Origin of the sequence: Glaciihabitans sp. GrIS 2.15 (genome assembly GCF_035984695.1) — a bacterium.
Taxonomy (GTDB): domain Bacteria; phylum Actinomycetota; class Actinomycetes; order Actinomycetales; family Microbacteriaceae; genus Lacisediminihabitans.
Window position 1 is genome coordinate 1 of record NZ_JAXCHU010000010.1, and the last position, 112,860, is coordinate 112,860.

The 112,860-nt window shown below is 62.3% G+C and carries 115 protein-coding genes, 3 tRNA genes and 4 pseudogenes (1 of these 122 only partly in view); 65 read left to right on the top strand and 57 right to left on the bottom strand.

The features are described 5' to 3' along the window. Positions 1–139 precede the first annotated feature (139 nt). A complete protein-coding gene (locus RCH11_RS13920) occupies positions 140–487 on the bottom strand; it encodes a hypothetical protein (RefSeq protein ID WP_327057619.1) in 348 nt (115 codons plus the stop codon). Between the two features lie 83 nt (positions 488–570). Here RCH11_RS13920 and RCH11_RS13925 point away from each other — a divergent pair, with 83 nt between their 5' ends. Continuing rightward, complete coding sequence (locus tag RCH11_RS13925; protein WP_327057620.1) at positions 571–1,464, top strand: alpha/beta fold hydrolase; 894 nt, start codon at positions 571–573, stop codon at positions 1,462–1,464. A 67-nt stretch (positions 1,465–1,531) separates the two neighbouring features. On the opposite strand, the gene RCH11_RS13930 is transcribed toward RCH11_RS13925, so the two are convergent. Next, positions 1,532–2,176: a TetR/AcrR family transcriptional regulator gene (locus RCH11_RS13930; protein ID WP_327057621.1), complete on the bottom strand. Its 645-nt coding sequence runs from the start codon at positions 2,174–2,176 to the stop codon at positions 1,532–1,534. A 79-nt stretch (positions 2,177–2,255) separates the two neighbouring features. Between RCH11_RS13930 and RCH11_RS13935 the strand changes: the two genes are divergently transcribed. The 5 genes from RCH11_RS13935 (at position 2,256) to RCH11_RS13955 (ending at position 4,795) form a co-directional block, all read left to right on the top strand. After that, on the top strand, positions 2,256–2,534 hold the full coding sequence (locus RCH11_RS13935; protein ID WP_327057622.1) for a hypothetical protein: 279 nt from the start codon (positions 2,256–2,258) through the stop codon (positions 2,532–2,534). Positions 2,535–2,547: 13 nt separating this feature from the next. Beyond that, positions 2,548–2,835: a DUF1905 domain-containing protein gene (locus RCH11_RS13940; protein WP_327057623.1), complete on the top strand. Its 288-nt coding sequence runs from the start codon at positions 2,548–2,550 to the stop codon at positions 2,833–2,835. 228 nt (positions 2,836–3,063) lie between these two features. Next, on the top strand, positions 3,064–3,273 hold the full coding sequence (locus RCH11_RS13945) for a hypothetical protein (RefSeq protein WP_327057624.1): 210 nt from the start codon (positions 3,064–3,066) through the stop codon (positions 3,271–3,273). Positions 3,274–3,812: 539 nt separating this feature from the next. Beyond that, positions 3,813–4,085 (top strand): dihydrofolate reductase family protein, encoded by a 273-nt coding sequence (locus tag RCH11_RS13950; protein ID WP_327057732.1) that lies wholly within the window; start codon positions 3,813–3,815, stop codon positions 4,083–4,085. 164 nt (positions 4,086–4,249) lie between these two features. Continuing rightward, a complete protein-coding gene (locus tag RCH11_RS13955; protein WP_327057733.1) occupies positions 4,250–4,795 on the top strand; it encodes a GNAT family N-acetyltransferase in 546 nt (181 codons plus the stop codon). A 128-nt stretch (positions 4,796–4,923) separates the two neighbouring features. Here RCH11_RS13955 and RCH11_RS13960 read toward each other — a convergent pair whose 3' ends face one another. Continuing rightward, positions 4,924–5,499: a GNAT family N-acetyltransferase gene (locus tag RCH11_RS13960; RefSeq protein ID WP_327057625.1), complete on the bottom strand. Its 576-nt coding sequence runs from the start codon at positions 5,497–5,499 to the stop codon at positions 4,924–4,926. 513 nt (positions 5,500–6,012) lie between these two features. On the opposite strand from RCH11_RS13960, the gene RCH11_RS13965 reads away from it, so the two are divergent. Further along, a complete protein-coding gene (locus RCH11_RS13965) occupies positions 6,013–6,351 on the top strand; it encodes a hypothetical protein (RefSeq protein ID WP_327057626.1) in 339 nt (112 codons plus the stop codon). A gap of 8 nt (positions 6,352–6,359) precedes the next feature. Here the strand turns inward: RCH11_RS13965 and RCH11_RS13970 are convergent, their stop codons facing one another. After that, on the bottom strand, positions 6,360–6,653 hold the full coding sequence (locus tag RCH11_RS13970) for an antibiotic biosynthesis monooxygenase family protein (protein ID WP_327057627.1): 294 nt from the start codon (positions 6,651–6,653) through the stop codon (positions 6,360–6,362). 394 nt (positions 6,654–7,047) lie between these two features. After that, on the bottom strand, positions 7,048–7,449 hold the full coding sequence (locus tag RCH11_RS13975) for a TetR family transcriptional regulator C-terminal domain-containing protein (protein WP_327057628.1): 402 nt from the start codon (positions 7,447–7,449) through the stop codon (positions 7,048–7,050). Between the two features lie 6 nt (positions 7,450–7,455). Here RCH11_RS13975 and RCH11_RS13980 point away from each other — a divergent pair, with 6 nt between their 5' ends. Together RCH11_RS13980 and RCH11_RS13985 are read left to right on the top strand one after the other, a co-directional pair. After that, positions 7,456–7,821: a VOC family protein gene (locus tag RCH11_RS13980; protein ID WP_327057629.1), complete on the top strand. Its 366-nt coding sequence runs from the start codon at positions 7,456–7,458 to the stop codon at positions 7,819–7,821. Between the two features lie 248 nt (positions 7,822–8,069). After that, positions 8,070–8,627, top strand: a complete 558-nt coding sequence (locus RCH11_RS13985; RefSeq protein ID WP_327057734.1) for an MOSC domain-containing protein — start codon at positions 8,070–8,072, stop codon at positions 8,625–8,627. Positions 8,628–8,837: 210 nt separating this feature from the next. Here RCH11_RS13985 and RCH11_RS13990 read toward each other — a convergent pair whose 3' ends face one another. Beyond that, positions 8,838–9,437, bottom strand: a complete 600-nt coding sequence (locus RCH11_RS13990; RefSeq protein ID WP_327057630.1) for a class I SAM-dependent methyltransferase — start codon at positions 9,435–9,437, stop codon at positions 8,838–8,840. Between the two features lie 127 nt (positions 9,438–9,564). On the opposite strand from RCH11_RS13990, the gene RCH11_RS13995 reads away from it, so the two are divergent. The 3 genes from RCH11_RS13995 to RCH11_RS14005 all read left to right on the top strand — a co-directional run bounded on the left by RCH11_RS13995 (position 9,565) and on the right by RCH11_RS14005 (position 12,014). After that, positions 9,565–10,056 (top strand): GNAT family N-acetyltransferase, encoded by a 492-nt coding sequence (locus RCH11_RS13995; RefSeq protein ID WP_327057631.1) that lies wholly within the window; start codon positions 9,565–9,567, stop codon positions 10,054–10,056. 116 nt (positions 10,057–10,172) lie between these two features. Beyond that, complete coding sequence (locus RCH11_RS14000; protein ID WP_327057632.1) at positions 10,173–11,225, top strand: S66 family peptidase; 1,053 nt, start codon at positions 10,173–10,175, stop codon at positions 11,223–11,225. A 192-nt stretch (positions 11,226–11,417) separates the two neighbouring features. Next, positions 11,418–12,014: a class I SAM-dependent methyltransferase gene (locus tag RCH11_RS14005; RefSeq protein WP_327057633.1), complete on the top strand. Its 597-nt coding sequence runs from the start codon at positions 11,418–11,420 to the stop codon at positions 12,012–12,014. 194 nt (positions 12,015–12,208) lie between these two features. Here the strand turns inward: RCH11_RS14005 and RCH11_RS14010 are convergent, their stop codons facing one another. From RCH11_RS14010 to RCH11_RS14020, 3 genes are read right to left on the bottom strand one after another with little or no spacing between them, the layout of a single operon-like run. Beyond that, the gene (locus tag RCH11_RS14010; protein ID WP_327057634.1) at positions 12,209–13,039 is read right to left on the bottom strand and encodes an alpha/beta hydrolase; all 831 of its coding nucleotides are present in this window, start codon (positions 13,037–13,039) and stop codon (positions 12,209–12,211) included. Further along, positions 13,039–13,905, bottom strand: a complete 867-nt coding sequence (locus RCH11_RS14015) for an RNA polymerase sigma factor (protein WP_327057635.1) — start codon at positions 13,903–13,905, stop codon at positions 13,039–13,041. The genes RCH11_RS14010 and RCH11_RS14015 overlap by 1 nt, the downstream gene beginning before the upstream one ends. Before the next feature lie 3 nt (positions 13,906–13,908). Next, on the bottom strand, positions 13,909–14,241 hold the full coding sequence (locus RCH11_RS14020; RefSeq protein ID WP_327057636.1) for a YciI family protein: 333 nt from the start codon (positions 14,239–14,241) through the stop codon (positions 13,909–13,911). 151 nt (positions 14,242–14,392) lie between these two features. Here RCH11_RS14020 and RCH11_RS14025 point away from each other — a divergent pair, with 151 nt between their 5' ends. After that, positions 14,393–14,683, top strand: coding sequence for a YciI family protein (locus tag RCH11_RS14025; protein ID WP_327057637.1), 291 nt, complete (start codon positions 14,393–14,395; stop codon positions 14,681–14,683). 312 nt (positions 14,684–14,995) lie between these two features. Here RCH11_RS14025 and RCH11_RS14030 read toward each other — a convergent pair whose 3' ends face one another. The 3 genes from RCH11_RS14030 to RCH11_RS14040 form a co-directional block, all read right to left on the bottom strand. Then, positions 14,996–15,568 (bottom strand): GNAT family N-acetyltransferase, encoded by a 573-nt coding sequence (locus RCH11_RS14030; protein ID WP_327057638.1) that lies wholly within the window; start codon positions 15,566–15,568, stop codon positions 14,996–14,998. Between the two features lie 256 nt (positions 15,569–15,824). Beyond that, on the bottom strand, positions 15,825–16,742 hold the full coding sequence (locus tag RCH11_RS14035) for an SDR family oxidoreductase (RefSeq protein WP_327057639.1): 918 nt from the start codon (positions 16,740–16,742) through the stop codon (positions 15,825–15,827). Beyond that, a complete protein-coding gene (locus RCH11_RS14040; protein WP_327057640.1) occupies positions 16,739–17,176 on the bottom strand; it encodes a nuclear transport factor 2 family protein in 438 nt (145 codons plus the stop codon). Before RCH11_RS14040 ends, RCH11_RS14035 begins: the two co-directional genes overlap by 4 nt. A 104-nt stretch (positions 17,177–17,280) precedes the next feature. Between RCH11_RS14040 and RCH11_RS14045 the strand changes: the two genes are divergently transcribed. Beyond that, positions 17,281–17,970 (top strand): TetR/AcrR family transcriptional regulator, encoded by a 690-nt coding sequence (locus RCH11_RS14045; RefSeq protein ID WP_327057641.1) that lies wholly within the window; start codon positions 17,281–17,283, stop codon positions 17,968–17,970. Positions 17,971–18,444: 474 nt separating this feature from the next. Here RCH11_RS14045 and RCH11_RS14050 read toward each other — a convergent pair whose 3' ends face one another. Then, positions 18,445–18,627 carry a hypothetical protein gene (locus tag RCH11_RS14050; protein ID WP_327057642.1) on the bottom strand — a complete coding sequence of 61 codons (183 nt, stop codon included), beginning with the start codon at positions 18,625–18,627 and terminating at the stop codon, positions 18,445–18,447. Positions 18,628–18,996: 369 nt separating this feature from the next. Between RCH11_RS14050 and RCH11_RS14055 the strand changes: the two genes are divergently transcribed. Then, on the top strand, positions 18,997–19,404 hold the full coding sequence (locus RCH11_RS14055; RefSeq protein ID WP_327057643.1) for a hypothetical protein: 408 nt from the start codon (positions 18,997–18,999) through the stop codon (positions 19,402–19,404). 447 nt (positions 19,405–19,851) lie between these two features. Here RCH11_RS14055 and dnaB read toward each other — a convergent pair whose 3' ends face one another. From dnaB to rpsF, 5 genes and pseudogenes are all read right to left on the bottom strand, one after another. Then, positions 19,852–21,270 (bottom strand): replicative DNA helicase, encoded by a 1,419-nt coding sequence (gene dnaB / locus RCH11_RS14060; RefSeq protein ID WP_327057644.1) that lies wholly within the window; start codon positions 21,268–21,270, stop codon positions 19,852–19,854. Between the two features lie 486 nt (positions 21,271–21,756). Next, positions 21,757–22,209, bottom strand: a complete 453-nt coding sequence (gene rplI, locus RCH11_RS14065) for a 50S ribosomal protein L9 (RefSeq protein ID WP_327057645.1) — start codon at positions 22,207–22,209, stop codon at positions 21,757–21,759. A gap of 11 nt (positions 22,210–22,220) precedes the next feature. Beyond that, a complete protein-coding gene (gene rpsR, locus RCH11_RS14070; protein WP_327057646.1) occupies positions 22,221–22,484 on the bottom strand; it encodes a 30S ribosomal protein S18 in 264 nt (87 codons plus the stop codon). 65 nt (positions 22,485–22,549) lie between these two features. Beyond that, positions 22,550–23,077, bottom strand: a complete 528-nt coding sequence (locus tag RCH11_RS14075; protein ID WP_327057647.1) for a single-stranded DNA-binding protein — start codon at positions 23,075–23,077, stop codon at positions 22,550–22,552. Between the two features lie 135 nt (positions 23,078–23,212). Beyond that, positions 23,213–23,575 (bottom strand): annotated as a pseudogene (rpsF, locus tag RCH11_RS14080) (30S ribosomal protein S6); the annotation flags it as partial. 146 nt (positions 23,576–23,721) lie between these two features. On the opposite strand from rpsF, the gene RCH11_RS14085 reads away from it, so the two are divergent. Further along, positions 23,722–24,792: an inositol-3-phosphate synthase gene (locus RCH11_RS14085; RefSeq protein ID WP_327057648.1), complete on the top strand. Its 1,071-nt coding sequence runs from the start codon at positions 23,722–23,724 to the stop codon at positions 24,790–24,792. A 227-nt stretch (positions 24,793–25,019) separates the two neighbouring features. Here the strand turns inward: RCH11_RS14085 and RCH11_RS14090 are convergent, their stop codons facing one another. Next, positions 25,020–26,447 (bottom strand): CCA tRNA nucleotidyltransferase, encoded by a 1,428-nt coding sequence (locus RCH11_RS14090; RefSeq protein WP_327057649.1) that lies wholly within the window; start codon positions 26,445–26,447, stop codon positions 25,020–25,022. A gap of 124 nt (positions 26,448–26,571) precedes the next feature. Here RCH11_RS14090 and RCH11_RS14095 point away from each other — a divergent pair, with 124 nt between their 5' ends. The 6 genes from RCH11_RS14095 (at position 26,572) to RCH11_RS14120 (ending at position 34,242) form a co-directional block, all read left to right on the top strand. Continuing rightward, positions 26,572–28,746 (top strand): DUF6049 family protein, encoded by a 2,175-nt coding sequence (locus RCH11_RS14095; RefSeq protein ID WP_327057650.1) that lies wholly within the window; start codon positions 26,572–26,574, stop codon positions 28,744–28,746. Next, positions 28,743–30,398, top strand: coding sequence for a murein biosynthesis integral membrane protein MurJ (gene murJ / locus RCH11_RS14100; protein ID WP_327057651.1), 1,656 nt, complete (start codon positions 28,743–28,745; stop codon positions 30,396–30,398). Before RCH11_RS14095 ends, murJ begins: the two co-directional genes overlap by 4 nt. A gap of 111 nt (positions 30,399–30,509) precedes the next feature. After that, a complete protein-coding gene (trxB, locus tag RCH11_RS14105; protein WP_327057735.1) occupies positions 30,510–31,487 on the top strand; it encodes a thioredoxin-disulfide reductase in 978 nt (325 codons plus the stop codon). A gap of 28 nt (positions 31,488–31,515) precedes the next feature. Then, positions 31,516–31,842 (top strand): thioredoxin, encoded by a 327-nt coding sequence (gene trxA / locus RCH11_RS14110; protein ID WP_327057652.1) that lies wholly within the window; start codon positions 31,516–31,518, stop codon positions 31,840–31,842. Positions 31,843–31,959: 117 nt separating this feature from the next. Continuing rightward, a complete protein-coding gene (locus RCH11_RS14115) occupies positions 31,960–33,276 on the top strand; it encodes an aminotransferase-like domain-containing protein (RefSeq protein ID WP_327057653.1) in 1,317 nt (438 codons plus the stop codon). A 3-nt stretch (positions 33,277–33,279) separates the two neighbouring features. Beyond that, a complete protein-coding gene (locus RCH11_RS14120) occupies positions 33,280–34,242 on the top strand; it encodes a D-alanine--D-alanine ligase family protein (RefSeq protein WP_327057654.1) in 963 nt (320 codons plus the stop codon). A gap of 27 nt (positions 34,243–34,269) precedes the next feature. On the opposite strand, the gene RCH11_RS14125 is transcribed toward RCH11_RS14120, so the two are convergent. The 8 genes from RCH11_RS14125 to rpmH all read right to left on the bottom strand — a co-directional run bounded on the left by RCH11_RS14125 (position 34,270) and on the right by rpmH (position 39,582). Continuing rightward, the gene (locus RCH11_RS14125) at positions 34,270–35,235 is read right to left on the bottom strand and encodes a ParB/RepB/Spo0J family partition protein (protein ID WP_327057655.1); all 966 of its coding nucleotides are present in this window, start codon (positions 35,233–35,235) and stop codon (positions 34,270–34,272) included. After that, positions 35,235–36,335, bottom strand: coding sequence for an AAA family ATPase (locus RCH11_RS14130; protein ID WP_442789053.1), 1,101 nt, complete (start codon positions 36,333–36,335; stop codon positions 35,235–35,237). The genes RCH11_RS14125 and RCH11_RS14130 overlap by 1 nt, the downstream gene beginning before the upstream one ends. A 132-nt stretch (positions 36,336–36,467) precedes the next feature. Continuing rightward, positions 36,468–37,097, bottom strand: a complete 630-nt coding sequence (gene rsmG, locus RCH11_RS14135) for a 16S rRNA (guanine(527)-N(7))-methyltransferase RsmG (protein WP_327057656.1) — start codon at positions 37,095–37,097, stop codon at positions 36,468–36,470. Between the two features lie 65 nt (positions 37,098–37,162). Next, complete coding sequence (locus RCH11_RS14140) at positions 37,163–37,762, bottom strand: Jag family protein (RefSeq protein WP_327057657.1); 600 nt, start codon at positions 37,760–37,762, stop codon at positions 37,163–37,165. Positions 37,763–37,810: 48 nt separating this feature from the next. After that, positions 37,811–38,767, bottom strand: a complete 957-nt coding sequence (yidC, locus tag RCH11_RS14145) for a membrane protein insertase YidC (RefSeq protein ID WP_327057658.1) — start codon at positions 38,765–38,767, stop codon at positions 37,811–37,813. A 9-nt stretch (positions 38,768–38,776) separates the two neighbouring features. After that, a complete protein-coding gene (gene yidD, locus RCH11_RS14150) occupies positions 38,777–39,097 on the bottom strand; it encodes a membrane protein insertion efficiency factor YidD (RefSeq protein ID WP_327057659.1) in 321 nt (106 codons plus the stop codon). Next, positions 39,094–39,435, bottom strand: a complete 342-nt coding sequence (gene rnpA / locus RCH11_RS14155) for a ribonuclease P protein component (RefSeq protein ID WP_327057660.1) — start codon at positions 39,433–39,435, stop codon at positions 39,094–39,096. Before rnpA ends, yidD begins: the two co-directional genes overlap by 4 nt. Positions 39,436–39,444: 9 nt before the next feature. Beyond that, entirely contained in the window at positions 39,445–39,582 is a 138-nt protein-coding gene (gene rpmH, locus RCH11_RS14160; protein WP_010204566.1) for a 50S ribosomal protein L34, read from the bottom strand. 271 nt (positions 39,583–39,853) lie between these two features. Here rpmH and dnaA point away from each other — a divergent pair, with 271 nt between their 5' ends. The 10 genes and pseudogenes from dnaA (at position 39,854) to RCH11_RS14210 (ending at position 50,905) form a co-directional block, all read left to right on the top strand. Beyond that, positions 39,854–41,284 carry a chromosomal replication initiator protein DnaA gene (dnaA, locus tag RCH11_RS14165; protein WP_327057661.1) on the top strand — a complete coding sequence of 477 codons (1,431 nt, stop codon included), beginning with the start codon at positions 39,854–39,856 and terminating at the stop codon, positions 41,282–41,284. A gap of 367 nt (positions 41,285–41,651) precedes the next feature. After that, positions 41,652–42,800, top strand: a complete 1,149-nt coding sequence (dnaN, locus tag RCH11_RS14170; RefSeq protein WP_327057662.1) for a DNA polymerase III subunit beta — start codon at positions 41,652–41,654, stop codon at positions 42,798–42,800. A 15-nt stretch (positions 42,801–42,815) separates the two neighbouring features. Continuing rightward, positions 42,816–43,736 (top strand): annotated as a pseudogene (gnd, locus tag RCH11_RS14175) (phosphogluconate dehydrogenase (NAD(+)-dependent, decarboxylating)); the annotation flags it as partial. A 4-nt stretch (positions 43,737–43,740) separates the two neighbouring features. Further along, positions 43,741–44,925, top strand: a complete 1,185-nt coding sequence (recF, locus tag RCH11_RS14180) for a DNA replication/repair protein RecF (protein WP_327057663.1) — start codon at positions 43,741–43,743, stop codon at positions 44,923–44,925. Further along, entirely contained in the window at positions 44,922–45,428 is a 507-nt protein-coding gene (locus RCH11_RS14185) for a DUF721 domain-containing protein (RefSeq protein WP_327057664.1), read from the top strand. The genes recF and RCH11_RS14185 overlap by 4 nt, the downstream gene beginning before the upstream one ends. 166 nt (positions 45,429–45,594) lie before the next feature. Beyond that, complete coding sequence (gene gyrB, locus RCH11_RS14190; RefSeq protein WP_327057737.1) at positions 45,595–47,565, top strand: DNA topoisomerase (ATP-hydrolyzing) subunit B; 1,971 nt, start codon at positions 45,595–45,597, stop codon at positions 47,563–47,565. An 80-nt stretch (positions 47,566–47,645) separates the two neighbouring features. Then, the gene (gene gyrA, locus RCH11_RS14195) at positions 47,646–50,246 is read left to right on the top strand and encodes a DNA gyrase subunit A (protein WP_327057665.1); all 2,601 of its coding nucleotides are present in this window, start codon (positions 47,646–47,648) and stop codon (positions 50,244–50,246) included. Next, positions 50,239–50,646: a DUF3566 domain-containing protein gene (locus tag RCH11_RS14200; protein WP_327057666.1), complete on the top strand. Its 408-nt coding sequence runs from the start codon at positions 50,239–50,241 to the stop codon at positions 50,644–50,646. The genes gyrA and RCH11_RS14200 overlap by 8 nt, the downstream gene beginning before the upstream one ends. 76 nt (positions 50,647–50,722) lie before the next feature. Then, positions 50,723–50,796: transfer RNA gene (locus tag RCH11_RS14205), tRNA-Ile, on the top strand. Between the two features lie 36 nt (positions 50,797–50,832). Beyond that, positions 50,833–50,905, top strand: a tRNA-Ala gene (locus tag RCH11_RS14210). 510 nt (positions 50,906–51,415) lie between these two features. On the opposite strand, the gene RCH11_RS14215 is transcribed toward RCH11_RS14210, so the two are convergent. Continuing rightward, entirely contained in the window at positions 51,416–51,985 is a 570-nt protein-coding gene (locus RCH11_RS14215) for a hypothetical protein (RefSeq protein WP_327057667.1), read from the bottom strand. A gap of 118 nt (positions 51,986–52,103) precedes the next feature. Between RCH11_RS14215 and RCH11_RS14220 the strand changes: the two genes are divergently transcribed. Then, on the top strand, positions 52,104–52,643 hold the full coding sequence (locus RCH11_RS14220) for a peptidylprolyl isomerase (protein ID WP_327057668.1): 540 nt from the start codon (positions 52,104–52,106) through the stop codon (positions 52,641–52,643). Between the two features lie 178 nt (positions 52,644–52,821). Continuing rightward, entirely contained in the window at positions 52,822–53,532 is a 711-nt protein-coding gene (locus tag RCH11_RS14225; protein ID WP_327057669.1) for a rhomboid family intramembrane serine protease, read from the top strand. An 83-nt stretch (positions 53,533–53,615) separates the two neighbouring features. Here RCH11_RS14225 and RCH11_RS14230 read toward each other — a convergent pair whose 3' ends face one another. Next, entirely contained in the window at positions 53,616–53,861 is a 246-nt protein-coding gene (locus tag RCH11_RS14230) for a cell division protein CrgA (RefSeq protein ID WP_327057670.1), read from the bottom strand. Positions 53,862–53,963: 102 nt separating this feature from the next. Here RCH11_RS14230 and RCH11_RS14235 point away from each other — a divergent pair, with 102 nt between their 5' ends. From RCH11_RS14235 to RCH11_RS14245, 3 genes are read left to right on the top strand one after another with little or no spacing between them, the layout of a single operon-like run. Beyond that, a complete protein-coding gene (locus tag RCH11_RS14235; protein ID WP_327057671.1) occupies positions 53,964–54,731 on the top strand; it encodes a class E sortase in 768 nt (255 codons plus the stop codon). Between the two features lie 7 nt (positions 54,732–54,738). Continuing rightward, positions 54,739–54,897 (top strand): hypothetical protein, encoded by a 159-nt coding sequence (locus RCH11_RS14240; protein ID WP_327057672.1) that lies wholly within the window; start codon positions 54,739–54,741, stop codon positions 54,895–54,897. Then, positions 54,894–55,532 (top strand): anthranilate synthase component II, encoded by a 639-nt coding sequence (locus RCH11_RS14245; RefSeq protein WP_327057673.1) that lies wholly within the window; start codon positions 54,894–54,896, stop codon positions 55,530–55,532. Before RCH11_RS14240 ends, RCH11_RS14245 begins: the two co-directional genes overlap by 4 nt. Positions 55,533–55,580: 48 nt before the next feature. On the opposite strand, the gene pknB is transcribed toward RCH11_RS14245, so the two are convergent. From pknB to RCH11_RS14280, 7 genes are all read right to left on the bottom strand, one after another. Next, positions 55,581–57,269 (bottom strand): Stk1 family PASTA domain-containing Ser/Thr kinase, encoded by a 1,689-nt coding sequence (pknB, locus tag RCH11_RS14250; protein WP_327057674.1) that lies wholly within the window; start codon positions 57,267–57,269, stop codon positions 55,581–55,583. A 73-nt stretch (positions 57,270–57,342) separates the two neighbouring features. Further along, positions 57,343–59,022, bottom strand: a complete 1,680-nt coding sequence (locus tag RCH11_RS14255) for a serine/threonine-protein kinase (RefSeq protein ID WP_327057675.1) — start codon at positions 59,020–59,022, stop codon at positions 57,343–57,345. Next, complete coding sequence (locus tag RCH11_RS14260) at positions 59,019–60,455, bottom strand: peptidoglycan D,D-transpeptidase FtsI family protein (protein ID WP_327057676.1); 1,437 nt, start codon at positions 60,453–60,455, stop codon at positions 59,019–59,021. Before RCH11_RS14260 ends, RCH11_RS14255 begins: the two co-directional genes overlap by 4 nt. Beyond that, complete coding sequence (locus RCH11_RS14265; RefSeq protein WP_327057738.1) at positions 60,455–61,846, bottom strand: FtsW/RodA/SpoVE family cell cycle protein; 1,392 nt, start codon at positions 61,844–61,846, stop codon at positions 60,455–60,457. Before RCH11_RS14265 ends, RCH11_RS14260 begins: the two co-directional genes overlap by 1 nt. Before the next feature lie 39 nt (positions 61,847–61,885). Continuing rightward, positions 61,886–63,130 (bottom strand): Stp1/IreP family PP2C-type Ser/Thr phosphatase, encoded by a 1,245-nt coding sequence (locus RCH11_RS14270; RefSeq protein ID WP_327057677.1) that lies wholly within the window; start codon positions 63,128–63,130, stop codon positions 61,886–61,888. A gap of 4 nt (positions 63,131–63,134) precedes the next feature. After that, on the bottom strand, positions 63,135–63,716 hold the full coding sequence (locus tag RCH11_RS14275; protein ID WP_327057678.1) for an FHA domain-containing protein FhaB/FipA: 582 nt from the start codon (positions 63,714–63,716) through the stop codon (positions 63,135–63,137). Continuing rightward, positions 63,713–64,438 (bottom strand): DUF3662 and FHA domain-containing protein, encoded by a 726-nt coding sequence (locus RCH11_RS14280; RefSeq protein WP_327057679.1) that lies wholly within the window; start codon positions 64,436–64,438, stop codon positions 63,713–63,715. Before RCH11_RS14280 ends, RCH11_RS14275 begins: the two co-directional genes overlap by 4 nt. Before the next feature lie 126 nt (positions 64,439–64,564). Between RCH11_RS14280 and RCH11_RS14285 the strand changes: the two genes are divergently transcribed. Beyond that, positions 64,565–64,648 (top strand) — tRNA-Leu (locus RCH11_RS14285). A gap of 192 nt (positions 64,649–64,840) precedes the next feature. On the opposite strand, the gene RCH11_RS14290 is transcribed toward RCH11_RS14285, so the two are convergent. After that, positions 64,841–65,872, bottom strand: a complete 1,032-nt coding sequence (locus RCH11_RS14290) for an aldo/keto reductase (protein WP_327057680.1) — start codon at positions 65,870–65,872, stop codon at positions 64,841–64,843. 147 nt (positions 65,873–66,019) lie between these two features. Here RCH11_RS14290 and RCH11_RS14295 point away from each other — a divergent pair, with 147 nt between their 5' ends. After that, complete coding sequence (locus RCH11_RS14295) at positions 66,020–67,390, top strand: NAD-dependent succinate-semialdehyde dehydrogenase (RefSeq protein ID WP_327057681.1); 1,371 nt, start codon at positions 66,020–66,022, stop codon at positions 67,388–67,390. 49 nt (positions 67,391–67,439) lie between these two features. Here the strand turns inward: RCH11_RS14295 and RCH11_RS14300 are convergent, their stop codons facing one another. Genes RCH11_RS14300 through RCH11_RS14310 form a run of 3 tightly spaced genes read right to left on the bottom strand, consistent with a single transcriptional unit; the run spans position 67,440 to position 71,520 of the window. Then, entirely contained in the window at positions 67,440–68,624 is a 1,185-nt protein-coding gene (locus RCH11_RS14300; RefSeq protein WP_327057682.1) for an acyl-CoA dehydrogenase family protein, read from the bottom strand. Further along, positions 68,621–70,141 carry an aldehyde dehydrogenase family protein gene (locus RCH11_RS14305; protein ID WP_327057683.1) on the bottom strand — a complete coding sequence of 507 codons (1,521 nt, stop codon included), beginning with the start codon at positions 70,139–70,141 and terminating at the stop codon, positions 68,621–68,623. Before RCH11_RS14305 ends, RCH11_RS14300 begins: the two co-directional genes overlap by 4 nt. Next, positions 70,138–71,520, bottom strand: a complete 1,383-nt coding sequence (locus tag RCH11_RS14310; RefSeq protein WP_327057684.1) for an aminotransferase class III-fold pyridoxal phosphate-dependent enzyme — start codon at positions 71,518–71,520, stop codon at positions 70,138–70,140. Before RCH11_RS14310 ends, RCH11_RS14305 begins: the two co-directional genes overlap by 4 nt. A gap of 102 nt (positions 71,521–71,622) precedes the next feature. Here RCH11_RS14310 and RCH11_RS14315 point away from each other — a divergent pair, with 102 nt between their 5' ends. After that, positions 71,623–73,143, top strand: a complete 1,521-nt coding sequence (locus RCH11_RS14315) for a PucR family transcriptional regulator ligand-binding domain-containing protein (protein WP_327057685.1) — start codon at positions 71,623–71,625, stop codon at positions 73,141–73,143. Here RCH11_RS14315 and RCH11_RS14320 read toward each other — a convergent pair. From RCH11_RS14320 to RCH11_RS14340, 5 genes and pseudogenes are all read right to left on the bottom strand, one after another. Next, complete coding sequence (locus RCH11_RS14320; RefSeq protein ID WP_327057686.1) at positions 73,136–74,299, bottom strand: CaiB/BaiF CoA transferase family protein; 1,164 nt, start codon at positions 74,297–74,299, stop codon at positions 73,136–73,138. The two genes, RCH11_RS14315 and RCH11_RS14320, sit on opposite strands and share 8 nt — an antisense overlap. A 394-nt stretch (positions 74,300–74,693) precedes the next feature. Further along, entirely contained in the window at positions 74,694–75,077 is a 384-nt protein-coding gene (locus RCH11_RS14325; RefSeq protein WP_327057687.1) for a hypothetical protein, read from the bottom strand. A 50-nt stretch (positions 75,078–75,127) separates the two neighbouring features. Further along, complete coding sequence (locus RCH11_RS14330) at positions 75,128–77,380, bottom strand: transglycosylase domain-containing protein (RefSeq protein ID WP_327057688.1); 2,253 nt, start codon at positions 77,378–77,380, stop codon at positions 75,128–75,130. 117 nt (positions 77,381–77,497) lie between these two features. Next, positions 77,498–78,403: an EamA family transporter gene (locus tag RCH11_RS14335; protein ID WP_327057689.1), complete on the bottom strand. Its 906-nt coding sequence runs from the start codon at positions 78,401–78,403 to the stop codon at positions 77,498–77,500. Between the two features lie 129 nt (positions 78,404–78,532). Continuing rightward, positions 78,533–78,718: pseudogene (locus tag RCH11_RS14340) on the bottom strand (hypothetical protein); the annotation flags it as partial. A gap of 310 nt (positions 78,719–79,028) precedes the next feature. Between RCH11_RS14340 and RCH11_RS14345 the strand changes: the two are divergent. The 7 genes from RCH11_RS14345 (at position 79,029) to RCH11_RS14375 (ending at position 84,533) form a co-directional block, all read left to right on the top strand. Beyond that, on the top strand, positions 79,029–79,685 hold the full coding sequence (locus RCH11_RS14345) for a histidine phosphatase family protein (RefSeq protein ID WP_327057691.1): 657 nt from the start codon (positions 79,029–79,031) through the stop codon (positions 79,683–79,685). Between the two features lie 151 nt (positions 79,686–79,836). Continuing rightward, complete coding sequence (locus RCH11_RS14350; RefSeq protein WP_327057692.1) at positions 79,837–80,859, top strand: HD domain-containing protein; 1,023 nt, start codon at positions 79,837–79,839, stop codon at positions 80,857–80,859. A 102-nt stretch (positions 80,860–80,961) separates the two neighbouring features. Beyond that, a complete protein-coding gene (locus RCH11_RS14355) occupies positions 80,962–81,192 on the top strand; it encodes a ribbon-helix-helix domain-containing protein (RefSeq protein ID WP_327057693.1) in 231 nt (76 codons plus the stop codon). Further along, the gene (locus tag RCH11_RS14360; RefSeq protein WP_327057694.1) at positions 81,179–81,526 is read left to right on the top strand and encodes a type II toxin-antitoxin system PemK/MazF family toxin; all 348 of its coding nucleotides are present in this window, start codon (positions 81,179–81,181) and stop codon (positions 81,524–81,526) included. Before RCH11_RS14355 ends, RCH11_RS14360 begins: the two co-directional genes overlap by 14 nt. 392 nt (positions 81,527–81,918) lie before the next feature. Beyond that, positions 81,919–82,113, top strand: a complete 195-nt coding sequence (locus tag RCH11_RS14365; protein ID WP_327057695.1) for a hypothetical protein — start codon at positions 81,919–81,921, stop codon at positions 82,111–82,113. Positions 82,114–82,161: 48 nt separating this feature from the next. Beyond that, on the top strand, positions 82,162–83,091 hold the full coding sequence (locus RCH11_RS14370) for a ketopantoate reductase family protein (RefSeq protein ID WP_327057696.1): 930 nt from the start codon (positions 82,162–82,164) through the stop codon (positions 83,089–83,091). A 377-nt stretch (positions 83,092–83,468) separates the two neighbouring features. Beyond that, positions 83,469–84,533: a GNAT family N-acetyltransferase gene (locus RCH11_RS14375; protein ID WP_327057697.1), complete on the top strand. Its 1,065-nt coding sequence runs from the start codon at positions 83,469–83,471 to the stop codon at positions 84,531–84,533. A gap of 285 nt (positions 84,534–84,818) precedes the next feature. Here the strand turns inward: RCH11_RS14375 and RCH11_RS14380 are convergent, their stop codons facing one another. Next, positions 84,819–85,559, bottom strand: a complete 741-nt coding sequence (locus RCH11_RS14380; RefSeq protein WP_327057698.1) for a 3-keto-5-aminohexanoate cleavage protein — start codon at positions 85,557–85,559, stop codon at positions 84,819–84,821. Positions 85,560–85,581: 22 nt separating this feature from the next. On the opposite strand from RCH11_RS14380, the gene RCH11_RS14385 reads away from it, so the two are divergent. The 3 genes from RCH11_RS14385 to RCH11_RS14395 all read left to right on the top strand — a co-directional run bounded on the left by RCH11_RS14385 (position 85,582) and on the right by RCH11_RS14395 (position 87,930). Next, entirely contained in the window at positions 85,582–86,325 is a 744-nt protein-coding gene (locus RCH11_RS14385; protein WP_327057699.1) for an SRPBCC family protein, read from the top strand. Positions 86,326–86,559: 234 nt separating this feature from the next. After that, positions 86,560–86,982 (top strand): ASCH domain-containing protein, encoded by a 423-nt coding sequence (locus RCH11_RS14390; protein WP_327057700.1) that lies wholly within the window; start codon positions 86,560–86,562, stop codon positions 86,980–86,982. A 261-nt stretch (positions 86,983–87,243) separates the two neighbouring features. After that, positions 87,244–87,930: an alpha/beta hydrolase gene (locus tag RCH11_RS14395; protein WP_327057701.1), complete on the top strand. Its 687-nt coding sequence runs from the start codon at positions 87,244–87,246 to the stop codon at positions 87,928–87,930. A gap of 29 nt (positions 87,931–87,959) precedes the next feature. On the opposite strand, the gene RCH11_RS14400 is transcribed toward RCH11_RS14395, so the two are convergent. Further along, positions 87,960–88,427, bottom strand: coding sequence for a GNAT family N-acetyltransferase (locus RCH11_RS14400; protein ID WP_327057702.1), 468 nt, complete (start codon positions 88,425–88,427; stop codon positions 87,960–87,962). Between the two features lie 186 nt (positions 88,428–88,613). Between RCH11_RS14400 and RCH11_RS14405 the strand changes: the two genes are divergently transcribed. Both RCH11_RS14405 and RCH11_RS14410 read left to right on the top strand, forming a co-directional pair. After that, the gene (locus RCH11_RS14405; RefSeq protein WP_327057703.1) at positions 88,614–89,030 is read left to right on the top strand and encodes a hypothetical protein; all 417 of its coding nucleotides are present in this window, start codon (positions 88,614–88,616) and stop codon (positions 89,028–89,030) included. Positions 89,031–89,036: 6 nt separating this feature from the next. Next, complete coding sequence (locus RCH11_RS14410; protein ID WP_327057704.1) at positions 89,037–91,496, top strand: bifunctional YncE family protein/alkaline phosphatase family protein; 2,460 nt, start codon at positions 89,037–89,039, stop codon at positions 91,494–91,496. A 350-nt stretch (positions 91,497–91,846) separates the two neighbouring features. On the opposite strand, the gene RCH11_RS14415 is transcribed toward RCH11_RS14410, so the two are convergent. Beyond that, positions 91,847–92,893: an NAD(P)-dependent alcohol dehydrogenase gene (locus RCH11_RS14415; protein ID WP_327057705.1), complete on the bottom strand. Its 1,047-nt coding sequence runs from the start codon at positions 92,891–92,893 to the stop codon at positions 91,847–91,849. Between the two features lie 209 nt (positions 92,894–93,102). Then, complete coding sequence (locus tag RCH11_RS14420; protein ID WP_327057706.1) at positions 93,103–93,996, bottom strand: helix-turn-helix transcriptional regulator; 894 nt, start codon at positions 93,994–93,996, stop codon at positions 93,103–93,105. A gap of 158 nt (positions 93,997–94,154) precedes the next feature. On the opposite strand from RCH11_RS14420, the gene RCH11_RS14425 reads away from it, so the two are divergent. The 5 genes from RCH11_RS14425 to RCH11_RS14445 all read left to right on the top strand — a co-directional run bounded on the left by RCH11_RS14425 (position 94,155) and on the right by RCH11_RS14445 (position 99,257). Continuing rightward, a complete protein-coding gene (locus RCH11_RS14425; protein WP_327057707.1) occupies positions 94,155–94,655 on the top strand; it encodes a low affinity iron permease family protein in 501 nt (166 codons plus the stop codon). Positions 94,656–95,425: 770 nt separating this feature from the next. Continuing rightward, a complete protein-coding gene (locus RCH11_RS14430) occupies positions 95,426–96,703 on the top strand; it encodes an efflux RND transporter periplasmic adaptor subunit (protein ID WP_327057708.1) in 1,278 nt (425 codons plus the stop codon). After that, on the top strand, positions 96,703–97,440 hold the full coding sequence (locus tag RCH11_RS14435; protein WP_327057709.1) for an ABC transporter ATP-binding protein: 738 nt from the start codon (positions 96,703–96,705) through the stop codon (positions 97,438–97,440). The genes RCH11_RS14430 and RCH11_RS14435 overlap by 1 nt, the downstream gene beginning before the upstream one ends. Beyond that, positions 97,437–98,642: an ABC transporter permease gene (locus tag RCH11_RS14440; protein ID WP_327057710.1), complete on the top strand. Its 1,206-nt coding sequence runs from the start codon at positions 97,437–97,439 to the stop codon at positions 98,640–98,642. The genes RCH11_RS14435 and RCH11_RS14440 overlap by 4 nt, the downstream gene beginning before the upstream one ends. 51 nt (positions 98,643–98,693) lie before the next feature. After that, a complete protein-coding gene (locus RCH11_RS14445; protein WP_327057711.1) occupies positions 98,694–99,257 on the top strand; it encodes a hypothetical protein in 564 nt (187 codons plus the stop codon). Between the two features lie 194 nt (positions 99,258–99,451). Here the strand turns inward: RCH11_RS14445 and RCH11_RS14450 are convergent, their stop codons facing one another. Continuing rightward, the gene (locus RCH11_RS14450; protein WP_327057712.1) at positions 99,452–99,742 is read right to left on the bottom strand and encodes a hypothetical protein; all 291 of its coding nucleotides are present in this window, start codon (positions 99,740–99,742) and stop codon (positions 99,452–99,454) included. 37 nt (positions 99,743–99,779) lie between these two features. Here RCH11_RS14450 and RCH11_RS14455 point away from each other — a divergent pair, with 37 nt between their 5' ends. After that, positions 99,780–100,406, top strand: coding sequence for an SGNH/GDSL hydrolase family protein (locus RCH11_RS14455; protein WP_327057713.1), 627 nt, complete (start codon positions 99,780–99,782; stop codon positions 100,404–100,406). Positions 100,407–100,701: 295 nt separating this feature from the next. On the opposite strand, the gene RCH11_RS14460 is transcribed toward RCH11_RS14455, so the two are convergent. Next, on the bottom strand, positions 100,702–101,241 hold the full coding sequence (locus tag RCH11_RS14460) for a tetratricopeptide repeat protein (protein WP_327057714.1): 540 nt from the start codon (positions 101,239–101,241) through the stop codon (positions 100,702–100,704). Positions 101,242–102,002: 761 nt separating this feature from the next. On the opposite strand from RCH11_RS14460, the gene RCH11_RS14465 reads away from it, so the two are divergent. Continuing rightward, positions 102,003–102,641 (top strand): alpha/beta hydrolase, encoded by a 639-nt coding sequence (locus RCH11_RS14465; RefSeq protein WP_327057715.1) that lies wholly within the window; start codon positions 102,003–102,005, stop codon positions 102,639–102,641. A 288-nt stretch (positions 102,642–102,929) separates the two neighbouring features. Beyond that, a complete protein-coding gene (locus RCH11_RS14470; protein WP_327057716.1) occupies positions 102,930–103,475 on the top strand; it encodes a GNAT family N-acetyltransferase in 546 nt (181 codons plus the stop codon). A gap of 89 nt (positions 103,476–103,564) precedes the next feature. Here RCH11_RS14470 and RCH11_RS14475 read toward each other — a convergent pair whose 3' ends face one another. After that, positions 103,565–104,815 carry a patatin-like phospholipase family protein gene (locus RCH11_RS14475; RefSeq protein WP_327057717.1) on the bottom strand — a complete coding sequence of 417 codons (1,251 nt, stop codon included), beginning with the start codon at positions 104,813–104,815 and terminating at the stop codon, positions 103,565–103,567. A 263-nt stretch (positions 104,816–105,078) separates the two neighbouring features. Here RCH11_RS14475 and RCH11_RS18215 point away from each other — a divergent pair, with 263 nt between their 5' ends. Continuing rightward, positions 105,079–105,525: an RNA polymerase sigma factor gene (locus RCH11_RS18215; RefSeq protein ID WP_442789054.1), complete on the top strand. Its 447-nt coding sequence runs from the start codon at positions 105,079–105,081 to the stop codon at positions 105,523–105,525. Positions 105,526–105,831: 306 nt separating this feature from the next. After that, a complete protein-coding gene (locus RCH11_RS14480) occupies positions 105,832–106,623 on the top strand; it encodes a class I SAM-dependent methyltransferase (protein WP_327057718.1) in 792 nt (263 codons plus the stop codon). Positions 106,624–106,739: 116 nt separating this feature from the next. Here RCH11_RS14480 and RCH11_RS14485 read toward each other — a convergent pair whose 3' ends face one another. Further along, entirely contained in the window at positions 106,740–107,279 is a 540-nt protein-coding gene (locus RCH11_RS14485; protein WP_327057719.1) for a DUF2127 domain-containing protein, read from the bottom strand. Then, entirely contained in the window at positions 107,258–107,551 is a 294-nt protein-coding gene (locus RCH11_RS14490; RefSeq protein ID WP_327057720.1) for a hypothetical protein, read from the bottom strand. Before RCH11_RS14490 ends, RCH11_RS14485 begins: the two co-directional genes overlap by 22 nt. Before the next feature lie 5 nt (positions 107,552–107,556). Between RCH11_RS14490 and RCH11_RS18220 the strand changes: the two are divergent. Next, a pseudogene (locus RCH11_RS18220) lies at positions 107,557–107,689 on the top strand (transposase); the annotation flags it as partial. A gap of 16 nt (positions 107,690–107,705) precedes the next feature. On the opposite strand, the gene mgtA reads toward RCH11_RS18220, so the two are convergent. Continuing rightward, the gene (gene mgtA / locus RCH11_RS14495) at positions 107,706–110,369 is read right to left on the bottom strand and encodes a magnesium-translocating P-type ATPase (protein WP_327057721.1); all 2,664 of its coding nucleotides are present in this window, start codon (positions 110,367–110,369) and stop codon (positions 107,706–107,708) included. Positions 110,370–110,523: 154 nt separating this feature from the next. Here mgtA and RCH11_RS14500 point away from each other — a divergent pair, with 154 nt between their 5' ends. Further along, positions 110,524–110,760 carry a hypothetical protein gene (locus tag RCH11_RS14500; protein WP_327057722.1) on the top strand — a complete coding sequence of 79 codons (237 nt, stop codon included), beginning with the start codon at positions 110,524–110,526 and terminating at the stop codon, positions 110,758–110,760. A gap of 281 nt (positions 110,761–111,041) precedes the next feature. Here the strand turns inward: RCH11_RS14500 and RCH11_RS14505 are convergent, their stop codons facing one another. Then, complete coding sequence (locus tag RCH11_RS14505; RefSeq protein WP_327057723.1) at positions 111,042–111,260, bottom strand: hypothetical protein; 219 nt, start codon at positions 111,258–111,260, stop codon at positions 111,042–111,044. Between the two features lie 298 nt (positions 111,261–111,558). Further along, positions 111,559–112,095: a hypothetical protein gene (locus RCH11_RS14510; RefSeq protein ID WP_327057724.1), complete on the bottom strand. Its 537-nt coding sequence runs from the start codon at positions 112,093–112,095 to the stop codon at positions 111,559–111,561. Between the two features lie 687 nt (positions 112,096–112,782). Here RCH11_RS14510 and RCH11_RS14515 point away from each other — a divergent pair. Further along, positions 112,783–112,860 carry the beginning of a helix-turn-helix transcriptional regulator gene (locus RCH11_RS14515; RefSeq protein ID WP_327057725.1) on the top strand. It continues 126 nt past the right edge of the window, so only the first 78 of its 204 coding nucleotides appear in the window; its start codon is at positions 112,783–112,785; the stop codon falls past the right edge of the window.

The following is a 112,860-nucleotide window of genomic DNA, read 5'->3' on the forward strand; positions in this document are numbered from 1 at the left end:
GTGACGGTTTTCTGTGATCGTTGCGTATCGTCGGATTTCCGGGCTCCCTGGCCCCACATGAGCGACGAAATCTTTGGCGAGGCGGGTACAGAAATATCTCTTGTGACGATCGTGCTTGGCTCTCGGACGCTGGCTATTTTCAGCTTGTCCTGAGGTCTCGGCGGCGGAATCCGGCGACACTGAGAGCGAGCAATACGATCCCGACTGTGCCGAGGGTGCCGGCTGTGCCGAGGGTGCCGAGGTGGGATGGTTGAAGTGGCGAGCTGGGATACTGGCCAATCCACCAAATCGCGGGTAGTGCGTTGATCGCGTCGTCGCAGTCCGCCCAGGTGCGGATCGGAATCTGCGACTTCAATAAGATCCCCGGCTTGGTATGGGACCGATCCAGGGACGGTAGCTTGCTCCGCTCAACGGCCAGCCGACGGTTGGTCGTCGCCGCACTGATCCGCGCCAACAGGGCCGCCTGCGCATCGGTCAGATGGCGCAATCATCCGAAAGTCGAATGCATGCGGGGCGAGTGAGGGGGCACCGCGCAGCGAGAGCCCAACGATGTGTGGCATTCTCGACGCCATGGCAATGACCCGACACCTGATCCCTCTGGCCGTTGGCCGCACCCTCGATGTCTTCATTTCCGGCGAGGATGGTGCGCCCTTGGTGATCGATCTTCCCGGTACGCCCGAGGGCCATCGCCTCAGTGGTGCCCTGGAGGAGGCGGCAGCAGCAACGGGGCTGCGAATCGCCTCGCTCGCGCGGCCCGGCTACGCCGGCTCCACCCGACTGCCCGGCCGAACGGTCGCCGACGTGGTGCCCGATGTTCTGGCGGTGGCCGACTCGCTCGGCTACGAGAGGTTTGCGGTCATGGGTAGCTCCGGTGGCGGGCCGCATGCGCTGGCCTGCGGGGCCCTCGCCGGCGACCGCTGCGTCGCCGTCGCGGTGGTGAGCGGTGTCGGTCCGTGGGCCGCGACAGGGCTCGACTTCCTCGACGGAATGGGAGAGGGCAACGAAATCGAATTCGGCGCCGCGCTCGAGGGAGAAGAACCATTGCGCAAGTTGCTTGTGCTCTGGCGGGCAGAAATCCTGGCGGCGGGAGAGCAGGGCACCTTCGCGTCCCTGCAGAGCGTTCTGAGCCCGCCAGACCAGAAGGTGATGACGGGGGACTTCGCCAGACATATGCATGAGAGCTTCTGTCTTGCGTTGGAGAATGGAGTCGACGGCTGGGGTGACGACGATCTGGCCTTCACGCGTCCGTGGGGTTTCGATCTTGCTCGACTGGCCGGGCCCGTCTTCCTCTGGCAGGGAGAACAGGACCTCATGGTGCCGCCAGCCCACGGTCGCTGGCTTGCCGACGCCATACCGGGATGCCGTGCGCGGCTGTTGCCCGATGACGGCCACCTCACCATGCTCCTGAATCGCCCGGCCGAAATCCTCGCGGATCTCGCTGCCGCGCTCCGCACCCGAGACTGAGACCATCGCGGTGACCGTTCCGCTTGCGGGCGCACGTTCCCGTGTCGGCGGGCGGCGCGGCGTGGAGTCAGCGTGAGGGAGCGTCGCCAAGTACGGCGTATCCGGACAGGAATAGCTGGACTGCCGATGCGGCGGTCGGCGCAGTCTCGTAACCCGCGATGGGAGTGAGTAGCTGGGCGTTCAGTGGCGCTCCGATGGTCAGCCAGGTGAATTGATCTGCTGCTAGCCGTGCGTCGACAATCCTGAGACGACCTTGGCGGTCGAGAGCTCGGAACGCATCGGCTAGGGCACCGATGTTCCTCTCCCAGCTCTCAGCGAGGTAGAGGGCGGCAATAGCAGGATGCCGTGCGGCCTCGCTCGTGACCAGTCGTCGCATTCCCAGCATTTCTGGACTGAGCACCCCGGCCCGGATGGTGCGTGCCAGGTCGACAAGGTCGGCACTAAGGTCTGTGCCGGCCACCAGTTGCGCAAGCGCCGGTCGCATCGCGTCGCGACCGGCCGTGGCCCAATCACTGACGACAGCAGAGAAGAGCGCAGCCTTCGACGGGTGTTCGCGGTAGAGGGACGCCTTGGATATGCGCGCACGCGCCGCGATCTCGTCCATCGTGGTTGCCGCGTAGCCGCACTCAAGGAACAGTGCGCGCGCGACCGCCAAGAGGTCTCCCTCGGTCAGTCCCGCTGGCCGACCGCGCCGCCTCTGCTCCTCACCCATGAGATTAGTTTAGTACTTTTCAGAACTAAATACATCGGATAGGGTTACTTCAGTACGGACCGGTACTGAAAGGGTCGTCATGATCATCATCGGAATTGTTCTCGCCACCATTGCCTCTTTCATCGCCAGCGCGGTCATTTACGCCCTCCCGCCGGTGTCGACATTGATCACGCAGAAAAGCAGGCCCCGCCCGGGAGTGCCCGTGCCTGCGCAGATCGGCTCGGTCGTGCTGCGCAGCCTTCTCACGGCGGGTCTGCTCGCCGGACTGATGGTCGCGGCCAATTGGCACGGCACCCGGGTCGGCGCCCTGCTCGGGCTGTCCCTCGCGATTCTGCCGGCCGTCGGCCTCTTCCTCTGAAACGGAGATCACTATGAACAGCCAGTCAAGCCCGCTCGACATCACCTTCACGGCGGTGCTCGGCAAAGTCCGCGAGGGAGACACCTGGACCTGTGTGCAACTGCCCAACTCGGCGGAGTTATTCAATACCCGGGGGATTGTGAAGGTCGAGGGAACCGTCGACGGTGAACCATTCCGAGGAGCGTTTATGGCTCTCGGCGACGGGACCCACAAGCTCCCGATCGCCGCCGCAATCCGCAAGCGAATCGGCAAGACCGACGGCGACGACGTTTCCATCCACCTCGATCACCGCCTCACCTGAGCGCTGTTTCGACAACCAGCACCGCCCGTAAGCCGTTCCCATGTGTGACCGCATCGGCACCCTCGTACCTCGATCTGCGGGTAACTCGTTAGCTGGCCTCTGGGCTGGGTGAGGAAATCTTTCGATGTTAGCGATGGCGCAGAGGGCCGAACCGTAGCGGATCAAGTTTTTTTGCAGCCGTGGACTGTTGATGATTTGCCGGTACTGGAACGCAGTGACACAAACCGGATGACATCGTTTCTCGGTGGTCCGGAATCCCGTGAGCAGTTGGTGAAACGCCACGCGAAGTTCCTCCGCCTCTGGGACGAAGGCGAGGCGCGCATGTTTACGAGCAGGGCCGACTCTGAGGAGGAACCCGTCGGATCTGTCGGCTTCGCATTCCGTGCAGAGGAGGACTTCGAGTATCCGAAGGAGAATCCGATCAGGGTGAACGCGTAGTCGTTTGATTTGACAGAGCTCCGGGAGGAATACCCACACAAATAACCTCATTGCCCGATCGACCTTCCCATCTGACCCGAATCGGTCATGCTCGGAACGACGACCATTCGCGGCAGTGTGTGTGTCGTTCGCCGTCGGCGCGGTCCCGTGGGTGCTTGCGGGTGAATGCTTCCGGTGGCATAGAGGGGTGGGTTCGGCGCAGGCGCCACCTGCTCGCGTCTACCCCCGTCGGAGGTCTAGTGCGACACATCGTTGTGACTCAGAACATCACGCTTGACGGGGTCGTCGACAACACGCGCTCGTGGTTCGATCCGACGGCTGACACACGGCAGGGACGCGAGCTGGCAGCCACTACTGCTGAGCACGCCGCAGCATCGGACGGCTTTCTGGTTGGGCGGACGACAATTAAGGAGATGCGTGGGTTCTGGACCCAGAAGGTCGATGACAAGATCAGGAGTCACTGACCACCTCAACCGGGTTGCCAAATATGTGGTGTCGAGGACGCTCGACGATCCGGGCTGGGATGGGATGGGACAACGATTCTTCGCGGCGGTAACCACCTCACCCAGGAGATAGAGGAACTTGCCGCCCGAGATGGCCTGGACTTTGTGCTCACCGGGAGCATCTCGCTCAGCCACAATCTCTTCCGTGCGAATCTCGTCGATGAAGTTCGACTGTTCGTCAATCCGCTCGTGCTGGATGACGGTCGGCGGATGTTTCCGCAGGGATGGAATGTCGCAGAACTTGGGCTTGTGGAAGAACGGCGATTCAGCGGAGGCGTCGTTCTGCGTCGCTACCTTTTGCGCCATTAGCTGCGCAAACTCCCCCTGGCCTCAACCATCCCACGATGTCGCAGCCTCCTCCCTCGGACGGTACATGACATAGGTTGCGCATCGTTGGCGGGTAATGAGGGTGATCGGCTGTCAGGCTTAATCGCTGAGTTGGTGCAGATGAGGGGTGTGATGTGTTTTCGACGGTGATAGCTGATGGTGTAGAGCTTCATCCTCTGGAGGTGTGGCATGCCGTGGAGTTCGCGGCTCATCTTGAGAGGGCTCGGGAGCAGATCCGACCGTGGGTCGGGCCAACGTTCGTCACGGATACTGTTGATGGCGCCCGCGCTACCCTCCGCCGCTACGCGGACGCGAGCGCGGCGGACGGTGCTCGAATGTACGGAATTTGGGATGGCGAGAGTCTGGTCGGCGGGGTCATGTTTGTCACTTTCGACGCAGCCTGGGGTATCTGCGAAGTTGGTTGCTGGCTCGAGCCCGGAGCCGAAGGACGAGGGGTAGTCACCCGATCGGGTGCAGCCCTACTCGACTGGGCCTTTGTGACTCGAGGTATGGTTCGCGCCAAGTGGCACTGCCGAACCGACAATGACAGAAGCATCGCCATCGCCCACCGCCTCGGCATGCATTCCGACGGGGTTCTTCGCAGCAGCTGGGTCTACGACGGGCGCCGGTACGACAAGCAGGTCTTCTCGTTACTCCACACCGAATGGCCAGGCTCCGACGCCGGCCGGTGAGGTACCGCCAGCCGAATGTTACCCGCCCGTGTCAGAGCCCCCAGAAAAGTTCGCCCACGGAATCATTGATTTCTGACCTCACGCGCGTCGGAGTGGTGCGAATCTGCTCGTCTTCGGCGGTGACTGAGTTACCGGATGATGGTGGCGAGGTCGATGTGCATGACCGGTCGGCTCGGGTATGTGCGGCCGATCTCGTGGAACCCGACCGTTGTGAACATGGCCGAGGTGCCAGTAAAGAGCGCTGAACCCGATGCCGTCGATGATTGGAGTTTGTCGACGTCGACCGGGTGCCCCTCGAGCGCCGATGCGCCGTTCTCGCGCGCATATTTCACCGCGGCAGTGAGCAAGGTTGTTCCGACCCCAGTGCCACGATACTCAGGTCGGACTGCGAAGCAGGCTACCCACCAGGCGCTGTCGTCCTCGTCGAGGACTCGGCGCAGAGCTCGGTTGTTGAGGACACCGGCGAGGGTATTTCGGGGTACGACACGGGTCCACCCGGCAGGGTTGCCATCGACGTAGGCGAGAAGTCCGATCGGGATGGCGGCGGTTTCGACCTCGTGTTGGAGTGCGACCCGATTGTTGGATGTTGTGTGCGCGCAGAATCGCTGGCACCAACACGAGTCGGGGTTTGATGCCCGGCTTCCGAAGGCGGCGACGACATCATCCCACCGGTCCTGCGTCGCAGGGTGAATGAGGACGCTCACACCGCTGTCCCCTTTCGCCGTACCGCCCCCAAATTTCAGAGTTCGATAGAAGGTACCGCACCGATCCAGGACGCAAACATTCGGATAGCCGGCCAGGCCGGAGGGATCTGTCGCGCTTGTCGTCCGGTCTGCGGGCGCTGAGAGACCAGTGATTGCTGTCCCATGACTTATGTCAGGGCGCAATGATGACAGAGGGGATGCCGCTGCATTCTTGGTGCCGGCGAGGATTGACTGTATGAACAGTGCTTCGATCCGAACCGCCAGGTGCCTCGCAGCCCAGGCGCGATACGTGCCCGACGATCTGGGTTGCTCACCATGGCCGTATTCACCGGCGCTTGGTCGATACTGGGGTTAGTCAGTAGGGTTCTGCCGTTGCAGATCACAGCGGGTGTGCTGATCGTCGCGGCGCTTTACTTCTTGATCCGAAGTACACGAGTTGGAGCGTCCGCCCGGGCCGACCGGATCCAGCCCCGTCAAGCCAGCCAAGCACCGGCACCTTCAGATTCACGATTCGTGATCGCGGTCGTGGCCGAGACTGTGGCCATAGTTGCGATGGTGGTTGTGATGCTCCAATTGCACCTGCCCCAGTATGTTGTTCCCCTTGTTGCCGTGATCGTGGGCGCCCACTTCTTCATCTTCATTCGGCGTGGCGATCGCGTGGTGCACCTCATTGCGGGCATCGCCGGGGTCGCCGTTGGCCTGCTTGGTGTTGCGCTGACTGCCAGTGCGATGCTGGAACCGGTGGTGGCGCGCGGCATTGTGGGCTGCAGTTTCGCGGTCATCACCACCTACTACGGCTGCTACTTCCTTACCTGGCGATACACCGAGACGGACAATGGAGAAACCCGGTAAAGGTGCGGCTAGAGCTTGATGGTTTCAAAGTGCTCCACGACGGGAAACGGGCTGTAGAAGTGGTGCAAGAGTGTGCGCCAGACCGCGTAGCTCTCTGATTGCCGAAAGCCCTCGGTGTGGTCCTCGAGAGCGTTCCAGCGAACAAGCAGTAGATAGGTGTTGCGCGACTCGATCGAGCGCGATAGCGATAGCTCTTGGAAGCCTGGCGCTGAGGCGATAAGCGGACGCGCTTCGCGAAATGCGGCTTCGAAGTCCTCCTCCCTCCCGGGAAGTACCGGCAGAAGCGCGTGTTCGGTGATCATCGCCCAAGTCTGGCAGGGGAATCGAGAAAATCCTCGGCCGAGAATACCGTCCGTTTTCATTCCTCAGTGACACAGTTCGCGCGGCACGCAGCCACGGAAGCATTTGCGGTCGAGTGCGTCCCTGAACGTGCACCGCGCGCATGTCGTCATCGTCCGGAATGGAGTCTGCCTTTCAGTTTGTTACAGAGAAATGGCAGGCTGACAACATGAGCACTGCAGTAGATGATGATGGGTCCGAGTTCGATCCTCTCGCTGGAATACGCCCTGGACTGAAATGATGAGCGGATCGTAGCCTGCACTGTGCCCGGAAGACCTCTCTTGAGGAACCCCGCACGGATCCGCGGATTACCCGGCCGCATGCACCGATCGCAGGCGACTCCGCACTAGGTACTGGTCAGCAGTTTCCGACAATGCGCGCAAGCTCTTTCTCGAGAATGACGGTTGCCCAGGCGCTGTCGTTGGCCAGTGGTTCCATGAGTAGGTGAATGGCAAGGCCATCGAGGACGGCGCGCAAATGGCGCGCCCGTTCTATCAGTTCGGGGTCGCTGGGCCTGCAGGCCAACTTTTCGGTCAGTCGGAGGCAGGCGTTCCCAAGTTCTTCGTAAGCGCGATTTCTGATGCAAACAAGTTGCGGCAGTGCAGGACTTTCCGCAATCAGCGCGATGTTGACCTCGAGTTCCGCGCGACTATCAGCGGTAAGAGGCAAGAAGTTTTTCAGGACCTCCAGCACGTACTCCGCCGGGGTTTCTGATGAGGTAGCGCGAGGGTGGCGCAACGCCAAGCGTGGTCTCAGCATGATCCGATGATTGGAAGCTTCGAGTCGATCATCATCGATCGTCCTGACCCTCGTGCGCTAGCCCGCTTCTACTCCGAGCTTCTCGGAGCGGAGATCGTCGGCTGTGATCACGACCGGACGGAACTTGTCCCACCCGGTAGCCCCCGCCCGCTTCTCGCATTTCAGCGCGTGGACGACTACAACCCTCCGCGGTGGCCGAGTCAGGACCTGCCCCAGCTGATGCATATCGACGTCAAGACCGATGACTTTGATATCGCCGAGGCCGCTGTCTTGGCGTTGGGTGCAACGAAGACGGGGTCAGATTCGCCGACGTTCAGGAACTATCTTGACCCGGCTGGGCATCCGTTCTGCCTCATCAAACCCGAGGGCTGACGAGCGCCCCTCCTCACAATCGAGCTTGGGACGACTATTCCTGGCGACCCCGGTCACCTCGTACACGACCGCACAGGCAGCTCCTACCTCGGACGCCGATCGGCCGGTCCGCATTTCGACTGGCCTGCAGAGGTTCCCGCGCGGGCGGCGCGTTGAGGATAGCGTTTTGCGTTTCAGCACAGGACATCCTTTGTTCGTCGCCACGCTGTAGAGACATTGGTTTGGTGAAGGTGAGTGAGAATCGTTCTATGGCCTCCAGTAACCTGTCTGCGTCGGTGATAGCCGTGAGCCGGGATTCCCAGCATCTATTTAGCAAGCCTGTTGTTGATGAGATCGTTCTGATCGAAGGATGGGGCATTGAGGGTGATGCGCATGCAGGCGTGACTGTTCAGCACCGTTCGCGGGTTGCGCGCGACCCGACTCAGCCAAACCTTCGGCAGGTGCATCTCATCCATGCCGAACTGTTCGATGAGTTGGAGTCCGCTGGATATCAGGTTGAAGCAGGTCAAATGGGTGAAAACGTGACGACGCGCGGTCTTGACCTGCTCGCGCTGCCCACGGACACCTTGCTTCATCTTGGTAGTGACGCAGTTGTCCGCGTCACGGGGCTTCGTAACCCGTGCCAGCAGATCAATGGGTTCGAGTCCGGACTTCTCCGAGAAGTCCTCGGACGCACGGAAGATGGCACCGTGGAACGTAAGGGCGGCGTCATGGCCGTCGTCATCGCCGGAGGAACCGTCTATGCCGGCGACGAGATTCGAGTGGAGGTTCCGAAGGGCATCTCGCTTCCGCTCGCACCCGTCTAGACGGGATCTTTCAACCTCTATTTCAACGCCAGGTGCAGGTTCCGCTCTGACTCGAGCTCAAGAGTCGGACGCATCGGGCCCGTTGAAGGTACCCGAGTGACACCTGGTTGGTGAACTCGGCTGTTTGGTGGCTAGACCGTCAATCTGGCGCGTGAGCAGTCGGGCCTTCGTCCTCTGCATGGCGTTGCGGTTGCCAGTCGTCGGGGAGTATCAGACCGTTCCACTGACCCGCGCGATTACTCGGTGCACGACCTTGCCTGAGGACGCGCTGACCACTTCCTCATCCAGCAGCACTTCCGCCCCAGCGAGGGCCGTCATGACGGCCGAACCATCAAACGCGACGTACAGCCTGCCCGCATCGTCTCGCCGATCGGATCCCTGGGTGACACGCCAACTCAGAAAGAGCGTTCCCGTGGGGATAAGGAGGCTGAGCATTCGGGCGACGGAGGGCCCGACTTCAGCATCGGGTAGGTGCATGATGACCGTCTCGCACAGCACGTTTGTGAACGATGCGTTCATGACTTCGTCGAGTCCCGGCAACAGTCGGCATTCGAAATTCACCTCGGGATGGCGCCTGCGCGCCTGGGCCAAGAGTCCCTGCGACGCATCGAATCCCGTGGTCGGGAAGCCGTGCATTGAGAGCCATGCGCTGTCGCGACCGCTGCCGCACCCCACATCTGCAGTGGGGCCTGGCGTGAAGTGCTCCGATAGCAGCGCATATAAATCTGTCGGGGCGTCCTGCTCCTGCTCCCACTCATCGGCGTAACTGGCGGCATCGGCGTCGTACGCCGCAATCGTCTGGGAATCCATGCCGCCAGTCTGCGCCCTGTCTGGATCGATCAATCTCAAGAGTGGACCGACCGTGATTGCGGCCGCGATGCCTGCAACAAAGACAGCTATGCGGCACGCTCGGCGGTAGGTCAGTACCGTTGAGGGGATGAAGATCGAACTACGGATTCTGTCTCCCGACGATTGGCAGTTGTGGCGCTCGGTGAGGCTCGCCGCCCTGGCTGAAGCGCCGGATGCCTTCGGCTCGCGGTTGAAGGACTGGACCGACGCAGCGGAGGACCGCTGGCGTGAGCGTCTGACAATTCCGGGAGCGGTCGATCTTGTTGCTATTGAGACCGAGACCAACGCACCGGTCGGCATGGTCACTGGTACTCCCGATCTACTAGACTGCGGTCGCGCCCAAATCATTTCCCTGTGGGTCGACCCGGCAGCCCGGGGGCATGGCGTCGCGACCACGCTCATCACGGCCGTAGCTCACTGGGCGGCGAGAGAAGGCGCACGAACTCTCACCCTGTCCGTGATGTCGAACAACGATGCTGCCCGACTCACTTACGAGCGCAACGGGTTCACTGCGTCGCCGGAACCAGGCGACGTGCTGCCGGATGGCAGGCGAGAACTAATAATGGTGCGCAGCCTTTAGCGGCAGCGTGACTCTCACGCGCACAGTTACGAGCGACGGCGGAGTATCCGAATGACATTCCGTTTGCGGGCGATCTGTATTTGGGTGGAACGCCGATCCTTTGATTCAATGACTGGATGACACTGCGCACATTCACTCACGTCCCCAAGGCCACTGCCGGCGATCGAGTCGCGATCCTATCCCCGGCGTTTGCGGCTCCAGCGGTGTCTGAGGCTGTTCACGAGCAGGCGATGCGACGCCTCACAGAAACTACTGGGCTGGTGCCGGTTGAGTATCCAACGACACGGCAGCTCGGTGCGAGCGCCAAGGCACGAGCTGCCGATATTGAGGCGGCGTTCGCTGATCCGAGTATTCGCGCGGTTCTGGCAACGATCGGAGGTGATGATCAGATCACCGTCATCCCACACATCGACACCGACATTCTTGCCTCAAACCCAAAACCGTTCCTCGGATACAGTGACAACACAAACCTGCACAACCTCCTCTGGAACCTCGGAGTGCCCAGCTACTACGGTGGCTCAGCTCAAGTCCACCTCGGACCAGGCCCGCACCTCGATGACGTGCATCTGGCTTCACTGCGCGCGGCGCTGCTTGACGGAGGCGTTATCGACCTCACCGATCCGGGCGAGTCCGAAGACTTCGGAATCCCGTGGACGGATCGCCGCGCTCTCAACGAATTCGGTATTCGTGAACCGACCGAACCGTGGGCGTGGGCGGGCGCAAACACGGTGGCCGAAGGCCCGACCTGGGGCGGATGCATCGAAGTCATTGATCAGATCGCTCTCGCAAACCGGATGCCCGACGTGACCGACCTGGACGGAGCGATTCTCCTCCTCGAAACGAGCGAGGAACTCCCCAATACCGACGCAGTGAAGCGTTGGGTGCGTGCCCTGGGCGAGCGAGGAGTTCTCGAAGCCGTCGCCGGTGTTCTCGTCGCCCGGCCACCCGTCAGCGAAATAAATTCAGCCGTCCCGATAGCGAACGAACGCGCTCGACTGCGGGCAGTTCAACGCGACACCATCATCGAGCAAGTCGCCCGATACAACCCCGACGCTGTGATCTGTGTCGGAGTGCCATTCGGACACACCAGACCGCAGTGGATCGTCCCGCACGGAAACACGATCCGGCTCGACGGCATCGCCCGCACAGTCAGCGCCGACTACAGCTGAAGTCGACGCACTTCACTTCTCACCGTCCGCCGCACAATCGACGGTGGCGACTTCACGCTCACTCCGTTGACGCCCCGCAAGGGGCCCCCTGTGACACATCGTTGGCACGGTCGGTAGTTGGGCCATGTGGCCCGAGAACTGCCACGCTTGCTGTCCGGCTTGTGGGTCGATGGCCGGTGGAATAATGACGGCATGATTTCGGATGCTGAACAGCTGTGGGATGGCTATGCGAACGACTTCGATGAAGAAGCCGATCACGGCCTTCGGGACCCCCAGGTGCGTGCCGCGTGGCAGGCGCTTTTGGCGCCGCTGCTTCCGGAGCAGCCTGCGCGGATTGCCGATCTCGGTTGCGGAACCGGAAGCCTTGCTGTTCTTCTCGCCGAACAGGGCAATACGGTTTCAGGTCTCGACATTTCCGGCAACATGATTCGGGTGGCCCGTTCAAAAGCGCAGGAAGCGGGTGTCAGCATTGACTTTGGGCAGGGTGATGCGGCCGTCCCACCGTTTGCACCGGCATCCTTCGACGTCGTTCTGGCTCGACATGTCTTGTGGGTGTTCGAAGATCCAGACGCCGTCTTGCAACGCTGGCTGAATTTGCTCGCCCCCAATGGTCGCTTGATCCTCATTGAAGGCCGATGGTCGACCGGTGCTGGGTTGAGGGCGAGCGAATGCCGCTCCCTGGTGCTGCGACACCGAGCCGAGGCAGAGCTGCAGCATCTGACTGAGAACACGCAGCTGTGGGGCAGGACAGTGGACGATGACCGCTATCTGATCCTCAGTCCCAGCTGACAAGAGCCCCCACCCGCAAACCGATTCCGGGCCTCGATGTTCCGCTCACCGTCCGACTTACGAGCGGTTAGTCGCCCGCAGTCGATTGCCAATCTGGAATCCTCGGTTACCGACGAAATCAGTCGTGCTCTCATTCACCTTCGAATGTCTGCAAAATTTTGGTTGGGTCGAATTGAAAGGCGCAAGGGGGCATCTCAGTCCATTTGTGCCCGTTGCCGCAACCAGTCCATAGCCAAAATGCTTGCGTTCAGGATTGCGACGTGGCCGTCTCGTGGCCGGGTCCAGAGTTCGGCGTCGGGAAGATTTTCGAGGAGCCACTGGGCGTGGGAAGGAGGGATGATGCGGTCATCGCCACCGTGTGCGAGGAGCACGGGTATCCGGACGCCTGACAGATCAACGCCCCATGGTTTCACGAAGGCAAGGTCGTCAGCGATCAGCCCCTCGGGGCCAGCTGTCATCGCGGCCCCGGCGTCTGCGTTGAGTGAGGTCCACTCCGATTTCAGAGCGGCGTAGTCACGCGAATTGAAACTGTCTTCATCGAAGGAGGAAGTTCGTTCGAAGATTACGCGGGCATCCTCTCCGGTTTGCGCCGCACGCAGGGACGGCCCACCGCCTGCCATTCCGGCGAACCAGTTGAAGTCTGTCGTGAAGGGCGCGAGACTCGCGAACGTTGCGGCGGCCCACACCCTGTTACCCAGGATCGCTGCGCAGGCCAGGGCGTGTGGCCCGCCTCCCGAAGCGCCCATGACCGCGATCTGCTCGATACCCATCGCGTTGATGAGTTGCTCGACGTCGGCTGCAGCGTTGGTGACGGTGCGACCGGGTTGAGCTGACGAGCCTCCGTAACTTGGTCGTGCGTACGAGATCCAGCGGATGCCGCGCAGCGCAGCGGCTCGCAGATGCGGTTCGAGGGCAGCTCCGGTTTGTGGCGAGCCGTGGTGCCAGACGACGGTTAGGGGAGCGTGAACTCCGTTGGTGCTGTCGTGAACGTCCAGCGTTCGCCCGTCCGTCAGGGTGATGCGCATCAGCGTCTCGTTTCTGCCAGGCGTTTGCCCAGGTAGCGTTTCTCGGCCTCTGATGGGGCCAGTTGAAGTGCTTTCTCATATTCGATTACTGCTTCGATCCTTCGACCCATTCTGCGCAGCAGGTCGGCGCGTATCGCCGGGAGTAGGTAGTAGTAGTCGTCTATGCCCCGAGAGGTGACGAGCGCGTCGATAAGGCGTAGGCCGACTTCTGGTCCTTGGGACATGGCCACCGCGACCGCGCGACTGAGCTCCACTACCGGGGAGGGATCGATGACGGCGAGAACGTCGTACAGTTCGGCGATGCGCGCGAAGTTAGTGCGTGCAGCATCCGAAGCCTCGAGGTGGCAGGCGGCAATGCTGGCCTGCAGCCCATACCGGCCTGCGCGCGGTACCAGCGACCGAAGGATCGTGAGGACCTCGATGATGGCATCCCGGTCCCACAACGATCTGTCTTGCTCTTCGAGGGTGACGACATCTCCGACAGCGTCGGTGCGAGCTGCGGTACGCGCATGCTGCAGCAACATCAGGGCAAGGAGCGCAAGAACCACACCGTCGCGCCGTTCCGGCATGAGGTGGGGCGGTGGCACACGGTAGGGGATGCCGGCGTGCTTAATCTTTGCCCTGGCACGCACGAGTCTTTTGTCCATCGCTGGCTCGGTCACGAGAAGGGCACGCGCGATCTGCGCGGGTGTGAGGCCCGCTACCGTGCGCAGCGTCAGGGCAACGCGATCATCCATCGAAAGTGCGGGGTGGCAGCAGGTGAAAATGAGACGGAGACGATCATCGATATCTCCGTGAGCGTCCGGATCGGGCTCGACCGGTTCGTACGTTTCGACGGCAACCCGCCGAAGCGCGCGCGATGGCATCCGCTACTCGATCGGCCACATCGGCCGGATCTCGATCTGACCGAGCTGGGCCATCGGATGCCTCGCCGCGATCTCAATCGCCGCGTCGAGGTCGCCGCACTCGATCACGTCATATCCCGCGATCCACTCCGTAGTTTCAGCGAACGGTGCAGCAGTGACGCTGAGCTGCCCGCCCCCCATCTTCACCGTCGTCGCATCGTTAGCTGGGCGCAGACGGTCGCCGTGACGTCTGGTGCCCCCCTCAGTGGTTTCGGCTACCCATTCTTCGATGGAGTGGGCGGACGGTTCGGTTGTCGGCGCCGTCGAGTCTGTGCAGATGAACAGCATGTATTCCATAAGTCGATCCTTCGCTTGTCGTTGTGTGAATTCGACGTACCGGATGAGCGCTTCAGGACACCGCGCCACAACACGGTGCCCTCTTAGTCTTTCGCTTTACGTAGCTGTAGGGAACGCATCACTGATGGAGTTGCTATGCGAGTAGCTGATTTTGATCCACACCAATGCAGCCAGCGACCTTGCGATCCGAAACGAAGCCCTCGCTGAGTTCGAAGCCGCCCACGGCGCCGTTATCGGCGAGCTCTCAACCACCGGTGAGTTGATCGAGACGCACGAGCTAACAGTCCCTGGCGCGAAAGTGGTTCACTCTAACGGCGGTCTTTCGATAACCGATGGACCATTCGCGGAAACCACCGAATGGATAAGCGGGTACGACATCATCGACGTCGCAAGCGAAGAACGCGCGATCGAGATTGCTGCACGCCTCGTTGAAGCCCGCTGAACGGCGGTAAAAATACGCGCACTCATTTTGCCGCCGCTGTAGCGACGCAAAAACGTTCTCCTGCTCTATCTGTGGGTGGTTTTTGGATTTGTCCTCCCGGGAAGCACGCGTCAATACCTCCGTCATCCCGCATGAGGTCAGTCAAGTACGTCTCGATCACCTCGTAGATCGAACGGCTGTCCAAGTCGTCTTCAGGTCGATCCAAGAGGAGGGGCCACGCCTCGTAAGACTCGCTGAGGCTGAGAGCTGTTGTGCAGTGTCTTGTTGAAGGTCCCCTTGCGAAGCGGACTCGGTAGCAAGTGTGAGCATGTATTAGCTGGTGAGCCTCGCTTGGAGGCCGGCTCGTACATCGGACCACTCCGGTCGAAGTATTGAGAAGTACGCGGTGTCGCCCCTGCTGCCGTCAGCAGCAACCCTGTGGGAGCGTAGGACCGCTTCCGGTACCCCACCGAGACGCTGGATCGCCGCCGCACTGCGCGCGTTCCTGGCATCGCAACGCAAGCCGACACGATATAAATCCAGCGTGTCGAACGAATAACTGAGCAGTAACCACTTCGCTGCGGGATTGGTGCGACCTCCCCAGTAATCTCTGCCATACCAGGTGCTCCCGATCTCGGCCCGTTTCTGCCCCACGGATAGGTCGTACAAGCTCGTCGTTCCAAGAACCTTGCCGTCGGTATCGTCCACAACGGCGAACGCAAGCGCATCTGCTTCCCGCACTTGGGCCGCAATATGCGCCGAGTATTCGCCGGCATCTCGAGGGCGAGCGGATGTCATGCCAGCCCACATGCCATCATCCGTCAGGGCGCTAAGCGCCTCCGCATGATCGATTCGCAACGGGTCGAGCCGAATTCCGTAACCGATGAGTCGGACGTCGTGATCCATGCCAATACCTCTTCGCTGTCGCTAATCAACGCCATCCTGGCAGAATGGAAGACAGGGGAATCCACGGCCCCCGTGTCATTGCCACCCGAGGACTTGCTTTCAAACGCCGCAACGAACGTCCGCGGAGCGCACTACGGAACCGCAAGGAGGTTCCCCAGCGACACCTCACCGGCGCACTCGGCGCAGAGTAGGACTGCCCCATCATCTGTCGCGTCGACCGTCCCTGATGCGGACAGGGCGGGTTGCCTGATCGCCCTCAGATTCGGTCAGCCCGTCCATCGGCCGCGTGGAAATTGCGAAGGGCTTCCGCGGGCGAGGTGCAGGGCAGGTCGGGGAAGCGGGCGCGGGTGCCATTGACGCCGGGAGGAAATGTCATGTCGGATTGGTCCATCACGAGTGCGGCTCGCGCTTGTCTGCCCAGTTCGGGGCGCAGCCGTCCGACTGTGGCGACCATGGCCTGGAGAGCGGCGCGCGGGATATGCCGGGGACCGTCTGAGCCGCCGCGGAGCGCGATCACCATGCGCGCCAATTCGTCGAACGTGAGGTTCTCCGGTCCGCCGATCTCCAGCGTCTGGCCGCGAGTTGTCTGATCCAGTGCGACGCGCTCCACCAGTGCGGCGACGTCACGGACCGAGACGAAGTTGATCGGGTTCTGTCCGCGACCGAAAACCAGCGGACGGTTCGATCGCCCAGCCGTGTTAGCGAGAAGGTCGATCCACAACTCGAGAAAAGCCGTGCTTCGCACGACAGTAGAGGGAACCGCACTGGCAGCCAAGGAGGTCTCGGCCGCGTACTTCATCCGAAACAATTCGAAAGGGCTGTCCGGTGCGGCACCCACGATCGACATAAGTACCAGCTCGGCGCCTGCCGCTTGGGCGGCTTTGATCAGGTGCGTGTTGCCGTCCCGGTCGACTGTCGTCGGCGAAACGCCTCCCGGTCCCGCGAAGCCGTGCACTGCCGACACCACGGTATCGACGCCTTCGGCAGCGGTCATGGTGCCGACCGGATCGCGGACATCACCGGTTACTACCTCAATTCGTTCGCCGGCCAAATGTGCGGCGCGCTTCGGATCACGCGTCATCACTCGCACCTCAACCCCGCGAGCAGCAAGGGCGTTGACGACGAGCGTGCCCAATCGTCCGGTGCCTCCCGCGATCAGCACCCGGGAGATCATGATGCCGTCCCTGTGCCGACCTGACGCTGCACTGCAGCCTTGACGTCTCCGCTGGCCTCCTCGACCGGCTCAAGAAAGAAACGGGCCGAAACGATCAGCCCACCAGCGATACCGAAAACAATCACCCCTCGCATCAGATGCGCGGTGCCGTCCCGCCGGGTGCCGCGGTGCTCCCACTCGGTCCACACCATGGTGCCCGACACGGCCGAGGCGAGAATCTCAGTCGAGATGTCAGGTATCGCCGCCAGGATCTGCGTCCAGTTACGTCGCACCTGTTTATTACCGACGAAACTGCGCGCCGGATGTGCCGGTGTTTCATTTCGATAGTCGGAAGCGAAGCAGGCGACGATCGCGTCTAAATCGTGCGAGTTGGTCACGGCCCGCAACCGCTGAACCACCGCGCTCGGATCTGTTTCATTTCCCAGCAAAGACATGACGCCTCCGATCCAAGACCAACACCGGCGCGGCTATATCTTTCATGAAACCGTGCGAGTTGATGATCTTATCTGTTCCAGTAGACTAGATTGATTCTATAACAATGGAGTCGATATTGGATACTGTCAAGCCCCGCCGCTATGACGCCAGCCGCCGGCGCGAACAGGCGCGCCTCAACCGCGAAGCAATCGTCGCCGCCGCGCGGCAACGATTCCTGGACGCCGGCTTCACCGCGACGACGATCGCGACGATCGCCGCTGATTCTGGCGCGACAGCCGACACGATCTACAAGTCCTTCGGAGGAAAGGCAGGGCTCCTGCGTGCGATCTGCGAGGACGCCCTCAGGGGTGAAGGCCCTATCCAAGCCGAACGTCGCTCCGACGCGATGCAGGCCTCCGAGGCCGACCCGCGAAGGATGCTGCGCGGACTTGGCACGCTCACCACAGAGGTCGCACCTCGGATCGCACCGCTGCTCCTGCTGCTGTCGACCGCGGCCGAGGCCGATCCAGCGATGGCTCAATTGCGTGCCGACTTCGACGCGGCACGTCTGGCCCGGATGACCCACGTGGCTCAAATCCTCGCAAGCAAGACTCAGTTGCGCCCGGGTCTCTCGGTCGAGGAGGCAGCCGAGATCATGTGGGCTTACAGCTCGCCCGAGCTCTACGGCCTCTTGGTCCTTACCCGCGGTTGGCGTGCCGAACGGTACGGCGAGTTCGTTGGCGAATCGCTCGTCGACGCGCTGCTGGGGGAACGCGACACCGACGCCGGCACCGAACGTCCCCACCGGATTTGACCGCGACCAGTGCCGCGGCCCCCACAGACGCACGAAGCAAAGTCATCAGACCACCCAAGGCATTTGTGAAGCACGAGCATCCCTAGCGGAATCCACGGAAGACTATTTCCAGTGATTGTTCCGCTTACAGGCGATGCTGAAACGTATTCTGTCCTCGTCGATGAGGCTCGCAGATCTTGAGCAATCGCTGACGAGCTAAAAAGTCAGAAACCATTTATGACGGTTACGATCAGTCCAGCAACTGGCCGCACGCCATAAAGCCATAGAAATCGGATTGGACGGGGCCACCACCGGGGGATCTCCAGCACGATGGCTTTACGGCGTTGGTCCCGTCGTCGTTGGCGAGCTGCGGCCCGAGTTTCGCCACTTCGGTCCTTATCGCTGTGTTTGCCGACACGCAAAGCGTATTCGCCAGGCGAAGTTGCGACGGTCCCCTGGGGTCGCAGCGCCAGCGAGAATCAGTGCCCTCTCATCTCAATCGTCCTTGGGTGCGAGGAGGCGTCGGCGCCGCTTTTGGATGGCCAATGATCCCATCCCGCCGATGAAGATCGTCGAGATCTGCAACACATCGCTGAGGGGCTTTGCCCAAGGCTCATCGATAGTTTCCCTGAGCGTCGCGCAGGCGGCGATGAGGACCACGGCGACAACCGCGAGCATCGCGTATGCCCACCAAACCCACCGTCAAGGATTGCCCCATCGCATTCGAGAACACTATTCGATTGGTGCCCAAGTCGGAGAGCTGACTTACTGAACCGTCTGTAAGTCTTTTCCTTGCGGCTTTTTTTCGGGTGAAAGGACATGATTCGCGCCGAGGAAGTACTGCTGGAGGTTCCCCGAGTGACACGCCGCTGGAAGGCTTGACCGCACCTTGAAAGGTAGCGGAAGTTGTCGCGGTCACCTTCCCAAGTGAGTCAGCAACGGCGTCAACATTGACTGAAAACCGTCACCGCAGTACACACCCAAGAAGTAAGCGTCAGGCGTGCACAACACCGAACAAACCCTCCGCATCGCGATCGGTGAACTGAAATGACTGTGTCATCGAGCTACGTGCTGATCCGGTGGCCAGTCACTAATGGTCGACTATCCCTGCGCGCTTGGATCGTCGTCGGCGTCTGCCAAAAGCAGCGCTACGGTTACCAGCTGACCAACACCAACGAGATGATCTTCACGTTCTGGCAAGCCTTCGCCGAGTGTTTCACCCGGGACTTCCTCCCAGCCGATTTCCTCCACGCGCTGTGCGGGCGGTGGATGAGCACCGAGCTACCCGAACACACACCGTTCCGCAGGGATGCATTCGTAGGCCGGCTAAAGGCAGCGGTGACCACCATCACAGCAACGATCATCGCTCGCTCTGGGCGAGCCGGCCCCCGAGTGGATCCGCACCAGATCTGGCGATCCGAAGGATCCCTGGGCGCCTCCTACGAGCGACTATGACATCCCCGTAGACCAGGATCAAGTACCGTCCGCGTTCCTCTCGCGCGGCATCCTGATTGAGGCGGCGACCCTGGAGAGTGTGTAATGGCCAACGTCGGACTGGACCGCGACGACCGGCATCCCGGCGACAAGCGCTGATAATTTCACCGCCGCGCTGATTCCCTGATAAAACAATCGGCTCCTTCGCTCCCCGCACACTGCTACAAAGGAGGAGCGCCCAGCTGAACACCGGACCATCGAACCTACTGCGTACCGACAAATTCCGCCCCTTGCAGCGCACGCGGGACGTCGGTCTGCGACGCCTGCGGTACTCACCGCGGCTACGCGAGCGGGCTCTCGAGCAGGCCGTAACACTGTGCCAAGTGTTTGAGCACCAGCGGTCGCATGACTCCGGTTGTCCACCGTGCAGGACGCGCCGATGACCATGAGGCCTCCTATTGACAAATCTCAGGCAGGAGCCATGTCCTGAAAACGCGAAAAGTGTCCCTGGAAAGCTACAGTGATCGTTTTGGTTGGCCCATTACGGTGCTTGGCCACAATGAGGTCGGCCTCGCCGGGGCGAGTGCTCTCCTTCTCGTAGGCACTGTCGCGGTGCAGGAGGATCACCATGTCCGCATCCTGCTCAAGCGATCCGGATTCGCGAAGGTCGGAGAGCGCCGGCATCTTGTCGGAGCGCTGCTCGGGACCACGGTTGAGCTGGGACAGGGCGATCACGGGAACCTGCAGTTCTTTCGCAAGCAGCTTGAGCGCGCGCGAGAATTCGCTCACCTCCTGCTGCCGGGACTCGACCTTCTTGCCAGAGGTCATGAGCTGCAGGTAGTCGATGATCACCATCTTGAGGCCGACTTTCTGCTTGAGACGACGGCACTTGGCGCGGATCTCTACCAGGGTCATATTGGGACTGTCATCGATATAGAGCGGCGCATCATTGATCTGCCCGCGGGTCGACGCGATTTTCGTCCAGTCCTCGGTGTGCAGCGTGCCCTTGCGCATGCTCTGCAGCGGCACGGCGGCCTCGGCGGAGAGTAGGCGCATCGCGATCTCCGAGCGCCCCATTTCCAGCGAGAAGAAGATCGAGGGCATGTCGTGCTTGATGGATGCGGCGCGCGCGAAGTCCAGCGCGAGCGTCGACTTACCGAGCGCCGGTCGGGCCGCGACGATGATGAGCTGACCGCCGTGCAGTCCGTTGGTGAGTTCGTCGAGTTCGGCGAAGCCGGTGGGCACGCCGGTCATTGAGCCGTCGCGACCGCGGGCCGCCTCGATCTCGTCGATCGCGGTGGTGACCGCAACGGTGAGCGGAACGAAGTCTTCGGCCTCAACCCCGCCCATCACGCCATAGATCTCGGCCTGGGCGTTGTTGACCAGGTCGACGACCTCACCCTCGCTCGCGTATCCCATCTGCACGATGCGGGTACCAGCCTCGACCAGTCGGCGAAGCACCGCCTTCTCGGCGACGATCGTGGAATAGAACCCCGCGTTCGCTGCTGTTGGAACGATACCGGTGAGAGTGTGCAGGTATTCCGCGCCACCGGCACGAACCAGCTCGCCGGTCTTCGTGAGTTCATCGGTGACCGCGATCACGTCGGTCGGCTCACCGTGGGCGTAAAGCGAGAGGATCGCGTCGAAGATGATCTCGTGCTTTGGCATGTAGAAGTCGACCGCCCGCACAGACTCGATGACGTCGGCCACCGCATCCTTGCTCAGCAGCATGCCGCCGATGGCGCTCTGCTCGGCGAGGAGGTCGTAGGGCGGGGTGCGGTCGGAACCGCGCTGGCCTGATTCGCGCAGTCCGGAATCGCGCGGTCCTGAATCACGAAGTGTTCCGTCGCCCTGGTTTGGCGCAAGACCCAGACGGGCTATCGACATCGTTCGCGCCACTCTTTCTTCTCGCTCTGTGTGCTTTCAGTTCTACCGAAAGCATCCGACATCCACCCCCGGGAGCCGTTGCGTCACTCGATTGCTCGCGACGCACTGCTACACACTAGGGATGCACTCCAAGGTCGGCAAGCCCGCGTCGGTGACCGCACGGTCAGCCTGTGGATAAAAGTGTTAGTAGATCGGGTGAAACGCCGCGCGTCGTGTGAACAACCTGTGGAATTTACTGGGGATAACTATCGGATTTTAGCCAATATTCATGATCTGACCTGCGGTTTATCAAACTTCATGCTATGTGTAAAAACATGTTTAGAGTGCCGGTTGAGGGTTGGGAACACCGGACGAGTGGTTGTGTACAACGGAGCCGGTCACAGCCCGTAATTGGTCAGTGAATTGACACGCAAAGAGGGGGTAGCAGAAGGCAAATGTCTTCTGCTACCCCCTCCGGGACAGCGATGCTACCGTGTTGTGGGAGTACTACTTTGCGGCGATCACCGTGAGGGTGATCGTGGCGACGAGGTCGTCACGCAGTCGCACCGTTGCCTCGTGCTGGCCCGTGGCCTTGATCGGGGAGGAGATCTCGATCTTGCGCTTGTCGACGGCACCGAGGCCAGCAGCCGCTACGGCTTCGGCAACATCCGTCGTCTTCACCGAGCCGAACAGGCGTCCACCCTCGCCAGCCTTGACGGTCAGCTTGACGGTGGTGGCCTCGAGCTTCGCCTTGAGGTCCTGGGCTTCTTCGATCGTGGCGTGCTCGCGAGCGACGCGGGCGGCCTTGATCGACTCGACCTGCTTCTCCCCGCCCCGGGTCCACGCAACTGCGAAGCCCTGGGGGATGAGGAAGTTGCGGCCGTAGCCGGTCTTGACGTCGATGACGTCTCCGGGGGCACCGAGGCCGGTGACCTCGTGCGTGAGAATCAATTTAGACATGTTCGCGACTCCTAACGGCCCGAGCCGGCATAAGGGAGAAGCGCCATCTCGCGCGCGTTTTTAACCGCACGGGCGATGAGACGCTGTTCCTGCACCGAAACACCGGTAATACGACGGGCACGGATCTTTCCGCGCTCCGAAATGAACTTACGGAGGGTTGCGACGTCCTTGTAGTCGATGACACCGACGCGAATGGACTTCGCCGGGGCGACGGTCTTGCCGCCCTTGAGAGTGCGGAGGGGCTTACGGCGATCGCCGCTGCTCTTTCCAGCCATGGTTTGTACTTCTTTCTGAGGATTGGTGATCGAGTAGGTCGCTCAGCGACCGGGAGGAGATCGGCCTAGAAGGGCGTCTCATCGTTGTAACTACCGGGGGTGTTCCAGACGTCGCCGCCTGCAGCACTTCCCGAAGAGGCCGAAGCCGGAGCGGATGCCGCCCACGGCTCATTAGCGCTCTGGTTGACGCGGGGTGCGCCGCCTCCATTGCCGCCAGCGCCACCCTCTCGGGAGGTGCGGGTGACCTGCGCGGTCGCGTACCGAAGGCTCGGACCGATCTCGTCAATCTCGAGCTCGATGCTGGTGCGCTTCTCGCCCTCTTTTGTCTCGAAGGAGCGCTGCTTGAGCCGACCGATTGCGATCACGCGAGAGCCCTTGGTGAGGGATCCGGCAACCTGCTCGGCATACTCGCGCCAGACGCTCGCACGAAGAAAGAGTGCTTCGCCGTCTTTCCACTCGTTGCTTCCCCGATCAAGGGTGCGCGGAGTGGATGCGATGGTGAAGTTGGCAACCGCCAACCCGTTTTGCGTGTACCGCAGTTCCGGGTCGCTCGTGAGGTTGCCCACCACGGTGATTACGGTTTCGCCAGCCATGGGTCAGTCGCCCGCCGTGGTCTCGGCGGCTTCGGCAACGGGCGCTTCGGCTGCAGCGGGAGCTGCAGGCGTTGCGGTCGTTGCAGGCGCCGCTGCGACATCCGCTGCCTTCGTTGCGGTCCCTGCAGCAGCGCCGGCCTTCGCCGGGGCGGCTGCCTTGCGGGCGGCCTTCTCTGCTGAGAGCTGCGCAGCCTCGGCGACCTGTGCGATGGCTTCCTCGGCGCGGAGCACCTTGGTGCGCATGACCGCTTCGCTGAGCTTCAGCTGGCGGTCGAGCTCGACGGTCGCGTCGGGGTTCGCTGTAAGGGCGACGACGGCGTAGATGCCTTCGGTCTTTTTGTTGATCTCGTACGCCAGTCGACGACGTCCCCAGACGTCGACCTTGTCGATCGAACCACCGTCATTGCGGATGACGTTAAGGAACTTATCAAGGCTCGGAGCCACGGTGCGCTCATCGATCTCTGGATCGAGAATTACCATTAGTTCGTACTGATGCATAACTAACCCACCTCCTTTGGACTAGAACGGCCACAGACGATCTGTGACAGGAGGGTTTTGGCATCGTTGTCCGTATGCGAATCGCTCGCAGACAACCTGCCTAGTGTAGTCAGTCGCATCACTATCAATCAAGGAGCTCTACACGCATGTCCCTGAAAGTTGCCATTGCCGGTGTCGGAAACTGCGCCAACTCCCTCGTGCAGGGGGTCACGTTCTACGCGAATGCTGACGAGTCCCAGGTGGTCCCTGGCCTCATGCACACACGATTCGGCGGATACGCCATCAGCGATATCTCCTTCGTCGCGGCTTTCGACGTGGATGCCGCGAAGGTGGGTCTCGACCTGGCGGATGCCATCTGGGCGAGCCAGAACAACACCCTGCGGTTCACCGACGTGGCGACATCCGGCGTGCTCGTGCAGCGCGGACCGACCCTCGACGGCCTTGGCGAGTATTACCGCGAGCTGGTCGAGGAGTCACCGGCTCCCGAAGTGGACGTCGCCCAAGCACTGCGCGACTCCGGCGCAGAGGTGCTGGTCTGCTACCTGCCCGTGGGATCGGAGCACGGTGCGAAGTTCTACGCCCAGGCCGCACTGGACGCGGGCATCGCCTTTGTCAATGCGCTGCCGGTCTTCATTGCGAGCGATCCGGTATGGGCAAAAAAGTTCACCGATGCAGGACTTCCGATTGTCGGAGACGACATCAAAAGCCAGCTCGGAGCGACCATCACTCACCGCGTGCTCGCCCGGTTGTTTGAAGAGCGCGGCCTCGTACTCGACCGCACCTACCAACTCAATGTCGGTGGAAACATGGATTTCAAGAATATGCTCGAACGCCGCCGCCTCGAGTCGAAGAAGATTTCCAAGACCCAGTCCGTGACCAGCAATATCGATGCCCAGCTCAACTCGCACGACGTGCACATCGGGCCGAGCGACCACATCCCGTGGCTGGATGATCGCAAGCTCGCCTTCGTTCGGCTTGAGGGCCACGGCTTCGGAAATGCTCCCACCTCACTCGAGTACAAGCTCGAGGTGTGGGACTCGCCTAACTCCGCAGGGGTCGTGATCGACGCCATCCGCGCCGCCAAGATCGCCCTGGATGCTGGGCTCGGCGGTCCGGTGGAGGCGGCATCCGCGTACTTCATGAAGAGCCCGGCGAAGCAGTATCCCGACCCGGTGGCGCGCGAGTTGCTCGAGCAGTTCATCCGCGACCACGGCTGAGGCCCTGCCGCTGGGCGGACGAGCGCCGGTGGCGCTCGTCCCACGATCCCGCGTTGCAAATGCAGGAATACCTGTGGCAGAAGTTGACTCCGGCGTCACACCCGTCACTTGAGTAACGTCACGTCCTGCATTTCGTACCCGAGAAAGCGAATCCACGAGAGCGGCGCGACGGCGGCCACGAGAGCGGCGCGACGTCGGCCACGAGAGCGGCGCGACGACGCGCGGTGTCAGCGTCGGGCGGCCCGCCACGCGAGCAGGCGCTCGGAAGCGACATGCGCCCCCAGGGGTCCCTCTTCCAGCCGCAGTTCGAGCAGGAACCGGTAGGCCTCTCCGACTTCACGGCCGGGGCTGAGCCCGAGGATTTGCATGATTTGCTCGCCGTCGAGGTCTGGGCGGATGGCGGCAAGCTCTTCCTCCTGCCCCAGCGCCGCGATCCGCTGTTCCAAGTCGTCATAGGCGAAGGACAGTCGGTCGGCCTTACGACGGTTGCGCGTTGTGACATCAGCCCGGGTGAGAATGTGGAGCCGCTCGAGCAGTGGACCGGCATCCCGCACATACCGACGCACCGCGGAATCGCTCCAGGCCCCTTCGGTGTAGCCGAAGAACCGCAGATGCAACTCGATGAGTCGTGACACCGCCGTGACGGTGTCGTTGTCGTAACGCAGTTCTTTCAGTCGCTTCTTCGCGAGCTTCGCACCGACCACATCGTGGTGGTGAAAGGTGACGACCCCATCACCCTCCGTGCGCTTGGTCGCGGGTTTGCCGATGTCGTGAAGAAGCGCCGCAAGGCGCAGTACCAGGTCCGGTTCCTCACCCGGATGCCGGGACTCCTCTAGCTCGATTACCTGGTCGACCACGGTGAGGCTGTGCTCGTAAACGTCTTTGTGATGGAAGTGCTCGTCGATCTGCAACCTCAGCGCAGGCAACTCGGGCAGCACGATCGCGGCAATTCCGGAGTCGACCAGCAGCTGAAGCCCCGGCCGCGGGTTCGCCGAACTCACGAGCTTGCTGAGCTCTTCGTTCACCCGCTCCGCGGAAATCATCGAAATGCGATCCGCGAGGGCGTGCAGCGCGAGTGCGGTCGGCGGCGCCACAGTGAATCCCAATTGCGACGTGAAACGGGCGGCCCGCATCATCCGGAGCGGGTCGTCGCCGAAGGAACGCTCGGGGGCGCCCGGAGTGATGAGCCGTTTCGCGACCAGGTCTTCCAGGCCGCCGGAGGGGTCGACGAGCACACGTTCGGGCAGCCGAAGGGCCATGGCGTTGACGGTGAAGTCTCGGCGGACCAGGTCGGCCTCGAGGGTGTCACCGAACTGGACTATCGGCTTGCGGGTCGCTCCGTCGTAGGCATCGGACCGATAGGTCGTGATCTCGACGGTATGACCGTCAATGCGCGCGCCAATCGTGCCGAAGGCGCGGCCAATGTCCCAATGAGCGTCCGAGATCGGCTTCACCACGGCCAAGATGTCATCGGGTCGCGCGTCGGTGGTGAAGTCGAGGTCGGCAAGTTCACGGTCGAGAAACGCGTCGCGCACCGGTCCGCCGACGAGTGCGAGCTCAAATCCGGCCGCACTGAACGCTGTCGTAAGTCGCGAGATGTGGGGAGTGGACGCGAGGTCCGACAGCCGCTGAATTGCTGATGCGACGCTGTCCATGCCCCCCAGACTACCGGCGCGTCGACGTGGGCATCGCGGTCGCACCTCAGACGACATCGATGCGCAAGACTCTAGAATCACTGGAGGATGGCCGGGGCGCGAGCTTCGCCATTCCCCTTTCGCTATGAGACTTATCACATCCCTGTTCGCGGTGGCCCTTGCCATCGGAGCCGTCGTCGCGCCCGGTATCGTGCCAGTGATCAGCCACACATCCGTGCACGCTGCGGATGATGCCAAAGCGGTGCTCACTTTCGCTCCGTCGTCGAATGGGCTGCTCGCCCCCGGGCAAGACCTGGTGATCACGGGGACCATTTTCAATCCCTCAGCGAAATCCATCGTGGCTGGATCCGCGAGCATCCGCCTCAATCGCTCGGCGGTGCGCTCCCGCGCCGAACTTTCGAGCTGGCTCGCTCCGGCCTCCACCTCCAGCGACGACGCCCTCGGTACCGAGGTGTTGACCACCACGACGCCGGAGGTGCCGGCGGGGCGCACCGTTCCGATGCAGTTCACCGTGCCAGCTGCATCCATCAATTTTGGTGCACAGGCCGCAGCCTGGGGAGCCCGGACTCTCGCCGTGCGCGTTACGTCCGTCGGTTCTGAGGTCGGACAGGCACGCAGCAGCATCGTCTGGAATCCGGGCACCGGCGTGCAGTCGACCCGTCTCGCTCTTGTGATGCCACTTACTGTTCCGCAGGGTTCGGATGGCCTCATCCCCCGCGACCTTCTCGCCGTGTACACCGCGGATGGCGGCTTGCTCGCCCGCCAGCTCGACGCCATATTCGACCAGCCGGACATCGCGATCGCGATCGACCCGCGCATCCTGGCCTCGATTCGCATCCTGGGAGATTCGGCGCCCCCCACGGCCAAGACCTGGCTCAGCCGCCTTGAGTCCGTCTCGAACGACACTTTCGCCCTGAGCTATGCCGACTCTGATCTGGCCGCGGCCAGCCAGGCGAAAGCGCCACGCCTCCTTGCCCCGACCAGCTTTCCCATCGACACGACACTGTTCCCCGGCTCCCCGACCGCGCTTCCGTCTGACCAGGCGAGCCCTACTCCTTCGCCAGGTCCGACCGGCGGTAGCGGAGGTACGACCGTGACGCCATTGCCCGATCTCGCCTCACTCCAGTCTTTCGGCTACACCCTGCCCGCAGTGGCGTGGCCGGCGAGCGGCAGCGTGGTCGAGGGAGACCTCGCCAGTTTCGAAACCGGCGGCCTGACTACCACGATCCTGGGTTCCGGCAATGTCGGTTACGGTGATCTGACCTACACTCCCAGTTCCGCCGCACTCGTCGGCAAGCACCCCGCACTCGTCTCGGACGATGCCCTGTCGGCATACCTGAACGCGGCGGTAGAGGCGTCAACGCCTGCACTCTGGGCGAAGGCGATCTCTGAACTATCGAGCGCGATCGCCGTAATTTCCCTTGAACGTCCCGCCGCAACCCGCACTCTTCTCGCCGCCTTCGACCGCTCTCGATCCGGCTCCGACGCGCGGCTCGTTCAAACGCTCGCCGCTCTGGCGACACTTCCCTGGGCGACAGCTGCGTCGCTCTCAGAGGCGGATGCCGCGTTCGGTAGTGGCTCGGCAGTGCTTCCGACAGCCGCCACCGTGACCGCCCGACCCGAGCCGGCTGGCCGCATTTCGGCCGTCTCCGCGCTCCTTGCCGCGGAGACTACCGCCAACAGCTTTTCCTCGGTGCTCACCGATCCGACCCGGATCACCGGTGAGCGCCGCCTCACACTCCTTGCACTCCTGTCCAACTCCTGGACCGGGGTCGAAACCTGGGCGACGGCCACACAGAAGTACCTCGTCAAATCGAATCGATATGTTACGAAATCGGTGACTATCGCTCGAAGCAGCGCGACCGTCTTCACCTCTCGCAACAGTCCGCTTCCCATTACCGTGACCAACGAGTTGCCGTGGCCGGTCACCGTCTACGTGAGCGTGCGCTCCCCCTCCAACATCATCACGATCGACAAAGACCGGGTCGAGCTCGTCGTAGAGGCGCAATCCCAGGCGAAGACCACTGTTCCCGTCACCTCCAACGCCAATGGACCGGTCACGCTCACGGTGTCGCTGTCGAGTGCCACCAACGTGCAGATCACCACGCCGACGACCATCGACGTTGACGTGCAAGCCGGGTGGGAAACGGCCTTCACCGCCGTTGTCGCTGTGTTCGTCTTCGGGGTGTTCGGCTTCGGTATCTACCGCACGGTCGCCAAACGACGAAAATTGAAGCGGGTCAGGGATGCCCCCGAGCCCAACGGAAACGGTGCAGACCCCGGCCCCTCGACCTCATGACGACCGCCGAAGGCAGGGCGGCGGTGGGCGGAATGGGGCGCGCGAGCGCAATCCTCGCCGCCGGCACCATCGTGTCGCGTGTGCTCGGGTTCGTGCGCACCATCGTTCTCGCTGCGGCTATTGGCACATTCGCCGCCGGTGATACTTTCGCCATCGGTAACCAATTGCCCAACAACATCTACGCACTCGTCGCGGGTGGCGTGTTGAGCGCCGTGCTCGTGCCGCAGATCGTGCGTGCCGCCGCCGATCATGACGGCGGCCAGCAGTTCATCAATCGCGTCGTCACACTCGGGATCATGGTCTTCGCCGTTGTCACTCTCGCAGCGACTCTCGCGGCCCCCGCCCTCGTCGCTCTCTATGCGCAGCCGTCGAGCAGTGGGCGGGGCTTCACTTCGGAAGCGCTGGCCCTTGCCACCGCCTTCGCCTACTGGTGTCTTCCCCAGATTTTCTTCTATGCGCTCTACAGCCTTCTCAGCGAAGTGCTCAACGCCCGTCGCGTTTTCGGGCCATTCACCTGGGCGCCGGCACTCAACAACGTCGTCAGTATCGCCGGGCTCGTTCTCTTCATGGCCCTGTTTGGTGCCAAGGCCTCCAATGGCGCTGTCGCCGATTGGGATCCCGGAAAGGTCGCGATACTCGGGGCAATAACGACGCTTGCCGTCGCGGCCCAGGCATTCATCCTGTTCCTCTTCTGGCGGCGTGCCGGGCTGCGCTATCGCCCCGATTTCCACTGGCGTGGGGTAGGACTGGCCGCGACGGGAAAAGCCGCCGGGTGGCTCTTCGGAATGATCCTCATCACTCAGATCGCCGGTGTCTTTCAGAGTCGTGTTGCATCGATCGCCTCTGGCCAGGACGCGTCGGTCTCAGTGCTGCAGTACAGCTGGCTCATCTTCATGCTGCCGCATTCGGTGATCGCGGTTTCGATCGCCACCGTCTACTTCACCCGGATGAGTGGGCATGCCAGCACCGGGGACCTCGCCGGAATGCGCAGTGACCTCTCGGCATCACTGCGGTCCATCGGTCTTCTCATCGTGTTTGCTGCGGTCGCGCTGTCGATCGTCGCCTACCCGTTCGCCCGACTTTTCACCTCGGGATTCGCGAACGTACAGTCGATGGCCAATGTGCTGCTTGCATTCTTGCCCGGGCTAATCCTGTTCAGTGCCCTCTTCGTTCTCCAGCGGGTGTTCTACGCGCTCGGGGACACGCGCACCCCGTTTTTCATGCAGTGCGTGCAGTCGGGATTCTTCATTGTGGGAGCCCTTCTGTGTGGAGCCTTCCTGCCCAACGAATGGATCGGCGTGGGGATTGCGGCTGTAACCTCCACAGCCGGTAGCGCCCAGACAGTCGTCGCCATTGTGCTGGTTCGCAAGCGGATCGGCGGAATCGACGGTCGGCTGGTGCTCCGTCGGCACGTGCAGTACCTGGTGTTCGCGCTGGTCGCCGGTGCGGTCGGCTTCGGAGTTCTCGCGCTCTTCGGGGGGCTGTCACCGACCGGGTTCGCGGTTTCCGGCCTGGCACCGGCATTCGTGTCCATAGTCGCCGACGGTGTAGTGATGTCCACCGTCTACTTTGGATTGCTCGCGGCATTTCGCAACCCCGAGCTCGCCGCTGTCACCAGCACTCTCACCGCCCGGTTCCGGCGCGGGCGTTAGGACAGTTTTCAGCACTTCAGATTCGCGGAATATCGAACGAATAGAATGTGTTAAGTATGCAAATGGGTCGGGCACAGACCGACCCCATGCCGCCCAAGGAGTTGTGTGAAGTTGCGCCAGACCATCATCATCGGTTCCGGTCCTGCCGGCTACACCGCGGCGATCTATGCCGCTCGAGCCAACCTGCGCCCCCTGCTCATAGCGAGCTCGGTTGAGGCCGGTGGCGAACTCATGAAGACCACGGAGGTCGAAAACTACCCCGGGTTTCCCGAGGGCATCATGGGACCGGATCTCATGGCCGCGTTCCAAGCGCAGGCCGAGCGATTCGGCACTCAGATCGTGCTCGACGACGTGACGTCCCTCGACCTCAGCGGTGACGTCAAGACCGTCACCCTCGGCAACGGCGACGTGCACCAGGCGCTCTCCGTGATCTTCGCCACCGGCTCCGCCTACCGCAAGCTGGGACTGGACGATGAAGAGCGACTCAGCGGCCACGGCGTCTCGTGGTGCGCCACCTGTGACGGCTTCTTCTTCCGCAAGAAGACCATCGCGGTCGTGGGCGGGGGCGACTCGGCGATGGAGGAGGCCAACTTCCTCACGAAGTTTGCCGACAAGGTCTATGTGGTCCACCGCAGCGACTCTCTCCGAGCCTCAAAGACAATGCAGGACCGCTCTTTTGAGAATCCTAAGATTGAGTTCCTTTTCAACCAGACCGTCGAGCACATCTATGGCGACACTGCAGTCACCGGTATTGGTCTCCGCAATACGGTGGATGGCTCGGAGTCGACCCTCGACCTCAGCGGACTGTTCATCGCGATCGGTGCCGACCCGCGCACCCACCTTGTGCACGGAATGCTTGACTTCACCGCCGAAGGCACCATTGCGGTGGAGGGGCGCAGCTCTCGCACCAGTCTCGCCGGAGTGTTCGCGGCGGGCGATGTGCTCGATCCCACCTACCGCCAAGCCGTCACGGCCGCCGGGTCAGGAACAGTTGCCGCTCTCGACGCCGAGCACTACCTGGCATCGCTCCCAAAAGATCTGCTAGCAAAGGCGACAGCTGACCCTGAGCCCGCAAAAGTATCGGCCTAAAAACTACCCTCACGAAAGAGAGAAACCCATGTCAACAGCGAAAGATGTGACCGACGCCAGCTTCCAGGCCGACGTACTCGACTCAGAGAAGCTCGTGCTCGTGGACTTCTGGGCCGAATGGTGCGGCCCGTGTCGCGCCGTCAGCCCGATCCTCGACCAGATCGCGGCCGAACATTCCGACAAGATTGAGCTCGTCAAGGTGAACGTCGACGACAACATGCAGATCGCGGCGAAGTACCAGGTCACTTCGATCCCCGCCATGAAGCTGTTCAAGGGCGGCGTGGTCGTGAAGAGTGTCATTGGCGCCAAGCCGAAGCCCGCCCTCGAGGCCGACTTCGCTGAGTGGCTCAAGTAGCATCGCGTCTGAGGGAGCATCCCTCGGTTGCCGGTCCGTTCACCACAGGGTGAACGGACTTTTTCTGATACCCCGACTATTCTTGGATCTTCACCCCACCGATCGACGCGGAACACCATGACACACGACGGCACGAACGACGGCACGAATCTCGATCCTTGGTACGACCGGTACGCCGACCGAACCGCAGGCCTCAGCGCTTCTGAGGTGCGCGCACTGTTCGCCGTAGCCTCCCGCCCCGAGGTCGTCTCTCTCGCCGGGGGCATGCCCTTCGTTGCAGGGCTTCCGCCGGAGCTCATCGCGGGGGCCTTCGAACGGATGATGGCGACGCAGGGTCCGCTAGCCCTTCAGTACAGTTCTGGGCAGGGTATCCCCGCGCTGCGCGAGCAGATCCTCGAGGTGATGGCACTGGAAGGAATTCGCGCGAGCGTTGACGATGTTGTCGTCACCACCGGATCGCAGCACGCCCTAGAGCTTGTGACAAAACTGTTCATCAACCCCGGCGACGTCGTGCTGGCGGAGGGCCCGAGCTACGTCACAGCCATGGTCGTGTTCAACTCGTTCCAGGCCGACATCAATCACGTTCCGATGGATGAGCACGGCTTAATCCCCGAGGCGCTTCGTCAGGCGATCTCACGCCTTAAGGCCGCCGGTAAGACCATCAAGTTCTTGTACACGATCCCCTCGTTCAGCAATCCGGCCGGTGTGACGCTCACCTGGGAGCGCCGACTCGAGATCCTCGAGATCTGCCGGGCGAGCGACATACTCGTGCTCGAAGACAACCCCTACGGGTTGCTCTACTTTGATTCTCCGCCTCCGCAGGCGATGCGATCAGTCGATGAGGACGGAGTCGTCTACCTCGGCACCTTCTCGAAGACTCTCGCTCCCGGCTTCCGAGTGGGCTGGGCACTCGCCCCGCACGCGATTCGTGAGAAGCTGATCCTCGCCAACGAAGCGGCCGTGCTCTCTCCGAGTTCATTCAGTCAGCTCATGATCTCCGAATATCTGGCCACTGCGGATTGGAAGGGCCAGATCAATACCTTCCGCGACATCTATCGCGATCGGCGAGACGCCATGCTAGCTGCCCTCGCCGAATACCTTCCGCAGCTTTCCTGGACGGTGCCCACTGGCGGCTTCTACGTGTGGGTTACCCTGCCCGACCACATGGACTCCAAGGCGATGCTCCCTCGCGCGGTCAAGGAGCTGGTGGCCTACACACCGGGTACAGCGTTCTACGCCGATGGCAACGGGCGCAACAACATGCGGCTCTCGTTTTGTTATCCGACACCGGATTTCATCCGGGAAGGAATCCGCCGACTGTCCGTCGTCATAAACGGAGAGCTCGACCTGCTGAGCACCTTCTCGCAGACTTCGCCACTGGCGACCATTCCTCTCAAGCTGGGGATTGCCAGCCCCCCGTCGAACATCGGTTAGTCGATGGCCCCCTCCACCCCGGTGCGAACCGTCGTCGTTCTTGCGGGCGGTATTTCTCACGAGCGTGACGTGTCATTGCGCTCCGGCCGCCAGGTGGCAGACCGCCTGCAGGAGCACGGCATCAGCGTGACGCTCCGGGACCCGGATGCCTCGCTCCTCGCCTTTCTCGCCGACACCCGACCCGACGTGGTCTGGCCGGCGCTGCACGGCGCAAGTGGTGAGGATGGCGCCCTGCGCGGCCTACTCGATTTCATCGGCATCCCCTTTGTCGGTTCAACCTCGGACTCGGCCCGTCTCGCCTGGGACAAGCCGACTGCGAAGGTGCTCGTGTCGCGTGCCGGGGTATCGACGCCGCTCTCGATCGCTTTGTCCCGGGACACCTTCCGCGAGCTCGGGGCGAAAAGCGTGCTCGACAGCCTCGCGGATGGCCTTCCCGTCCCCCTCGTGGTGAAGCCAGCCCAGGGTGGTTCCGCCCAGGGCGTCACGCTTGTGGATGACCGAGACGATCTCCCCCGTGCCATGGTGGACGCTTACACCTATTGCGACGTCGCGATAGTAGAGCACCGTGTCGTCGGTAGCGAGATCGCGATCAGCGTGATCGACACGGGAGACGGACCTGTCGCACTGCCGGCGGTGGAAATCAAACCCCTCTCCGGTGTCTACAGTTTTGAAGCGAAATATAACGCCGGCGAGACCCGTTTCTACACCCCGGCACGACTGAGCGACGAGGTCTCGGAGGCGGCGGCTGAAGTGGCGCTCCTCGCCCACCGCGCGCTCGGACTTCGCCACATCTCGCGCGTCGACCTCATCGTGGATGCCGGGGGGGTCCCCTGGTTCCTCGAGGCGAATGTGCTGCCAGGACTTACCGAGACCTCCCTGTTGCCACTGGCACTCGAAGCCGCCGGACACGACATCGGATGGGTCTATTCGGCTCTCGCCGAGACGGCGATACGAGACTCGAAATAGAAACAAAACACCGCGCTGAACAGGGGTTTAGCCGAATCCAGGCTCTTTGAGTTCTGCGAGAATGCGGTTGAGGTCAGCCACTGTAGCGAAGTCGATCACAATGGTTCCCTTGCGTGAACCGAGGCTCACTTTCACACGGGTATTGAGCCGGTCACCCAACCGTTCCGCGATCTCATCGAGGTGGCCCTGACGACGCCCCGCGCTTGGTTTACCCGCGCGGGATAGCTTTGTCGTCAACAGCCCGGCCGCCGCTTCCGCGGCCCGCACCGAAAGGTCCTCGTTCACGATCTTGTCGGCGAGCCGTTCCATCGTCGCCTCGTCACCGGCCGAAAGAATGGCGCGGGCATGCCCCGCGCTGAGCACCCCAGCAGCGACCCGGTTCTGCACCACGATCGGGAGCCGTAGCAGGCGGATCGTGTTCGTGATCTGCGGGCGGGATCGGCCGATACGCGTGGCGAGCTCGTTCTGCGTGATTCCGAAGTCGGCCAGAAGCTGCTGATAGGCGGAGGCCTCCTCCAGCGGATTGAGGTTCGCGCGGTGCAGGTTCTCAAGAAGGGCATCACGCAGCATCGCGTCATCCGCGGTGTTCTTGACGACGGCCGGAATGCTCTCGAGGCCGAGTAGCTTGCTCGCCCGCAATCGACGCTCACCCATGACCAACTCGTACTGCGGCTCACCGGCAAGGGCACCGGCGAGGGGGCGCACCACGATCGGCTGCAGAACCCCGACTTCACGAATTGACGCGACAAGTTCGTCGAGGTCCTCCTGAACGAAGCTCGTTCGGGGCTGCGCGGCGTTCGGAACGATGTCGCTTGGGGAGAGGTTGGCCAACCTCGCCCCAGGAACACTGACGAGCCGGTCCGCCGCCACATTCACGACCTCCGCCGAAGAGGTGGGGAAGAACACATCGACAGGGCGAGCGGGGCTCCCGAGATCGCTCGGGATGAGCGCCCCGATACCACGCCCCAGTCCGGTTCGTTTTGGTGCGGCCATCAGTGCGGGGCTCCTCTTCGGGCGATTTCGGCAGCGGCTTCGAGATAGGACAGAGAGCCGGGTGAATTTGCGTCGTAGCTGATCACTGTCTGACCATAGCTGGGAGCTTCAGATATTCGCACCGACCGAGGGATGAGTGTTGCCAGCACCTGCTCGGGAAAATGGTCGCGCACATCCTGCGCCACTTGGTTGGCCAAGTTGGTACGAGAGTCGTACATCGTGAGCAGAATCGTGGAGACCATGAGCACTGGGTTGAGGTGGCGTTCGATGAGCTTGATGTTTGTGAGCAGCTGGCTCAAGCCCTCCAGCGCGTAGTACTCACACTGGATGGGAATGAGCACCTCCTGGGCTGCGACGAAGGCGTTAATGGTCAGCAGTCCCAGGGACGGGGGGCAGTCGATGAAGACGTAATGGAAAGGCTCATCGCTCTCCTCGAGGAACTTCTCGAGCGCCGTGCGCAGACGCTGTTCGCGCGCCACCATTGACACGAGTTCGATTTCCGCGCCGGCCAGGTGAATTGTCGCTGGCACACAGAAAAGCGTCTCGAAGTCGGGACTTTTCTGGATCACATTAACGACAGGCTCGTCGTTGATGATCACCTCGTAGACGCTCACCGTTTCGGAGCGGTGCTCAATACCAAGCGCCGTGGATGCGTTTCCCTGCGGATCGAGATCAATGACCAATACCCGCGCGCCACTGCGCGCGAGCGCGGCGGCAAGGTTGACGGTAGTGGTGGTCTTGCCCACACCGCCCTTCTGGTTCGCAACCGTGAAAACCCTCGTCTTCGCCGGCAGTGGCAGCACCTCGGCGGCGAGAGCCTGCCTCCGTCGGGTTATCTCCGAGAGTTCACGAGCCAGAGGCGTATCACCAAAGGAAAGCGGTGCTTGCTTCGCGGGAGCTGGACCCGGGCTAGTCGCTCCCGAGGCTTCCCCAGGGACGGCTGGCATGTCGGCACTCTCCGCGCGCGGAGTCTCCTCGGGGGGATCAATGACGTCGCTCACCTGTTGGGCGTCACTCGTCACCCCGGTGTCGTTCAACATCGCCGCGTAGATCTCCGCGGCATAGTCGACGCGCGTACCGTCGTCATTCGGATGTTTCACGTGAAACCTTCTCGATCTGGTGGTTGGTCATGCTCGACCTGGCCAAGCAGAATACGTGCCGACGGAAAAATTCAGGAAGCCCGCGAGTGGTTCCCACACAAGATAGCCGCTTGAATCAATTGCTACGAACGATTAGTCAACTGTAGCCCGAAAGACGCGTGTCACTTCTGCCATAAGCCCGCCGCCGAGCGTGAGCACCTCGACGTCCGCCAGTCGCGTACGACGAATCACCGGTGAGGCCGCTTCGATCTCCGCTTCGACGCTCGCCCCTTTGAGAAACAGCAGCTCACCCCCTGATCGCACGAGCGGCACTGTCAGCGGGATCAGCTTGGACAGGGCACTCACTGCTCGCGCGGTGGCCTGGTCTAACCAGGGAGAAAGCTTCGCTTCTTCGGCGCGGGCACGAACGACCTCGACGTTATCGAGCTCAAGCGCTGCGGATTCACGCTGTAACCAGTCGACCCGGCGCTCCATCGGCTCGATCAGGATGAACTGGACATCGGGCCGGGCTATCGCCAGCACCAGTCCGGGAAGCCCAGCGCCGCTACCAATGTCACCCACGCGACCCGGCTTGAGGAGGGGAGCGAGAAGAGCACAATTCAGGATGTGCCTGGTCCAGAGACGTGGAATCTCCAGCGGACCAACCAGTCCAAGCTCTTCCCCTCGGGAGGCGAGGTCGGCCGTAAACTGCCGTGCGCGATCGATGCGAGCACCGAACAGCGTCCCAGCTGCGGCTGGCTCTGCCTCGACGCTCATTTCCATCAAATGCCCCTCTACCGTCTTCCGCTGACAAAGCTGGCCCGCAACGCGGAATGTTTCACGTGAAACTATGCGCGGGTGATGACGGTATGGCGATCCGAGCCTTCACCCTCGGACTGGGAGACAAGGCCGCGGGCGGCTACCAGGTCATGCACCAATTTTCGTTCGTATGAAGACATCGAGGGCAGGGACGCCGACTGTGCACCACCCTCGACCCGCTCCGCGGCCCGCTCAACGAGCTGCGCAAGCTCTGCTTCCCGCGCCTGACGCGATCCGCCAACATCCAAAATGAGACGCGAGAACACGCCCGTCTTCGCCTGCACGGCGATTCTGGTGAGCTCCTGCAGAGCATTGACTGTCTCCGGCTTCGACAGCAAACGAAGGTTGCTCTCCTGGCTCGAGTTGACGGAGAGGTAGGCACGGCCATCACGAGCGTCAATGTCGATGTCTCCATCGAGGTCGGTGATGTCGAGTAACTCCTCGATGTAGTCGGCGGCGATCTCCCCCTCCTCTTCCAACTGGGTTACCGTACGAACCGCATCATTCGAACCTGACGCATCCGCGAGGCCGACCTTTGCACTCACGGCTCCATCAGCAATGGTGTTTCCGGCGACATCAGCGGTATCGACGTCAGCGTCGGTGCTGGGTGGGGGAATGGTCTCTGACATGGCGAAGCTCTCTTTCTCGGGAAGCGAATGATGAAAGGCTGATGCGCGCTATTTTTTGTTGCCGGTTTTCTTCGCGCGATTCTTATTCACCGGCTGGACCCGCTGGGTGTTGATCTTGGCTTCGTCAACCGTGAGGGGCTGGTCCTCGATAATTGAGAATCCACGACGCTGGGCCTTCTTCGCCATGCGCGACTCACGCTGCAGTGCCGCTTCGCTTCCGGGTGTGGGCATATTGCGAATCACCAGGAACTGCTGGCCCATGGTCCAGAAGTTGGAAACGAGCCAATAGAACATCACGCCGAGCGGGAAGGTGTAACCAGAGAAGGCAAAAACCAGGGGCAGCAGGTACAGCAGGATGCGCTGCTGCTTGAACATCGGGCTGGCCTTCATCTCGGCCGATTGGTTCTTCGACATGATTTGCAACTGGGTGATGAATTGGGACCCGGTCATCAGGATGATCATGATGATCGCAATCACGATGACAGCAGGATTGCCGCCCGCTGTGCTGATGGCGAGGTGTAGGGGGGCGATATCAAACAGCGACGACGTTCCGAAGGACTTCGACAGGGCTGGGTTCAGCAGGCCAACCCCAACCACGCCGGTCTGGGCGTTATGAAGCACCGAGAACAGACTGAAGAAGATGGGCATCTGGAGAAGGAGCGGAAGGCACGAGCTGAGCGGGTTGGTGCCGGTCTTCTTGTACAGCTCCATGGTCTCGCGCGACATCGCTTCACGGGAGAATTGGTCTTTTTTTCCCTTGTACTTGTCCTGGATCTTCTTGAGCTGAGGCGCGACTTCCAGCATCCGCCGCTGGCTCTTGATCTGACGAACGAAGATAGGGATGAGAGCTGCGCGGATGACGAGAACGAGCCCGACGATAGATAAAACCCAGGTCAGACCGGCATTCGGGTCGAGTCCGATGAAACTCCACAGCTCGTGGAATGCCACCAGGATCAGCTCGACCACCCATTTGATCGGCCAGAGAATCGTGTCGATGATGTTCATGGACTTAGGTCACCTTTCCGTGGCCATCGATACAACGAAACCGAACCGCGTCACCGCATACTTATGCCCATTTTTACTCTCTGGGCGCTGCGGCACGTCATCCACTCCACCAGCTGCCCAGGGGTGACAACGCGCGATCCGGCGCATTCCCATCCAGCTGCCGCGAGCGACACCGTACTGCTGAATTGCCTGGAGTGCGTAGGAAGAACAGGACGGATAGTAGCGACAAACGTCACCATAAAGCGGCGAGATCGCGACCCGGTAGAGCCGCAAAACTAACACGCTGAGGTTGCGGGGGAGGAGAAGCACAAATGCAGCGACGGAATTCACGCTCGTGTCACTCCTCCGCCCAGAACCCCCGAGAGTTCAAAACGCAGAGTATCCCAGCCAGCCTGCGCTGCGCCTGGTAAGGCCCTGATCACAACCTCCGTACCCGGGGGGAGATCCGGGATCGCCGCAAAGGTCACTGCCTTGAGACGCCGTCGAACCAGGTTGCGATCCACCGCCACGCCTACCGTTTTAGCGACGATGAAGCCAAACCGAGGGGGCAGGCACGGGTTACCAACACTGAGATAGACCAGGGCGAAACGGGTAGCCACTCGCCGACCTCGCCGCACAAGGCGTCGATAGTCGTCAGCCCGGACAAGCCGGTTGGCTTTGGCCAACACAGGGTTTGACTACGCGGAGAGTTCGGTGCGCCCCTTGCGGCGACGCGCACCGAGGATGGCGCGGCCGGCGCGGGTGCGCATTCTCAAGCGGAATCCGTGCACCTTGGCGCGGCGCCGGTTGTTCGGCTGGAAGGTTCTCTTGCTCATGGTTTAAATCTCTCGCGTGTCAGAACTCCGGATGGCCAGCTCGGTAAGAGCCAGGAAGCCAGCGAAGTGAAGGTGAGCCGTCAGGCTGAAGTCAACTGATTAAAAATACGGTCTTAAAGTGCTGCGGTCAAACTCTGGAGCGATCCGGCGCATTATCCCCACTCCTTCGAAGTCGACGTGGCAGCGACATGCGACCGGAACTAAGGTGGTGTGACTGCACAGACGGTGGATAAACCTGTGCATAACTACTCCCGATCACAGCGAGGAAACAATGACGGACATCACGGATTCGACCCAGGAGATCTGGAAATCCGTGCTCACCACCCTGCGCGATGATGAGCGGATTACACCCCAATTACAGGGCTTCCTCAGCCTTGTTGAACCAAAAGGTGTGATGGCCGGCACCCTCTACCTTGAAGTGCCCAACGATCTCACCCGCGGAATGCTCGAACAGCGCATCCGCCTTCCCCTGCTCAACGCGATCACCGGCCTCGATGGAGAAGAGTCGGTGAGTAATTTTGCAATCGTCGTCAACCCCGAGATCGCACACGACGCGCTCGGCCAACCTAACGGCCCGACCGTGGAACAGCCTTATATCGAGCAGCTGGCCGCCCCTGTGCCGCAGTCGGAAGGAATCCCGTCCGGGGCCCGCCGCGCGGACTCGAGACTGAACCCCAAGTACAACTTCGACAACTTTGTCATCGGTAGCTCCAACCGCTTCGCTCATGCCGCGGCGGTGGCAGTGGCCGAGGCCCCAGCCAAGGCCTACAACCCGCTCTTCATCTATGGCGACTCCGGGCTCGGCAAGACCCACCTCCTCCACGCGATCGGCCACTATGCGGAAAGCCTGTACCCGGGCATCCGCGTGCGCTACGTGAGTTCGGAAGAGTTCACCAACGACTTCATCAACTCGATCGCTAACAACCGCGCCTCGGTCTTCCAGTCGCGCTACCGCGAGATCGATATTCTCCTCATCGACGATATCCAGTTTCTTCAGCGCGCCGTTGAGACCCAGGAAGCCTTCTTCCACACTTTCAATACGCTTCACGACCACAACAAGCAGGTGGTCATCACCAGTGACCTGCCGCCAAAGGCCCTTACCGGTTTCGAAGACCGCATGCGTTCGCGCTTCGAGTGGGGCCTCATCACCGATGTACAGGCTCCGGACCTCGAAACCCGCATCGCCATCCTGAGGAAAAAAGCGCAAAGCGAGAACCTCCAGGTGAGCGCGGAAATCCTCGAGTACATGGCCACGAAGGTATCCTCGAACATCCGCGAACTCGAGGGGACTCTCATCCGAGTCACCGCATTCGCTAGCCTCAATCGCACCCCCGTAGACCTCGCGCTCGTGCAAACGGTGCTGAAAGATCTCATCACGCTCGACGACGACAATGTCATCGCGCCGGTGGACATCATCAATCACACCGCCGAGTACTTCAAACTCACGGTCGATGACCTCTACGGATCATCTCGCTCGCAAGCCGTTGCCACAGCTCGCCAGATCGCAATGTACCTGTGCCGAGAGATGACCAATCTTTCTCTGCCCAAGATCGGCCAGCTGTTCGGTAACCGGGACCACACCACGGTCATGTATGCCAATAAGAAGATCAGTGAGCTCATGAAAGAACGTCGCTCCATCTACAACCAGGTGACCGAGCTCACCAGCCGAATCAAGCAGAACCACCGCTACAAGTCGATCTGACCGGTGATGGAAACGTTCCAGTCTCACAGTGTGGATAACCTGTGGATAACAATCAGACACGCCGGTAAACACTGTGCAATAAGAGTTCGCCCTGTGGAAACTCGCCCGGAAGACGGGGAACGAAAAGCCTCAGTTCGAGGCCGATGCCACATGCTCCCCACAACTCACACCGTTGTAGTTCCCCGCACTCGACGGGCATCGACCGAGTTACTCACAGATCACACAGCGGTTAAGAGTGTTAGTTCTTAATAGAAATTAATGTGAGAGAGATAACCCTTGGGTTCAGCGAAAGTACCGGCTGTGCCAGTATTGAGCTCCCGGATCAACGCTCCCTCCGAGCGCAACAATTCGATAGCAAGGGGTGCCCATGAAGTTCCAAGTCAATCGCGACGTCTTCAGTGAAGCCGTCTCCTTTGCCGTGAAGCTGCTTCCCCAACGCACCACCCTTCCCATCCTCAGTGGGGTGCTGATCGAGACGACGGACTCGGGGCTGACACTTTCATCGTTCGACTACGAGGTGTCCGCGCAGACTGAGATTGCAGCCGAGGTCGAGGAACCGGGCAAGATCCTCGTGTCAGGGCGTCTCCTGGCCGATATTGCTAGCCGTCTCCCGAACGCTCCCGTGCGGTTCTCGACCGATGAGGGGCGCATCTCTGTGACCTGCGGTTCGGCGAAATTCACGCTATTGAGCATGCCGGTGGAGGAGTACCCCACCCTTCCTGAGGTATCGGCACAGTCCGGGCTGCTGCCGGCCGAAGCGTTCGCGACCGCTGTCGCCCAGGTTGCGGTCGCCGCATCCCGTGATGATGTAACCCCGGTGATCACCGGTGTGCAGCTCGAGGTCTCGGAGAGCAGACTAACGATGGTCGCAACTGATCGCTACCGGGTCGCGGTGCGTGCGATCGACTGGGATTCTGGAGACGCGACGTCCACCGAGACACTCACCGCTCTGGTTCCCGCACGCACGCTGCAGGAGATTGGAAAGACCTTCGGTCACAGCGGCACTATCTCTGTCGCGATCACCAACACCGACGATCGGGAACTGATCGCGTTTCGCGCAGATCGCAAAACGGTGACCTCACTCCTCATCAAAGGCAACTTTCCGCCCGTGAAGCGGTTATTCCCCGAGACGGTGGATAACTATGCGGTGATAAACACGGCAGAGCTGATCGAAGCGGTGCGCCGGGTATCGCTTGTACTCGAGCGGGAGGCGGCCTTGCGGTTCACCTTCACCATCGACGGCGTGACTCTGGAGGCGATCGGATCTGAGCAGGCTCAGGCCTCGGAATCGATCGATGCCCACCTCAGCGGTGTTGACACTGTGGTCTCCCTCAAGCCGGCTTTTCTGTTGGACGGCCTCGGCGCAGTACATTCCGAATTCGTGCGCATCTCGTTCACCAAGACCGACAATCCCAACAAGCCAGGCCCGGTGCTTATCACCAGCCAGTCGTCGAAGGACCAGCCAGGGGCGGATAATTACAAGTACCTTTTGCAGCCAAACCTCTTGCTGCGTTAGTGTCGCACCGCAGCGCCCCGAGACCACCCGAAAGAAGCGTCTGACATGCACATCGGCCTCGTTGGTCTCGGCAAGATGGGCAACAACATGCGCGAGCGCCTGCGAGCGAATGACATCGAGGTAACGGGATACGACCACAATCCTGAGGTGACGGATGTCGCAAACCTCGCCGATCTCGTCAAGGCTCTTCCCCTTCCGCACATCATCTGGGTGATGGTTCCTTCCGGAGCAATCACCACCTCAGTCATCACAGAACTCGCTGAGGTGCTCGTGGCGGGCGATATCATCATCGACGGCGGTAACTCGCGTTTCACCGAAGACATCAAGCATGCCGAACAAGTGTCGGTCAAGGGCATCGAATATGTGGACGCGGGAGTCTCTGGCGGTGTCTGGGGCCTGGCCAACGGCTACGGCCTGATGGTCGGCGGGCACAAGAAGAACATCGACCTTTTGATGCCTGTCTTCGACGCGCTTCGTCCGCAGGGGCCACGCGACGAGGGATTCGTTCATGTGGGAGAGATCGGCGCCGGTCACTACGCGAAAATGGTGCACAACGGCATCGAATACGCGCTGATGCAGGCCTACGCCGAGGGCTACGAGCTGCTCGACAAGCGCGACGACATCATCAAAGACGTCACCGGCACCTTCAAGGCGTGGCAACGCGGCACGGTCGTGCGCTCCTGGTTGCTTGAATTACTGGTTCGCGCCCTCGAGGAAGATCCTGATTTCAAGGACATCGAGGGCTATGTCGAGGATTCTGGTGAGGGGCGCTGGACTATTGAAGAGGCACTCGCAAACGCTGTCCCCGTTCCGACGATCAGCGCCTCAATTTTCGCGCGATTTGTGTCACGTCAACCCGAGGGGTCACCCGCGATGAAGGCCGTTGCCGCGCTGCGTAACCAGTTCGGCGGGCATTCGGTCAAAGCTGTCGACTGATGTCGTGATCGTCACCCACCTCAGCCTCACCGATTTTCGCAATTACCGCGCGGCTGAAGTCGCGTTGGTAGCCGGCTCTAACCTCTTTGTCGGCAGCAATGGACAGGGAAAGACCAACCTGGTCGAGTCCCTCGCCTACCTCAGCACTCTCGGCTCACACCGGGTATCTGTCGACCACGCGATGATTCGGCAGGGCACCGACTCCGCGGTCATCCGTGCCCGTCTCGAACACGGTGCACGGCAGATTCTCGTCGAGGTGCAGCTCAATCGATCTTCACTCAACCGAGCACAGGTCAATCGATCGGTGATCAAGACCCGCGAGCTCCCTCGATATTTTTCGAGCGTGTTGTTTGCGCCGGAAGACCTGGCCCTGATTCGTGGTGACCCCGCCGGCCGCCGCCGGTTTCTCGATGAACTGCTTGTGCTGCGGTCTCCCAGAATTGCTGCTGTGATCGCGGACTATGAACGGGTGGTGCGGCAGCGCAACACTCTGCTCAAGTCCGCGCGGGCATCTGGAATGCGCGATGACTCCTTATCCACGCTTGATATTTGGGATGAGCGGCTGGTCGCATTCGGATCTCAACTGATCGAAGCGCGCACCGAACTGGTCGCTGAGTTGTCACCCGAGGTATCGCACGCATACACCTCGATAGCGGGCGAGGATCATCATGCGATGCTGGGTAATCAGCTCAGTATTTTTGGTGGGCGGTCGGGCGCCGACAGCGCGGGCGAAGAGGATGTCGATGCCGGCGGGTTGAGCTACGGCCGCCTCACGGCGGAAGATGCGGCTGCCGCGTTCACGGAGGCCCTGGCTGACCGCCGCCGTAACGAACTCGAACGTGGAATAACCCTTGTCGGCCCCCACCGAGACGACCTTGTACTCGAGCTAAACTCGCTTCCTGCGCGCGGGTACGCGAGCCATGGGGAATCATGGTCGTTTGCGCTTGCCTTAAAGCTCGCGTCCGCGGTGCTGCTGCGGCGCGATTCCTCCACCGGCGACCCGGTCCTCATGCTTGACGACGTCTTCGCCGAATTGGACGGGGCACGCCGCATCCGCCTCGCTGCCGCAATTCGAGGCTTCGAGCAGGTCCTCATCACTGCAGCGGTCCTTGATGATGTTCCGGATGAGCTCACCGGCAACACAGTGCACATCTCCCGGGGCACCATTGTGGAGCAGGGGCTGTCATGAAGGAAATGGCAGACGCACCGGAAGAGTCCGAGCCGGTCTCCGTTTACCTTCGTTTTCGACGCGTCTTCGGCGACGGCTCAAGCCGATCGGCCGACGCTCGCAAGCGGGCGAAGAAGGAGCCTGGCTCGACGATCCCTTTCGGGTCAGGACGAGATCCAGAAGGGCTTGGAGCGGTTATGGACGCGGTGACCTCGAAGTTGGGGTGGAGTTCGCCGCTCGCGCGCTCGGAGCTCCTCGCCTCCTGGCTCGAGATCGCCGGCGTTGACACGGCCGAGCATTCGACTCCGGTCGGCATCGAAGAAGGCGTCCTCACGGTGAAATGTGACTCCACCGCCTGGGCGACGCAACTGCGTCTGATGCGGGTGCAGATCATGAATCGCATCATCTCCCGCTACCCGGACGCGGGAATCGAGTCGATTCGATTCGAGGGGCCGGGTGCCCCCTCGTGGAAACGCGGCCCCAGATCAATCCCAGGGCGTGGTCCGCGCGATACTTATGGCTGACAGGGCAAAATAGGTCGCCGTGGTGCCTCTGAGTCCCCAGATCGCCGATGCGCGAGCGCGAGCCCCGATGATTTGGTAGAATTGACTCGTCGTCATGGCAGTTCCTTCCTGGGGAACCCGAGCCGCGAACGAACAATCGATCTACCTGGCAGGAGCCCAATTTCACATGGCAGAGAACCGCTCAAATTCCGAATCTGAAGACAGCTACGGAGCAGATCAGATCCAGGTGCTTGAGGGGCTTGAGGCGGTTCGCAAGCGGCCGGGCATGTACATCGGCTCCACTGGCCCGCGCGGTCTTCACCACCTCGTCTACGAGGTCGTTGATAACTCCGTTGACGAGGCCCTCGCCGGTTACTGCGACACCATCTTGATCACCATGCTCAAAAACGGCGGCGTGCGTGTCATCGACAATGGACGCGGTATTCCGGTCGACCTCAACAAGTCGGAGAACAAGTCGACTGTCGAGGTAGTGCTCACTATCCTGCACGCCGGCGGCAAGTTCGGCGGCGGCGGGTACTCGGTATCCGGCGGTCTCCACGGCGTGGGAATCTCCGTTGTCAACGCACTGTCGAAGGAACTGGATGTCGAGGTGCGACGCCAGGGACATGTCTGGCGTCAGAGTTACCAGCACGGTATTCCGCAGGCTCCTCTCGCGCAGGGTGAGAGCTCCGATGACCACGGTACGACGGTGACCTTCTGGCCGAGCCCCGACACCTTCGAGACGGTCATCTTCGACTACGAGACACTACGCGCGCGCTTCCAACAGATGGCATTCCTCAATAAGGGCCTCGCGATCACCCTCACCGACGAGCGGCTACTCGAGAGCGATGAGATCGTGAGCGTCACCTACATGTACGAGAACGGGCTCGTCGACTACGTCGAGTACCTCAACTCGGCGAAGAAGGTAGAGGTGGTGCATCCCGACGTCATCTCGTTCGAGCTCGAAGACACAGACCTCAAGATCTCCCTCGAGGTCGCAATGCAGTGGACCACCTCCTATCAGGAAAGCGTTCACACCTACGCGAACACCATCAATACCCACGAGGGTGGAACACACGAAGAGGGTTTTCGTGCCGCGCTCACCACTCTCGTCAACAAGTACGCGAGAGAGAAGGGGATCATCAAGGAAAAAGATGAGAACCTCACCGGCGACGATGTACGCGAGGGTCTCACTGCGGTCATCTCGGTAAAGCTCGCTGAGCCGCAGTTCGAGGGCCAGACCAAGACGAAGCTCGGCAACACGATCGCGAAGTCGTTCGTGCAGCGTATCGCCGGCGATCAGCTCGGCGACTGGTTCGACCGCAACCCTACCCAGGCCCGTGACGTGATCCGTAAAGCTATCCAGGCATCCGCCGCCCGTCTTGCTGCCCGCAAAGCGCGCGAACAGACCCGCCGAAAGGGTCTTCTCGAATCGGGTGGGATGCCCGGAAAGCTGCGGGACTGCTCAAGCAAAGATCCGAGCCTTTCGGAGATCTTCATGGTGGAGGGTGACTCCGCCGGCGGTTCTGCTGTGCAGGGACGAAACCCGGAATTCCAGGCGATTCTTCCTCTGCGCGGCAAAATCCTCAATGTGGAGAAGGCTCGTCTCGACCGGGCACTCGCCAATAACGAGGTGCAGGCCATGATCACCGCGTTCGGTGCTGGTGTCGGGGAAGATTTCAATCCAGAGAAGGCTCGCTATCACAAGATCGTGCTGATGGCCGATGCGGATGTTGACGGCCAGCACATCACGACGCTGCTGCTCACCCTGTTATTCCGCTACATGCGCCCACTCATCGACCTCGGTTACGTGTATCTCGCCCAGCCGCCGCTCTACCGGCTCAAGTGGACCAACTCGCCGCACGAGTACGTCTACAGCGACCGCGAAAAGGATGCCCTCCTCGCCGCCGGCGCGGCTGCCGGCAAGCGGATGCCGAAGGACAGCGGTGTGCAGCGCTACAAGGGTCTCGGCGAGATGGACTACAAGGAACTGTGGGAGACCACAATGGACCCGGTCACCCGCACCCTCCTGCAGGTGACTCTCGACGATGCCGCCGCGGCCGACGAGATCTTCGACACCCTCATGGGGGAGAACGTGGAATCCCGCCGCAATTTCATCCAGAAAAACGCGAAAGACGTGCGGTTCCTCGATATTTAGACAAAGGTCACTGGTCGAGCACGACTGTCTTGGACCGGTAGCGCACGCTTCACCGACGGCACATCACAGACTGGAATAAAATGGCTGATCTAACACCCCCGGAAGACGCTGACCCGCAGATCGCTGGCAAGGAGATTGATCTTGCTCACGACAAGGTGACGCAGGTCGACCTCCAACTAGAGATGCAGCGCTCTTATCTCGACTACGCGATGAGTGTGATCGTGGGACGAGCGCTGCCCGAGGTGCGCGACGGACTGAAGCCTGTGCACCGCCGCGTTATCTATGCGATGTACGACGGGGGCTACCGTCCGGACAAGGGATTCTCCAAGTGCACACGCGTCATCGGCGACGTCATGGGCCAATTCCACCCCCACGGCGACTCCTCGGTCTACGACGCGCTGGTGCGACTGGTGCAACCGTGGAGCCTCCGCTATCCGTTGGCGCAGGGGCAGGGTAATTTCGGGTCTCCCGGCAACGACGGCGCGGCCGCTCACCGGTACACCGAGACCAGGATGGCTCCGCTCGCCATGGAGATGGTGCGGGACATCGAGGAAGAGACCGTCGACTTCCAGGACAACTACGATGGACGCACCCAGGAGCCGTTCGTACTTCCGAGCCGGTTCCCCAACCTGCTCGTCAACGGCTCGGTGGGTATCGCGGTCGGGATGGCCACCAACATCCCACCGCACAACCTGCGTGAGGTTGGTGCGGCCGCACTCTGGCACCTGGCCAACCCGGACGCATCCCAGGAGGAGCTCGTCGCTGCGCTCATCCAGCGCATCAAGGGACCAGACTTCCCGACCGGCGCGCAGATCCTTGGCCTCAAGGGCATCCAGGATGCCTATCGAACCGGCCGCGGGTCGATCACGATGCGCGCGGTCGTCAACGTCGAGGAGCTGCAGGGTCGCACCTGCCTCGTGGTCACCGAACTCCCGTACCAGGTGAACCCCGACAACCTCGCTCTCAAGATCGCTGAGCTCGTCAAGGAGCAAAAGATCTCGGGCATCGCGGACATTCGCGACGAGACATCCGGTCGCACCGGCCAGCGCCTGGTGATCGTGTTGAAGCGCGACGCCGTGGCGAAGGTCGTGCTCAACAATCTCTACAAGCACACCCAGCTGCAGGAGAACTTCGGCGCGAACATGCTCGCGATCGTCGACGGCATCCCGCGCACCCTGGCGATCGACGGTTTCATCACCGCATGGAGCGACCACCAGATCGATGTAATCGTGCGCCGCACCGCGTTCCGGCTTCGCCGGCACGAAGAGCGTGCCCACATCCTGCGCGGCTATCTCAAAGCACTGGACGCGCTCGATGAGGTCATCGCACTGATCCGTCGCTCCGCGACTGTCGAGGATGCCCGCGATGGCCTGATCACACTGCTCGAGATCGATGAGCAGCAGGCCCGCGCTATCCTCGAGATGCAGTTGCGCCGCCTCGCGGCTCTGGAGCGCCAGAAGATCATCGAGGAGAACGAGAAGATCGAGATCGAGATCGCGGACTTCAAGGCGATCCTGGCGAGTCCGCAGCGCCAGCGCGACATCGTGAGCGAGGAACTCACCGAACTCATCGCGAAGTACGGCGATGACCGCCGCACCGAGATCATGTTTGGTTTCGATGGCGACATGAACGTGGAAGACCTCATCCCCGAAGAGGAGATGGTGATCACCGTCACCCGCGGTGGCTACATCAAACGCACCCGCAGCGACAACTACCGCACCCAGCACCGCGGCGGAAAGGGCGTCAAGGGTGCACAATTGCGGGCGGATGACGTGGTCGAGCATTTCTTCGTGACTACCACCCACCATTGGCTGCTGTTCTTTACCAACAAGGGCCGTGTCTATCGCGCGAAGGCGTACGAGGTGCAGGAGGGTGGTCGCGACACCAAGGGCCAGCACGTGGCCAACCTGCTCGCGCTGCAGCCGGATGAGGAGATCGCCCAGATCCTCGATATCCGCGACTACGAAGTGGCCAAGTACCTTGCGTTGGCGACTCGTGGCGGCCTGGTGAAGAAGACTCTGTTGTCGGAATACGACACCAATCGCACCGGCGGGATAATCGCGATCAACCTGCGCGAGGACGATGAGCTCGTCTCGGCGATGCTCGTGGAGGAGGACTCCGACCTGTTGCTTGTGTCGCGCAAGGGTATGTCGATTCGCTTCACCGCATCCGACGACGCGCTGCGCCCGATGGGTCGCGCCACGTCCGGTGTGATCGGCATGCACTTCCGTGATGAGGACACGCTGCTCGACGCATCCGTTGTCGCGGACACCGGATTCGTGTTCGTCGTGACCGAGGGTGGCTTCGCCAAGCGCACCGGCGCCGACCAGTACCGCGTGCAGAATCGTGGTGGCCTCGGCATCAAGGTGGCCAAGCTTCAGGAAGCGCGCGGCGACCTGGCGGGCGCACTCATCGTGGAGGACGACGATGAGGTGCTCGTGGTCCTCGCCAGCGGCAAAGTGGTACGCTCATCTGTCTCCGAGGTGCCGGCGAAGGGCCGTGACACCATGGGGGTAGTCTTCGCACGGTTCGCGGACGACGACAAGATCATCGCAGTCGCGAAGAACAGTGAACGCAATCTGGAAGCCGAAGGTCAGGATGCTCCCGACGAGGAGCCCCCGGCCGGAGAGATCCAGACCGGAGAGATCCAGACCGGAAAGGACGAGTCCGTAGATGAGTAGCGTCGCCGAAAAACTCCAACGAAAATCCCAGCGCGCCACCGCCACGAAGCAGGTACGCCTGAAGCTGGTCTACGTCGATTTCTGGTCAGCGGTAAAACTCTCGTTCCTTATCGCACTGACACTCGGCATCATCCTGGTCGTCGTCTCTCTTTTGGTGTGGATCGTGCTCGATGGCACCGGCATCTTCGACAGCCTGAACAAGGTTCTGCGCGATATCCTGGGACAGCCGACATTCAGCGTCACGGCCAGCTTCTCCCTCGGGCAGGTGGGCTTGTTCGCTGTTGTCGTCGCCATTCTCAACACCGTCGTCGGCACGGCCCTCGGCGCGATCACCGCAATGCTGTACAACTTCAGCGTGCGTATCACCGGCGGCCTTCTGGTCGGTTTCACCAACAACTAGCGGGGCCGATCGCTCGATTCGGTGAAACTCGGCAGGTGCGATACTCTCGTATCTGCCCTGAGTGAATCGGGGCAATGGGGATATAGCTCAGGCGGTTAGAGCGCTTCGCTGATAACGAAGAGGTCCCAGGTTCAAGTCCTGGTATCCCCACGTGTTCATGAACACCGGTGTGGCCCAACGGCCCACGGGGCTTTAGCTCAATTGGTAGAGCGCCGCCTTTGCAAGGCGGAGGTCAGGAGTTCGATTCTCCTAAGCTCCACTGTCGCTGGTGGGACTCACAGCGGCACGACTTTCACGTCCGGCCGAATCCTGGTCCGTCATCCGCCCGCGGTTCCGTGTGCAGTGACCCGCGCCCGCGTGTGAGATGACCGTCGCCCGCGTGTGTGATGATCCGCGGCCGCGTGCGAAATGACCCGCGCCCGCATGTGTGATGACCGTCGCCCGTGTGCGAAATGACCCGCGTCCGCGTGCGAAATGCAGGATGCGGTGTTACGGGTGGGGCGTATGAGCCTCACGCACCACACCAGTCACGAATCTTCCTGCATTTGCAACGGCGACACAGGCGGATACTGACGCCGACGCCGCGCGCCAGTTTCTACCGCCGGGCCCAGCTTCAGGAGCTCGACACCGGTCGGCGTTGTGATCACTCTGCAGATGCAGCGCCCAGTCGTGCGTTACCTGGCATGCGGCGAAGCCCGTGCGGCGCACGGGCTTACTCGTCACAAGTCCCCGGCGCTGCGCGCGAGAAGACCGCGACACTTACCAGGTGCTAAGCGCGAGAAGACGAGGGAGCGATCGGGTCATCCGTTTCGTCGTCGCTCACCCAAAGCTCATCGTCGGCGCGCAGTGTCTGCCAAGCCGCGTAGGCGACTCCGACCGCAGCAACCGCAGCGAGGGCAATCAGGATGTAGCGGCCCGGGCCCGGCTGCGGCTTGGGTGGCACGACGCCGACCTTGGCGCCGAGCTGGTTTCCGGCCTTGCGCACGTTGCTGAGGGCCTCGCGCACCCGCGGGTCCTTTGACACCTCGAATACGGCAAGAGCGGCTGCGAGCGCCGAGGAAACGGCGGGCAGTACATCGCGCTGCACCTTCTCCCTGGCGGTGTCGGCAACGGCACGGCCGGAGGCGACCCCCAGGTCGACGACCGGGCGCACCCGGTGGTCGTAGGTTTCGCGCACGCGCGGCGCCACCTCTTCGCGACCGGCGTTAGCCGCTTGGCGGCCAGCTTCCTTCACAACAAGAGAGGCGTGCTCGAGCACTTCCCTCTGGTCCTCCCAAAGGTCAGACGCTGCGGCGCGGAGCCGCTTCAATTCTTTCGCGCGCTTGCGTGACAGGGCCAAGGGAACCTCCAGTAGTCGGACGGAGAATCCTTCCATCTTTGCACGCACGCGTGCAGACACAAACCCGGTTGCCTGGATGCGCCCTGAACGCCATCGATTGCTGTGAAAGAATAAGGGCATGGCTATGCATACCCACACCGCTACTTTCCACACCACCGAGGGCGACATCACAGTCAACCTGTTCGGCAACCACGCACCGAAGACCGTGAAGAACTTCGTCGGTCTCGCTGCTGGGGACATCGAGTGGACCCACCCTGGCACCGGTACGGTGTCGAAAGACAAGCTGTACGACGGGGTGGTCTTCCACCGCATCATCGATGACTTCATGATCCAGGGTGGCGACCCTCTCGGCCAGGGCACCGGCGGGCCGGGCTACAACTTCGACGACGAGATCCACCCGGAGCTCACGTTCACTAAGCCCTACCTGCTTGCTATGGCCAATGCTGGAACCCGTGGCGGTAAGGGCACCAATGGCTCGCAATTCTTCATCACCACTGTCCCGACCACGTGGCTTCAGGGAAAGCACACCATCTTCGGCGAGGTCGCCGACGAAGCGTCCCGCGACGTGGTGAAGAAGATCGAGGCGGTCAAGAAAGACCGCAGCGATCGCCCGCTCGAACCCATCGTGATCAACTCGGTTTCGATCGACGAAGTCTGATGCACCGATCCGGTCGCTCCCTCGAGAGTGAGCAGTGAGCGAGACGTCGGCGAACCCCGACAATTTCTGTTACCGGCATCCGAATCGCCAGAGTTTTGTGCTCTGCCAGCGATGTGGCCGAACAATTTGCGCCGAGTGCCAGACGCCAGCGGCCGTCGGGGTGCATTGCCCGGAATGCATGCGCGAATCCCGCCAGAGCGCTCCACGCACCAAGCCCGCTGTGGTGACGTCGGTGCGCCGACTCGCCCAGCCCGGAAGCCCTATTGTGACCTACGCCATCATGGCGTTGTGTGTGATCGTGTTCGCGGCCGAGGCGATCACTGGTCAACTCGTGGGATCGGGCAGCCCGATCGTGAGCGCACTCCTGTACTACCCGCCGTACACCTCGATCCAGCCGTGGCGGATGTTGACCTCACTTTTCGTGCACGGGTCGATCTTGCACATTCTCTTCAATATGTATTCGCTCTTCGTGTTGGGGCCGGAGCTTGAGCGACTGGTGGGCCGCTGGCGTTTCATCGCGTTGTTCCTGCTGAGCGGCCTCGGCGGCTCAGTGGCGGTGTTGCTGAGCAGCCCGGGCTCCCCTGTCATCGGAGCATCCGGGGCAATCTTCGGCCTGTTCGGTGCCTACTTCGTAATCGCCAGGCACCTGGGGGGAAATAGCCGCCAGCTCATCATCGTGATCGTAATCAACTTGGTGATCGGCTTCATCGTGCCCGGCATCGCCTGGCAGGCGCACGTGGGTGGGCTGCTCATTGGGGCACTGGTGGCATTCGTTCTCGTGCGCACACGGGACGGGCAGAAACGAGGAGTCCAACTCCTGCTTCTCGTCGGCGTCTTCCTGCTCTTGCTGATCGCCACCTTTGCTGGTGTGCAGCTCATCACGGCATGACCCGGGAGTTATCCACAGGCTTGTCCACAGTGGGGATAATTACAGAGGTGTAATTGCCCCCTCTTGGGGGGCCGCGTGCGAACTCAGCGCCAGCGTGTGGTCATGAGGAAGCCCACGAACAGGATCCCGAAGCCGACCAGGATATTCCCCTGACCGAACTGCGGCACGGGAAGTGTGCCCTGGCTCACGTAGAAGACGATGATCCAAGCGAGGCCGATAAGCATGAGGCCGAACATGATTGGCTTGAACCAGACCGGGTTCGGAGCATCGTCTCCCGAGCGAGTGTCTTCGGGAGGAACGGCCTTAGTGCGCGGAGTGGATCTTGCCATTCCGGAATTCTAGCCTGAAAGGGCTCTGGCCCTAAAAGAACCCGGGTCAAGGGTGGAGTCTCTCAGACCTCGAATTGAGACCGAACACTTAGAATCGACATCATGGAGAATGACCGGCGGGGCGACGTGCACGCGGGCGCGCCGAAGCGCCGGAAACGTGTGAGCGTGGTCGGAATCGCCGGCGAGCTCTTCATCACCGCGGGCGCTCTGGTGTTTCTATTTCTCGGCTGGCAATTGTGGCTCAATGACCTCATCGTCGGCGCCGACCAAGACAAGGCCGGCTCCGCGCTCGGTGAGAGTTGGAGCACTACGGTACCGGCCCATCAACACACCACGCCCGGCGCCACCTTCGACGATCCGGTGGTGGCCGTCGCTCCCGGCGATGCCGTGAAGTTCGCTGTGATGTACGTGCCGCGCTTCGGATCGGACTTCGCGCGATCCATCTCCGAAGGAGTGGAGACCGCGAAGGTGCTGGACAAGAATGGCATCGGGCACTATCCGGGAACCCAGATGCCCGGCCAGGTTGGCAACTTCGCCGTAGCGGCGCACCGCACCACCCATGGTGCCCCGTTTAAGCCGCTCGCAAGCCTGCAGGTCGGCGACAAAATCTACGTGCAGACGCCGGATGGCTATTACACCTACGGCTTCCGCGGGCTCGAGTATGTGCGTCCCAGCGGCGTGGGCGTGCTCGACCCGGTGCCGCAGTTTGCGGGGGTCGCGCCGACCGATCGCATCCTCACCATGACGAGCTGCAACCCAATGTTCTCCGCATCCGAGCGCATCATCGCGTACGCTGCCCTCGAATCCTGGCAGCCGATTTCTGCTGGAGCCCCCGCCGCCATCGCGGCGGCCGTTTTGGCGAAGAGTTAGGGCGGCGATGTACGGAGCACTCTGGCGCATATTGCCCGGACCGCTGTGGTTGCGTATCCTCCTCTTACTCCTCTTTTTCGCGGCGGTACTCGCCGCACTGGTCCTGTTCGTGTTCCCGTGGCTCAACACCTTCGTGAACGTGAACGACGTGACGGTGGGAACATGACACACATCCTGGTGATCGACAACTACGACAGCTTCGTTTACACGCTGAACGGCTACCTCCTGCAGCTCGGAGCAACAACGGAAGTTGTGCGAAATGACGCCTTCGCTGTGCGCGACGCTGCGACGCGTATTGCTGACTACGACGGCGTGTTGCTCTCGCCTGGTCCCGGCACTCCCGCGGGTGCGGGGGTATCGATCCCGATCGTGACGGCGGCCCTCGAGTCTGGCCTGCCGTTGCTCGGCGTGTGCCTCGGCCACCAGGCAATTGCGGAAGCCCTCGGAGCCACGGTCACGCACGCCGAAGAGCTCATGCACGGCAAGACCTCGCTCATCACCCATGACAACAGCGACTTCTACCTTGGGGTGCCCCAACCGTTCCGAGCGACGCGATACCACTCGCTCGCGGTGGTCGACTCGACTGTGCCGGATGAGTTGGTGGTCACCTCTCGCACCGAGGGCGGAGTGATCATGGGTGCCCGTCACGAATTCGCGCCGATCTTCGGGGTGCAGTTCCACCCGGAATCGGTGCTTACAGAGGGCGGCTACAGCATGATCGCGAATTGGCTGACCATTGCCGGGCTTGGAACGGCCCGCGAGGCCGCCCGGGGACTCACCCCCCTGGTCAACCTCGGCTAGTAGCCCAGGCCATCACGGAACGGCGCGCTGTACGACAGGATCGGGCGTTCAGCCACTGCAGTACGTGAGTGTAATTGTGGAGCGCTGTGGCTGGTCTCCAGTGAGGGATTGCGCCTTCACCTTGCTACCGGTGCACGTGCCGTCGGCCACCGGGTTGATCGTGAGCTGAAGCGCACCCAACTGGGTGTTCGCATCACCGATATCGAGACCCACAACGGGTGGGATCGTGACTAGCCCGGTGGAAATAAAGAGGTTAACAACGTCGCTTTCGCGGGCGGCAGTGCTTGCAGTCGGGTCGCTACGAATCACCGTGCCGGCGGCGATGGTCGCCGAATTCTCTGGGGTGTTGGTGCCCATTGCGAGCTTCCGGGCTTCGAGCGCGGCCTTTGCGGCTTCAACAGTTAAATTGCTCAGGCTCGGCACGGAGGTGGGCGTTTTGCCCGATGAAACGGTGATCAGCACCGTGCTGAGTTTCGGTACTTTCTGTCCGGCGCCCGGATCGGTGCTGATGATGTGTCCGTTCTCCACGCTGGAACTCGACTGCTCGAGTTTCGTTGTCTTCAGTCCGAGGTCCTTGAACTTGGCCGCCCCCTCGTTGTAGAGCTGCCCGGTGACGGACGGAACCTTGACCGAGAGATTGTCGCCGATCGTGGCGGGGGGCAAATTCACGACCCAGAAGACCACAGCGATGAGAATTACTGCGAGAACCGTGATTCCCACCCAGATCCAAGCGACCGGCGGCCGGGTCTGGGTACGAGCGCCGCGCTCATCGTTGGGCGCGGCGAGTTGTCGAAGGGCGGCCTCGGATCCGGCGGCGGCGGACGGATTGACACCGAAGAGCGTGGAGTTGAAGTCGCTCACCGGGGGCTTACGAGGGGGGATGCCGCCGGCGCTCGCATCCTCGAGATCCCGGCGGAATTCGGCCGCGGTCTGGAAGCGCTGAAACTTGTCTTTCGCCAGAGCATGAAGCACGACGGAGTCGAGCGAGGGAGACACCCGAGGGTTGATGGTGCTCGGAGCGACGGCAGGCTCGCTGATGTGCTGGTAGGCGACAGCGGCTGCGCGGTCGCCGCGGAATGGGGGTCGACCGGTGAGGAGTTCGAAGAGCACGACACCGGTGGAGTAGAGGTCGGTGCGGGCATCCACCGTCTCGCCGCGTGCCTGTTCGGGAGAAAAGTATTGAGCGGTGCCGAGGACGGCACTGGTGTCGGCGACGGTTGCGGAGTTGTCGGAGACGGCGCGGGCAATCCCGAAGTCCATCACCTTCACCTGGCCGTTCTGCGTGATCATCACGTTTCCTGGCTTGATGTCGCGATGCACGAGCAGAGCTCGATGGCTGTACTCGAGCGCGGTGAGGATTCCGGAGACGATACGTACCGCCTCCTTTGGCTCAAGGGGGCCATCCGCCACGATGTCCTTCAGCAACCGACCATCGACGAATTCCATGACGATGTATGGCACCTGGGATTCGAGCCCGTTCGGCTCGCGTACGGTTTCCTCGCCCGCATCGAACACGCGCACGATGGTGGGGTGCGCCATCCGGGCGGCCTTCTGCGCCTCTTCGCGGAACAGCACGCGGAATCGCGGATCCGTCGCAAGCGCCGGCTTGAGCAGCTTGATCGCCACGCGCCGACCGAGCCTGCTGTCGTTGCCGACGTGAACATCCGACATTCCGCCACGGCCAATGAGCGCGCCGACCTCATAGCGGCCGGCGAGTAGCCGAGTGCCTTCAGTCACGAATTATCTCCTGGGTGATGCGGGCAGGACCCTGTCAGTGTAATGCGTCGGGGTCTAGCAGCCTGCTGGCTAGCTAGGGTGCGAACGAGGGAATGGTGAGCGTTGCGGATGAGGGAGACGGCCCGCCGGAGCACTGGGCGACGTAACTCATGGTGTTCTGAGTGGGTTGTGTGCTGCTGCCGGTGTTTGGAGCGAGGGTCCAGGTGAGACTGGTGGTCGTCGGCGGCACCGGGTTAGCCGGAGCAAAGGTCGAGGGAGCGCTTGCGATGAAAGTGAAGTTTTGCAGAGTCGAACCCGAGGGACAGCCGCTATAGGGTGGAATCGTGACGGTGACGATATTGGTCACCGTCGGTTTGGTCGCGGTGAGGGCAGCGGGTTGGCTTGCCGTCGCGGGCACATCCCCGTAGAACCGCACCGTGATGGTGTCGTTCTTGCGTACATTGCCGGTGGGGTTCACAAAGTAGGCGGTACCCACCTTCGACGCGTCGGGCGCTGGCGTCGCATCTGGCACCATATTGGCACCGAGTTCGAGCTTGTCGAGCTGCGCTTGCACTTCGGCCAACTTCTCACCGATGAACATGGTCGGGCCGATATTGACGATGTTGCTCGTGGGGGTGGGCGACGGTGCCGTGGGGGTGGGCGACGGTGTCTGCGATGGAGTGGTGGGGGACGAACTCGGCGCGGGAGACGGATTCGCCACCAGGGTGATCAGGGTACCGACAAGCACCACGACGAGAATCGCGACAAGCGCGATCAGTGGCCAGGTCCAGGGACTGCGGGACTTGGTGGGCACCGGAGTCGTCGGGGGTCCCGACTCGACCGCGTTGGCCGTGGTGAGCAGACGGGTGGCCTGGGTTGCCGGGTTCTCCCGCAGCAGGGCGGGGAGGGTGCCAGCACCGAGCACGCCCGGTACCGCGGATGCCGCGCCCGCAACATCCCCGCGGCGGAGCGCCTGGGCTGCTCGAGCGAGGTGTGCTGCGGAGGCGGGGCGATCGGCCGGGTTCTTGGCAATGCAGGCGTACACGAGATTGCGCACGGGCTCGGACACGGTGATCGGCAGCTCGGGTGGAGCCTCGTTGATCTGAGCCATGGCGATCGCCACCTGCGACTCGCCCGTGAACGGCCGTTTGCCCGCGAGGGCTTCGTACGCGACGATGCCGAGCGAGTAGATGTCGGTGGTGGGCGAGGCGGGGTGTCCGCTGGCCTGCTCCGGTGAGAGATATTGCACGGTGCCCATCACCTGGCCGGTGGCCGTGAGCGGCACTTGGTCGGCGATCCGGGCAATACCGAAGTCGGTGATCTTGACGCGGCCATCCGGAGTGATCAGCAGGTTCCCCGGCTTGATGTCGCGATGTACAAGGCCAGCCGAGTGTGCGGCGTGCAGTGCGGATGCGGTCTGGGCCACGATGTCGAGCACCCGGTCGGTGGAGAGCACTCGTTCGCGCTCGAGGATGGTGGACAGGGCTTCTCCTGGCACCAACTCCATCACGAGATAGGCGCTTCCCTCTTCCTCGCCGTAGTCGAAGACGTTGGCAATGCCCTCATGGTTGACCAGTGCGGCATGGCGCGCCTCGGCCCGAAAACGCTCGAGAAAGCCGGGGTCACCGAGGTACTCGTCCTTGAGGATCTTGATGGCGACGGTGCGCCCGATCACCAGGTCGGTGGCCTGCCAAACCTCGCCCATGCCCCCGATGGCGACTCGGCTGGAGAGCTGGTAACGTCCCCCGAAAGTGAGGCCACTCGTGGGTCTCATTTGCCAAGCACCGCCTCTATAACCTTTTTCGCGATTGGAGCCGCGACCGCATTGCCGAAGCTTGTTCCGTTTTCAACGACCACCGCTACGGCAACCTGCGGGTCGTTTGCGGGGGCGAATCCGGTGAACCACAGGGTGTAGGGCTTGCCGTCGCCGTTCTGCGCGGTCCCCGTTTTGCCTGCCACATCAACACCACTAATTCTTGCATTACTGGCAGCCCCGCTGTTGACGTTGTTGATCATGAGCTGCGTCAGGGTGGCGCTGGTGGCTGGTGTGATCGGCTGGCTGAACACCTTCTGCTGGAACGGCTGGATCACCGTGAGGTCCGGCGCCGTGATCTCTTTGACGAGAGTGGGCTGCATGAGCGAACCGCCGTTGGCAATGGCTGCCGACGTCATCGCCACCTGTAGCGGGGTGACGCGATCTTCGAACTGTCCGAAGGCGGAGAGTTGCACCTGGGCGGTGTCCCCGACGTTGTAGATGCTCGGTGTGACCCTCATCGGGATGGAGAGCTTCTGGCCATAACCGTATGCGGAGGCGTACTTTTTGAGCACATCGCCCCCGAGGGCGGCACCGAGCTGGGCCATCGGGATATTGCAGCTGAGCCTCAGGGCATCCGCAATTGAAACAGTGGCCTGCCCACCGCAACTGCCACCCTCCGCGTTGTTGATTGGGGTAGAGGTGCCAGTGAGAGTGAGGGTGCTCGGGTTGGGGAAGGTGTCTTCTGGCTTGTACTTGCCGCTGTCCAGGGCGGCGGAGGTGGTGACCAGCTTGAACACCGATCCCGGGTAGTAGAGGTCGCCGGAGATGGCGCGATTGATCAGGGGCTTCGTGGGGTCGGCCAGCAGTTTCTGGTAAGCACTGATCACATCGTTCGAGTTGTGGGAGGCCAGCAGGTTGGGGTCGTAGGTGGCCTTCGACACCATGGCCAGGATCGCCCCGGTGCGCGGATTGAGGGCGACAACGGCGCCGGAATTGTTGCCGAGGGCATCCCAGGCCGCCTGCTGCACCTTCGGGTCGATGGTGAGCGAGACCGATCCGCCCTTGGGTTTCTGCCCGGTAAGGATCGAGTTGACCTTCGTGAGGAACTGGTCGTTCGCTGTGCCGCTCAGGTAGCTGTTCAGGGCACCCTCCACGCCGGTGTTGCCCTGATTGAGGGTGAAATAGCCGGTGACAGAGGAGTAGAGCTGTGGGTTGGCGTAGACCCGCTGGAACTTGTACTTATCGGCGGCGGGCTTCGATTCGGCGATGGCCTGGCCGTTGACGAGGATCGGGCCGCGCTCGGCCGAGTAGCTGTCATTCAGGGTGCGTGTGTTCCGGCTGTCAGCGTTGAGTGCGTCCACCTGGAACACGGTGATGATCGTAGTGGAGGTGAACACGGCGAGGAACATGAGCATCACGGCGACAGTCACGCGCTTGAGCTGTCGATCCATTACTCCACCACCAATTGCGGCTGGGTGCGCACGCTGTCAGAAAGTCTCAGCAGCAGGGCCACGATGATCCAGTTGGCAACAAGCGATGAACCTCCGGCCGCGAGGAACGGCGTCGTAAGACCGGTGAGCGGGATCACCCGGGTTACCCCGCCGAGCACGATGAATACCTGCAGCGCGATGACGAATGAAAGCCCGACCCCCAGCAGCCTGCCGAAATCATCCTGGCCGACGAATCCGATCCGGAACCCCCGTGACACGAAGAGCAGGTAGAGGGCGAGGATGGCGAAGAGGCCGGCCAGGCCGAGTTCCTCACCGAGGCTCGCGATGATGTAGTCGCTCTCGGCGAGTGGCACGATTCCCGGGCTGCCCCGGCCCCACCCGGTGCCGATCAGGCCGCCATGGGCGAATCCGAAGATGCCCTGCACGATCTGATAGCTGCCACCGACCGCGTCGTAGACCTTCGGATTGAAGGCATCGAGCCAGGATTCGAAGCGCGCCTGCACATAGCCGAGCAGGCGGCTGGCGACGAGCACACCACCAATAAAAAGTGCGAGACCAAGGATGACCCAGCTCAAGCGCCCCGTCGCGACATAGATCATCACAAGAAAGAGGCCGAAGAAAAGAAGCGCCATCCCCAGGTCATGCTGAAACACCAACACGACCATCGCGGCGAGCCAGATCACAAGGATCGGGCCGAGGTCCCGCACGCGCGGAAAGCGCATCCCGAGAAACTTTCTACCGACGAGGGAGAGGCTGTCGCGCGCTGTCACCAGGTAGCCGGCGAAGAAGACGGCCAGCGCAATCTTGGCGAGCTCTCCGGGTTGAAAACTGAAGCTCCCAACGTGGATCCAGAGTTGAGCTCCGTTGATGTTCTGGCCGATTCCCGGCAGCATGGGCAAGAGCAACAGCACGATTCCGACGAACATCGCGATGTAGCTGTATCGCTGCAGAACCCGATGATTGCGAATCAGCAGCAGCACCGCGAGAGCGAGCAGCATGGCCATGGCGGCCCAGGCGATCTGCCGCACGCCAGCCGCCCCCCAGCCCGAAAGATTTTTGGAGATGTCGAGCCGGTAGATCTCCGCGATACCGAGGCCGTTGAGCATGGTGCTGATCGGAAGGAGAAACGGATCGGCCTGTGGAGCCGCGAAGCGAAGGGCCACATGGATGATCAGGGTGATGACGCCGAGGCCAGCACCGAGGGCGAGCACTGGGCCCTGCACGCTGCCGAGGGCACCCAGTTCGACCAGCGCTATGGAGGCGCCAACGATGGCGAAGGCGAAGACCAACAACACGAGCTCGAGGTTGCGCAGCTTTGCGGGCACTCGCAGCCGCAGCCGGATGGTGCTCGTGAAGGTCGACAGCGCGCCGGTATCGGTGGCCGGGCGCACGATCTGAGTGATGGCGTCGGGGCTGGTCACAATGCAGCTCTACTTGGTGGCATCTGTCAGTCGCTTGATGATCGCTGTTGCGTCGGCAAGGTCGGCGGCACTGATGGTGTCTTCGACGGTCTTGCGGGTGTAGCTCGGCAGGGTGTTCAGCCGAACGCTCGTCTGGGAGTAAACGCTGTGCAGCGAGATCGGGCCGAGGTCCTGCTGGATGCCGCGGTAAATAGCCACGGTTTGGCCATCAGCTCCCACGTAGTACAGGGACTGCGACCAGCGGTATCCCACAACCAGGGCGGCCGCGATGAGTGCGACAATCACGACGACGCCGACCAGCCAGGTGATGCGGCGGCGGCGGGCACGGCGGCGGTCTTCGAGGATCAGCTCGTCGAGATATTCGTCGGATTCCGGCTCGAAGTGGCTGTCTTCGTGCGCCTGGGTCAACTTGAGCGGATGCAGCAACAGCGTGGGCAGGCGCAGCGGACGGCGGCCCGACTCGCCCTCGAAGGAGAGTGGCGCGGCGGCGGACCCGACCACGATGACCGGAACGGAGGCAGACTCACCGCTCTCGTCGATATCCACGACCACCACGGTCACATTATCGGGGGCACCCTGGTCGAGGCTCTCTTTCACCAGGCGGTCCGCGGCATCCCTCACGGCGGGATGTGATTTGAGAGCCTGAGCGATTTTGTCGTCCGAGACGTAGCTCGACAGGCCGTCGGAGCACAGCAGCCAGCGGTCACCGGCGAGAACGTCGAACACCGTGGTGTCGATTTCGGGGGCGGCATCGACATCGCCGAGCACCCGCATCAATACCGAGCGCCGGGGGTGAACCGCCGCTTCCTCGGGAGTGATGCGGCCGCTGTCGACCAAACGCTGCACGAAAGTGTGGTCGGCGGTGATCTGTTTGAGCGTGCCATCCCGCAGCAGGTAAATGCGGGAGTCGCCGATATGCGCGATGGCGATCTGGGAGCCGGAGCGCAGGATTGCGCTGACCGTTGTGCCCATTCCGGTGAGTTCGGGATGCTCGAAGACGGTCTCGGCGAGCATCGTGTTGGCGGCGCTGAGGGCGGACTGGAGCGCGAATTCGGCATCTGCGGCCGAGGCGAACTGCCGGTCGGCTTCCATCACCCGCTTCAGTGCGATCGCCGAGGCGACGTCACCGCCCGCGTGACCGCCCATTCCGTCGGCGACGACGAAGAGCTGCGTGCCCGCATAGCCCGAGTCCTGGTTGTTCGCCCGTATCTTTCCGACGTGCGAAACGGCCGTGCTCTTGCTCGATGTGGCCATTCACCTACCGCCGAAGTTCGAAACTGGTCGTGCCGATCCGAACCGGAGTGTTGAGCGGTACCGGTGTGGGAAGGGTAACCCGAGTGCCGTTGAGGAACGTGCCGTTGGTCGAGTCTAGGTCCTGGATCACCCAGTCCTCACTCCAGTGCATGAGTCGCGCGTGGTGGGTAGAGGTGTAGTCGTCGCGAATGACGAGACCGCTCTCGCTCGACCGGCCGATGGTGAGCGGCTCCGTCGGAAGGGTGAGTTCGAGCCCTTCCTTCGGCCCGGAGGTGATCACGAGCCGGGTTGCGATAGCGGTCGAGGACTGTGCTCGGGGTGGCTGTGCTCGGTCTGACTGGACTGAGAACGCCTCGGTGGCGTCGGAGGCCGATCCCGGATTCCAGGCTGGAGCGGGAGTGGAGAACGTCACGGATGGAGCGACGGCCGACGCCACGAACGGCTGGCCGGCCGCGACATCCGCGGGGAGGCGCCGCGCGCGCTGCCCGAACAGGTCGGTGCGGAGCGCGTAGACGACGGCGAAGACAAAAACCCAGAGGATGAAGAGGAAGCCGAACCGCAGAAGAAGGAGGGTGAGTTCACTCATCGACGGCCGCCGACACCGTCGTCGTCGGCGCGGAGATCGGAGAACTGGTCAACCGACGCTGATTGGGCGAGCACCCGGAACACAATACGGGTTCTTCCGATGTTGATGACGGAATCGGGGGCGAGTGGCGCTTTGTGAACGGGGGAACCGTTGAGCTGCGAACCGTTGGTGGAGCCGAGGTCATTGACCTCGGCTCGGGTGCCGTCCCAGAGGATCTCGACGTGCTTGCGGGAGATGCCGGTGTCTTCCACCGTGATGTCAGAGTCGCTGCCTCGCCCGATAATCGTGCGACTCTTTACGATGGGGTAACGCTTGCCCGCGACATCCAACACCGGGGTCCAGGCGACGGTGCCCTTGACGCTCACGGAGTCGATGCCGAGCACGCCCTGGATGAGGGCGGGATCTTCGGCCAGGGTGATGCTGATGCCGCCGGAGAACTGGTAGTGCTGGGCGGCGGCGTGCTGCTGCACGAGCCGACTGAGTTCGTCGACGAGGGTGGGGCCGATGGCCGTCATCTTGGCGTAGTCGACGTTCGAGAGGCGCACCGTGAACCTGTTGGGTACCAGGATGCGGTCGCGCGCGACGACCGCGGCCTTGGTGTCGAGCTCCCGGCGCAGGGCAGAGGTGATCTCGATCGGCTGCAGGCCAGACTTGAAGGTCTTGGCAAACGCCCCGTTGACGGCGCGCTCCAAGCCCTTCTCGAAGCTGTCCAGCAGGCCCAAGAGGCTCCCTCGTCGACGGTGGTTATGTGTAGATAACTAGGTAGATGTTAGCCGTCCGCCCTGTGACGCGGGTATCGGCGGGTGGCACTCAGGCAGCTCCGTCGCTGTGGTAATCTCGCAAGGTCTGCGCGAGTGGCGAAATTGGCAGACGCGCACGGTTCAGGTCCGTGTGCCCGTAAGGGCATGGGGGTTCAAGTCCCCCCTCGCGCACAGTGGGGCGAAAAGGGTCGACCGGGTATATCCCCGATTCGGCCCTTTTCGACATGAAGTGCACAATCGATCGATGAGCACGTGCCGGTGAGATCACCGACTGCGGAGCACCGAGTTCATGATGGCCGCGTCACCCTCTGTCACGTTCCGGGTGCCACCGGCACCGCCGGACGGCACTGCCAGAGCTGACTCTCAGCGCCCACCCGCCAGATTGCGGTTGCGCTGGGCAACGCCTCCCACCCCATAGGGATAGTCATCAGCGCGGGGCGCGCTCGCCGCGGTGAGGCTGGCGAGTTCGTCGGACGAGAGCTGCAGGTCGACCGCACCGAGGTTGTCGGCGAGCTGGACCACGGTGCGGGCTCCGAGAATCACCGAGGTCACAGCGGGCTGGGCACCGAGCCAGGCGAGGGCCACCTGCGAGGAACTTGCGCCGTGAGCATCCGCAATCGATGTGACCGTCTTGATGATGGTCCAGGTCTGCTCGCGCGCGTTGCGCTGCTTCCAGGCCTCCATTCCGCGCTCGGGGTTCTCGCCGAGGCGGGTGGCACCGGTCGGAGCCTGGTCGCGCACGTACTTTCCGCTCAGCCAGCCGCCGCCGAGGGGTGACCAGGGCAAAAGTCCGATGTTCGCATCGAGGGCCGCGGGAACGACTTCGTGCTCGATGTCGCGCACCAGCAGGCTGTACTGAGGCTGCAGGGTGACGGGCGCGGCCCAGCCGTGGGCCTTCGCGACGTGCACCGCCTTGGTCAGCTGCCAGCCCAGGTAGTTGGAGAAACCGTAGTAGGCGATCTTGCCCTTGACAACCGCGTCATTGAGAAAGCCGAGGGTCTCCTCGATCGGGGTCAGGGCGTCCCACGCGTGCATCTGATAGAGGTCGATCTGCTCCACCCCGAGGCGGCCGAGGGATGCATCAAGCGCGCGCCCGAGGTGGCGACGGGTGAGACCCAGGTCATTGGGGCCGGTACCCATGGGGAAGCGTGCCTTCGTGGCGATCACCACCTGCTCACGGTCGGTCGGGTGGGCGGCGAGCCAGGAACCGATGATCTCTTCTGAGATGCCGGAGCTGTAGACATCAGCGGTGTCGATCAGGGTGCCGCCGGCGGCAAGAAAGGCGTCGAGGATGAGGTGGGAGGTGGGTTCATCGGCCTCCGCGCCGAAGGTCATGGTGCCGAGGGCATGGGCCGAGACCACAGTGCCGCTATTTCCCAATGTGCGATATTCCATAGGTAAACGGTAGCCCCGATCGCGGAGTGCGCCGTCCCTGCTGCGCTGCCCAGCGAGATCCCGTAGATTTCTGGTGAGGTTTCGTTGACCCGATGTGGTGCACGATGTGGTGCACGGGCCGGCCGCGAACCAGATCAAGGAGCAAGAATGAGCGAGTACGTTGTCACCAATCCCGCGACCGGTGCCAAGGGCCCCGTCTTCCCCCCGGCCACCGACGCCCAGCTGGATGTCGCCCTCGGGGCCGCCGATTCAGCTCACCGCACCTGGTCGCGCACCAGCACGCTCGCCGAGCGCACCGCTCTCATGCAGCGGGTGGCCGACTTGCACGCCGAACGCCGCGAAGCACTCGCCGAGATCATCGTGCGCGAGATGGGCAAGCCGCTGGGCCAGGCCCTCGGCGAGGTCGATTTCAGCGCAGCGATCTACTCCTACTATGCCGAGAACGGCGAGAAGTTTCTCGCCGACGAGCAAATCGACCTGCTCGACGGCGAGGGCAGTGCGTTCGTGCGCCGGTCATCCCTCGGCCCGCTCCTCGGCATCATGCCGTGGAACTTTCCCTACTACCAGGTGGCCCGGTTTGCCGGACCCAACCTGGTGCTCGGCAACACCATCCTGCTGAAGCACGCGGGCCAGTGCCCGGAGTCCGCCGCGGCGATCGAGCAGATCTTCGACGACGCCGGATTCCCGGCGGACGCGTACACCAATATCTACGCCTCAAATGAGCAGATCGCCGACCTGATCGCCGATCCCCGTCTCGTCGGGGTGTCGCTTACCGGCTCCGAGCGTGCGGGAGCGGCAGTGGCGGAAGTCGCCGGTCGCAACCTGAAGAAGGTCGTGCTCGAGCTCGGCGGGTCGGATCCGTTCATCCTGCTCAGCACCGATGACCTCGATGCCACGGTGGATGCCGCCGTCTCCGGCCGCATCGACAACAATGGCCAGGCCTGTAACGCGGCCAAGCGGTTCGTGGTGATCGGCAACCTGTACGACGACTTCCTCGCCCGCTTCAGCGCGAAGCTCACCGAACCGACGCCGTCAGACCCGATGGCGGATGGCACGGTGCTCGGCCCGCTGTCGTCGGCCCTAGCCGCGGATCGCCTCGACGAGCAGGTGGAGCGTGCCATCGCCCAGGGCGCGACCGTTGTGGCTCGCGGCGCTCGCACCGGAACCTATTTCCCGTCGGTGGTGCTCACCGGTGTGACCGCCGAGATGGACGCCCACCACGAGGAGTTCTTCGGTCCGGTGGCCATCGTCTATAGCGTGGCCGACGAGGCCGCGGCGATCACGCTCGCCAACGACACCCCGTTCGGACTCGGCTCCTACCTGTTCTCCACCGACTCGGAGCAGGTTCTGCGCGTGGCCGACCAGATCGACGCCGGCATGGTCTTCGTCAACGGCGTCGGCCTTGATAGCCCGGAACTACCCTTCGGTGGTATCAAGCGCAGCGGCTTCGGCCGCGAACTCGGTCGCTTCGGCATTGAGGAGTTCGTCAACCGCAAGATGATCCGCATCCTCAAGTAGTTCGCGGATGGTGCGCTGCCCGGCGCTGATCGGCACCGGGCAGCGCACCTCAGCGGAACGCCGGGATTCCCGTGATGTGGTTGCCGATCACGAGGGTGTGCACCTCATCGGTGCCCTCATAGGTGCGCACGCTCTCCAGGTTGTTGGCATGGCGCAGCGGTGAGTAATCGAGGGTGACGCCGTTGCCACCGAGCATGGCCCTGGCCTCCCGGGCGATCTGGATGGCCTCGCGGCAGTTATTGAGCTTGCCGATCGAGATCTGGTGCGGCTGCAGCTTTCCGGCATCCTTGAGTCGGCCGAGCTGCAGGGCAAGCAGGGTTCCCTTGTTGATCTCGAGCGCCATGTTCACCAACTTTTCCTGGGTGAGCTGGTAGCCGGCGAGCGGCTTGCCGAACTGCAGGCGCTCCTGTGAGTACTCGAGCGCGGCGAGGTAGCTGTCGCGAGCGGCACCCATCGCGCCCCAGATGATGCCGTAACGGGCCTCGTTCAGGCATTCGAATGGTCCGCGCAGGCCCTTCGCCTTCGGCAGCATCGCCGATACCGGCAGGCGCACCTCAGTGAGTTCGATCTCGCACTGGATGGAGGCACGCATTGAGAGCTTCTGCGCAATGACCGTGGCGGTGAACCCGGCCGTACCGGTGGGCACAAGGAAGCCCCGGATGCCGTCATCGGTCATTGCCCAGATCACGGCGATGTCGGCGATCGAAGCGAGGCCGATCCAGCGTTTTGTGCCATTGATGACCCAGTCATCACCGTCTCGGCGGGCAAAGGTGGTCATGCTTCCGGGGTCGGAGCCTGCCGTCGGTTCGGTGAGCCCGAAGCATCCGATGGCCGTGCCCGCTGCCATTCTCGGCAGCCATTCCTGCTTCTGCTCCTCGGAACCGTGCTTGTGGATCGCGGTCATCGCGAGCGATCCCTGCACGCTCACGAAGGTGCGCAGCCCCGAATCGCCGGCCTCGAGTTCGAGGGCGGCGATTCCGTACTCGACCGCAGAGCGGCCGGGGCAACCGTAGCCGGCGAGGTGCATACCGAGAAGTCCCAGTTCAGCCAGGCGCGGGATGATGCCGATGGGAAACTCCGCATTGTCGTACCAGCCTGCGATGTGCGGCTTGATCTCCGCGTCGACGAAGGCGCGCACCGTGCGGCGCAGCTCGAGTTCTGACTCGCTGAGAAGCGAGTCGACATCGATGAGGTCAGAGGTATCGGGCACGGTATTTCCTTCGGTTGCGGTCATTCGAACGGCACCAGTCGGCCGTTAAGGCGGCGGGGCAGCTTCCAGGGATTCTGCGGCTGCAGCATGGGCGGAAGCTGGATGGATGTCGCGTTCTGCAGGCTCACCGGCCGCACGAACCGGGCGAGCCCGCCGCCACCGACACTCGTGGCCTCCGGGCGGGAGGTGGCGGGCCAGGGTCCGCCGTGCTGTTGTGACCAGCTCGTCGCTACCCCGGTCGGCCAGGTGTTCACGGCAACGCGACCGACCCGCCTCGTCAATTGCAGAACGGCGAGGTCGGCGTCGGTATCGGCCTCCCCGCCGGTGAAGACCGAGGCGGTGAGCGACGGTTGCAGCCGATCGAGTGCCGCGAGGGCAGCGGCGGGATCGTCGTACTCCACGACAAGGGCCACCGGCCCGAAGCACTCCTCGAGCAGGCGGGAGCCGGGGGTCAGCTGGTCGAGGTCGACCGCAATCGCGCGCGGGGTGACCTGATAGCCGGCGACGGAATCTGAGCTGGCCGCTGCCCCGTGGGGATCGAGCTCGCCGATGCCGCGAGCAAAAGCTGCCGCAATGCCGGCAGTGAGCAGTGGTGCGGCCGGAACCCGCGAGACGGCCTCGGCGATCGAGGCGACGAAGCCGTGCTTCGCCGGTACGAGGATGAGGCCGGGCTTGGTGCAGAACTGGCCGGCCCCCAGGGTGAAGGAGTCGACGAATCCCTGCGCGATCGAGTCGCGATCTGCGGCTGCGGCCGGCGTGACGAACACCGGGTTCACCGTGCCCATCTCCGCGAAGACGGGAATGCCGCGCCGGGCGCCGCGCTCAACGAGAGCGAGCCCCGCCTGCTGGCTGCCGGTGAAGGCCACCGCGCGAACCACGGGTGAATCGACGAGCTGAAGTCCGGAATCAAAGCCGACCACCACGTCGAAGGTGCCCTCGGGGGCACCGGCGTTGAGCAGGGCATCCCGCACGATCTGGCCGAGTCGCACACTGAGCCTCGGGTGGGCCGGGTGGGCCTTGACAACCACCGGACAGCCTGCGGCGAGAGCGGAGGCAACATCGTGACCGAAGATGCCGAAGCCGAAGGGAAAGTTGCTCGCGCCGAAGACGGCGACCACTCCGACCGGGATGTTCCAGCGGACAAGCGTGGATCCCCCGTCCAGGTCGTCGCGGCTCGCGCCGAGGTAGCTGCCCTCGCACGCGACGCCGGCGTAGAACCGCGCGCTTGCGGCCATCCGGTTCAGTTCGCCCTCGAGGCGAGCGACGCCGAGTCCGGTCTCGGCGCGAGCGAGGCCGACCAGCTCATCCGCGACGGCGAGCACAGCGTCCACTGCGTCGGCAATCCAGGCCTGTCGGGTCGCGGGGCTGAACGCGGCCAACACGGGTGCGGCCCGATTTGCCCTGTCCAGGATGTGGCGAACTTCGACATCGGTCGAATGTGCGACCCCGCCGATGCGCTCGCCGGAAGCAGGGTCGAAGCTCGCGTCTTGTGCGGGCTCGACGGCTGGTTCGACGGCTGGTTCGACGGCGGGTTCGGTCATGCCGCCGCTGCATCCTGCAGGGCACGGGATGCCTCGGCCGCCTGCTGTTCGATCGCCGCGGTGAGCACGCGCAGGCCGTCCTCCAGAAGCTCGATCCCGATCACGAGTGGCGGCAGCAGCCGGATGACGTTGCCGTAAGTGCCGCAGACCAGAACCAGCACTCCCGCGGCGTGACAGGCCGCCGCGACCGCCTTGGCAATATCCGCCCGCGGCTCGAGAGTTATGGGGTCGGCGAATTCAATCGCAAGCATCGCTCCGCGTCCACGGACCTCCGCCACGACGGCGACCGAGTCGAGCAGGGGCTCGAGGTGGGCGCGCACGACGGTCTCGATGGTTGCAGCGTTGGCGAGCAGCGATCCATCTTCGAAGGCCTCGAAGACCCCGAGGGCCGCGGCACAGGCCAGCGGATTGCCCGCGTAAGTGCCGCCGAGACCCCCGGGCCGCACGGCGTTCATCAACCGCGTTCGACCGGTGACCGCGGAGAGCGGAAGCCCTCCACCGAGAGCCTTCGCGGTCACGATGAGGTCGGCCTCGACACCGTCATGCTCGCTCGCAAAGAGCGTGCCGGTGCGGCCCATGCCGGCCTGGATCTCGTCGATGACGAAGACGATGCCGTGGGCATCCGCGATCTTCCGCAGTCCGGCCAGGAAGCCCTCGGCCGGCACGAGGAAGCCGCCCTCGCCCTGGATCGGTTCGATGACCATGGCGGCGAACGACTCCGGCCCGTTCTCGGCAAGGATTGCTTCGACGGCGGCCAGGGCCTCGCTCGCGGCATTCTCGGGGCCGCCCGGCCAGCGCAGCGGTGCGGCGTTCGGCGCGCGGAAAATCTGCTCGGGGAAAGGACCGAAGCCCAGTTTGTAGGGGTTCTCCTTCGCCGTCATCGCCATCGTGAGCAGGGATCGACCGTGATAGCCCTCGTCGAAGACGAGCACGTTCGGCCGGCCGGTGGCAGAGCGAGCAATCTTGATGGCGTTCTCGACGGCCTCGGCGCCGGTAGAGAACAGCGCGGTGCGCTTGTCGAACGTGCCGGGGGTGTGGGCGTTCAACCAGCGGCACACCTCGGTGAATCCCTCATACTCGGTGACCATGAAGCAGGTGTGGGTGAAGCGATCGAGCTGGGCGGCGACCTTGGCCTGCACAAACGCGTTGGTCGCACCCACACTCGTGACGGCGATGCCGGAGGCAAAGTCGATGATGCGGTTGCCGTCGACATCCTGCAGGATGCCGCCCTCGGCTCGATCGATGAAGACTGGCAGGGCGGCCCCGAATGCAGAGCTCACCTCGCCGTTTCGTTGCTCCTGAAGCTGTCGGGATCGCGGTCCGGGGATCGGGTGTGAAATGTGGCGAGACTGGAGCAGGGGAGAGAAAGTGGAAACCATGACGCCAATGTAGTCAGCGGTTCGCGTGTGGTCATTGGTCGATTCATCTAACGTTCTCCCAAAGTTAGATAAACTATCCCAAATGGTCGGAGGAGCCCACCGATGGTCACTCTGGAGCAGCTCTGTGGACGGCTCGGCAGCGAGCTGCGGCTGGCGGCGCCTGGACCGATCGGACGACAGCAACTCACCGGCGTTCATATCTCCGAACTTGCCGACCCGACGCCCTATCTCGAGGGCGGCGAGCTGCTTCTGACCACCGGAATTCCACTCGTAGGCGGACCGGCCGTCATTCGGGACTACGTAGGCAGGCTGGCGCACACGGGCATTGCAGCGCTCGCGCTCGGTCTCGGTGCGGGTACGGATCGGGTTGATCCAGAACTCGTTTCGGCGTGTTCCGATGCCGCGCTCGACCTGCTGCTCGTGCCAGCGGCCGTGCCGTTCCTGCACATCTCCCGCGCCTTCTGGCAGCTGGTTGGCCAGCGGGAACAGGCCGACCTCGCTTCGCGACTGAGCCTTCAGACGGCTCTGGCGCGTGCAGCGACCCGTGACGACCCGGCGCAGGCCATCGTCACCGCACTGGCCCAGGGTCTCGGCGGTTGGGCGGCGTACCTGCCAGCGGACGGTAGCCGCGAGACGATCTGGCCAAGGGCCTCGGCGGATATCGTGCCGCAACTACGCGCAGAATCCGCGCGGTTCGACCTGGTCGGTACGTACTCGACGGCCACGTTCCCCCTAAACGGCATGGATGTCGTCGAGCACTCGATCACGATCGGCCAGCGCACCGTCGGGTTCCTCGCGGTGGGCGCCGGGCGGGGCTTGCGAAAGGCCGACCGCCAGCTCATTCTGACCTCCTGCATGCTGTTGTCGCTCACGGCACAGGGCGCAGGGGAGGTCTCGAGGGTGGCCGAGGCGCTGGGCGAAAGCATCGCCGTGCTCATCCTGGGGGCACACGTGGATGCCGCGCGCGTCGCCTCCGAGCACGCCGGTCGGCCTCCGCTCGGCGACTTCGCCCGGCTGCTGGCCGTGCGCGGACGGGCAGCGTCTCCCGTGCACTCCCGTGAGCTCGCCTTGGCGATGGCATCGCTGGAGCTGCCGCAGTCCACTCTCGCTGCCACGGTGGCTGGAACACTGACTGCCACGGTCGACGGCATCCGTCTCGTCATCCTGCCGGAGACTGCCGCCGCCGGTGGCCGCGGCGGTGCCGTGTCGCTGGGCGGCGTGTCGCCGGGCGGCGTGTCGCCGGGCGGCGCGGAATACGCCGTCGCTCTCGGCCAGCCGCTTCCCCTCGCGGAGTTGGCCGCAGCCGTTGGCCCGGTCGCTTTCGCCTGTCGCACCGCGTCCCTCGGCACGGTTGTCGATGTGGATGGTTCCGTGGACGCGCGGGGGGACACCTGGGTGGATACCCTCGCGCGGCATCCGCGGGGCGATCTGCGCGACACCGTGCGAAGCTACCTCGCTCATCGCGGCCAGTGGGAAAGCGCGGCGCGCGAGCTCGGAATCCACCGCAACTCGTTGCGGCATCGCATCGCAGTGGCCAGCGAGCTGATCGATGCCGATCTCGCCGACCCGGATACCGCCGCCGCACTGTGGATCGCCCTACGCCGGCAGAGGGTCGTCAGGTGACCGGTCCCGCAAGCCACTTGCGCACCGCAGCATCCTGCTCTCCCAACACCGGCGGAGCGGAATTGCGGCGCGTGAGGGGTGGGCTCCAGGTGATCGGATGTCGCACCTGCGTCGCGACCGCGACTCCGGACGCGTCGAAGACCTCGATCGTCGGTTCGAGCCCGAGGGATTTCGCGAGCTCCAGGCCGTCGGCGATTGTGCCGACCCGGCCGGCCGGCACCCCCTCCTCGGTAAGCCGACGCTGCCACTCGGCGGCCCCGTGCTGCCGTAGCCGCTCTTCGAGAAGCAGCACGAGGGTGGCCCGATTGGCGACGCGCAGGGAGTTGCCGACAAATCGCGAGTCGTTCGCCAGCTGCGGCGCACCGAGCACCGCGGCCAGGCGCCGGAACTGGCCGTCATTGCCGCACGCGACGGCGATCGGTCCGTCAGCGCATTCGAGAGTCTCGTAGGGCGAGATAGACGGATGCGTGTTGCCGAGGCGCCCCGGGATCACGCCGGCGCCGAGGTAGGCCTGCGCCTGGTTTACCAGCGCCCCCTGCAGGCTCGAGAGCAGGTTGAGCTCGAGCCGCGCGCCGATGCCGGTCGACTGCCGATGCAGAAGCGCGGCGAGAATGCCGGCCACGGCATCCTTTGCGGTCAGCACGTCGACGAGGGCGACGCCAGCCTTGAGCGCTGGACCATCCGCCTCCCCGGTGATGCTCATGAGCCCGCCGAGCGCCTGCACGACGAAGTCATAGCCGAGCAGATCTCGCCCGTCGGCGCTGCCGAAGCCGGAGATCGAGACGAACACGACCCCCGGGTTGGCGGTCCGTGCCCACTCGTAGCCGAGGCCGAGCTTCTCCATGCCCCCTGGCTTGAAGTTCTCGACGACCACGTCAGCGCGCGCGATCAGCTCGCGGGCGAGAGTAACTTCGCCAGGCTCGGTGAGGTCGAGACAGACCGACTCCTTGTTGCGGTTGACGCTGTCGAAATAGGTGGAGGCGGTGGCGGAGAAGGGCGGTCCCCAGGAGCGGGTGTCATCGCCGACATCCGGTCGCTCCACCTTGATGACGCGGGCGCCGAGATCGGCAAGCGTCATCGTGGCGAGCGGCCCGGCGAGAACCCGGGAGAAGTCGGCGACGAGAATTCCAGCGAGTGGTCCCTCGATTATCGACATGTCTGAGACCCTAGCGGTGGGGGCCGATGCACGGCATGCTGGCCCCATGCACCGAGTTCGAAGTCCGCTTGCGCTGTCTCTGGCCGCGATGCTGACGCTCACTATGGGGCTTTCCGGATGCGCCCCCACCAGCGGCACGGTCACCGTCGAGGTCCGGGCGCCATCGCAGGCAGACAGGGACTGTCACTCAAGGTCACCATTCGGGATGCCGCGAAAACTGTCGTCGCCCGGCAAACCATGCGGGCTGGCGAGAGCAGTGCGTTCGTGGGCGTCCCGCTCGGAGAGGTGACGGTCACCGCGCGGGGCCTCTGCATTGTGGAGACGACGCTGACGGAGCGCGGGGTCCAGGCGATTTTTGAACCTCTGCACTGCACGATCTCTGACCGGATGGCCGCTACTCGCTCCGGGCGACGGCCGCCGCACGACCGTAGAGCATCAGTGCCCACAGGGCGAGCGCGAAGACGGCGATCGCCCCTCCACCCGCGTACCAGTTGAGACCGATCAGCGCGAAGGCGCCGAGCACCAGCGCGATGACCACGCCGAACCCGCCGAGCACGAGCCATCGATCCCTGCGGTTGGAGAACGGGTGCAGGAGCTCGATCGCGTCCACCGGAGCGCGTTGCCACACGACGATGAGGAAGGTCGCGAGCGGGCCGATGAACAGCGACACGATGAACCAGGTGAATCGCGATCGATTCTTCTGCTCGGCGAGGCCGGCATTTACGAGGGCGAGGGCGAGCCATCCACCGCCATTGAGAGTGAGTCCGGCTTGGTCCATGCGGCCCAGACTAGTAGCCAGAGGGATACTCGGCATCGAGCTAAGCAGACTCAGCCGTGGCGCCCGGGTGGCTTTCCGTTGCCGTTGCCGTTCCCGTTCCCGTTTCCGGTCCCGGTCACGGGACCCGTTGTGGGATCGGGCGTCGGCGTCGGCGTCGGGGGTGGGGGACGATAGGTAGTGCTCCGTAGCAGCGTTCCCGTCGGTTCGCTGAAGGTGCCGCCCGGGCCGTAGACCGCACTCGCATTCAGCGAGGCCAAGATCGGTTTCATCACGTAGGTGCGCAGATTAGAGGCCAGGATGCCGCCGATCGAGATGCGTCGCATATTCTGGTCACCCTCGATGTTGCCGATCCACACCGCGGTAGTTGTCTGGGTGCTCGACGCGACCATATAGCTCTGAATTGCCTCGGCGGTACCGGTCTTGCCGAAGAGCGCGGTACCGTCACGGGGATTAGCGATCGCGCCCGTGCCACCGGGCTGCAGCGGCCCCTGCAGGTCGTAAGCGGCCGCGGCGGCCACCTCGGGAGTGAGCACCTGGCTGCAGCTCTGGGGCTGGCCAGGCAGCTCCTTACCATCCGGTCCCACGATCTTGTCGACCGCGATCGGTTGGCAGAGCTTGCCGCCACTGGCTACGGTGGCGTAGGCGTTGGCCATCGTGAGCGGCGACGGTGTGTTTGTACCGAGGATTGAGCCCGGGCCGTGTGCGAGTTCGGAATTGTCGGCGTTATGCACTCCCATTGACTTCGCCACGTCGCGAATGTCGCAGAGATCCAGCTTCGACGCCATGTTGATGAAGGCCGCGTTCACCGAATCCTTGGTGGCGTTCAGCACGCTCATCTGGCCCTGGCTGAACCCACTGTCGTTCTCTGGTCTGTAGCTATCGCTCAGTTTATAAAACCCGCCATCGCAGGTAGCCGGAAACGACTTTGACCCGGCGGGATAAAACTGGATGTTGCCGTTGACCGTGTCCTGGATGCCGTGGCCATTCTGCAGCCAGTTGATGAGAGTGAAAAGCTTCCAGGTTGACCCGGTTGGGAAGCCGGACGACGCGCCATACGCCTTATCGGTATTGAAGTTAATCGCGGTGGTGGTCGCCGTATCCCCTTCGCCGGTATCGTCGAACCCCTTGTTCTGAGCCATGATGACAATGCGGCCGGTGCCGACCTGCACAGTGGAGACTGCACTGCCGAGCTTGAAGCGCGCTTCGGAGGCGGGGGTACGCTCGGCGAGATCCTGCTCGGCCACCTTCTGCTGGTCGAGGTCGATGGTGGTGTAGACGGCATTGCCACCCCGGCGCCACGCGGCGAGGCGGTCGGCAGCAGTCTTCCCCAGGCCCGGCAGGTTCTTCACGTTCTTGATCACGTAGTCGCAGAATGACTTCGCGGCCGAGGCGTAGGAGCATCCATTGGTCGCGGGGCTGATCTTTACCGTCGTCGCATCGACAGGGGTGGCGATCGCCTCGGCGTACTGCGTGTTGGTGATCATCTTTTTGTCGAGCATGGTGGCGAGGATCGTATCGCGCCGGGCCTTGTTTCGCTCCCAGTTGGCCGAAGAACCCGGGTTGCGCAGGGGTGGCTGCTGCACGACGGCGACAAGGCTCGCGGCTTGGGCGAGGGTGAGCTTCGCCGCGGTCGTGGAGTAGTACTGCTCAGCGGCCGCCTCGATACCGTAAGTGTTTCCACCGAATCCTGCGATGTTGAGGTAGGCAAGCAGAATCTGGTGTTTCGTGTAGTTTTTCTCTAGGCCGACAGCGAGCTTGGCCTCCTTGAGCTTGCGGTCGAGAGTGTTCGCCTGGGCCTTCGCTTTGGCTGCTTCGAGCTTCTTCGGATCGCGGATCGTGGCGACGGCTTCCTGGATCGCCAGCTGTTTGACGAGTTGCTGCTCGATGGTCGATGCGCCCTGCAAGTCGTTGCCGGTGAGGTTATTCACCGCGGCGCGAGCGATACCGGCGAGGTCGACGCCGCCATGGTGGTAGAAGCGCACGTCCTCTGCGGCGACCAGGGCATCCTTGACGAAGGGAGAGACCGCATCCCAAGCCACTTCCTGGCGATTCTGGTCATAGATTTGCGCGAAGGGCACCTGTTCGCCGCCGCGGAGTCCGTAGAGGAGGTTGCGTTGGGACTGGTTACCGATCTTGACGTAGTCGGGCAGGTTCTCGAACAGGCCGGCCGCGTTGTTCGTAACCTGGCTGGTGGCGACGATCGCGGGTGCGGTGAGTGCGACGATCAGAACAGCCGCAAGCGCACTGAAACCCAATAGTCCGAGGATGGATCGAAGCAGACTGGTGGGCTTTGCTTCCGGCACGATCTCCCTCTCGATTTAACGGTCGCGGGAGGTTCCAGCCTAACCCGGCGTCTCTGTACGGACGTCGGTCAGGTCGGGGTGGGCAGGTCGGCGGTCGGGTCGAGGTCCCAGTGGCACTCAGCTGAGCGGTTCGCCGAGGCCGGTTTCACCCAGTCGAGCCGCGTGGGAGGAGGAGACGACCGCACCGATGCTTGCGGCGATCACGAGGCCGATCGCCGCGAAGGCCACCCCGGTGAACTTCTGGCCGAGGATCAGGAACCCGGCTGCTGTCGCGATTGCCGGCGTGAGGCTCATCAGGATCGAGAAGGTCGCCGATGGCAGGCGCCGCAGGGCGATCAGTTCGAGAGTGTAGGGAATGGTTGATGACAGCACGGCGACGGCTGCTCCGAGCAGCAGAATCCTGGGCTGGAAGATCACCGGACCGGCGCTCGCGATGCCGAACGGCACGGTGATTACGGCTCCGACGGTCATCGCCAGGGCGAGCCCGTCCAGGCGTGGGAACCGTGTCCCCGTGCCAGCCGAGAGCAGAATGTAACCCGCCCACATCGCCGCCGCGCCGAACGCGAAGGCGACGCCCACTGGATCCAGATCGCCAAAGCTGCCTTGGCTGAGGATCACCACGCCGGCGAAGGCGAGCACCGCCCACAGCCAGCTCGATGCGCGGCGGCTCATCACGACCGAGAGCACCAGGGGTCCGAGCACTTCGATCGTGATGGTGGCCCCGAGCGGCACCCGGGCGAGCGCCTCGTAAAAAAGGGCGTTCAACAGAGCAAGGGTGATCCCGAAGGCGATCACGGTGAGCCAGTCGTTCCGGCTGTGACCGCGCAGTCTCGGCCGGGCGATGGCGAGCAGCACGATCGCGGAGAACGCGAGTCGAAGCGAAACCATCCCGATTGCGCCCACCGAGGGGAAGAGCAACACTGCGAAGGAGGCTCCGACCTCCTGGCAGATGAGGCCGATCGCAACGAGCCCGACCGCTCCAAACGGGCGTGCCGCCCGGTGGGAGGCGGATGCGATGGTCATCCTGCAACGCTAGGGCAGGACTGCCCGCCCGCTGCGCGCCGCTACCCCAAGGCGAGCGGCCGGCCGACGAAAGCGGCTCGGAACAATTGCAGGTCGCGTGCGACAGAAGCCCTCCGTTTCCTACTTTTCTCACCCCAAGAGCAACCGGGTATTGCGGATATCGCTGTGGGTGATTATTCGCGGCAAACCGCCCGGGTTTAGTCCGCGGAGGCCGACACCGCAGCGGCGGATGTCTTTGGCGAAAGGGAGCATGTTCTGGGTCGATCGTCCAAGCCGCTCCACAGACATGATGATGAGAGTGTCGTCGGCTTGGACTGCTGCCGCGTCGAGACGCGCGCATAGTCAACAAGCTTTGTCGCTCTGCTCCTGCGGCGTCTCGTTACTAAAAACCAGCGCGGTGGGTTTCGCGGCGACCGGAGGGGTCGAAACGTTGTCGCGTTAGAGCCACGCGGGCGCGAATCCTCAACGGGCGCGTCTTACGGGCACCTCCCGACCACGCGCGGCGCGGAACTCAGTCGTCGCGGAGGAGTGTCCGTTGGAGGTCCGGCGGTCTCAACTGTCCGCTGTTCTGCAGGCTGTTTCGATGGTTCGGCCATGTGCGAGCCATCGCGATTACGGTTGGAGGGTGCTCACAAACGATCCGCTACCCGAACACCCCGCTCCCGACAACCCTTCGGGGAAGTTGGTTTTGTTGCGCCATGGGGAGACGGAGTGGTCCAAGGAAGGACGCCACACAGGACTCACGGATGTTCCGCTCACTGCTCGAGGTGAGGAGCTTGCCCGCGGCGCAGGTCGGTTGGTCGCTGGCTACGATTTCTCACTGGTTCTGAGTTCGCCTCTGCAGCGCGCGCAGCGGACCGCCGAACTGGCGGGCTTGCATGCCGAGGTCGATTCGCTCCTCGTGGAATGGGACTACGGCGGGTACGAAGGGCGTACCTCGCGCGACATTCGCAGCGAGCTCGGCTACAACTGGAGTGCTTTCACCCACGGTGTGATTCGTGGGCGGACGCCCGGCGAGACAGTGGAAGAGGTCGCCGCGCGCGCCTCGCGCGTGCTTACGCGAGTGCTGCCTGCGATGGCGGAGGGAGATGTCGCCCTGATCGCGCACGGCCACTTTCTGCGCATCCTGACGGCCGTGTTTCTGCGGATGGCCCCACGTTTCGCGGCCCAGATCACTCTGGATGCGGGATCAGTGTCCGTGCTCAGTTTCTACCGCGAGCAGCCGGCCATCCTTTCTTGGAACTACGGACTCGAGCTACCCATGGTCCCTTCGGAGTCCTGAGCTCTTCATTAAGTGAGCCATCCGGGAAACCTCTGTCGACGTGTTTGCCCCGGTTGAGATCCGGCTTGCGTTCCATTCAGGTCAAATGATTTGCCGGTAGCTTGAGATTGCCGCCAGTGTCCGCAAAACATCACGTAACTATGAGTTCCCAATGTCTTTGGTCCCATCGGACACGCTTTCCCTTCACGGCGTTTACGTGGATCCGCTCTGGCGCGTCACCGTCGAGCTCACGCCGCTTGAACGGGAATTACTTCGAACCTGGTGGGTTCGCCGTCTGGGGTTCATCGCCCATGCCGGAGCTTCCTGTATTGCCACCAATCAGACCTACTCACGACTCGAGCATTCCCTCGGGCTCCTTTCCCTAGTGGCCAATTTCGCCCCTGATGATCACGTGTCGCGAGCAGCGGCTCACGTGCACGACATTGGACACCTACCCTTCAGTCACACCTTCGAGGGAATCGAAGGCTTGAACCACCACACCATTGGTTCCACCCGCATCCATGAGCTCGGGGATCTTTTCCACAGGCACGGCATTGACGCGGCTCTGATAGTCGACGTTGTGGACGGCCGTCGACCTTCCACCCTGCATGCTGCTGCGGGACTGTTGAAGCTCGATCACCTGGATTCGTTCGTCCGAAGCGGACGCGCCCATGGTCGGACGCACCAGTCACCACCGATGACGCTGTCACGACTTCGTATTCTCGACGGAGCTGTCGATACCGATGCCGAGACGGCCAGCTACCTCCACAATCTGATTGCAGGCGAAGCGCTCTTTCATTTGTCTGCGATCAATGTCGTCACCACCGGACTTATGCGAAACCTCGCTGTGGCCGCCATGACAAACATGACCGAGTCGGAGCGTGACACCGTCGCGGAATCCACTGATGATCAATTTTGGGCTTTGTTGATGGGGGACCCGGAAACCAGCGTGCTCGCAACCGAGCTGAGGCGCGACCCCGGTGCTTGGATAGTCGAGCAACTTCAGCCCGGTGCGGATCACAGTCCAGACCTGCCCACCGGGCATTTTCGCTTTCAGATCAACCGGCTCTACCTCGACACGCCACTCGTCAACGGACACCGGATGATGCAACCCGCAACCTTTGCTCCGCAGCTTCCCCAAGCCCCCGTCAGATACGTCATCCGACCAGACCCCGTCTCTCTCCGAGCTCGCTAACCGGCGCTGCAATTGAGGTTCCGCTTATTGGACGGCACACAAGCAACGGCAGAAGCAGCCGACGCCTGCCCCGTTGTGGTAATACCGCGGTAGCATTTCGGTATGAAACTCAGTGTCAGTCTGCCGGACGAGGATGTGGCTGTCCTCGACGAATTTGTTCGCACTGCCGGCCTCTCGTCAAGGTCAGCCGCGTTGCACCATGCCGTGCGCATGCTGCGTCATCCCAAACTTGAAGAGGATTACGAGGCCGCCTGGAACGAGTGGGAGGCATCAGGTGACCACGCGGCGTGGAGCGTGACCGCAGCTGACGGGATCGCCGATGCTGCGCGGTGAGATCCGGCTCGTGGATCTGGATCCTGCGCGCGGAAGCGAGGCCAATAAACGACGTCCGGCGGTGATCGTCAGTAACGATCGCGCGAACTCGATCGCGGCCCAGCTTGGCCGCGGAGTGGTCACCGTCGTGCCGGTCACCAGCAACACCGACCGGATCTTCCCATTTCAAGCCCTGCTGCCCGCCAGTGCGACCGGGCTACCGCTCGACTCCAAGGCCCAGGCGGAGCAGGTCCGCTCGATCGCCGTCGAGCGGTTGGGCGCGATCCTCGGGCGGGCCCCTGCAGACGTCATGGCGAGGCTTGACGACGCATTGCGTCTTCACCTTCAGCTTTAGCACCACCGCCGTTCCGCGGCAGGATCCGCCACCGGACGAAGAGCGTCCGGTGACCGTTCCCCTTATGACAACGTTCGAACTCCGGGATGCGAAGGCCAGTTTCGCCCTCAAACTGTGTCGCCCGTCGTTGCTGCATAGAGTTGAACTAACGGAGAAGGGACCAACGATGTTCAAACCGTTTCTCAGGTTGATGGGTCGGGTTGCCAAGGGCCTGGCACTTGTTCTTACCCAAGTGGGAGGAGCGGCCAACGGTGGCCGAAGCGTGGATCCCAGCGCTCGCTCGCTCTATGAGGACCGCAAAAACTACCGCCCGTAATAGGTTCCCGTTTCGACGCCTGCTAATCATGACCGGTGGCGATTACACTCGGCACTGAAAGCTACAGGAGGTCCTCATGTCTGTTGTTCGCTCCCGGTATTTCGTCCCGGCCGTGCTTTTCTTGGGACTCGCGGTGTCGTTCAGATTTGATGATGCCGGCGCGGTCTGGTTGTGGGTAGGCCAGCCGTGGGTTGCGGTGATAGCGCTGGTGTGCTCTGCGGCCTTCTGGATCCTGCTGTTACGAGACGTGCGGAGGCATCGCACTACCTGACGATGGTGCGGAGTGGTTCCGCTTGCCGGTGTCGTGTGAGGGGTTTCCATGCGGGTTCTGATTTTCGGTTCCGGAGTGATCGGGCGTATCTACGCTGCCCGATTCCTGGCGGCCGGGCTTGAGGTGGTGGTCCTGTCGCGCGGGGCGGCAGCCGATCAGTTACGACAAACGGGGATCGTACTGCGCAAAGGGCAGCGGACCGCTGAAACGGTGTTCCCGAGGATCGTCGAGAACACGGTGGAGGCAGGGCCGATCGATATTGCTTTGGTGACGGTGCGAGGCGACCAGGTTGATGCTGCTCTGCTTCACATCGCTTCGATCCAGGCTCGAGTGGTTGCGAGTTTGGTGAACCTGCCTCGCGGGCTAGACACGCTTGCCGAGGTCGTCGGTCCTGATCGGTGCGTTGCGGCGTTTCCCGGAGTTGCGGGACGCCTCGACAATGACGGCATCGTCACCTACATCGAGGTGCCACAACAACCCACGATGGTCGGCCTGAGCAGCAGCGGGGCCACCGATACGTCCAGCCCGCAGGGTGAGGTGCTTGCGCTGCTGAAGTCGGCCGGATTCCCGACCGCAACGACGCTGAGGATGCCGGCATGGCTGCAAACCCATGCGATCTTCATTGCGGCCTTTGAGTCGGCCATCGCCGCCACCGGTGATGTCATGGTGCTTGCTGCGGATCGCTCCGCGGTACGTAATCTTGTCCAGGCAGTGCGCGAAGGCTTCGCCGCTCTTGAAGCACGGGGCACAACAACAACGCCACCTGTTTTGCGTGTTCTCTTCCTGCGGATGCCGGTTTGGTTCGCGACGACCTACTGGTGCCGTCAGCTCCGGGGGGAGTTAGGCCGTCTCGGACTTGCACCGCACGCGATCTCTTCTCGCCACACCGAGCTTCCCGCACTGCAGCACGTGGTGCGCGCATTGCTTGCCGGCGCGAACACTCCAAAACTGGAGAGCATCTTCGCCGGCACGAGATGAACGCCCAAGGGCTTACTCCTGACGAAGGAAGTCGACCCGTAACGCGTTCCGCCTACGGGCGGCCGATCGGGTCGAAAAGTGGTCTCCGGCGGGATGCAGCGATACCGGAAAAAGTAGCCCGCTGATCGTCCGGCTTACGGGCAGGTGGTTGGCATCGGATTAGGTCGCCGTTGCCTCTGATCCTGTCTCGATGACCGCGAGCTTCACAGGACTGCCTGCGCGCCTGAATTCCAATGCCGGACACGCTCCACGCCGCCCCCGGCGGCGGTGTCGTTTCAGGCTCTAAGGGACACGGCAGGCCCTGTCTTCAGAATCCGGTGTCTGCGCTTCGGGATGCTCGAGGAAGGGGCGTTATTGCAGCATGGTTGACTGTCCCGGTGATCGATTGTGCCCTCATCCTCGAGCTTCCGACTCCAAGCGCTATTGGTGGCGGCGGATGGGTTGACTTCGCAAGGGGGTTGCAGTTGCATGCCGAGAATCAGGCTCTGATCTATGGCAGACAAGATGTGGGCCTGACCCCGGAGGAGTCGTGGCCCCGTTATGCCGAACCGCACGCGAGCATTCGCATATTCGCTGTACGCAACCAGGACAAGATCGTCGCTCGCGGCTACTACGACCTCGAGCGGGGTGCAGAGCCGACGGCGTGGCTGTACGTGGATGTTGATCCTGCCTGGCGGCACCGGGGATTGGGGTCTGCGATGGCAGGTCGGCTGCACGATATCGCCGACGCTGACGGGGTTCGTAAGGTGATCGTCTATGCGCCTTCAACGACGGGGCCGGGCGCCCAGGTCACGCCGACAAGCGGCTCGGGTTCTCTACCCGCCGGCAACAGTGAGGTGCGGTTTCTTCTCGGCGCCGGATATCAGCTGGAGCAGGTGAGACGTGCAAGCGCGCTCACGTTGCCGAAGGACGCGCCTTCTTTGCTGGCCGAAGCGTCGCTTGCGGGTGGGGATAACTATCGGGTCCATTTCTGGATGAATCGGACGCCGGATCCCTGGCGCAGCGACATGGCGATACTGCGACAACAGATGGGTCGATCCGCGCCGACGGCGGGACTTGACGAGCCCGAGGACGTGTGGACGGTGCAGCGTCTTATCGAATCGGAGGTGCGCCTCTCCGACGGCACCCGAGACTTTCTCACGGCGGCAGTCGAAGACCGGGCAACGCGTCAGCTGGTGGGCTTCACGACGCTTGCTGTCCCTACTGACAAGGACCGTCCCGTGAACCAGGAGGACACACTGGTGCTCTCCGGGCATCGTGGGCATCGGTTGGGGAAGCTGCTCAAGGTCGCTAACCTCGACCACCTCCAACGCGAGCGTCCTGGCCATCCCGTCGTGATCACCTTCAATGCCGAAGAGAATCACCACATGCTGGCCGTCAATGATTCTCTCGGGTTTACGTCGTTCGGGCACGAGGGAGCGTGGCGGTTGGGTCTGACGTAGATCCGGTATCGCAGGGTCCACGGTGATGCTGATTAGGTCTTGACCACCGCGAAGAACCTGACCAAGCCTCCGGGGAATAAACCACTCTTCGCGGTAGCCGATCCATACGTGGGTCGACTAAGTTCACGATTTCGCCGGCCCGTCATGGCCGTCGACAGTGGGAACGCTGTCGCCTGACGCTGGCGGGGCCGTCCCGCGCCGATTCGTACGGTGAAGGTTCGGCATGCGGGCGCCACTTTCAATCATTTGCCTCCGAAGGGCCGGCGGTCTGTTCGATCGTCCGCGTCAGGTGGCTTTCTCAAGCGCGAATGCAACGCGTACGAGGTCCGCGTTCCTGTCGGCGGTACGGCCGTCGGGCAGAAGGATGGAGTCCTCGAATCCGACTCTGGTGTCGTGGCCGCGGCGGAAGGCGTCCTCGACCAGCGGCCAGGTCCAGGCATTCATCCCGTGCGTCAACCGCCGGCAGTCGGACCCGGCATCGTCCAGAGCGTCGTTGATGCGCTTCGCCACGCCGGGCGGCGTGCCCTGGAGGAAGCTCGGCTCACCCGGATCGAGCTCGATGCTGACCCGCTGCGCGACGGGGAGATAGCCGGAGGCAATGAGGAGATCCAGTTCCCGAGGTGCCCACAAACCGACGTCGACTCCGACCCCGATATCGAGAACGGTCTGCATCACTCGTTCGAAGCCGTCTTCGGAGAGGTTCACTGTCGCGCAGTCCACGCCATCCCACTCGCGGATCATCGCCAGCCGCTCGGACATTGGGGGCAGGATCCAGGCGCCGGTGGTGAGCCCAATCTCCACAGTTGTGCGCAGTTCTGCGGCGAGACCGCGTATCCGGGCCACCACGAAGTTCACTCGTGCCGGGTCCAGGGTTTCTGCGCCAGCCTCGTCACGCACGTGCAGGTGCACTCCCCCAGCACCCGCTTGGAAGCACTCGCGCAACTCTGCGAGCAACTCATCTAACATGACCGGCAGATTCGGGTTCCTCTCCTTGCCGAAGGGCCCGCTCGGTGTGACTTGAAGCATGGCCAGAGTCTAGGCAGCAAGAGTGACAACGGGAGCGCAGGCCTGTCCGATCGACGATACCGAACTCTGCGCTCATCGCCATTCCCACATGGCGTTCCGTCAGAGGGCAGCCGATGCGGTCGAAATCCGGCCTCGATCGCGCGTCGGTGAGTCCCCGAAGAGCCGTCGGGTGATCGTCCGGCATACGGAACTGAAGGCTAAGGAGGCCGGACGAAGTCTCGGTGGGCTGGATCGGTTCGATGGGGCAGGCGCGTCGATCCGTACTGTGCTGGCCCGCGCGGGGATTGACTGCATGGCCGATCTCTGGTCTCGTTGGGTGACAACAGAGGAGTTCACCATGACAGGGTTCGAGGCAGTTGCTCGCATCGAGGTGTCGGCCTCACCTGGGCGGGTGTGGATCGCGATGACCGACCCAGATCAGGTCGCCCAGTACATGATGGGCTCGCGCGTTGACACTGACTGGAAACCGGGCAGTCCGATTACCTGGTCCGGTGAGTGGGAAGGCAAGCCCTACCAAGACAGGGGCAAGATTCTGGTGGCCGAGCCGGGTCGTGTCCTGGAGATCACCCACTGCAGCCCGCTGGCCGGCGATGAGGACGTTCCAGGGAACAATCACACTGTGCGCTACGAGCTGTCTCCGGCAGAGGATGGTACCGCCGTCTCCCCGACGCAGGGAGGCTGCGAAAGCGAGAAACAGGCAGAGCAATTTGCACAAAACTGGTCGGGCATTCTGGACGGGCTGAAGAAGGTCGCGGAAGCGGGCTGAGCTGGCTGCAGCGACGCCCCAAACCCGGAAACAGAATCAAACCGAATTCAAGATTTCATCAGCGGCCGACCGGTGGATTCAGGTTGAACGGGCATCTCCACGCCGTTGCACCTCATTCGCTGTTGTCACGGATCCGGCACCGCAATAGCCATCACGCATCTCCGACCGTGTCGACGACGGTTTCTCTCTCAGGCGAAATTCGCTTTCTACTGATGCTGCCGAAAGAATCGAGGCATGAACGAGTACGACGATCTGCCCCGTTCTGAATTCGCCTTTCCCGGCCCGTTGCGCGACCGGCTGGTTAGCGCGATCCTCGACGGGAGTAAAACCTCGACGAGTTCCATAGCAGCGGAGTACGAGAGAGAAGATGAACCGTTTCCTCAGGTCGGCGCACGGCAAGTTGTTGTCGACTCGGACAGGGAGGCGGTCGCAGTAATCGAGACCACGGCAGTGCAGCATGTTCGTCTGGCCCTCGTTCCGTTGGCCCATGCGCGCGACGAGGGGGAGGGATATTCGACGGTTGCTGAATGGCGTGATGGCCACGAACGTTTCTGGCACAGCGAGGAAATGAGGAACTTTCTTGGAGATCCGTTCTTTACCGTGAACGACGACACAATGATGGTCCTTGAACGATTCCGCGTTATCGAAATACTTTGAGCTGAACCGCACGCTCATCTGATCCCAGCGGCGCCGAAGAGAGTTTCTAACTGACGCTTCCTCGGCACGTTTGGTGGTTGGGTGATGAGGGCCCAGGTCTGTCGCGCTGGAGGTCCGGCGAATTCAACCGGGCGTCGACACCCTCGATCTTGTGCGGTTCTGTGCGTGTGGTCGAAGTATGAGCTGGTTGAGAAGCAGGCACGGTTCCGGGAGCATATGACTCAAGGCTCGACGCTGACAGCAGCGTGCGATGCTGGCAGGATGAGTCATCGACCGGAGGTCATTCTCGTCCACGGATTATGGCATCAGCCCGCGCATTTCGATCGTCTGACGGCCGTTCTTCGAGCGCACGGGATAGGCGTACACGTTCCGCGCCTGCATCGGGGCTCGCTCGCGAACGACACAGCGGCCGTGCAGAGTATCGTGGCCGCGCTTCCGGTGGCGCCGGTTGTCCTGGGGCATTCGTATGGAGGTTCGGTTACCACCGGCCTCGATCGGGTGCGTCACCTCATCTACGTCGCGGCATTCGTTCCGGCCGCAGGTGAAAGCGGTGCGCTTCTCGGCGGCACGGGCGCTCTCGTCAACGACGCTGTACGGCGCAACGCGGATGGAACGACCAGCATCGCTACCGAGCATGCTCGCGAGTTTCTGTACGCCGACTGTACGGATTCTCTCGGTGCATGGGCGTCGGGACTGCTCGTGCCACAGCAGCCAGGTCACGGCCGCGGCGTGCCACAACGCGTCGCCTGGACAAACGTCGAAAGCACCTATGTCAAATGTGAGCAGGATCGAGCGCTCAGCCCGGCCCTACAGGAACAGATGGCCCTCCGCTGCACCCACGTCGTTCGCCTGCCTTCCAGCCATTCACCATTTATCAGTCAGCCACTGCGGCTCGGGGCAGTCATCAGGAAAACATGCCGGGACCTCGCTGCCCTCACGACTAGCTAACGCTGCGACGCGACGAGCGTCGCAACCAGTCAACGACCAGCGAAATCGGCGAACAAGACGAGCGGTGAAGCGGTGAACCCGGTGCGTTCGTAGAGGTGGATTGCCTCGGGGCTTGAGTGCACAGTGACGTGTTCGAGGCCCAGCTGTCGAGCTTTGTCAAGAACGGCCGCCATCATCGTGCCTCCGATGTTGGCGTTTCGCTCCTCGGGAACGACGTACACGCATTGCACGTCTCCAGAAGCACGATCGGTAGCGCGCGGGCTGGGTACGCGGGGCAGCACCGCCAGCCAGGCCATACCGACGACCACTGCGCTGCGCACTGCCACGAACCGGTGATGTGTCTGCTCATGCGCGGACGCGAAAGCCACCACGGATGACACGAAGTCATCCCGGCTCACGACCGGAACTCCGCCCCGCTCCACCACCCACCGCCAGCGCAATTCAGCGATTGCCTCCGTCTCGAATGTTTCGGCTTCACGCACCACGATCTCAGTCATCGCGCCAGTCTGCCTGACCGGGGCGGTGTAACCAGCTATTCATCAATCGTTTGGTTGACCCTCTTGTGGGGGCCGCGCCAGTATTTTTCTTGGGCTCCAGTGAGCCTGAGTGACAGGTCTGAGCACCCGAATAACGTCATCGTGGTGCTGCATTTAAGGTGTGCGAACTCCTGAAAGGGACATCAAATGGATGGCAATTTAACCCCGCGCAGACAGTCAGTGCTGCGCCGTTTCTCCTCGCTGACCAAGCGAAACCGCATCCTCGCGGTCACTGCTGCGGGCTGTGCCCTTGCGCTGTTGGGCGGCGGTATGGCCACCGCGTCGACGTTCGCGTTGGGTGACCAGCAGGTCGGAACCCACTACAAGGGCGGGGAGCAGATCGCATCCGGTCAGCTGATCCAGCCCATCGGTGACCGTCTGATGACGCCGTTCGGCAAGTTCATGGGGTCGGCCGTCAGCCCCAACGGCCGATACCTCGTCGGTACCAGCGCCGACCGTTCGGTGGACCTGCAGGTTTTCGATCTCAACGCATACAAGCCGGTTGCGGCGGCAGGTACCCTCGCGGCTGCGTCGTTCGCGACCGCGGCGACCAATGCCGGCTAAGGGAATATGGCCTACCTTAAAATTTCGGACGGTAGCGTCGGACAGGAGGGCCCGACTTTCTCCCTCGACGGGAAGTTCCTCTACACGCCGGTGGCGACCGGCGTCGTTCGGTACCCGTTCAATGCGGACGGCTCGCTCGGTGCCGGCACCAAGATCAGCATCCCGACCACGGGTGGGCTCCAGGCACTGACTGCTGGCATGGCGTTCTCGGCCGACGGTTCGACTCTCTACGCCGCCGCTAACGGACAAAACACGGTCGTCGCGATCGACGCGGCTGCGGGCACGATCAAGCAGACCTTCGCCGTGGGCATCGCTCCGCGACAGCTGAAGTTCGTCGGTAGCATCCTCTACATCTCGAACGAGGGCGGCCGACAAGCGGTCGCGGGAGATACGACGATGGATTCCTACGGCAGCCAGGTTCCCGCCGACACAACGCTTGGCACCTCAACGACGGGCACGCTCAGCGTCATCGATACGGCCACCACCTCGGTGCCGGTCGCGACGATCCCGGTTCAGCTGCACCCGACAGCGATGTACCTCGACGGCACCACGCTGTATGTCGCTAACACGAACAGCGACACCGTCTCGGTCATCGACACGAAGTCCGGCAAGGTTGTCCAGACCATCGCGACACAGCCGTGGGCCTCCTCGACGATCGGCTATGAGCCGACGGCGATCACCATGCAGGACGACCACCTGCTGGTCTCCCTCGGTCGAGCCAACGCCATCGCGGTGTACAAGGTTGATCGGAAGGACCCGCGCGACCCTGCAAGCTCCATCGGGTTACTTCCGACTGACTATTTTCCTGAAAACGTCACCGCGGTGAACGGCCGGATCGTGGTCACCAATACGCGCGGGATCGACGCTCGTGGTCCAGCGCTTACTTTTAACAAGGGTCAGGGCACTTCCCCGGCGACCGGACACGGCACTCACTCGACCACCGCCTCATTGACCAGCTTCGCTCTGCCGAGCGATCGGCAGATCCAGAAGTACACCGCCACGGTGTTCACCCAGAACGGCTGGGACTCCAAGTCGGGCAAGCAGTCCCAGGCCGAACAGGGCGGTGACGGGCCGGTTGTTGCTATCCCGAAGCGCATCGGTGACCCGTCGGCGATCAAGCACGTATTCCTATTGGTCAAGGAGAACCGCAGTTACGACCAGCTCTACGGCGATATGAAGCAGGGCAACGGGGACCCCTCGCTCACGCAGTTCGGACAGCGGATCACGCCGAATCAGCATGCACTTGCGACCCAGTTCGGCCTGTATGACAACACTTATGACATCGGAACCAACTCCGCCGAGGGCCACAACTGGCTTATGCAGGGCGACAACCCGGCGTACACCGAGACCAGCGCGGGCGAATACACCCGCTCGTACGACACGGAAGAGGATGTGCTGGGTCACCAGCGTTCCGGCTTCCTCTGGACCTCAGTCCAGGCGGCCGGCAAGACCGCAAAGAACTTTGGCGAGTTCGAATACGGTGAGGGTAAGCCAGCCGGCGCGACCTGGCAGAAGTACTACTGCACGGCCAAAGACGTAATGGCTGGTGGCGATCCGGCCACGCTATTCGACCCGTCGATCCAGTTGCACGCCAGCTCGATCATCCCGTCTCTCAACGCAATAACGGACCCAAACGCTGCACCGTTCGATCTGGCCGTTCCGGACATCTATCGCTACGCGACCTGGAAGCAAAACTTCGAGAAGAACGGTCCGGCCAACTTCAATATGGTCTGGCTGTCGAGCGACCACACCGGCGGTACCGCCGATCCGGAGGCTCAGGTCGCCGACAACGACCTCGCCGTAGGCAAAATCGTCGACGAGATCTCGCACTCGCAATACTGGAAGGACTCGGCGATCTTTGTCGCCGAGGACGACACCCAAGACGGTGCCGACCATGTCGACGGCCACCGGGCGCCCGTTCAGATCATCAGCCCGTATGCGGTGCACGGCAAAACGGTCAGCACCTTCTATTCGCAGATCAGCATGGTCCGCACCATCGAGCAGATCCTCGGCGCCCAACCGCTGAACCAGAAGCTTGCCGCAGCGACACCGATGATCGACGCGTTCACGAATAAGCCGGACCTGACGCCGTACAGCGCGGTGCTCAACCAGGTGCCCCTGACCGAGGGGGTGGTTACCGCGCCGACGTGCGGCTACGACACCCTCGGCCTGACCGGTGCCGCGGCCGACGCGGTGAACGCCGACGCTGTCAAAGCCGCCGTGATTCCCGAACCAGCGAAGGCCACTGCCGCTCAATGGCAGAAGTGGTCGGAGAAGCAGCACTTCGTTGGAACCGCCCATCACGACGCGGTGCCCGACTTCGACAATCCTGAGCTGATGAACCGCTGGACTTGGTACCAAACCCACCACTGGACGTCCCCGTACCCGGGAGACGCGAAGATTTTCGGGCCTGATGATGTTCCCGGCATTCCGGCGGGATCGAGCGATCACAACGACTCGCACTGATCACCGCGGGTCGACTGAAGCCGACCGCTAATCGCTGGCACGCACCGAGCTCGACGGGAAACCCGCCGGGCCCGGTGCGTGCGTCGGCGCACTCGATAGTTCTCGTGTGCGTTCTCAACGCGGTATCCGAGTTCTCCGAGAACAATGCTCAAGCGCCCTGGCTTTGTTCCGGCACGCGGCCAAGGGCAACGATTGAGCAATGCGACGCTCCACCGCTACTTGAGCCGCGTACTGAGAGCCTGAACGGGATATTTGCTTGCTCAAACCGAACTTTTCACAGAAAGAAAACGGCACGAAACCAGCGGAGGTTCAATCTTTCAGCTATCCATCTGAGTCTGTGGTGCCTCGTGTCAGGCGACGGCGAGGGTTGTGGCGTCGATGACGAACCGGTAACGCACGTCGGAGCGCACGACGCGCTCCCAGGCCTCGTTGATGTAGTCGGCCGAGATGAGCTCGATTTCGGGTGCGATGCCATTCTCGGCACAGAAGTCAAGCATCTCTTGGGTTTCCCGGATGCTGCCGATACCGGAGCCGGCGAACGATCGCCTGTTCCCGAATAGCGTGAATACCTCAACGGGCAACGGCTGTGCCGGGGCGCCGACACTGACCAGGGTGCCATCGAGGGCCAGCAGGCCGAGGTACGCGTTGATATCGATCGCCGCGGAGACGGTGTTGATGATCAGGTCGAACGTGTTGGCCAGGGTGTCGAAGGTGTTGGCGTCGCTGGTGGCGTAATAGTGCTCCGCGCCGAACCGCAAGCCATCATCCTGCTTCGACAAGGACTGGGACAGTACGGTGACCTCGGCTCCCATGGCGTGTGCCATTTTTACGGCCATGTGACCGAGGCCGCCCATCCCGACGACGGCGACCTTCTTTCCGGGACCGGCGTTCCAGTGGCGCAGCGGTGAGTAGGTGGTGATGCCAGCGCACAGCAGCGGTGCGGCTGCGGCATAGTCGATGGCCTCGGGAACTCGCAATACAAAGTCCTCGACGACGACGATATGGGACGAATAGCCGCCCTGCGTGATCGTGCCGTCGCGGTCCACCGAGGTGTACGTTCCGGTGTTGCCCTTGAGGCAGTAGTTCTCCATCCCGGCAAGGCAGTTGACGCATTCGCGGCACGAGTTGACCATGCAGCCGACACCGACACGATCTCCGACCTTGTGCTGGGTGACCTCCGCTCCGATCTCGGTGACCACGCCGACGATCTCGTGGCCGAAGACCTGGGGATAGGCGATCGGGCCCCATTCCCCGCGTGCGGCATGAATGTCGGAGTGGCAAACGCCAGCGTAGGCAATCTCAATCAAAACGTCTTTTGCGCCGACGTCACGGCGTTCGATGGTGGTGGGGACAAGGGGTTCGGTCGCCGAGGGCGCCGAGTAAGCAAGTGCGATCATATTGACGACTGTAGGCGCGCGAGCAGCGGTAAGGCAGGGGCCATCAGAACCCCTCTAGTGCGGAATATCGACGGATGAGAACGCAAAACCACGGTGCCGACTCACATGCCGTTTTCAGGAACGGGGCTGAGCGGCGGAAACTGACGACCATTTCACCTGTACGCCTGATCGTGTCGAGATCGTCCTCGCCTCAATCGGTGCTCTGGTAATCAGAGTGTGTTGGGCTGGCGATCCCCGCTCACAGGGATGCCTGTCACGTCAACTTCGGGTGCTGTCCACGCGGCCAGCAGCTGAAGCCGTTCGGCGCTCTCGGATCCCGGTTCCGCACCGTAGGCGATGAGAGTGAGGCCGTTGTCACCAACCAGTTCCAGTGCCTCCCAAAAGAGGTCCATAGTCCCAACGACCGGGTGTGAGATCCTGGCAACTCCAGCCTGATAGGTAAGAACGTCATGGTCGGCCCAGAGGGAACGGAATTCGTCGCTGCGGGTGGAGAGTTCACCGATCAGGTCACTGAGGTGTTTGTCGTATGGGTTTCGTCCCGCCGCAGACCTGAGGACGGCCACATTGCCCCGTGCGACTTCAAACCAGTCCGGGTAGAAGTCACGGGCGTTCGGGTCGAGGAAGATGAAGCGCGCCTTGTTCGGGGCGGAGATCGCGCCCTCGAAGATAGGTGCGTAGAGCGCCGTTCCGAGCTGGTTAGTGGCCAGAAGGTCCATGCGGTCGTTGCGTATCCACGCGGGGCCCGCAAAGGAGTTGAGAATTTGCTGGACCGGTGGTCGAACTTTATGGCTGGGCTGCGTCCAGTGTCCACCACGGGGGCTGTTCGCCAAGCGGGCGAGGTTGAACAGGTGATGCCTCTCGTCCGGGGTGAGTCGAAGCGCTCGGCCGACCGCTTCAAGAACACTCTCTGAGACACCGGTGAGGTTACCGCGCTCTAGTCGCACGTAATAGTCGATGCTGACACCCGCAAGGCTGGCGACTTCTTCTCTCCGGAGTCCGCTGACCCGGCGACGGGGGTCATGGCCGCCCATTCCGACGTCGCTCGGTTTCACGCGCGCGCGCCGGGACATCAGGAATTCGCGGACTTCGACAGTGTGCGGCATACATACGACTGTAGGGCGGCTCGAACGCTCAGGGGAGGTGTTGCCAGTACCTCCTTCGGCCGGTGCTGGGCGCACTGGTTGGGTGGACACGAGAGTGGGGCCAAGGCGTCCAGGGGACCAGCGGTGTTTTGACGGGAAAGCCACTTATTCTCTCCAGCGTGGCAAATACCGACAACGGCAACGAATCGATGAACGCGGACCACCGACATCGGCTGGATCAATCCCGTCTGGTGACGCGGATTGAGTCGATCGCAGGGCGCGACAAACAGTGGAGTAGCCGTATCTTGCACGGTATCGGCACAGTTAGTGAACACGCCGCGGCGGGGTTGAGTGCCGCCGGTGCTCTCGTACTCTGGGTCGCGGTCGGCATCGCGACGGCATTTCCTCCGTGGTGGGACAATGTGCTCTACGTTACGAGCTCATCCGTCACGGTGGTGATGGTGTTCGCACTCCAGCACACTCAGGCTCGACAGCAGGCGGTAACCCAGAGAAAGCTCGACGAACTTCTCCGTGCCCAGCCCGCCGCCGACGACCGACTCATCGCGTTGGAAGGTGCGTCGGACGACGAATTGGGGGCGCTGACAGATCTCAGTCAGGCAAACAGAGAACGAGCCCTCGGGGCGGATGCACCACCACCGATTGCGGATCGCCCGGCTTAGCCGACTAATTTGCATCGGCTGCGGACCCGGTCGGGATCGCCGGTTTCGTCCCTGTGAATGGTGTGGTTTCGGCTTCTTGAGGGTTGCTTCGTCAGCGGAAAGAGTCGTCGTGGGATGGTCAATGAAAAACGATCAAAGATCTCACAAAGGACTTCACACGATCGCGCTAGACCGGCGTGTTCCCCTCGACCTGCCGGGAGGACTCGAACTTTCTGTCAGATCCCAGACAGTTCCATAACAGGCGTTCAAGTCGAGACCACGCGGAATCTGAAAACATCACCGTTAGCGCTTGAATCTCATCCCAAGTGGTTCGAGACTTGTAGATCTGATTCCGCTCAAGTAAGTCCAACCCGAGCTTGCTTTTTCTTCGCAAATCAGGTCAATGCAAGAACTGGGCTGCTGTTTTGAAAGGCAAAGACTTCCAAAACACACGGGGCCTCGAACGTTACGCCAGGGCGCCCGTAGCAGGTAGCTAACTGAGACTGAGCTCCGAGCCACCTAAACGGGCAGGCAACGAGATTCCCACGCGTGACCCCCAACAACCGCGGGGGATTACCCGCAGAGCGTCCGGCTTGCGGGGCCGCATCGGGCACAAGTCATTCAGTACATGGCGGCGGGGAGGGCGAAGCTGCCCGCTCTGCCACCGTGAACAGCCAGCCCGCCCCGAGCTAGCCGGTAAAAGTTTGATCGACAGTCCGCGCTCGGACACGCACGGGCCGCGCACAGGTTGCTCTAACAGATTTCATAGTCGGCGCGTGCAGCTTTGAAAAATGAAATTTCGAAAATCCGTGGTGGTGAACAGTGCCCTTGCCATTGTGGTCGTCGGCGCTCTAGCAGGGACCTACTTTTTTGTGTTTCCTGTCTCAAATTCATCGAACGCAGCCACCCAACTCACCTCCACGGTGCAACAAGGTGTGGTGAGCAACACCATCGCTGCGACTGGATCGACCGCTCCGGTCACCGAACAAACCAGCTCCTTCGCTGTCTCGGGCGTGATTGCATCGGTGGATGTCTCACTCGGCCAGACAGTCACGGCAGGGCAGGTACTCGGTACCCTGCGAACTGGTCCGCTTCAGCAGATCGTGAATAACGACTCGACGCTGTCTTCCCAAGCGCGTTCGCTGTACGCCAATGCAAGTAGCGAACTTGCCGCCGTCGAGGCTGCGCCGGTGACCGCAAACAGCACGACGGCCCAATCCATCTCGAGCACTAACAGTGCGAAACAACAGGTGGCGACGGCGCTCGATCAGGTGACAACAAACACCCAGAATCTGGCGAGAGATGAAACGAATCTTGCCAACGCGACGCTCACCTCGCCGATGGCAGGAGTGGTGATCGCTCTCGGCGAGTCAGTGGGACAGACTGTGGGCTCGGGCTCATCGTCGGCATCCACTACCGAATCGGCCAGTGCCACAGCAGCTAGCGGAACATCTTCCGCTAGCTCAGGGTCCAGTTTCGCGACGATTGCTAATATCTCGGCCATGACGGTGAGCGCCAGCATCGCCGAGGCAGATATCTCTTCGGTTACGGTCGGTCAAAAAGCGGTCGTAACCTTCCCCGCCGTGCCGGGGCAAACAGCCGAAGCCACGGTGACAGCGATCGCACCAACTGCGACGACGAGTAACTCCGTGGTGACGTACGCGACGACGATCACGCTTGCCTCGATTCCGACCGGTTTGCGTCTTGGCCAGACGGCGACGGTGGCGATCACGACAAAAAGCTCGGCCGCCGATGCGCTCTATGTGCCGGCAGCTGCGATCACAATGGCCAATGGAGTCTCGACGGTGAAGGTTGTCGGAAGCACCGGCAAAATCACCCCGGTCACCGTCACCCTCGGCATTATCGGTACTGCTGGAACGCAGATCCTCACCGGGCTTAAGGCTGGCCAGACGGTCTCGCTCGGTGTAGTGGCTGCCACGACCACCGGAACGCCGGGTACTGGGCGCACCGGCTTCGGCGGCAACGGAGGGGGATTCGGTGGCCGCACCGGGGGCGGTGGGCTCGGCGGTGGCGGTGCGGGTGGCAAGTCGACCGGGAGCGGCAACTGATGTCGCTGAATGATGGCCGGTCAGCGGTCCCGGTCGTGAAGCTCACGGATATCACTCAGGTCTACGGCACCGGGGATGCTGCAGTTCACGCTCTTCGCGGCATCAGTCTTGATGTGGCGCAGGGTGACTATGTGGCCATCATGGGGCCATCGGGATCGGGGAAATCGACCCTCATGAACGTGCTCGGCTGTCTCGATGTCGCCTCGTCTGGCACGTACAGGCTGGCGGGAAACGACGTGAAGATCCTGGAAGAGAACCAGTTGGCACGGATTCGGAACCGGCAGATCGGGTTCGTCTTCCAGTCTTTCAACCTGGTGCCGCGGATGTCTGCGCTCGCCAACGTGGAGCTTCCCCTCGTCTATGGCCGGGTCGGCCGCGCGGAAAGGCGCGAGCGTGCCCACGAGGCCCTCGACAGCGTGGGATTGAGCTCGCGGGCAAACCACCAGCCTCAAGAGTTGTCGGGCGGGCAACAGCAACGCGTCGCTATAGCGCGGGCCCTGGTCACCTCCCCGACCCTGCTGCTCGCCGACGAACCCACGGGAAATCTTGACAGCGCGTCGACCGACGAGATCCTGGACATGTTCAATCATCTAGCGCTTCAGGGACGCACGATCATCGTCATCACCCACGAACCACACGTGGCCGAGCAGTCCCACCGGATCATCACCCTCAGCGACGGACTAATCGTGGCTGACCGCACACTCCAGCACAGCGAATCGGTGGGGGTTCGGTCATGAGCTTTGTGGAAATGATCCTCTCCGCCCTGCGCGGCATCACCGCGAACAAGCTGCGATCTGTGCTGACCCTCCTCGGTGTCATGATCGGCGTCGCTTCGGTAATCCTGCTGCTTGCGGTCGGAAACGGATCGGCCCAAACGGTCAACTCCGCCATCTCCCAACTCGGCACGAACACCCTCACCGTGCGTCCCAGCGGCGGGGGCGGTGCAACCGGGACGGGCGGGGCGAAAAAGATCACCACCACCGTCGGGGAGCAGATCCAGGCCGCGAAGCTCGGGCATGTCAGGGAAGTTATCCCGCAGGTCGCCGGCAGCCTCACCGTCGCTTCCACGACCGCGTCGGAGACTTCGATTTCGGTGATCGGCACCACGCCCGCCTACTTCACAGTCGGTACCAATTCGATCGCCACCGGGTCTGCTTTCACCGCGGCAGATGTCACAAACTCCACCAAGGACGCGGTGATCGGCACCACGCTCGCCGGCGAGTTGTTCCCCTCTGGCTCAGCACTTGGGCAGCAGGTGACCGTGGGAGGAACCCCGTTGACGATCGTCGGCATTCTTGCCCAACAGGGAAGTGTCGGATTCACCGACCCCAACTCGGTGATCATTGCCCCGATCAGTCGCATACAGGCTTCATTCACCGGCTACGGTGCAGTCAGCTCACTCACCGTCGAGGCGAAAAACGCTGACGCCGTCGCCGCAGCCCAAGGCGAGGTCGAGGTGATTCTCAACCAGCTTCTCGGAATCACAGACACCGCAAACGAGCCATACACGATCATCAACCAAGGTTCACTGCTGCAGACGGCCGCTACAAGTGCCGCGAGCTTCACAGTGCTCCTCGGGGCTGTCGCGGCTATCAGCCTGCTCGTCGGCGGGATCGGGGTGACGAACGTGATGCTTGTCAGTGTGACCGAGCGCACCCGGGAGATCGGCATCCGCAAGGCCCTCGGCGCGACCCGCGGGGCGATCCTCGGCCAGTTCCTCGTCGAAGCGGCGACGCTCACACTGCTCGGCGGGGTTCTCGGAGTGATCACAGCGCTGATCGGGGCCCAGCTCCCATTCAACGGCACGCAACCGGTCGTGCTGTCGTATTCGATCCCGTTGGCGCTCGGAGTCTCGGTAGCCATCGGCATCTTCTTCGGGGTTTATCCCGCCGCCCGCGCGGCGGCGATGCGACCCATTCAGGCACTGCGAGCGATCTGACCCCGTTCCTTCCTAAGAACTGTGACCACCATAAGAAAAATGAAAGATGCCATGTCGAACAATTTTGAGTCCACATCGCCGCCCATCCCGCCCATCCCGGAACCGGTGTCGAGTAGGCCGACGGCTCCCGCTGCAACACGCCGCAAGTGGCTGACCCCAGCTCTCGCGCTCCTCGCCGTATTGATGATTGGCGTCTTCGGGGGAGTGTTGATCGGGCACGCGACCGCCTCCTCCGCACAGGCGTCAAATGTCAGCGGGACCTCTCGGAGTGCTAACGGAGGAGTGGGCGGCGGAACAGGCGGTACCCGGCTCGCTGGCGGCGGCCTCACCTCCGGAACCATCGTCTCTGTGACCGGCACAACAATGGTGGTCACAGCGCAGGATGGCACGACGAAGACGATCACGACCTCGGGCTCTACGCGGATCAGCAAGACGAACACCACCACCCTGTCGGCACTTAAGGCCGGCCAAAAGGTAGCGGTGGTTGGTGCCGCTGGTTCGAACGGAGACATCGCTGCGACCAGCGTCTCGGAGGGCGCCCGCGGCTTCGGCGCCCGGCCCGGCGGCGCGCCCGGGGCCCCCGGGTCTGGAACGACCGGCAGCACCAATGGATAACACCGAAACATTTCAGACGCCAGGCGCACGCCCAGCCCCTCCTGCTTCCGGGGTACCTCGAAGAACCTGACAATGCGGGCGGAATGACATCCGAACAAGTCAAGGGCGCCGGAACAGAGTGATCGACGTGCGCGCTGATACCTCCGAGGCTCGCTTCACGCCTCATAGGAGGCATATCCGATTCCCCTTCGGCACTAAAACTTCGCAAGTACAACGAGAGAGTCGGGTTGGCTCGACCTCACGGTCTGATGAACGGAAGGAAGTCCGATGTCAATCTCAGCAACGCGCAATTGGTCGCGCGGCATAGCCATTGCCGTCGCGACCGTCGCCTGCTGCTCCGTCATCACCGGAGTGGCATTGACCTCGGCGGCGGGCGCACGATCGACGACCACGAGCCCCTCGGCAGCATCTAGCCCCAACCACAGCCCTCCTGCTTCCGCTAACAGCACGACGACACCGAGCCCAACAGCTACACCTTCTCCCACCCCACCCGCCCCCGTTCCCGTTCCCGCTGCTGCGCCAATGCAAGTACTGACAATCGGAGACTCGATCATGAAAGGCTTCGGACTCACTCCGGCGGATGCCTGGCCAGAGCTCATCTCGGCCAGCAACGGCTGGGATCTCACCACTCTCGCCTGTAATGGAGCCGGATTTCTCGCCCCGGGCAATCCGGACGAGTGCGGCGATACCTTCGTCGACATCAGCCGCTCGACCGCCGCCCTCCACCCGGATCTCATCATTATCGAGGGCAGCAGTAACGACTTCGGAGAATCGAACTCCCAGCTGCTCGCGGCGACCGTCACCGCCCTCGCGCTATTGCGTTCCGAGTTCCCGAACGCCGAAATCATCGGCCTGAGCACAGTCTGGTCAGAGACAGAACCGCCCGCCCAGCTCGCCGACATCAATTCCCAGGTGCAGCAGGCCGTGACGGCGGTCGGGGGCCACTACCTCGATATCGGACAACCGCTCGGCGGACATCCGGAGCTGATGCAGGACGATGACGTTCACCCGACCGTTGCCGGTCAGGCTGTATTAGCTGGCACAATTCAGGCTGCCATCTTGGCCGAACAACACGCCACCGCCCTCCAGAAAAAGCAACAGCAAGAGCTGGAGCAGGAGCTGAAGATGATGTCCCGCTGGGCAGCATAAGTTCACCGAAGGTTAAGCCTGAGCCAGCAGAGTTTCTACGGTTGTAAAAAAGGCGCGACCTCGGTGACATGAGGCTGGTGCCCTCACATGCTGGTACCGGTTTATAGAGCGGCCTGGCCGGTCTGGGTGAAATTGCGGTCAGCTGTCGAGATTGGTGCTCGGATCAGTGCCTGAGGACCAAAAATCGATCACCTTGACTATGACTCGCGGTCACCGTAAGAGCCGCCCGGTGGCCGTCCGGCTAGCGGGCGAACAATCGTTGTGAATTTTCTAGCCAGCAAACTTCTACTGGTGACTAGCCGTCCAAGTCGACATCGGAGGGATTTGCCTTTGTGGAGGGCGTGTCGAGTGAGATCAGATACTCTGCGTTCCCTCGGATAGCGGGTTTGTAACGGTCCAAATCTTCGGCGTGCACATGGTCGGCAAGAAGTTTTAGAAGGCAACCAAGAGAGGTGTTTGTGTTGCCGGCGGCGTGGAAGGTGAGGGACTCGAAAACACCAAGCGCCACGGAGTCTGGAAACTCCAGCCGGGCAGTTGCGAAGACTGCCATGGATTTGTCAAGGCGGTCGAGGTTGCGAAGAGTGCTTCCATATTGCAGGTAACAGCGACGTCGCAAATCACCGACGAGGCCTTCGCTCATGGCCTGCTCATAGAACTCCAGGGCAATGGCTTCCTCGCCTGCGGTGTCGTATGCACCTCCGACCTCGTACAGGACACGTGGGTTGTGTGGATGCTCCTCGCGCAGTGGAAGCAGCGCGGCGATGGTCGGAGCCATATTGTTACGATCGCGAGCCTCGAAAATGCGGTCTAATTCATCATTCAGTGCAACGTTCATGGTGCCCCGTCCCAGCTTCTGGAAGCCGTAAACGCTCCCGACGTCACGCTACAGGTGCGAAGCTAGACCCAGTGCCGGAGCCAAAACTTCGCAGCCCTCGAACGTTGCCTGCAATTGAGTTTCCGCTTACGGGGAATTCTGGTGTCCTCTCGATGGGCAGATAACGGGATCGTTGGGCAGGGAAGCGACGGTCTAGGTTGCGTGTACGGCTCGGTTCAGGTGAGACTCAGTGAGAGCCCTTCCCGGAGGAGAATTAGATGCTTTCGTCCGTTCCGATTCCCAGCAATCCCTGGCCACACGACATGGTCCTCACCATCGAAAACGATTCGCAGACACTGCTTGACCTGCTCTGGGTTCGTGAAGCGTGGAGTCTGCAGCCAGCCGGAGAGGATCTTGCCCCACACTGCATGAGCTCTTCGGTCCGAGCTGGCGTGATGCCTTCAACGACGATGCTTTCACGGACCAATAGCTGGTCTGGAATCAAGCTCAGTTCGAGGCCAATTCAAATAGTCGCTACCAGACCTCGGAAGAAGAACCAGAGCGGGTCTCATTCGCGGCCCTGATCCCGGCATGGCAAGCGGGACTGAGCAAGGTCGTCGTCATTCCGTGCACAGGCAGTTTCACCAGAGTCATTGGGCAGCACGCCCTGCTGTTAACCGCGGAAACCCGGGATGACCCAAGAAGGTACAGCGAAGCGCTCGGGCTGTTTCAGTAACCGTCCCAGTTGCAAGCAGCAGGTAGAGCGAGCCTAGGCTTGCCGGATGCTTATCCTCGAAGCTGATGCCCCTCGCGGCATTGTGCTGTTCGGATCGGGGGCCGGCGGCGACCCGCGGCGGTACAGCACAGTGCTCGATGCTCTCTCAAGGGCCGGGTTCACGGTGCTGGCGCCCACGAATGGGCGTTTCGACCCGCGCACGGTGACGACCGAGCAGCTGCTTGAGCGTGTGCAGAGCCTGACCTCAGCGCTCTCGGAGTACGAGCACACCGATCTGCCCGTGGTCGCCGCCGGGCATTCGGTGGGTGGCTGGGCGGTCCTGTGCCTGGCCGGAGCACAACCCTGGGATCGCGCCGGCCAGCCGATTCCGGTTCCTGCCGAGGAACGGGTGACGCGGCTGGTATTGCTCGCGCCCACCGTCGGCTGGTTCCAGGCCCCAGGGGCGCTGGCGGAGGTCAGGGTGCCGATAGACGTGTTCGCGGGGGCGAAAGATCCCATCACTCCCGCATCAACAGCCGAGATCCTTCGCTCAGCGCCCACTACGGTGGAAATTCACGTGTACCAGAACGCCGGACACTTCGACTTCATGACCGACCTCCCTCCCGGCATCGGCCCGACGTCCGGCCTCGACCACGCCCGGTTTCTACACGAGGTGACGTCACAGATCGACATCGCCGTCAGTTAATGACGCGCAGCAGATGGCCCCTTCATTGAGAGATGATTTTGCTGAGCGTGCCGTGTCAGACAGCGCTGCGTGCAACGCGCAGCCACTCCCGCAATTTCAAAGCGTTTTTTTCACGGATAAGACGAGTCCACTTCCCAACCCGGTCGGGGTTCCCCTGTGACGCAGCACCAACACGCTTTGTCGGCGCTTAAATTCGCCGCAGATATGTCCTGCTTATCGTTCTCACAGCGGGTGTCGGTGCTGCTTGGGATCGAGTGAGCGATGAGCCTGTCGGCTAGGGTCCTTCCTGTGACGCCTGCCGACCAGCTGATGCCCGAGTTGATCCCTGTCGATGACGCGGTGCTCGATCAAATTGTGGACGCGGCAATCACGGACGCCTCAGCTGACGAGGTGACACCACCCCTGTCCGCGGCCAATGAATGGACGCCGGCAAGAATTGCGTGGCTTCGCGACTACCATCGAGCCAATCGAGAGGGCCTTGCCGGACCCACGGGGGAGGCCACCTGGGCTGTCGTCGTGTCCGGCGAAGTAATTGGTTCAGTCCGTTTGAAGCTGACTGACCAACCGCACGTGTTCGAGACGGGAATCTGGCTCACGCGATCCAGTCGAGGGCATGGGATCGGATCCGCCGTCATGACTGCGGTCCTTCTGGAAGCGGCCGCTGGTGGCGCGAGCGCGGTGCGAGCGGAAACGGCTGAAAGCAACGGCGGCGCGCTCAGCGTGTTGCGTCGCCTCGGATTCAGGCTCCTCCCGGCCGAGGAGGGTCGCGTCCACGCGTTGCTGAGCCTCGACGCTACAAACCAGACAAATTATCGGCCGCTGCATTCCCAGTGAGCGTTCCGCTTACGGGCTCCTTTCGATGCCAAAAAAGACCTCGTATCCGTCACCGAGAGCACTGTGAAATCACGTCCGCAATCGGTGCGTCATTCGACCGCCGCTCGGCGGCGATCAACGAGTGCCTTGCCGTCGTTCGATGTCCGGGGAACATTCCCGTGGTTGAAGTCCGCCATCAGAATCAAGAAGTCCGTTGCTGCGCTGACGCCGTTGAGAAACAACGTGTCCTGCTGTTTCTTATCGATGTCGAAATCAGTCGTACTGATGCCAGCGTTGTCCACAAAGATCGTGCGACCGGCCGTGGCTGGGTCTACGCCGTACGAGTCGCCCTCATTCAGCATGGTGTGAAGGCTTTGGCTCGCGATCGACAAACTATTTTCGCATTTCCTGTCCGGCGGGAATGAAGTCTGCAATGCGGAAAGTCTCACGCCGATCGTTGGCCAGCGCGGGGCTTTGCCATCAACCCTGTCGAAGGCATGAATGGGAAAATTGTTCAGCATCCCACCATCTACCCAAGTAACTGTTCCTCCTTCATAGTGGCGTTGAATGAACGATCCATCCGGCAGCGGTAGCGCGATATCGACTGGGTAGGTAGGAAATGCAACCGGATCAAAGAAGAACGGGATGGACATGGACGCCCGCACGGCATCGACGACGACCATGTCGTCAGCAACTCGGCCATAGTTGCCGTATTCCCACGGCAGATGGACAAGCAACTCCCGAGTGATATCCGAGGTGTGGACGACCAGACTGTATTCGTGTCCGGCGGGAAGGCTCATGCCAGAATCGCCCGATATCGATAACTTCAGATCGCAGAATTTGTCGACACCCAGACCCGCCAAAACTGGCCCCAACCATTCTGTGAGGTAGTCGCCGCTGTAGATCCCGGGCCGTCGAAGCAATATCGATGCATCCACTACACGATCGGCCAGGGGCCCGAAATGGTTGTCAAGAAATTGATGCAGTCTGCCATTCGGCATGAATTTTTCAAAGACGAGGCTGTCCATGATTGGCTTCAACTCGGCCATGTCGTGGCCCGGGAGCGATAGCGCAGCGACCAAGCTTGCCGCGATCGCGCCGGCGCTGGTGCCAGCGACGCCGCGGAACGTGTAGCCGGCATCGCTGAGGGCGAGGATTGCCCCTACCAGCCCGATGCCTTTGACCCCGCCTCCCTCAAGTGCCAGATCGGCGACGAGATGCCTGGTCCCTCCCTCGGCCGCCGGGTCTACCCAGCCGTCAGACTTGAGCAGTTTCGCGGCCGCTGCTCTAAATTTCACTTCAAGGTCTGGAGGTCGGCGAAAACCGAATCTTTGGGATGGGTCCATAACTATCTGCGTCACTGAGTGCTCCATTGAATGGCCCCCGCGTACAGACCGTTATACCCTTGCGACGCCGCCAGCCACAATAACCAAATGGGTGTTCGTTCTGGCTCGGACGTCTGGTCTGTTGGTCGGAGCGGCCACACTGTCTTCACTTCTCGGACTGAGATGGGCTTCGCTCGCGTCTGTTCAATCCGAGAAGGGGGGCGACGGTTATGGTGGGACGGCCGCAAGTTTCACAGCAGTTTCGCTTTATGTTCGTAGGGGAGATGCCTCATTTTCCGATGCAGTGGTTCCTTCCTTTGCTTGGCTTGGCTTGTGGCGCCGTGCACGGTCGATACCTGACAACGACGAGGAAGGGCGGATGTGGATGTTCGGGATCGCCCGAAAACTGCTCGTCACCCACAGTCGAGGGTCATCCCACCGACTCACCCTCGCCGATCGTTTCCGCGATAGCTGAACTATCGGTGTCGGATCGCGAAATCATCATGCTGGTGCACTGTGACGGATTCACCCTCGTTGAGGCGAGCCGCCTCCTTCGCCTTCGAGCGACCACCGCACGGAGCCGCTACTACAGGGCACGGAACCGGCTTAGGGAAATCGTCGAAACCGCATTGGCCGCCGATCAAAAAACTTCGAACACGACCAGAGTTTTTCATGATGCTCAGCACGGCTCAGAACCCAGTAAGCAACAACCCCCAGCCCACGAAAATCGACCCGTCAGCAGTTGAACTTCCCCTAACGATTTCCTCCACCGTCGGGGACTGGACTCAATCCCGATTGTAGGAAAGTTGGACGGGGCTGGGAGAGCGTGGCGTTCCCATTGAGGGTTCCCATGCCACACATAGCCGGCTTTGTCCGGGGCAGCGCAATCGACTTCGGATCTGTCGCCTTGGCTATCCCGTCAGCGGCTGTCACTCCTATCGACCCCGTGCACATCGTTACAAGGTCAGCACGTGGTTCGCCCGCGAAAGTCTCGACCTGCCTTGAGGACTCGAACTTTCCCGGCGAAGCCGTTGTCGCAGTACAGTGGCGCGATGAGCGGTGGCGCTGTCCGGGACAATTGGGGGCACGGTGACGCGTATGAGCGGTTCATCGGACGATGGAGCAGCCTCGTTGCGGTCAAGTTTCTGGATTGGCTCGACCTGCCCGGCGGACTCCGGTGGGTGGATGTCGGGTGCGGCACCGGAGCCCTCTCGGAGGCGATCCTTGACACCCAAGATCCCACCTCCGTCAACGGGGTGGAGCCCTCCGCTGGTTTCGTTCGCGCAGCAACCCAGCGGCTCGGCGACCGCGCAACACTGCATCAGGCGCCCGCGGAAGACCTCCCCCTGCTCGACGGGTCGGCCGACATCATCGTTTCGGGACTAGTGCTGAATTTCATTCCTGATCTGCGTGCGGCGCTTTCCGAAATGCAACGGGTAGCGCCAGGCGGAATAGTCGGCGCCTACGTCTGGGATTACGGCGGGGGCATGGACATGCTTCGCGTGTTTTGGGAGGCAGCAGATGAGGTCGATCCCGGCGGGAGCATGGATGAGGGCAGACGCTTCCCGCTCTGTCGGCCCGGAGCGCTGGTGGCCGCGTTCACAAACGCTGGGCTCGACGATCCCGAGGTAGTCCCGCTGGAAATCGAGACTCCGTTCGCGGATTTTGAGGCCCTGTGGAGTCCGTTCACCGGCGGCCAGGGTGCAGGGCCAAGCTATCTGGTTTCGCTCGATCCCGACAAACAGGCTGCCCTGAAGGAGAGTATGCGCGATCGAATCCAGACCAACACCGATGGCTCGATTTCCCTGATCGCTCGTGCTTGGGCGATCCGGGCATCCCTCTAGAATCTCGGCCAATCATCGCAGCGGGCTCTGGCCCGACATCGCCATTGACTCAGCGCACCTCGCTGCGTGGCCCATTCCGCGGTCGAGCGAGTCGCGGGAAGCGCGAGCCATACGTTTTACTTCCGTGGTTCCGCGGTCGCAGGAACCGCGTTTCGATCTTTCCCCAGCGAACGCCGACGATGGTTGCCGTACTCGCGGATTGTCAGAACGACGATGAAAATGTCGAAAGCCGTGAGGAGCACCAGTCCCCACGAAAATCCCACGATGAGCTGATAGCCCTGATACAGGATGAATGCTACGAGAAATGCGACCATCCAGGGGTAAGCCCACAGCTTGTTTTTCAGGATCGCCAACACCAGCACGACTTTCACGAGGCCATGCAGCAGGAGGTAAATCGCCCCAAACAGGGTCGCGCCTCCGGTGAGACCACTCGTCACATGCAACAGGGCATTTGCAATCAGGTCGTGACGATCCTCGGAAATTTCATGCTGGGTCAGGAAGCGGGCCAGCTGGCCGAGCTGCGCAGGCGACACGAGCATAAGCAAGACACCGCCAATGATTTCGAGCGCACCATCGAGCCCCTTCAGGATCAACGCGACCCAGAATGTGCGGTCCAGAAGGGTCTGGTCCGACATCACTCCACTTGCTTTAGACATAAATCAAATGTCACATTTTCTCTTTCGATGAACAAGCTTGATTGGGTAATTACCCGTGTGGAACTTCCCGCGCCTTCATCCCCGATCGAACGCCAGTAGCGCCCCGGTCGCCAACTATTTCGAGGAGCAGACAGCCGCCCAAAGGCGAAATAACGGCCCATGCTGTTGAACGGCGGTTTCAAGTGCAACACCGTTTTGATGTGTTGGTTCAAAATTGGTGTGGCGCGGATATCTGCGGGGGTGAGGTCGCAGTGGCGCTTGAGGGCAGGCACCCGTTGGTGTTCTCGAACTGGCGATTCCTCGGGACCGTGACGGGTCATTCGCCCCGGTTCTGGTAGCGGAGGACTCCCGGCGGGACGACGGTCCTCGATATCGACCATCACCTGGTCTCCACGATCCGCATCGAGATTTGGGGGCAGTAGTCGATCAGGTCCTTGCGTGTGGCGACTTCGTGGTGAAGCGGGATGCACGTCGGGCGACCCGGTGCGGGTACCCACGGCGGCGCACGGGCGCCGCCACAACCCGTTGGTCGGCCCGGGCGAAGAACCACCTTTTCGCGAACTCCACAAGAACGAGGTAGAGCACGACCATCCCGACCAGAGCCAGGAAGAACGGGGCCGGAAGTGGCACAAAACCGAGCACCCCATTGAGAGGCGAGTACGGCAGCCAGACGCCAATGGCGACGACGCCGAGCGACGCCAGGGTGAGTCCGAGCGACGGGCGGCTGCGAAAGAACGGAACACGACGAGTGCGAATGGCGAAAATGATGAGTGTCTGTGTTGCGATCGATTCGATGAACCAGCCTGATCGGAATTCGGACGGTGCGGCGGTGAAGAAGAAGAGCATGAGAGCGAACGTAGCGAAGTCGAACAGGGAGCTGATCGGCCCGAAGAGCAGCATAAAGCGGCGAATAAACCGGATGTCCCAGTGTGACGGTGCCTCGAGCTGCTCATGGTCCACCCGATCGCTCGGGATCGCCAGCTGACCGGCGTCGTAGAGCAGGTTATTCAGCAGGATCTGCCCGGGAAGCATGGGAAGGAACGACAGGACCACTGATGCAACGGAGGCGCTGAACATGTTGCCGAAGTTGCTGGAGGTGCCCATCAGGACGTACTTGATCGTGTTGGCGAATATGCGGCGACCTTCCATCACGCCGTTGGCGAGCACGCTGAGGTCCTTCTCGAGCAGCAGCACATCGGCTGCATCCTTGGCAACGTCGGCCGCGCTCTCGACGGAAATGCCGATGTCTGCCCGGTGCAGGGCCAGTGCGTCGTTGACGCCGTCGCCGAGGAATGCGACCGAGCGCCCCTTCTCGCGGAGGCTATCGATGATCCGCGCCTTCTGCTCTGGGGAGACACGGGCGAAAATGGTTACACCACGGGCCGCTTCGGCCAGTTCGGTGTCGCTGAGGGCGTCGATGTCCCCGCCGGTCAGAGTGCCACCGGAGACCATTCCCAGGTCGGCGCAGACCTTCTCGGCGACCTTGGCATTGTCGCCGGTCGCGATTTTGACCGCGATACCTAGGCTGGCGAGCTGTTCGAGGGATGCGCGGGCGTCGGCCTTTGGCCTGTCGACGAATACGAGAAAACCGGCCAAGATGAGGTCCCGCTCATCGGTAGCTTCGATATGGTCCAGACCGGGCGCAGTGCGGGTTGCAACGGCGACTACGCGCGCGCCCTCTTCATACTGCGCCTCGAGAGTGGAGTGGGCATCCGCGGAGACCGCCGAGCAGCGCAGGAAGATATCCTCCGCTGAGCCCTTGGCAATCAGTAGCGGAGAGTTGTCAGCGTCGGCGAAAAGCACGCTTGTCATTCGTCGGTCGTGGTCGAACGGAAGCAGGTCCAACTGATGCGAACCGCCCAAAACAAATGAGGCTGCCTGGGGGCTCTGCCACAGGGCGGTGTCCAGAGCGTTTAGGCCCACAACGGAGGGATGAGGTTTCGTGTAGTCGGCCTCGGTTGAGAGCAAACCCCAGCGGAAGAGTTGGTCAGCAGTCACGGATTCGTCGGCGGGGATCGCGGCGGTGAAGCTGATTCGCCCCTCTGTCAATGTGCCCGTTTTGTCGGTGACCAGCAGATCAAGATCCCCCAGATCTTCGATACAAACCAGGCGCTTCACCAGCACCTTATTCTTGGCGAGGGCGCGGGATCCGGTGGCAAGGCTTGTGCTGACCACCGCCGGAAGCAACTGCGGCGTGATCCCCACCGCGATTGCCAGGGAGAACAGCAGCGACTCGATCAGCGGGCGCTGCAAAAGGAGGTTCGCGACGAAGATCAGGCTCGTGAGCACGATCGCGACCTCGAGGAGGAGCAACGAGAAGCGGCTGAGGCCCTTCTGGAATTCTGTCTGCGGTTGAGCCGTTGCGAGACCGACCGCGATTCGGCCGAAGATGGTGCGCGGTCCGGTACTGACAACGACACCGGTGCCACTGCCCGATTGCACTACTGTGCCCATGAGTAGGCAGGAGTCGAGATCACCGATACCCGCTACGGACGCAATGGGTGCCGGATCCTTCGCGACCGGCATCGACTCGCCGGTCACAATACCCTCGTCGCATTGCAGGTCCTTGCTACTGAGCAGCCTCAGATCGCAGGGAATAACCGAGCCAACACTCAGCGTCACGATGTCGCCAGGCACCAGGTCGACGACATCGACCTGGTGCTTTTCGCCGTTGCGAAGAACGACCGCACGATACCTGACCTGGTCGTGCAGCGCATCTGCGGCTCGCTCGGCACGGAACTCGTTGACGAAGCCGAGGCCCACACTGACGACAAGGATGACCGCAATGATTACTGAGTTCGTGGCGTCGCCGAGAAACGCCGAGACGATCGCTGTCGCGAACAACAGGATCAGGATGGGACTCTTCAGCTGCCGACCAAGAACCACCCACGGCCGAGCTCGATGTGCGCGAACCGCGTTAGGGCCGACGGAGGCAAGGCGGCGGGTAGCTTCTTCGGACGTCAGACCGTTCGCACTCGTCTCGAGACCGCGGAGTACGTCGGCAACGGGCGAACTGGCGGCACTCCTCAGCGCATCGGGGGCCGCGGGCGCAACGAGTGCTGTCTTGTCGATGGGGATCTCTCCGGTCACACTGTTTCGACGGTCTGCTCAGTGGGCGCTCGCCGGCTGTTTCACACTAGGCCAAGATGGCGGCCGGATTAGAGCGCGTCGCCAATATCCACAGCGCGCCGTGCCCGGCCGAAAATAATCAATTGGAGGCAGTGCCGCTATCGGATCGACGTCGGTGGCGACCACGGTCGTCTCTTCGAAGGAGGGCTACGACGCGATGACTGACTGGCAGACCCAGAGTTGTAAGACTCTCAAGGGCATCAACCAGCCGATCACCGGCGCGCTGAGCGATCCGTTCCCTGATACCGGCACATGCTCTCCGGAGTGTGGCACTGGCATCCTGAGGGTCGCCGTCGCTCGACACGGACCTACCGTCGACGGTGTGGGTCTTTCGGCGAGCATGCTCGCCTGAGCAGGCTGCAGGGTCGGAACAGCAGCAGTGAATTGGATCGTCGGGGACGCTCGCAGTATTCCGCGGGCTCGAGATCGAGGCTCTGGTACTGGTCTTCCGAGATCGAAGCGCCGTGGAGGGTCAGCCCGATGCGGCGGGCTTCGATGTTGGAGCTGTCTCCGGAGACGGGAAACGTAGCCCATCCTCGGAGGAGGGGTAGGCCCCTTCAAATTAAACCCCGCGACACGTCTTTCTGGCAGGCGTACGTCGGAGCTCTTACTCGGCTCGCGACAGTGGGAGTCTCACCTGTTCGTTCGACCGTGCCCTGGTCGGCGTAGGCCGAGCACAATCAGGATGATGCCAGCGACGGCGAGAACGAGCCCGATGGAAAGCCACATTCTGCTCCCCGTCATGAAACTCCCCGGGATCAGGTTCATGCCCTGCCCGGCAAATACTCCACCAATGATCAGAGCGATCACTCCGACGAGGATCAGGGCGATGCGCCCGATTCGGCTAGTCACATCCCCCAACTTACCCTCGACTAGCTCAGGTCGCCGATCCGACAACGGTCCGATCCGATTGCTACGACGCAGTGGTCAGTCCGAGAGCTCGGTCGTGGTCCGTAGAGTCCGCCGTCGACCAGATGACAGTGACCCGCGCCTATCTTCGACTCCTCGATCGCCGCTTAATCCATCGGTCGAGTTGCGGACTTCGAGCCCCGGCAGAATCACGTACGAGGACAAGGTGCAACTCGTGGCTGTTCCACTTCGGTCTCCCAATGATTGGCCATTCGACCCCTTCTGGCCTGACCCTCTTCGATCACGGTTCGAACTCTTCGGCAACAATGACCATTGATGCCGTGGCCCGATAGGCCTCGATGTCGTCGGCGGCCAGGATGCCTTCAATCAGTTCCGCAGAGCCCGAAACGTACACACTCGCACCATAGAGGTCGTTGCCTACCGCCCATGCACCATCAGCAGGCAGCCACCATTGGGCAGTACGACCTCCGACTGACTCGCCGACCGTCTCGATCCCGTCCCGCAGGTCGCCGGTGAGAACGAACATCCAACGCGCCAACGGCAGTTCGACTCTGGCAGCCGTCAGCACATCGGCTCGCAATCCTGCATAGCCTTCCCAGACCAGGAAGTAGCAGTCGGTGGGGGTTCGGGTGTGTGAACGGAGTATTCGCGACAACGTCACCGCCACCTCGGGATCAATAGTTCCCTTGTCCGGGCGATCCGGACTCGATCCATCGACCAGATCGTTCCAGCGCGTTGTCGCATCGACTTTCACAGAACCGGCGGCATACGACGCCCAAGAGCGGGCGGTGATCCCCTGGCCGCGAACCGGATTCATCACACGAACGAATGAAGCGTGACCCCCCGGTAGGTACTGGCCAACGGTCATTTCGGCGCCCTGGGGCAATGAAAGCGCGTAAACAGCTGACGGAAGTGAAGCCGTCGCACGCAAGGTCATATCCGCACCCTATTCGAATCAACACGGCTACCGGCCAGGAAACATCGCACACATCGTCGGCACGGCCGGTGGTTTGGTCGTAACGCCCAGACCTGTCGCGCTTACCGTCTCTTTGCGGGCATCGGGATGTGATGATTTGACTGTAAAGGTAACTTTACAGAAAGGCATGCCTTGAGAATATGGACCTGGTTTTTGGGCAGCAGTCTTCTGGCGTTAAATTTGTATATGAGCGTTGGCCCATGTCCTTCTCAACGAATTCGCCTGGATACCCTCGGTGCTGAACGGCCTAATCGTCTTCTCAAGCGGAATCGGATCACTTCTGGTCCGCAAGTCCATCGAACGGCGGACCCGCACCGACAGCCCGAAAGTATTGAGCGAGGCCTGGCGATCAATGCTCGCTCAGATGCCTTCCCCGCCCAGTTGATTATGACCACCGGATTGGGGGCCTACCTGATCAACGCCAACGCATTTGGCCCAGGTCTGGCCTGCCTCGGTGTAACAGTTTTGGGCATCGCATGGTTTTGGATTCGCTATGGACGATTGCTCTCACGTGCATAGCCGAGACGCGTGAAGAACTCGCTGTCTGAACATCGCCGCGCGTGCCATTTGTCCCAGGAGAATCTTGCACAACAGGTGGGCGTATCC

Coding starts and splice junctions, on each gene's coding strand:
- RCH11_RS13925 (WP_327057620.1), top strand. CDS start 571: ATGGCAATGACCCGACACCTGATCCCTCTGGCCGTTGGCCGCACCCTC.
- RCH11_RS13930 (WP_327057621.1), bottom strand. CDS start 2,176: ATGGGTGAGGAGCAGAGGCGGCGCGGTCGGCCAGCGGGACTGACCGAG.
- RCH11_RS13935 (WP_327057622.1), top strand. CDS start 2,256: ATGATCATCATCGGAATTGTTCTCGCCACCATTGCCTCTTTCATCGCC.
- RCH11_RS13940 (WP_327057623.1), top strand. CDS start 2,548: ATGAACAGCCAGTCAAGCCCGCTCGACATCACCTTCACGGCGGTGCTC.
- RCH11_RS13945 (WP_327057624.1), top strand. CDS start 3,064: ATGACATCGTTTCTCGGTGGTCCGGAATCCCGTGAGCAGTTGGTGAAA.
- RCH11_RS13970 (WP_327057627.1), bottom strand. CDS start 6,653: ATGATCACCGAACACGCGCTTCTGCCGGTACTTCCCGGGAGGGAGGAG.
- RCH11_RS13975 (WP_327057628.1), bottom strand. CDS start 7,449: ATGCTGAGACCACGCTTGGCGTTGCGCCACCCTCGCGCTACCTCATCA.
- RCH11_RS13980 (WP_327057629.1), top strand. CDS start 7,456: ATGATTGGAAGCTTCGAGTCGATCATCATCGATCGTCCTGACCCTCGT.
- RCH11_RS13985 (WP_327057734.1), top strand. CDS start 8,070: ATGGCCTCCAGTAACCTGTCTGCGTCGGTGATAGCCGTGAGCCGGGAT.
- RCH11_RS13990 (WP_327057630.1), bottom strand. CDS start 9,437: ATGGATTCCCAGACGATTGCGGCGTACGACGCCGATGCCGCCAGTTAC.
- RCH11_RS13995 (WP_327057631.1), top strand. CDS start 9,565: ATGAAGATCGAACTACGGATTCTGTCTCCCGACGATTGGCAGTTGTGG.
- RCH11_RS14000 (WP_327057632.1), top strand. CDS start 10,173: ATGACACTGCGCACATTCACTCACGTCCCCAAGGCCACTGCCGGCGAT.
- RCH11_RS14005 (WP_327057633.1), top strand. CDS start 11,418: ATGATTTCGGATGCTGAACAGCTGTGGGATGGCTATGCGAACGACTTC.
- RCH11_RS14010 (WP_327057634.1), bottom strand. CDS start 13,039: ATGCGCATCACCCTGACGGACGGGCGAACGCTGGACGTTCACGACAGC.
- RCH11_RS14015 (WP_327057635.1), bottom strand. CDS start 13,905: ATGCCATCGCGCGCGCTTCGGCGGGTTGCCGTCGAAACGTACGAACCG.
- RCH11_RS14020 (WP_327057636.1), bottom strand. CDS start 14,241: ATGGAATACATGCTGTTCATCTGCACAGACTCGACGGCGCCGACAACC.
- RCH11_RS14030 (WP_327057638.1), bottom strand. CDS start 15,568: ATGGATCACGACGTCCGACTCATCGGTTACGGAATTCGGCTCGACCCG.
- RCH11_RS14035 (WP_327057639.1), bottom strand. CDS start 16,742: ATGATCTCCCGGGTGCTGATCGCGGGAGGCACCGGACGATTGGGCACG.
- RCH11_RS14040 (WP_327057640.1), bottom strand. CDS start 17,176: ATGTCTTTGCTGGGAAATGAAACAGATCCGAGCGCGGTGGTTCAGCGG.
- RCH11_RS14045 (WP_327057641.1), top strand. CDS start 17,281: ATGGAGTCGATATTGGATACTGTCAAGCCCCGCCGCTATGACGCCAGC.
- RCH11_RS14050 (WP_327057642.1), bottom strand. CDS start 18,627: ATGCTCGCGGTTGTCGCCGTGGTCCTCATCGCCGCCTGCGCGACGCTC.
- RCH11_RS14055 (WP_327057643.1), top strand. CDS start 18,997: ATGACTGTGTCATCGAGCTACGTGCTGATCCGGTGGCCAGTCACTAAT.
- dnaB (WP_327057644.1), bottom strand. CDS start 21,270: ATGTCGATAGCCCGTCTGGGTCTTGCGCCAAACCAGGGCGACGGAACA.
- rplI (WP_327057645.1), bottom strand. CDS start 22,209: ATGTCTAAATTGATTCTCACGCACGAGGTCACCGGCCTCGGTGCCCCC.
- rpsR (WP_327057646.1), bottom strand. CDS start 22,484: ATGGCTGGAAAGAGCAGCGGCGATCGCCGTAAGCCCCTCCGCACTCTC.
- RCH11_RS14075 (WP_327057647.1), bottom strand. CDS start 23,077: ATGGCTGGCGAAACCGTAATCACCGTGGTGGGCAACCTCACGAGCGAC.
- RCH11_RS14085 (WP_327057648.1), top strand. CDS start 23,722: ATGTCCCTGAAAGTTGCCATTGCCGGTGTCGGAAACTGCGCCAACTCC.
- RCH11_RS14090 (WP_327057649.1), bottom strand. CDS start 26,447: ATGGACAGCGTCGCATCAGCAATTCAGCGGCTGTCGGACCTCGCGTCC.
- RCH11_RS14095 (WP_327057650.1), top strand. CDS start 26,572: ATGAGACTTATCACATCCCTGTTCGCGGTGGCCCTTGCCATCGGAGCC.
- murJ (WP_327057651.1), top strand. CDS start 28,743: ATGACGACCGCCGAAGGCAGGGCGGCGGTGGGCGGAATGGGGCGCGCG.
- trxA (WP_327057652.1), top strand. CDS start 31,516: ATGTCAACAGCGAAAGATGTGACCGACGCCAGCTTCCAGGCCGACGTA.
- RCH11_RS14115 (WP_327057653.1), top strand. CDS start 31,960: ATGACACACGACGGCACGAACGACGGCACGAATCTCGATCCTTGGTAC.
- RCH11_RS14120 (WP_327057654.1), top strand. CDS start 33,280: ATGGCCCCCTCCACCCCGGTGCGAACCGTCGTCGTTCTTGCGGGCGGT.
- RCH11_RS14125 (WP_327057655.1), bottom strand. CDS start 35,235: ATGGCCGCACCAAAACGAACCGGACTGGGGCGTGGTATCGGGGCGCTC.
- rsmG (WP_327057656.1), bottom strand. CDS start 37,097: ATGGAAATGAGCGTCGAGGCAGAGCCAGCCGCAGCTGGGACGCTGTTC.
- RCH11_RS14140 (WP_327057657.1), bottom strand. CDS start 37,762: ATGTCAGAGACCATTCCCCCACCCAGCACCGACGCTGACGTCGATACC.
- yidC (WP_327057658.1), bottom strand. CDS start 38,767: ATGAACATCATCGACACGATTCTCTGGCCGATCAAATGGGTGGTCGAG.
- rpmH (WP_010204566.1), bottom strand. CDS start 39,582: ATGAGCAAGAGAACCTTCCAGCCGAACAACCGGCGCCGCGCCAAGGTG.
- dnaA (WP_327057661.1), top strand. CDS start 39,854: ATGACGGACATCACGGATTCGACCCAGGAGATCTGGAAATCCGTGCTC.
- dnaN (WP_327057662.1), top strand. CDS start 41,652: ATGAAGTTCCAAGTCAATCGCGACGTCTTCAGTGAAGCCGTCTCCTTT.
- RCH11_RS14185 (WP_327057664.1), top strand. CDS start 44,922: ATGAAGGAAATGGCAGACGCACCGGAAGAGTCCGAGCCGGTCTCCGTT.
- gyrB (WP_327057737.1), top strand. CDS start 45,595: ATGGCAGAGAACCGCTCAAATTCCGAATCTGAAGACAGCTACGGAGCA.
- gyrA (WP_327057665.1), top strand. CDS start 47,646: ATGGCTGATCTAACACCCCCGGAAGACGCTGACCCGCAGATCGCTGGC.
- RCH11_RS14200 (WP_327057666.1), top strand. CDS start 50,239: ATGAGTAGCGTCGCCGAAAAACTCCAACGAAAATCCCAGCGCGCCACC.
- RCH11_RS14220 (WP_327057668.1), top strand. CDS start 52,104: ATGGCTATGCATACCCACACCGCTACTTTCCACACCACCGAGGGCGAC.
- RCH11_RS14225 (WP_327057669.1), top strand. CDS start 52,822: ATGCGCGAATCCCGCCAGAGCGCTCCACGCACCAAGCCCGCTGTGGTG.
- RCH11_RS14230 (WP_327057670.1), bottom strand. CDS start 53,861: ATGGCAAGATCCACTCCGCGCACTAAGGCCGTTCCTCCCGAAGACACT.
- RCH11_RS14235 (WP_327057671.1), top strand. CDS start 53,964: ATGGAGAATGACCGGCGGGGCGACGTGCACGCGGGCGCGCCGAAGCGC.
- RCH11_RS14240 (WP_327057672.1), top strand. CDS start 54,739: ATGTACGGAGCACTCTGGCGCATATTGCCCGGACCGCTGTGGTTGCGT.
- RCH11_RS14245 (WP_327057673.1), top strand. CDS start 54,894: ATGACACACATCCTGGTGATCGACAACTACGACAGCTTCGTTTACACG.
- RCH11_RS14255 (WP_327057675.1), bottom strand. CDS start 59,022: ATGAGACCCACGAGTGGCCTCACTTTCGGGGGACGTTACCAGCTCTCC.
- RCH11_RS14260 (WP_327057676.1), bottom strand. CDS start 60,455: ATGGATCGACAGCTCAAGCGCGTGACTGTCGCCGTGATGCTCATGTTC.
- RCH11_RS14270 (WP_327057677.1), bottom strand. CDS start 63,130: ATGGCCACATCGAGCAAGAGCACGGCCGTTTCGCACGTCGGAAAGATA.
- RCH11_RS14275 (WP_327057678.1), bottom strand. CDS start 63,716: ATGAGTGAACTCACCCTCCTTCTTCTGCGGTTCGGCTTCCTCTTCATC.
- RCH11_RS14290 (WP_327057680.1), bottom strand. CDS start 65,872: ATGGAATATCGCACATTGGGAAATAGCGGCACTGTGGTCTCGGCCCAT.
- RCH11_RS14295 (WP_327057681.1), top strand. CDS start 66,020: ATGAGCGAGTACGTTGTCACCAATCCCGCGACCGGTGCCAAGGGCCCC.
- RCH11_RS14300 (WP_327057682.1), bottom strand. CDS start 68,624: ATGACCGCAACCGAAGGAAATACCGTGCCCGATACCTCTGACCTCATC.
- RCH11_RS14305 (WP_327057683.1), bottom strand. CDS start 70,141: ATGACCGAACCCGCCGTCGAACCAGCCGTCGAACCAGCCGTCGAGCCC.
- RCH11_RS14310 (WP_327057684.1), bottom strand. CDS start 71,520: ATGGTTTCCACTTTCTCTCCCCTGCTCCAGTCTCGCCACATTTCACAC.
- RCH11_RS14315 (WP_327057685.1), top strand. CDS start 71,623: ATGGTCACTCTGGAGCAGCTCTGTGGACGGCTCGGCAGCGAGCTGCGG.
- RCH11_RS14320 (WP_327057686.1), bottom strand. CDS start 74,299: ATGTCGATAATCGAGGGACCACTCGCTGGAATTCTCGTCGCCGACTTC.
- RCH11_RS14325 (WP_327057687.1), bottom strand. CDS start 75,077: ATGGACCAAGCCGGACTCACTCTCAATGGCGGTGGATGGCTCGCCCTC.
- RCH11_RS14335 (WP_327057689.1), bottom strand. CDS start 78,403: ATGACCATCGCATCCGCCTCCCACCGGGCGGCACGCCCGTTTGGAGCG.
- RCH11_RS14350 (WP_327057692.1), top strand. CDS start 79,837: ATGTCTTTGGTCCCATCGGACACGCTTTCCCTTCACGGCGTTTACGTG.
- RCH11_RS14355 (WP_327057693.1), top strand. CDS start 80,962: ATGAAACTCAGTGTCAGTCTGCCGGACGAGGATGTGGCTGTCCTCGAC.
- RCH11_RS14360 (WP_327057694.1), top strand. CDS start 81,179: ATGCTGCGCGGTGAGATCCGGCTCGTGGATCTGGATCCTGCGCGCGGA.
- RCH11_RS14365 (WP_327057695.1), top strand. CDS start 81,919: ATGTCTGTTGTTCGCTCCCGGTATTTCGTCCCGGCCGTGCTTTTCTTG.
- RCH11_RS14370 (WP_327057696.1), top strand. CDS start 82,162: ATGCGGGTTCTGATTTTCGGTTCCGGAGTGATCGGGCGTATCTACGCT.
- RCH11_RS14380 (WP_327057698.1), bottom strand. CDS start 85,559: ATGCTTCAAGTCACACCGAGCGGGCCCTTCGGCAAGGAGAGGAACCCG.
- RCH11_RS14390 (WP_327057700.1), top strand. CDS start 86,560: ATGAACGAGTACGACGATCTGCCCCGTTCTGAATTCGCCTTTCCCGGC.
- RCH11_RS14395 (WP_327057701.1), top strand. CDS start 87,244: ATGAGTCATCGACCGGAGGTCATTCTCGTCCACGGATTATGGCATCAG.
- RCH11_RS14400 (WP_327057702.1), bottom strand. CDS start 88,427: ATGACTGAGATCGTGGTGCGTGAAGCCGAAACATTCGAGACGGAGGCA.
- RCH11_RS14405 (WP_327057703.1), top strand. CDS start 88,614: ATGGATGGCAATTTAACCCCGCGCAGACAGTCAGTGCTGCGCCGTTTC.
- RCH11_RS14410 (WP_327057704.1), top strand. CDS start 89,037: ATGGCCTACCTTAAAATTTCGGACGGTAGCGTCGGACAGGAGGGCCCG.
- RCH11_RS14415 (WP_327057705.1), bottom strand. CDS start 92,893: ATGATCGCACTTGCTTACTCGGCGCCCTCGGCGACCGAACCCCTTGTC.
- RCH11_RS14420 (WP_327057706.1), bottom strand. CDS start 93,996: ATGCCGCACACTGTCGAAGTCCGCGAATTCCTGATGTCCCGGCGCGCG.
- RCH11_RS14430 (WP_327057708.1), top strand. CDS start 95,426: ATGAAATTTCGAAAATCCGTGGTGGTGAACAGTGCCCTTGCCATTGTG.
- RCH11_RS14435 (WP_327057709.1), top strand. CDS start 96,703: ATGTCGCTGAATGATGGCCGGTCAGCGGTCCCGGTCGTGAAGCTCACG.
- RCH11_RS14440 (WP_327057710.1), top strand. CDS start 97,437: ATGAGCTTTGTGGAAATGATCCTCTCCGCCCTGCGCGGCATCACCGCG.
- RCH11_RS14445 (WP_327057711.1), top strand. CDS start 98,694: ATGTCGAACAATTTTGAGTCCACATCGCCGCCCATCCCGCCCATCCCG.
- RCH11_RS14455 (WP_327057713.1), top strand. CDS start 99,780: ATGCAAGTACTGACAATCGGAGACTCGATCATGAAAGGCTTCGGACTC.
- RCH11_RS14460 (WP_327057714.1), bottom strand. CDS start 101,241: ATGAACGTTGCACTGAATGATGAATTAGACCGCATTTTCGAGGCTCGC.
- RCH11_RS14465 (WP_327057715.1), top strand. CDS start 102,003: ATGCTTATCCTCGAAGCTGATGCCCCTCGCGGCATTGTGCTGTTCGGA.
- RCH11_RS18215 (WP_442789054.1), top strand. CDS start 105,079: ATGCAGTGGTTCCTTCCTTTGCTTGGCTTGGCTTGTGGCGCCGTGCAC.
- RCH11_RS14480 (WP_327057718.1), top strand. CDS start 105,832: ATGAGCGGTGGCGCTGTCCGGGACAATTGGGGGCACGGTGACGCGTAT.
- RCH11_RS14485 (WP_327057719.1), bottom strand. CDS start 107,279: ATGTCTAAAGCAAGTGGAGTGATGTCGGACCAGACCCTTCTGGACCGC.
- RCH11_RS14510 (WP_327057724.1), bottom strand. CDS start 112,095: ATGAATCCGGTTCGCGGCCAGGGGATCACCGCCCGCTCTTGGGCGTCG.